This is a genomic window from Wohlfahrtiimonas populi (assembly GCF_002006795.1).
GTDB lineage: Bacteria > Pseudomonadota > Gammaproteobacteria > Cardiobacteriales > Wohlfahrtiimonadaceae > Wohlfahrtiimonas > Wohlfahrtiimonas populi.
On the sequence record NZ_MVDN01000005.1, the window covers coordinates 115,344 to 199,268 of the forward strand.

An 83,925-nucleotide genomic window follows, 5' to 3' on the forward strand; every position below is an offset into this window, starting at 1 on the left:
ATACAATGAATATATGTACATTGGTGAAGATTCAGAAGCAGTAAAAATCGTTGGTCGTGGGCCTGTGATGCCGTTAACACAAGGCACTTTGCCATTAGAAATGATTGGCACAGATGAAGTGGATGTTGAATACTTCAAAATTGATAATTTGCCCAAGTTTTTAGACCAATATTACATTGGCTCAAACATTGATCGTTGGGATCTGAATCGTGCTGTGAAAGAGATGACAGCAGAAGGAATTTTCCGTTACAAGATTCCTAATAACGTTCCACGTGAAACGAAATCTTTCCACAATGTACCTGTGGATAAGAATATTAAATCAGGTGCTTACATCGTAACTGTTAGCCCAGCAGGACAAATTGATCGCACATTGGATACACGCATTTTGTTCATTACAGATATGGGCTTGCATGCACGTTTATATCCTAATGAAACTGTGATCGTGGGTAACTATTTCTCATCAGNAGCAGAAGGAATTTTCCGTTACAAGATTCCTAATAACGTTCCACGTGAAACGAAATCTTTCCACAATGTACCTGTGGATAAGAATATTAAATCAGGTGCTTACATCGTAACTGTTAGCCCAGCAGGACAAATTGATCGCACATTGGATACACGCATTTTGTTCATTACAGATATGGGCTTGCATGCACGTTTATATCCTAATGAAACTGTGATCGTGGGTAACTATTTCTCATCAGGCAAACCTGTAGATGGCGCAGTTGTTGAAGTTTGGCGCAATGATAAAGGCCAGTTAAAGATCACCGAAGATCTCTGTATGTTTGATGAAGGTATCTGTGAGATTCAACAAAAGTTATCCCGCGATGATATCGTTGTAGCGAAATATGGCCCTGAAGTTTCAGTATTGCCATTGAAAGAAATCGCATTAGATCTTAATGATTTCGCTGTTGATGGTAAGGTTTACAGTGAGCAAGTGGCTTACGTTTACAGTAATCGTGAATTGTATCGTCCTGGTGAATCCGTGCCTGTAAATATCATTTTGCGTGATCAAGATGGTAAAGCATTGCCACAACAACCAATCAATATCAAATTGATTAATCCTGAAAATAAAGTTGTGTATGAAAATACATTAGAAGCGACAGCTGAAGGTTTTTATAGCACTTATGTTTATACAAATTCAGATGATAAAACTGGTCGTTGGCGCGTAGAAGCTCGTACTGATGCAACATCTGCAAAACCTAATGGCGAATTAACTTTATTCATTGAAGAATTTATGCCAGAACGTATGGAATTAACATTATCAGGTGTGAAAGATAACTATGATATGAAGGATTCCGTTGGCTTGAAAGTGGATAGTCGTTATCTATTTGGTGCACCTGCGAAGAACAATGATTACACCGTACAAGGTAAATTAACTGTAAATCGTACACCATTTGCAGCACATAAAGATTGGTTTGTGGGTAAAACTTCTTTTCCATCAGAATTTATACCTGATGAGATTAAATATGATCAGCAATTGAATAGTGAAGGTCATGCTGAGCATCCTTTGTATTTAGGTTTAGAAGGTCCATTGGCGAAAAATATTTCTGCGGTATTAGGTTTAAAAGCAGATGTCACCGTGATGGATGGCGGCACAAGTGGAATTTCTCGTAGCTTTAATACAAGCTTCTGGCCAACACAGCCTGTGCCAGTAATTCGTCCAATGTTTGGCAAAGATGATTTAAGCTATGGTTCTAATGCTCAATTTGAAATCTTTACTGCAAATATGGCTGGCAACTTAGGCAATGCGGAATTAAAGCTAACATTGCGTTATAAAGATGATGCTTGTACTTGGGTTTATAATCCAAACTCAGGTTGGGATTGTCATGAAAACTATAAGTATCAAATCCGTGAACAAAAAGTGATTAAAACTAGCCGTGATGTTGTGGAATATTCAATGTCGCCAAATAGTTGGGGTAATTACATTTTAGAAGTGGAAGATTTATCGTCTGGCATGGTAACTGAATATCCATTCAGTGCAGCTTGGAATAATACGCCTTCAGGCCAATTGCCAGCAGTGAAGCCAAATGCATTGGCATTAACAACAGATAAAGCAACATATACAACTGGCGAAACCATTAAATTAACGATTGATGCACCATTTGCTGGTAATTTAACGTTGATGATGGAAGGTTCTGAGCTTTTATATTCTAAAAATCTCGATGTAAAACAAGGTAAAAATAGCATTTCCATTCCAATGGAAAAAAATTGGAATCGTCATGACTTATATTTATCAGGTTTACTGTTATCAAAAACTAAGCAAGATGAAGTGGTTCGTTCTTTAGGTTTAGTGCCAATTCATTTGAATCGTTTGGACCGTAAATTAGAGCCAAAATTATCATTTGATGCGGTTGCATTACCAGATCGTAAAACAACTGTAAAAATTGAAGTACCAAATGCTTCTAGCAAAGAGCAATTATATGCAACTGTAAGTGTTACAGATCAAGGTATTTTGAACATGATTCCTGTCGCAAGTGAGTCGATTTTTGATGCGTTCTTTAAACATCGTAAATACCAAATTGATATCATTGATTACTACAATCGTTTATTCAAACGCGGCGCTTATTCAATGTTGGTGCCAAAATTTGGTGGCGATGGTGAAGTTCAAGGCGATGATTCTGTTGGCGACAATATGACAGAAATGAAAACTGTATCATTGATGAGTAGCTTGATTGCTTTAGATGATAAAGGTCGTGGCGAAGTGACATTTGATTTACCTGATTTCAATGGTGAAGCAAAAGTTGTGGTGAAAGTATTCTCGAAAGAGCGCGTGGGCGAATTTGATCAGCAAATGACTATTCGTGCACCAATCGTTGCGGATGTAATCACACCAAAATTTGTACGCGTGGGCGATGATACAAACTTGTCTTTATCATTACACAATATGAGCGGTAAAAATGATGATGTTAAAGTTACCATTTCCAGCCAGCAGTTTGATGTGAAATTGGATGAAACAGTGCCATTAGAAGATGGGGAAGGTACTTATCGTTTAGTACCAATTTCGTTGCCAACTTTTACAAACTTTGCAGAAGTTGAGTTGTCGATTGATTCTAAGGATTACCAAGCAAAACGCACTTATCGCATTGGCACAGATCCTGTTTCTGTGAAAACAACAGAATATGTTCGTAATTTGTTGAATGAAGGTAAAACGTGGCAACAACCATCCAGTAGAACAAATTATGAGGAAGGATTCACTGAAAACTTCACAGTTTCTCGTCATCCTTTCATCAATGTATTGTCTTACACAGATGGATTATTCAGCTATCCTTATGGATGTACTGAACAAACAACAAGTCGTGCATTCCCTTGGTTATTCAAATCTAATCAGTTATTGAACGCTCAGAAAAAGGCTGTTTATACAGATTATTTGAAAAATAAAGAGATGAATCATGATGTTTCACCAACGCTTGAATATACAGCTTGGGAACAAGAAATGATGCGAGATACTGTAAAACGTTTATTGGATCGCCAACGTTCTGATGGTGGTTTCGCATTCTGGTCATCAGGTGAAAGCTACTTCCCATCTTCTGTTTATGCATTGGATTTCTTAACACAATTAGCGAAACAAGATCCAACTTTAGTGCCACAAGAAAACTTGAAAAAAGGCTTTGAATATGTGAAAAGTCGTTTAACTGAAACGTATAAGACACATACTAATTCAGGTTCATATTATTTGAGTGAAGATAACTTGAATAACTTGAGTTATGGCATTTGGCTCTTGGCAAGAGAAGGCCAAATTTTCAGTGCTGATATCGCATTTATGGAGCAATTTGATCAAATCATTAGCCCATTAAGTCGTGTTTATTTAGCGGGTTCCAACTTGATTCTAAGTGACCAAAAAGCAGCAAGACAGTATTTGGCGAACTTGAATTTCACTGATTGGCAGCGTGGTTTTGGTACTTATCAAACAAGAGTTTCAGCTTTGGCATTATCCATTGATGTATTGAACCAAATGGCAGCACGTGGTTTATTGACAGATGGTGGATTGGCTCAGAAGTTAAACATTGATTTGATGGATGCCTTGAACCATAAAGAATATTTCAGTACACAAGAACGCTATGCATTGATTAAAATCGGCATGGAAGCACCAGCAGATCAAACCAAAGTGAGCATGAGCTTGAATAATCAACAGAAGAATGTATTAACGAATCAGCCGATGTTGATTAATGATATTCAATCTATTAAAGCGAATGAGGATCTATTCTATGAATATCAAATCTCTGGCTATCCAAAACACGCTGTAGATTCTCGCAAATTTAATACAGATTTTAATAAGGATTATTGGATTGGCGATGTTGATACATTGGATGTTGGTGATCGTTTTGTGGTTTATCTCACTATCAAATCTGAGAAGAGTTTACCTAATGCATTGTTAGTGGATTATATTCCAACGGGCTTTACATTGGTGAATCCAAACTTGTTAACGGATGATGTGGATACATTCTATGAGCAATATAATCTGACTGAATTAACACGTTCTGTGTTGGAAAATGAAGAATATCGTTTTGATCGTTATGTTGCGGCATTTAATTTACAAGCAGGGCAGGAATATCGTTTTGCTTATATCTTAGAAGCACAAGTGCCTGGTAAATATCAAATGCCTGTGACAATTTTGGAAGATATGTACATTCCAGAATTACGCAACTTAATGGTGGAACCACAAGTGTTGAAGATTAAAGCTCAGAAGTAAGAATTGATTGACATTTTCATAGTATTTCTAACAAAGACCATCCATTAGGGTGGTCTTTTTTATTGTTCCAATAATGATAAAGGATGATGCTGATTTAATGATCGACAAAACTTTATTTATTGCATACTATTTTATAAAGCTTTTAAGTTTACCTATTGAATAATAAAGGAAAAGATATGAAATTAAAAACCGCATTATTAACAACCACACTTTTAGGTTTATTCACTTTTGCTCAAGCAAAAACTTTAAATGAAAATAATCCAGAAGGTTATCAACAGTTTCGTTTAGATTATGCAGAAATGACTGATCTAGCGAATGATAATAAATTGCCACATCGTAACTTCTATGCAAAGCCATCAGAAGGTCCTGATGCAGCATGGTTTGATGCTGTGAAACAAGGTGATTTAGAAACAGTCAAACAAATGGTGGATGCTGGGCAAATCATCGAAGTTAAAGATGTTGGTAGCTTGAATCAAACAGCATTGGGTTGGGCAGCATTCATTGGTTATGAAGATATGGTGGACTATTTGTTATCTAAAAATGCTAATCTTTGGGCAACAGATAAAGGCGATGTTTATCATGCTTTAAAATCAGCAGCATTGGGTAAAAATGCGAATATCGTTAAAAAATTAAGAGAGTTATTGAAATATGGTTATGACATCAATGATGTTTCTTATGAAGATGATGGCGAAACATTGGTAATGGTTGCAGCAAGTAATAATCGTATGGATGTTGTGAAGTATTTGATTTCTCAAGGTGTAGATTTGAATAAAGTGACAACGATTCAAGATCCTAAACGTATCTCTTATAATCAGAGTGCATTGAGTTATGCTTGCTTGCGTGATTATAAAGAAATGCAGCAGTTGTTAATTGAAAATGGCGCGATTAATCATCGTACAGGTACAACAAAGTGTGATTAATTTCGCATGATTTATGTCATAAAAAAGCGCTCATCTGAGCGCTTTTTGTTTGGGTAAATTTTTAATTTCTTTTGGAAGACAATATCAGTAAACATGCAAATATCATCACAATGCCAACCCAACCTAACATTGCGATTTTTTCACCAATTAGAATTGCAGCAAAGAATGCCGCAACAACAGGCTCAAAAAGCGTTAATGTTGTGGCATAGCTTGCAGAGACAGTTTTTAAGCCATAACCAAATAGTACATAACCTAAAAACATTGGAATGGCTGCCATATAAATCACAACGTAGAGATTACGCGCTTCATCGAATAAGTTTTGTGCTGTCCAAAATAGTGAGGGAATTAAGATAAATGCAGCTAATCCGAAAATGTTGCCCATGGCAGCTTTAGCATCGAAACCTTGGTTGATGAATTGCTTCGCTGCCCATGAATATGTACTGTAGGTTGCACCTGCAACTAAGCCTAAAATAATGCCCAAAGGCTTATTTAAAGCAGTGACAGTATCAGTTGTATTGCTTGCATGATTATCACTGAATGTTAACAGTGCAACACCGAGAATCCCTAAAACAAAGCTAATCACCCAGCGAATGGATAATGATTGGTGATTAAAGAATCTTTCCAGTAATGCAGAAAATATCGGCGCTGTGCCGATTGAAATTACAGTGCCAATCGTAATGCCTGCATAATGCATGGATGAATAGAACGCTAAAGGATAAACTGCCACAGATAATACGCCAGCGCCTAATAAAAATCGTTGTTGCAATATGTTGCGCCAATATTTTTGGATAGATCGCTTGGCAATGAATGCTTGTAATAGGCCACCAAAACCCATGGCAAATGCGCCAATGGCTAAAGGGCTTAAGTTCGGCGCATACGCAGCCGCTGTGCCTGTTGTGCCCCAAATTAAGGCTGCGGCCAATACAGCCAACGAGCCAATATAAGCTTGAATGTACATAAATATTAGAGAGAAAAAGGGAGATGGATTGAGATTAAGATAAAACGCAGAGAAATGGAACCATGGGCGAATAACATTTCATATTTATATCATTTTTGTCTATGATGGCTTTTCGTTTAATCATTGAAGATTTCAGAGGGTGAAGATGGTTAAAGCAGATGCTATCTATTTTAACGGTAATATCTACAGCGTAGATGAACACAATACTTTTTATTCAGCCATGGCAATTGCAGAAGGAATAATTATTGCGATGGGCGATGATGAATCGATTTTGCATCATCAAGATGAAGTCATAAAGCTTGTGGATTTACACGGGCAATTCGTGATGCCAGGTTTAGTGGATTCGCATCTTCATCCTTTTTGGGGCGCTTCTCAATCATTGAGCTGTGACTTAAAGCATCAAGTGCTCACCAAAACTGAAATTTTAACCAAAATTACACAATATGCTGCAAATTATGTGCAGGAACATAAAGATAGTTGGATCATTGTGCGTGGCTGGATGCAACCTGATATGTTGCCCATTGGCAGTGAATTAACTTGCGATGACTTAGATAAAATCTCTCTCAATTACCCAATTATTATTTTTTCTAACGATTGCCACTTACTAGTTTGTAACTCATTGGCTCTATCATCTTTCAAAACTGTGGATATTCCTGAAAATGCAAAGTTCAAAGGCATTTTAGAAGATGGCCCTGCCATGCAAGCATTTGATGAAATCACACGTTATTCCGATGATTATGCATTGAGAGTAGCGAAAAAGGCGCAATCCTTATTGAATGAGCAAGGCGTTACAACAGTGATGGATGCACGAGCAGATGCCGTGACATTCAATGCATTTCAGTCATTAGCACAATCTAATGAATTAACATTACGAGTTTTAGGTGCGAGAGAAATTCCTGCAAAAGCTTTCGCAACAGCTGATATGATTCCTGATGCTATTACCGAAACTCAAGCATTTATGGCGAAATTTTCATATCAACAAACCGCATTACAGCCAACCACAACGATTTCGCACATTAAATTTTTCATTGATGGTGTATTGCAAGCACCATTACATACAGCGTTATTGAGAAAACCTTACCATTTAGATGGCATTGAGCAATATGGTGATTGTTACTATGATAAAGCATTACTCACAGGGCTATTGTGCCAAACGAATCAGTTTGGCTGGCATCCTCACATGCACACAGTGGGCGATGCAGGCATAGATTTTGCCTTGGATTGTATTGAAGCTTCTCAAGAGAAATCACCAAACTCAGCAGTAAGAGCAGGATTCGCACACAATGAATTGACAGTGCCAGAGCATTATCCTCGTTTTAAAGCATTAAATGTGATTGCAACGCAATCGTTACAGTGGGGCGCGATGTGTGAAGTAACACAGGCAACTTTTGAGGAATTGCTTGGTAAAGAGCGCATTGAGTATTTTGAATGTGCAGGACGATTCTATGATGCGGGTGTGAAGGTGGCTTATGGCAGTGATTGGCCAATTGATCATTTGAATTTGTGGGAACATTTCCAATTGAGCATGAAACGACAATTAATGGGTAGCCATTACCAACATGTGAATGATCGTGAGCTAACTGTATGTGAAGTTTTACGCTCAGCAACGATTGATGCGGCATATATGTTGGGGCAAGATCAGAATATTGGCTCATTAGAGGTAGGAAAATTCGCAGATTTTATTGTATTAAATCAGAATCCTTTTGAGCTAGAACGATATAAAATTCATACAGTTAAAGTAGAACAGGTTTTTTTAGGTGGAAAACCTATAAAAATTTCATAGAAACGCTTGACAGATCGTGAAAAAAATATAAAATGAGCACCTCACTTGCCGGAGTGGTGGAATGGTAGACACGGAGGATTCAAAATCCTCTGCCTTTAAAAGCGTGAGAGTTCGAGTCTCTCCTTCGGTACCAAATAGACACGCCTAAAACCCAGTTAAACACTGGGTTTTTTGCTATCTGAGTTTTGGTTTGTTCTAAAATCTGTTCCTTATATGTGTCAGTGTAAAGGCAAACGTTGAATAATAATGCTAAACTTTTCTCCTAATAACTGCTTGAATACAATGAATAATAATTAGGAGAATTTTATGGGATTAGAGTTAGAGCTCGACCGTGATGGCCCATCTAATGACGAACGAGCTTTACGGCTTGAACAGGAAAGAGCAAGGGAATTAAGCCGTGAGTTGGAACTCCAAAAAGATACAGTTAGCCTTGATCGTGGCTTAGAAAAAGTCGATACATTATCAGATATGTCACTGCAGTGTTTATCTGAGACAGAGCTAGATTTTATTAAACGTGAAATCAGCGAATTTGCTTTTATCAAAACAGGTAGCCCAGCCAATATCCAAGAATTAGAGTATGATCCTGATCGTAATTTAGTTTTAGCACGTTGTAATGGTCGTTCTTTACAGATAGAACTCGATAAAGAAGGTTTTGAAAAACCTATAGAAGTTCGTGAAAAATTAAGTGAATTACAAACTTTAGAACAAAAGCACCAACAACTAGAAAAGAATGTTGGCCATTTAGAGGATATGGTTCGCATTGCCATTGACCAGCACAACAAAGATGCCTTAATGCAAGAGATCAAAATAGAACAGTCTAGCCAAGGATTAATGGGTGTATGGAATAAATTGACAGGACAAATTCCTGAACCGTATCCTTCTTTATATGAAAAGCCTTTAACCCATGATGACTTAACACGTAGTTTATTAATAGCTGATGTGAAAACAGAGAGTTTTCAGCAGTTATTGGACGATCAAATGTCAGATATTCGACGTTATCCTCAACAAATTGATGAACAGTTGGATAGAGTGGTAGAACAAAGCAGAGAGCATCTAGAGGCAGTTAAACTCGAAACTGGAGCAATGGTTGCACGACATGAATTAGAAAGAACTGCCAAACAACCTGAAATAGAACCACAACTTGAAAGATCTATGGAGGCACCTCCAATCGTTGATGAAAGGCAACAAGACTCAAGACAAGAAGATTTAAATCCAACGATGTCTCAAGATGAGAGAGAGCTCACTCCGCAACTGGACATTAGCCAGAATAAAATCGATGAAATGAATGCTCTGTATGAAAATCGATTGAGTGATATTAATCTGAAATTAGAATCCATTACGAATGATAGACAGTCTTTAGGCTATTGGGATCAGCCTAATTATATTCTGAATAGTGATATGAGTTATTTTAATCAGCTGACTGCAGAAAAATATGATATTCACGATGTATTAGAAAAATCACCACAAGAACAATTAGAATATTTAGAAATGCATCCTGAATTACAAAAATCAAATGATTCATTGGAAAAGTCTCAGGATCAACCAGCGAGTTTTGATGATCTTAAATCAAGATATGGTATCGGCGTTCAAGGTTTTACTGCCCCTGAAGTAGCAGAAAATTCTTTAAGTGAACAAATCAGAGATGCTCATGAAATTACAGAACATCATCAAGCATTGCGTGATGAATATACTGAAAAAATGGCAATACTTAATACAGATGAGAGAGTTGATTACATTAAAACTAATCCGCTTGAGTTATCTGTGGATCAACTTCAAGATACACTGGATACTTTCTCCTTGATCCAACAAATAGAATTAGCTCAACAGCAAGATTTGCTACCAGAGGAACTCGCAACCTCTCTAACTTTAGGCATGGGGGAGCTTGCTGTGACGGCACCCATTAATTGGTCAGTGAAGATGATGGCAAATGTTGCAGCGATGCCAGCTGTTGCAATGGATATTGATTACGATGCGATCAGGGATGATTTAATTCAGCGTTATAGTTTTGAATCATCAGAGCACCTTGATCGTTTAATGCAACCGATTCATGAGGCATTAGCACCGACATTACAGGAAATTTATCAATCATCAGTCGATCAATATGGTGAAGAACAAGCAAAGTTAATGCTTAAAGGCCTTGAAGGTTTAGGTGATCTTTTAATGGTGAGTGTATTGGCACGTGCACCTATTGAAATGGCTGTAGATCGCCAAGAGTTACAGAAACTTGTTCACGCTGAATTAAATAATCCTGATAAGGTTGCAAGAGTGACTGCCGAACTTCGCCAAGAGCTTTCTGAAAATATGTTTCATCTTACAAGAGAAAGACCTAAACCTATTATAGATCGACATTACCCAGAACTTAGAGATACCCCAACAGTTGTTGCAGAAGTTAAAATTAATGGTCAAGTTTTTAGAGATGCTAATCAAAGTGCAAGGTCTTTGGAGTTATTTGATGCCAATAAACCAACTTTGATCAGTGAAGAGATTATGGCTAAACAACTAAAAAGACCGGATAAAAATTATCCAAATGGCAATATGGCAACTGCCCATGCAGAAGTTGGATTACTACAAAAAATGCACGACGAAGGCTTATTAAAAGGAGCAAATGTAGAGATGACAGTGAAAGGGCTAGATGTTTGTCAATATTGTAAAAGTGATATCGTGCAAACTTTAAAAAAAGCAGGAGCAGAATCAATTAAAATACATGCTTTAGATAGGGATACAGGCCTGCCAAAAACATATTATTGGGATAATAATATGAAAAAATTAATAGTATTGGAGAACTAATTATGCAAATAACAAGAAGTATTGGTGGGTTTTATATTAAAGAAGGATTGAGGTATCAATTGCCGTTAATAAAATCTCCAACAATCACTGATATTTTAAACACTCTTGATATCATGAAAGATAAAACAGGAATTTTGGGGATAAAAAATAACATGACAGAATCAGATGAGTTAGAGATATATATAGAAAATGATAATTATATGGCTACATTAATGTCATTTGATGAAAAAGATGATAATTACTATGTCAGAACATTACATAATTCCAAACCAATCGATGATCCTAATGCACCAGCAGGATTTTCTTATATGTTAGGTGAAACCTACGGGAGTTCAACTATTGTTCAAGACTATGAGTTAATAAAAGAGATAGTTTTAGAATTCTATGAAACAGGTGATGTTTCTAGGGATATTTTGGATTAAAACATAATTAGCCACTTAAATATTAAGTGGTTTTTTGTTGATGGGTATTGTTAGTAAATAATCTCATTGAAATGGCAACTGCTCATGCAGAGGTTGGTTTATTACAACAAATGCACGAAGCTGGACTACTTAAAGGTGCAAATTTGGAAATGACAGTTAGAGGGCTCGAAGTCTGTCAATATTGTAGAAGTGATATTAAAGCAATAATAAAAGCAAGTGGCGCTAGGTCAAGAACTATTCATGAAGAAGCTATTGGTCAAACTCGTTATTGGGAGTCTGGAATGGGTAAATGGAGAATAGAAAAATGGGAGAAATAATAAATGACTAATTATACATTAGTAGATATGTGTCCTCGTAAAGCAATACATACACACAATGTTAAATGGGAGCAAATTGAAATTTTATTGAAAGCTATTCATAATTCAAAATGGGGCTCTATAAGCCTTGAGGTGGAAGATATTAATGCCGTTGATTTAGGTCCTACGGATTTAAATCTTAAAATAGAAAATGGTTGGTATCTTATAACCTTAATGGAAGTTACTGAAAATGATGAAGAAGTAAGAAGTTACTATAAGCCTGATCCGAATTATAAGATGGTAGAAATTTTAGGTTATGAATGGTCATCAACTCAACTAATTCGTGATTTTGATTTGGTTTTACAGATATTTAAAGAATTCTATGAAACAGGCGATGTTTCCAAAGATATTTTAGATTTTGACTAAAGATATACTGATCAATTAGTTTAAAAATAAAATGAAGTTGCAGAACGTCATCAAGCATTGCGTGATGAATATACTGAAAAAATGGTAATACTTAATACAGATGAGAGAATTGATTACATTAAAACTAATCCGCTTGAGTTATCTGTGGATCAACTTCAAGATACACTGGATACTTTCTCCTTGATCCAACAAATAGAATTAGCCCAACAGCAAGATTTACTACCAGAGGAACTAGCAACCTCTCTAACTTTAGGTATGGGGGAGCTTGCTGTGACGGCACCCATTAATTGGTCAGTGAAGATGATGGCAAATGTTGCAGCGATGCCATCGGTTGCAATGGATATTGATTACGATACGATCAGGGCTGATTTAATTCAGCGTTATAGTTTTGAATCATCAGAGCATCTTGATCGTTTAATGCAACCGATTCATGAGGCATTAGCGCCGACATTACAGGAAATTTATCAATCATCAGTCGATCAATACGGTGAAGAACAAGCAAAGTTAATGCTTAAAGGCCTTGAAGGTTTAGGGGATCTTTTGATGGTGAGTGTATTGGCACGTGCACCTATTGAAATGGCCGTAGATCGCCAAGAGTTACAGAAACTTGTTCAAGCTGAATTAAATAATCCTGATAAGGTTACAATGGTGGCAACTGAACTTCGCCAAGAGCTTTCTGAAAATATGTTTCATCTTACAAGAGAAAGACCTAAACCTATTATAGATCGACATTACCCAGAACTTAGAGAGACTCCAACAGTTGTTGCAGAAGTGAAAATTAATGGTCAAGTTTTTAGAGATGCTAATCAAAGTGCAAGGTCTTTGGAGTTATTTGATGCCAATAAACCCACTTTGATCAGTGAAGAGATTATGGCTAAACAACTAAAAAGACCGGATAAAAATTATCCAAATGGCAATATGGCAACTGCCCATGCAAAAGTTGGATTACTACAAAAAATGCACAACTCATGATATTAAAGTTGCACCTGAATTACTCAGCAAGGTATCCTTGAAAACTACTGAATATTTCAGTGCTGATAAGGGTTATGATTCTGATGATTTTAGAAAAATAATTACAGAACAGTCAGTGAAAGCAATCATTCCTAAAAAGCGAAATACAAAAGCTAATAATAATCATATGGATTGGTATATTTATAAAATCAGACATTGAGTTGAAAATACTTTTGCTCGGCTGAAACATTTTAGAGGAATAGCAACAAGATATGACAAGCTAAAACGACATTATGAAAATACCGTTGCTTTAGCTTGTGCTTATATTTGGTTAAGATTATGAATGTTCAACACGCCCTATTTATTTTTTATAAAAATCACTATTTCTAGTGATACCTAATTTCCTAATTAAAGCCTACATTATTACCCATTTATAAAATGCTATAGAACCATCATGGTGGGGTAAATCAAATGAATCATATTTTTAAAATTGTCTGGCATCACGCTTTATGTAAATGGGTTGCAGTACCTGAATTTGCCAAGAGCCAAGGCAAGAAAAACACGCTTAAAAAAACAGCAGTGGCTATGACGATTGCTGGCCTGAGTTTCGGTAGTAATGTCTATGGAGAGGATGGGTATTCGCTCAGTAAAGATGAGAAGAGTTACTCCGGCATAGGAAGAGAAATTATTGGAGCCAAAGGTAAGGATGGCCGTGATGGTTTTATGGTGATAAAGCCAAAAGCAGGAAAGCCTGGGGAGAGTATTGGCAGTAATTTAGAAATACAGCATGAAGAGGTTGATCCCAAAACAGGTATTGTGTATCTAACATATAAAGACGATAAAGGTGATACAGTAATTTACCGTCTTGAGCCTAAGGATAAAAAAAAATTAACTGAGTATACAGTATATAAAGGCAGGGATAGTCAGAATGAAATTGAGACAGTGAATGCCACAGTTGTCCCCGGTGAGGGTGAGAATTTTACAGTCACAATACCAAAATATGCTCTAGAAATGGCATTTTCACCAGATCCTGACATGCCTATTGAGGTATTTGCTGGCGATAAAGCAGAGGGCTTAACATATACTGTTGAAGGCAATGGTCACAAGATTACTCTTCAGCAGATGCTATTAATAAAGCCATCTTCTGCTATTTTTGCCATAACCGAAGGAGGAAAGGGCGGTACAGGTGGTACATACACGCTGGGTGGTAGTGGTAGAGCTGGTGGTAAAGGTGGCGATGGTGGAACGGTAAGTTTAACTGTAACGGACACAAATATTGAATCCAAACTGAATAATGTGACTGGTATTGTTGGTCAATCTTCTGGTGGTGATGGTGGTGATGGTGGTGCTTCTATTGGCGCAATTGGAGAGCATGGTGGATCAGGGACTAATGGTGGCCTTGGTGGTCTTGTGATTGTTGATGTCACCAATACAAACATCAATATGAGTGGCAAAAACAATATAGGAATATTAGGCAGCAGTAGTGGTGGTAAGAGTGGAGATGGTGGAAAAGGTATAGGATTAGTATCCAAAGGTGGGAAGTCAGATACAGCAGGTTCCGGTGGGGATGTCTTTATTACAACAAACAATACGAATATAACCCTAGAGGGTGAATGGTCTACAGGTATCTTAGGGCAATCAGTAGGTGGTGCAGGTGGTAAAGGTGGCACAAGTATTGGGTTAGTTAGCTTAGGTGGTCAAGGTGGTGCAGGTGGTAACGCAGGCAATGTCAAAATCACAAGTGTAGGCAATATTTCGATGAAGGGTGAAAATGCCATTGGTATTGTTGGGCAATCACTGGGTGGTGGTGGTGGTAACGGTGGTAAGGGATTTAGCATTGTAAATTTAGGTAGTCAGGGAGGCGCAGGTGGTGATGCTGGTAGTGATGCGGGCATTAAAGATCCCAATGCTAAATTCGCTGTTTCTATCACTAATAAAGGGATGATACAAACACGAGGTAGTGGAGGTCATGGCATTCTTGCACAGGCGATTGGCGGCGGTGGCGGTAATGCTGGCTTCATGGTTGGCTTGGCAAACATTGGTGGTAAGGGTGGTGCTGGTGGTGCGGCTGGCAATGTGATTGTGGAGAACAATAATACAGTTACAATTAGTGGTGAAAATGCTCATGGGATATTAGCACAATCGATCGGTGGCGGTGGTGGTACAGGTAACAGTCAAATCTCTGGGATATTCACATTAGGCGCTGATGGAGGTAAAGGTGGTACAAGTGGAAAAGTCACCATTAACAATACATCATCAATCATTACAGGGGATAAAAATCAAAAATTTAATAACTCCAGCGCTATGATCGCACAATCGATTGGTGGCGGTGGAGGAAGTGGTTCTAGTATATTAAGTCTTGCACCTATTGTTGGTATTAATTTGGGTGGTAAAGGTGGTGAGGGTGGTAATGCTGATGATGTATATATCAATAGTATAGGCACTGAAGAAAATCAAATTACCTTGCAAACAGCAGGTGATCAATCGACGGCAGTTATCGCTCAATCGATCGGTGGAAATGGCGGTAATGCGGGTAGTATAATGTCTCTTACAACTGCTCCGGGCATCCTGCCCAGCTTTGAAATTAATCTGGGTGGAAAAGGTGGGCTGGGTGGTAAGGCTGGTGAAGCTAAAGTTGCCACGGAATATAGTAATATTATTACAATGGGCGATTTTTCTAGTGGTATTGTTGCACAATCTGTCGGTGGCAATGGTGGCCAGGGAGGCTCTATTGTCAGTGGTGCTGTTTCGGGGCTGCCTATCACTATAAATATGTCAGGTAAAGGTGGTAAAGGTGGGAATGCAGGAAAAGCTACTGTTGAAACGACGGGTGGTACTATTTGGACTCAAGGTACAGCATCTTCAGGTGTGATTGCTCAATCCATTGGCGGCAATGGTGGTAATGCAGGCTCCATTATTTCAGGTTCACTAAGTACAATAGGTAACAATATAAGTGTAAATATTGCAGGTGATGGTGGTGAAGGTGCAACATCAGCTGAAGCTAGTATTAATAATAAGAGTGATATTTTGACGGAAGGCAGTGAATCGAATGCCTTAGTTGCACAGTCTATTGGTGGAAATGGTGGTAAAGGTGGTTCAGCTATTTCTGCTCAAGTGGGTGCTGTATCAGCGGGTGTTACAATGTCTGGTGATGGTGGACATGGTGGAGTATCTGGTATTGCAAAGATTATTAGCATAGGAAATCTTCTAACTTCTCAAGCTAACTCAACTGCAGTGGTCGCACAATCCATCGGTGGTAGTGGTGGTGATAGTGGCATGTCTATTGCAGGCGCATTGAGTGGTTTGGCTTCACTTCAGGCTTCTATCTCTGGTGGTGGCGGGAATGGTGGGGAAAGCGGTTCTGTTTCTGTGATCCTAGGTCAGAAGGACGAGAAGAATAAGAGTGATATTAGAGATATTATTTGGACCATAGGTGATAATTCTAAAGGTATTGTGGCTCAATCTGTTGGTGGAACAGGTGGGAATGTTAATATTGCTGTTTCTGCAGCTGTGAGTGCTGGCCTTGCTGCTGCGAGTGCTTCTGTAACATTGGGTGGTAATGGTGGTCAAGGAGGCACAGCTAAAGATGTCACTGTTGAGTCTTACCAAGATATTTATACCGAAGGGCATAATTCAGGTGCAATACTGGCACAATCCATTGGTGGCAGCGGTGGTAGTGGCGGTATGGTGGTCTCAGGTAGCCTTGCTGGTGCGGCAAAAGGGCCTGCATTGAGTGCATCTGTTGCGATAGGTGGTAATGGTGGTAGTGGTGGTAATGCAGATACAGTTTCTGTCATCAGCAAAGGCAATGTGTTCACAAAAGGTGATTTTTCTGACGGTATTGTTGCTCAATCCATTAGCGGTGATGGTGGTATAGGTGGGAATGCGATCGCTCTAAGTTTATCGGTCAGTCCAAAAAGTAGTGTGGGTGCTTCTGTAAGCTTAGGTGGTAAAGGTGGCTCGGCCAGTTATGCGAAAGATGTCACTGTTGAAACAGATGAGAATATTATCACAAAAGGTCTTCTCTCAGCAGGTATTGTTGCACAATCCATCGGTGGTTCTGGTGGTAAAGGTGGCTTCGCAGTTGCAGGTGGTATCGTTGCATCAGGTGAAAGTGCGGGGAATGTATCTGTTGCATTGGGCGGCAATGGTGGTCAAGGCGGGGAAGCTGGAAATGTGACAGTGGATAATAAAGCACATATATTGACAGAAGGCTTCGGTAGTACTGGTATTTTGGCACAATCTATAGGTGGCAATGGTGGCTCTGGCGGCAGTAGTATCAGTGGTGATATTACAATGTCGAATAGCAATAATATCACAGCCCAAGTCTTATTAGGCGGTAATGGTGCCAGTGGTGGAATTGCAAAGGATGTAAAGGTTATTAATAACGATGCCAGTATCGTGACAAAAGGCCTTCTCGCTAGCGGGATTATTGGTCAATCCATTGGTGGTGATGGTGGTGTGGGTGGAATGGCTGTGAGTGGATCAATCAGCATCTCTGCTCAGGGAAAGCCTATCAAGGCTGGTGTTAATCTCGGTGGTAATGGTGGTCAAGGTGCTGCTGCTGGTTCAGTCACGATTAATTCATATAATAAAGATATTATGAAGGGAAATGATGGCGAGGATGTTGCAACTATTTGGACGGAAGGGGCATTATCGCATGGGATTTTGGCACAATCGATCGGTGGTTCGGGTGGCCAAGGCGGTGGCTCGGGTGATGTATCAGTTACAGCATCAGCAGATAAAGGAAATATTCAGCTTGGTGTAGAATTAGGTGGTAATGGTGGCGCTGGTAATGAATCTGGTGCTGTAACAGTCATTAGCCACGATAATATCTATACTAAAGGCGTTGGCTCTAGTGGTATTTATGCACAATCCATCGGCGGTGACGGTGGCGATGGCGGTTGGGGCTTCAATGCAAGTTTAAGCGGTAGTTTAAGTGCATCAAGCAATTTCAATGCAAATGTTGCATTGGGTGGTAAAGGTGGCAATGGTGGTAATGTCGCTAAAGCAGTTGATGTTACTTCAATAGGTACAATCAGTACAGTGGGTGATCATAGCCAAGGTGTGCTTGCCCAATCCATTGGTGGCAGTGGTGGTAATGGTGGCATGACGATGAATGCAGGCTTAACCACTAAAGGCAATAACTTTAATGTCGCATTAGGTGGTGAAGGCGGAACAGGTAATACGGCTGGTGCTGTTACCGCAACACGAATTGGTAATACATATACGATAGGCAATTCATCCGATGGTATTTTGGTGCAATCTATTGGCGGTGGTGGCGGTAATGGTGGCATGAGCATTACTGGCAGTGGAGCATTGTTTAATTCAAAGAACTTTTCTGTCTCTGTTGGTGGTAAAGGCAGTATTGGTGGTACGGCGGGCATTGTCACTGCAACGAATACTGGCAACATTGTGACTAAAGGTCATAGTTCAAAGGCAATTTTGGCACAATCCATCGGTGGTGGTGGTGGTAATGGCGGTGCCGCTTATGCTTTTGGTGCCAATGCTATCTCCACTGAATCCAGTTGGACAGTAACAGCAAGTATCGGCGGTGCTGGCGGTCAAGGGAACACTAGCCAAACTGTTACCGTGACAAATAATGGTATTTTAGTAACGGAAGGCAGTTATTCACAAGCTATTTTGGCTCAATCAATCGGTGGTGGCGGTGGTAACGGTGGGCTTTCATTGACAGGTGTTTTAAATACGGATGGCATTGGTAAATTTGGTAAATCAAATACAGTCAATATTGCAGTGGGTGGTATGGGTGGAACAGGAAACTCTTCAGAAGTAGTGACTGTTAATCAAATCGGGGATATTTGGACGAAAGGCGTAGGATCATCAGGCATTCAGGCTCAATCAATCGGTGGTGGCGGTGGTAATGGTGGTAATGCTACCAATGAACGCTTAACGTTTACTTGCGAAAAATACTGTAGTTCATCTGGGAAATCTTTAGGATCGAACTTTGCATTAGGCGTTGGAGGCTGGGGTGGCAGTGGAAATAATGCGGCTGCTGTTAAAGTAACTAATGACGGTAATATTTTGACAGAAGGTTTTTCTGCGCATGGTATTTATGCCCAATCCGTTGGTGGTGGCGGTGGTGATGGTGGTAATGCACTATTGGATGCGGAAAACTTTGTGCTATTAAAACAAGAGGAAAATGAAGAGGATGATCCGGGTATTTCTATCGGTATTGGTGGTTACAAGGGGGCAGGTGGCGAAGGCGGCACTGTTACAGTAGATAGTAGCGGTGTTATTCAGACTACTGGTGATCATGCAAAAGGTATTTTAGCCCAATCCATTGGTGGTGGCGGTGGTAATGGTGGCAATGTTGATGGAAGTTTGATTGGCATTGGTGGCGGTGCTTTCCAGCAAGAACTCAGTGGCACAATTGGCAAACTCTTATCAGATGACCCAACTGCTGATGGATCAAGTGGCAATGGTCAATTGGTTACAGTGAATACAGGCAGTTTTGCTAATACAGGGCAAGCATCGACAGCAAGTCAGATTATAACCAAAGGTAATAAAGCAGATGCGATATTTGCTCAATCCATCGGTGGTGGCGGTGGTATTGGTGGCACGGCGCAAGGCAAATTGGCATTGGGCGGCGATGGTGGCGCAGGCGGCCATGGCGGTGCAATTACTATTCAAAATGATAGTATTCTTTTAACATCAGGCCGTTCTTCTTCTGGCATTATGGCTCAATCCATCGGTGGCGGTGGTGGTACTGGCGGTGCCGCTGACGATGCATTGGTTGCCGTTGGTGGCTCAGGTTCCAGTGGTGGAAATGGCGGTACAGTAAATATTCAAAATATTAATTCGATTCATACGCAAGGTATTGGTTCTCGTGGGATATATGCTCAGTCTATTGGCGGAAGCGGTGGTAATGGTGGTGATGCTTTACAGTCAAAAGTTGCCATTGGTGGCGGTGCATTGGCAAGTATTACTGGCGTGAGCGCTCAAGCTCAGGGTGGAAATGGTGGAGAAGTGACCATTAATAACCTTGCTAAGCTAAGTGATTATATTATTTTGACAGAATCAGATCTATCAGATGCATTAATGGCGCAATCCATTGGTGGCGGTGGTGGTACAGGCGGATCAGCGGATGGCGTGTTGGCCATTGGCGGATTTGCAGCCTCTGCGGGAGATGGTAATAAAGTCACCATCAATAATAATTTGATTTTAGGGACGAAAGGTATTCAATCCAATGGTATTGTTGCGCAATCCATTGGTGGTGGTGGTGGTATCGGCGGCGGTATTATTGCTAATGAAAAAACAACATCCATTATTGCCATTGGTGGGAATGGTGGCAAAGCTGGACATGGTAAAACTGTGACTGTTACTAACTCCGCAGAATTGATTGTTACTGAAGGTGATTTATCCCGTGGTATTGTTGCGCAATCCATTGGCGGCGGCGGTGGTATTGGCGGATATGTGATTGAAGATAGTAAAGGCTCAGATATTCGCAATACGATTATGGGCTTTGGTAGTAATGTACTCAATAAAGTCAGCAATACAATTGGCAGTGGTATTGGGAGCCTTTTATTGAATCAAGATGCTAAGGGCGGCGATGGTGATGCTGTTGTTGTGAATAATGGTTTTGAACAATCTACCGATAGTTTGATTATGACTAAAGGTAATGGCTCTGATGCAATTTTAGCTCAATCCATTGGTGGTGGTGGTGGTGCATCAGGCAGTATGGATGGTTTGTTTGTTGCAGGCGCAGCAGGTGCTGCAGCGGGTAAAGCTGGCCCAGTGACTGTTAAAAACTATGGTCAACTGAATACAATCGGTGCACATTCTAATGGTTTGGTGGCACAATCCATCGGTGGTGGGGGCGGCATTCGAAGTGGTATTGATGCAATAGCAACATCGAGTTCTTTGGGTGCATCGAGTAAAGCACAAGGCCATGCTGATCAAGTATCGATACATAATCATGGGTTAATTATTACGGAAAATGAATTCTCTATTGGAATGCTAGCGCAATCCATTGGGGGCGGTGGTGCTGCCATTGGATTGTCAGAAACAGTGATTTTTGGCAGTACTTCAGATGCCATGAGTAATGCTGATGCAGTGACTTTCACGAATACAGGCTCATTAAGTACATCTAAGGTGGGTTCTTCTGCAATTGTTGCGCAATCGATTGGCGGCGGCGGTGGCTTGGCTGCTGGCGCTCAACAGGTTGGGAGAGTGAAANTGGGGGCGGTGGTGCTGCCATTGGATTGTCAGAAACAGTGATTTTTGGCAGTACTTCAGATGCCATGAGTAATGCTGATGCAGTGACTTTCACGAATACAGGCTCATTAAGTACATCTAAGGTGGGTTCTTCTGCAATTGTTGCGCAATCGATTGGCGGCGGCGGTGGCTTGGCTGCTGGCGCTCAACAGGTTGGGAGAGTGAAAGGGAATGGTGATTCAGGTTTAGTGATGATTAATAATGATTCAGAATCTCTTCATACTCAAGGCGCTTTTTCACATGGTATCGTTGCTCAATCATTGGCAGGTGGCGGTGGTTATGCCAATATATTAGATGGCAAAAATAATGTGATTGGTTATGTAGCAGGAAGCTCTGGTGGCTCAGGAAATTCTGGCGGTGTTGTGATTAAGCATAATGGATTGATTTTAACAGAAGGTACTGGCTCTCACGGTATCTTGGCACAGAGCCAAGGTGTACAATCTGGTAACATTAATATTACCGTTAATGCAGACAGTAGCATCATTGGTGGCTATGGCAATGGTTCTGCCATCATGATGAATGGCGGTGGCAATAATACTGTGCACAATATAGGTTTACTCACTTCTTTGGGTACTAACATTGCTTATCGATTATCTGATCAACAAGATGAAAATGGCATATGGCAGTTGGCTGCTACGGGCTGGACGGATGGCACAATCATTCGGGGCGATATGGGCAATAATACTATCGATAATGGCCATTATATGGCTGGATCTATGTATTTGATGGGCACCAATCAAACCGTCACCAATCGTGAAACAGGATGGTTGTTGGCTGGTAATACATTGCAATTAAAAGGCATGGTGAATAGTAATGGCTTATTGGTGAATGAAGGTAAATTAGCAGTGGGCAGCGTGAATCAAGTGGCTCATACTCGTATTGAGGGTGATTTCCAGCAGGATGAAACGGGTATTTACTATTGGGATTATGATTTAGATCGCAATTCACAAATGCCAACAGCAGCGCCGCAAATTGGCAGAATGGCTCAGCGTAGCATGTTGATGGATGCACCAATGGATACGATGCAAAATGCCTTACCCTCTGTTGGTTCGTATGATGTCTTAAATGTCACTGGACAAGTAAAAATGAATGGCGTGCTTTCAATCAATGTGATGAGCCCAGGCAAAGCAACGCCGGGTGTCAGCCATCAAGTAATGGTGACAGCGCAAGAGCTAACAGATCATGGCATTGAGTTAAGAAGCGTGCCTTCTGCAGTGGCTGTATTTGATAAAATTGTGAGTCAAAATGGCTTCACAGTAAGATCCGAAATTGATTATTCTCGAACAGGGCTTACAGAAAATGGGCATAGATTAGGGGATGCGATTAATAATATCCAAAGAGATCAAAAGTATGCTGCTTTTGAACCCATTGCCGCAGCACTTTTCTATCAGAAAGATATGCAAGCGCTTCAAACAGCTTATGATTCCATTATGGGTGAAGGTTCTGTGGGCGTAATGCAAAGTGCCTTTAGTTATTCAAGCAGAATGATGAAAGTGATGCAGCAGCAGGCAGTAGATTGGCTATCGAATACAAGATATCAAAACAGAGCATTGAGTGCGGATTGCCAGCAATCATTGGATGCAACAACATGCCAATACAATGAGAAGTTGAGAACGTGGATATCATTTGATCGATGGAGTGAGGATATCTCAAACAACACAACCATTGGCTCAGGTGCTTATCATTCTACTCAAAACTTGAGCGCATTGGGGATTGATTACCAGGTGGATGAGCGAACATTGCTAGGCGCAGCGATTAGCCGAGGTAGTTCGAATTATCATGTAGATGATAGAGCTACAAAGGGTAGCTTAAGATCACATGGAGTCGGGCTTTATGGAATTAAAACATTTGGTGAAACTTATGTGAAAGCTTCCATGGGCTATGATTACTTTAGAGCGAATACAGAACGGTTTGCGATCATTCATGGTACGAATGAACCCATCATTCCTGTGGCAACGGTTGAGAGTAATCTGAAAGCTAAGTTTACGGGATCAGTCGCTAATGTTGGCGTTGAAGTGGGCACTCGCTTTGAATTTGAGAATGATTTGAATGTTTCGCCTTTCATCGGCATTCAAGCAAGTATGCTCAAGCAGAATAGCGCAACAGAAGAAGCAGTTAATACGGGTGATTTATTAGCTTTGAATTATCATAAAAAGACAGCTTATTCCGTTCCAGTTTTTGTGGGAGTACAAATTGATAAAACTTTCTTNATACAGAACGGTTTGCGATCATTCATGGTACGAATGAACCCATCATTCCTGTGGCAACGGTTGAGAGTAATCTGAAAGCTAAGTTTACGGGATCAGTCGCTAATGTTGGCGTTGAAGTGGGCACTCGCTTTGAATTTGAGAATGATTTGAATGTTTCGCCTTTCATCGGCATTCAAGCAAGTATGCTCAAGCAGAATAGCGCAACAGAAGAAGCAGTTAATACGGGTGATTTATTAGCTTTGAATTATCATAAAAAGACAGCTTATTCCGTTCCAGTTTTTGTGGGAGTACAAATTGATAAAACTTTCTTTTCACCAGGGGGAACACTACAAACCTATGCAAGAGCTGCATTAACGCATGAGTTTGCAAGTCGAAGAGAATTAACGGCCAATTTTGCTGTTGCGCCAGAGTATAATTTTACAACAAGAGGTGCTGCAGCACGTAGAAATAACGTTGCAGTTGACGTTGGTTTTAAAGTTATGCCAACGAAATCATTGGAAATGTATGGACAGTTCAATGGCATTTATGGTGGAAAGACTAAACACCAAGGTTTTTCAGTTGGGCTCAGTTATAAGTGGTAATGTCATATTATCTGTTTGAATAATCTATCCGTGAGCATCTGTATAAGATGCTCATTTTTATTAATGTAAGATTAAATGATGATCTGAATCGTGGTTTGTTGAGGCTTCGAATGGATGAGTAGCTGACCATTTAATTGTTCAACACGGTTTTTAATGCTTTGTAAGCCGACGGAAATTCTAGAAGAAAAAACGCTGCTAACATCAAAGCCAACACCATTATCTTGAATGTTAAAGATGATTTTATCTTGATCATATTGAAATGTAATGTGAACTAAGCTGGCTTGGCTATGCTTAATAATATTGCTCATAGATTCTTCCAAAATGCGATAGAGCAAGCTGCACATTTTTGATGTTGGCTCAATTTTCCATTCTGATTCAATGTCCCAAATGACTTGAATAGAGAGTTCATTGAATAGCAGATTAAAACGATGGCGAAGCGGTGCTAACCATAATTCTGGTGATTCAGGCAAAGGTTGCTGATCACCTTTAAATAAGTCCACGATCTGTCTTAGATCATTATTTAAGGTCTTGAGCATCACTAAGACTTGAGATTTATTGAGATTATGATCTTTATGATAATTCACAGAGGTAATCGCATGAGTGAGCGTACTACCCAATCCATCATGGAGTTCATGGGATAAAGCCAACCGATTTTGTAACTGGTTATTCTCTAAAGCCAACTTGTGTTGTTGATTCAAAGAGCGCGCTAAGTCATGTGTTGTTTCAACTATTTTTTGGTTGAGCTCCTGATTAAATTGTTCGATGCGCTTTAGGCTTTTTGTTAAGTGCAGAGATAGCGTCACTGTGAAGAAAATGGAGATCAATCCTGATGAATATGGCAAAATTGATACATTTAGCGGGATAATTCTTAGTAAAGAGAGTAAGTCTACGACGCTTAATATCAAGCAACCAAAAACTGCAGTGGCCAATAAGTATGTTTCTAATGATCTTTTACGATATGAGAGGTATAAAACCACAAATAGATTGATAAAAAATATCAGGAAATTGCTATAAAAAGCTACTGCGGTTGTTCGTGCTAACAAATCATTAGGCGTGATAAAAATTGCGAATAAAAATATGCAGTTAAGCCCTAAAAAAGCTCGTTCAACCTTATGATATTTTTTCTGTAAAAATCGCCATGTGAATACGCAAAAACAATAAATATAAGCCAAGAAAAATGCCATATTCATCTGTAGAAAGATATAAGAATTTGGTAGTGGGCTAGTTTCTATTGCAAGGATGTTATAGATAAAACCTGACCAGAAAATAGTGCTTAAACCAAAAAAGCCAAACGCTTGTTCTTGTCGGCGAAAGAACCAGATACAGGTTGAAATTGCACCCAAAGTGAGGGATAAACAGACATTGATAATAAATATGGTGCGCTGTGCCCAAACATTCTCTTCATATATTTTAAATATTTGCGTAGTTTTACCTAATGTCATATCGCCAAGGCCTGGGGCATCAATAGCAAGTCCCGCAACATATACGTAAATGGAGTTATGTCCAATATGAATGCTTGAAGGGGAGATTGGCCAATACATTGGGTTATTCCAATTTCTGGAGAAAGGCTCAATAAGAGAATTATCTTGCCAAATAAGATCATGATTAATATAGACCTTACCAGTCATACTAATTCGATTGATAGTCAGAGATAATGCTTCAGGCACAGCATTTTTATTTGGGCAAATTAGCTGCCAATCTACGCGATACCAAACACCTTGTTGATTTGGCCAACGGTCTCTCCATGTATCCGGTAATCTTATTGGCAGCCAATTTTGGTTTTTGGCAGGAATGTGGTTGTATTCACCAGGAATAGCATAACTATCATTGATGATAACAGAACAAGTATCTTTAGCAAAAACAAAAGATATTGGTACGAATACTAGCAGTACAAACAAACATAGTCTAAATAATCCCATTGGCTTTTGCTTTCTGTGTGGCCATTATTCTATTAGAAACTAATAGTTTTTGATAGCAGTGGCGGATATGAGTTTCTACAGTATTCTTGGAAACAAATAAATGATCAGCTATTTCTTGGTTACTCATACCTCTAGCAATGAGCTGTAAAACTTCAGTTTCTTTTTCTGTTAAATTAAAACTGTTAGTTGCCACTGTTGAAGTATTTTTTGGTTGATTAAATTGATCGTGTGATGATTGCTGGATTAAATATTGCGCAATGAAAGGATCAATTGGTGAACCACCTCGCAACACACTGCGAATAGCCAATACAATTTCTAGATCCTCTCGCTCTTTTAATAGATAGCCAATTGCTCCTTTTTTAATTGCATTTAAAATAGTTATTTCATCACACCAAGCGGAGATGACGATGATTGGCATCTCTGATTTCTTTTGTAATAAAATTTCTACAACGTTCAAGCCATTACCATCAGGTAAGTGCAGGTCGATCAATGCGAGTTCAGGTGTAATATGTTGTAATTGCTTTTGGAAATCATGCAGTGATCTAGATAAATGCAGTTCACTTTTTAGGTAGCCAATGCTCGTTAATATTTGTATTAATCTGTCAGCCATGATTTTATTGTCCTCAAGAATGAAGACAGGTTTTAAAAGTGAGATGGGGTCTAATGGCTGCATAAAATATGTGATGTCCTCTTTAAGCAATACATTAAGTATGACATTAAATAAAATTACTTTATATAAAGGTAACCATTTTAACCAAAATAAATTATTTAAGTATAATTTTTCATAATTATTTTTAATAATGAATATCTATAGTGTTAATTAGATCTGCATAATATATAATTTGTTGTATTTTTGTTGTATTAAAGAATATAAAGTAGTGATTTGTATATTTTCTTAAAGTTATTCGAATAGTGGCAATGACAAAAATCATTTATAGAGTTCAAGTAATGTAGAAATAAAAAATTTTTCTAATATATTGAAAGCATCCATCAACAGAGTAGAATACTGCGCAAAATAATTACAATATTATTTGATGTAGTATGTGTAGCTATATTTTCTGAAGGTCGTAAAATATTAACACTTACCAAGAGTTAGTTGTTTAGATTCAGGGGTAATAAATGAAAAAGGTAGTGAAAAGCTGTGGAATAGTGGCAGTTGCAGCAATGCTGTCGAGTTGTCAAACTTTTGATCTCGACCGCGACTATGGCATTATCGATTATGGTAACCATAATAGCGAGCTTTTGAAAAATAAAATGCACCGATTGTTGATAGAAAAAAATACTGTTGTCAGTATTGTTCAATTTGGTGATGCACATACATCCACAGGCTATTTNTATGGTAACCATAATAGCGAGCTTTTGAAAAATAAAATGCACCGATTGTTGATAGAAAAAAATACTGTTGTCAGTATTGTTCAATTTGGTGATGCACATACATCCACAGGCTATTTTACGGAAACTCTTCGTAATTTGATGCAACAAAGGTTTGGTGATGCGGGTGTTGGTTGGGTAACACCTGTCGGTATTACTGAACAAAAAGATATCACAGTGAAGCGGAGTGCGTATCAATGGGATATTATTAGCAGTCGTACTACGTTACAAGCAGATTTCCCAATGGGTGGCTATATTGCCAAACCTAAGCGTAATGGTGCCGAGATTAAAGTTGTTTTGAACTCAGCGAAGCGTGATAAAGGTTTGTGGGATATTCGTTTGATGGTGAAAAGCAAGACTACAGTTCCAATCTCTATCATAGATTCTGAAGGTCATGCAGATTTAACTTATAGCATGATGAATTTAGTACCTGATCAATGGCGTGTAATGAATGCAGTAACCACGATGCCATTTACCATTAAAGCAGATAATTCAGTTGAATTGGGTGGATTGTGGATTCAGAAGCATGATCAGGCTGGTGTCATCGTCTCAGCAATAGGGATGAAGGAAGCTCAATTGATCACTTGGAATCAGTGGTCACCACAATGGCTATCAGAATTGCAAACAACCAATAGTGATTTAGTCATTTTGGAATATGGTACAAATGAAGCTTTTGATGAAAAATTAGATGTTAAAGAATATCGTAAGAATTTAATTTCTAGTGTTAAACGCATTCGTAAACAATTACCCAATGCTGTGATTTTATTAATGAGCCCACCAGATTTAATGATAAAAGGAAAGACGCAAGGCTCATGTGTTGAACGTATGCCAATATCTTATGAAAACGTAAAATCTACTCAAGTTGCTGTGGCTCAATCTGAAAATTTATTATATTGGGATTGGCAGAAAGCAATGGGTGGTAATTGTAATATTGCCAAATGGTATACTGAAGGCCTAGCTGAGAAAGACCTTATTCACTTAACACCATTAGGTTATGAGATTAGCGCAGAGATGTTGTATAAATCATTGCTAAAATATTGGGGTATTTCTAAGTAATTAAAATATTTTGAGCATAAGAAAAGCCAATCTGAAGAGATTGGCTTTTTCACGTTTTATTATTTAATAATTTTCACTAATAATTCACCAACACCTTTTACAAATCCTATAATTTGATCATCAGGTTGAACAGCACCGACACCTTCTGGTGTGCCAGTCATAATAATATCACCAGGTTGTAACGTATATAATGTGGATAAATGCTCAATAATTTCATTCACATTCCAAATCATATTATTCAAATCAGAAGATTGGCGAACTTCGCCATTCACTTCTAATTCAATTATACCTTCGGTAATTTCACCTGATTGGGCTATCGCGATGATTTCAGACAAAATGGCAGAGTTCTCAAAATCTTTCGCAATATCCCAAGGATGGCGATTATCTTTTGCTTTGGCTTGAAGATCACGGCGAGTCATATCTAAACCACAACCATAACCAAAGATATGATTCACAGCATCTTGCTGAGAAATATTGGCACCGCTCTTCCCAATGGCAACAACGAACTCCATTTCATAATGGAGATTATCTGTACGTGTTGGATAAGGCATTTCAGAGCCATTTGGCACATAGCTACTTGGATGTTTTAAAAAGTAGAAAGGTTCTTGCTGCGTTTTATCCACAGTTGTGCCCATTTCTTTCGCATGTGCCATGTAATTACGACCAACACAAAATATACGATGAATAGGGAATAATTGAGTTGTGCCTTTAACTGGAATGGCAACTGGTTCAGCGGGTTGAAATATATATTGTTTTGTCATGATTGCTCCTTGGGTGAATTTTTATCATATAAATCTTAAGTGGGGTAATCAATCCCAAAATATCGTTTGAGTGCAATTTTACCTTGCTCAGTCCAAACGGCTTCACGAGTTTGTGGATAACGTTGAATCCAGCCCTTTTGTTCAAATAATTTTAAAAGTTGTTGTGCCAATTGCCCACTTAAATGAGGCTTTCTTTCGCTCCAATCTAAGCAATCATAAGCAAGCTTAGAGTTTTGTAGATTGATGTTTTTTATAGCTAATCCAATATTGTTTAACTGAGTTTTCCCAAGCTCTGTCACATGATAATGTTGCTCACCTATAATCCACTGTTTTTGAATCATGGCTTGTCGAATTTGCACAGCAATTGTACCCGCCAGATGCTGATAACAGCTTCGGGATAAGCGCAATGATAATGGCGTTGAACTTTTGATAGCATCATTCTGTGGCACTGAAAATGACATCAAAGTTTCCAATAATTGTGCAACTTCATCATTAACTAAGCAAAAGTAACGATGACGGCCCTGCTGAATCAGCTTAATTAAGCCTTGATTTTGTAATTTATTCAAATGAGCACTGGTTGTGGATGGTGCAATTTCTGCAATTGTACTCAATTCTGTTGCTGTATAGGCTTTGCCATCCATTAATCCGCATAGAATTTTAGCGCGCGAAGGATCCGCGATTGCTGTAGCTACGATTGATAGATGTTGGTGAATGTCTGTAGTCATATTTCGTTCGTGAGCGAAGTCTGAGAGAACGTGATGTTGCACAATAGCATATCACTTAGGAGAATTATGATGATATGTCCGTTTAAATCAGATGTTTTACACAATACTATGAATATTTTGCAGGATGCGACCTACAAAGTTAGGCCGCAAAATGAAGATGTACCAAAACTATTTCAAGGATTATTTATTGGTGAAGTTTTTGGTACTTTAGTTCGTATGAATGATGGTGAGCATCATTGCATATTAAAATTAGCAGTATCTCAAGCCTTGGATCATTTTGATGAGCAATATATTCAACAGCAAACAGAGCAGGTGATTCAATCTTCAAAAATTATGATTGATTCACCTGAAATGTTAACTCAAGCGATACAAACATGGCCAATTATGGTAGTTTCTGAGCAAATAGGTTTATATGTTGATGATGAATTGCTAAAGCATGTAGAGATTTTTGTGAATTGTATGAGTAATCCTTTTTTAAAGGAAACTATTCACAATGGTAATGAGTCCACAATGTGGTTACATCAACGTATTCAGTTAGTGAATGGTTCACTGAAGCAGCAATTAATTGAACATTGTGCCAAGCAAAATATTACAGATTCATTGATCATTAATAGCAATCTCTTAGGATTTTTCTTTCAAACATTGGATGGTACAAGTGGATTGATAGGATTAACATTATTAGAATCACAGTTATTATCCATTAAAAATACACGGCGCTTTCTAGGGGACGAAATGGTTGTATTACCATTGCAAGATGATGAGGAAAGTTTACCATTTGGTATAGGTGCTCATTGTTGCCCTGGAACATTATGGGCTAAAGTTATAACAGCAACAGTTATAAGATATTTGAAGCAATTGCCAATTCAAAAAGAATGGCTGCAAAACTATGAATGGAAAGCATCCATGAATGCAAATGTGCCATTATTTAAATCTACAGGAGCAAGAAAATGATCGCGGTAATTTTTGAATTAAAGGCGAACGAAGGATATCAACAAGAATATTTAGACATCGCAGCAGAATTAAAACCATTATTAAGTGAAATTTCAGGATTCATTTCGATTGAGCGATTTCAAAGTTTGTCTGATCCTACGAAATTGTTATCGCTCTCTTTTTGGGAAGATGAAGATGCTATTCAACAATGGCGTAATTTAGAATCTCATAGAATGGCTCAGCATAAAGGGAGAAACTCAATTCTTCAACATTATCGCTTGCGTATTGCACATGTTTTACGTGATTATGGCTTAGATGAACGAGACTTGGCACCTGAAGATAGTCGAAAATACCATCAATAAATGGCTGATTATCGAAAGATTTTTCTTTGTCATGGGCTTCCCAAAACATAGGCAATCCGTATAATATTCAGCTTGCAGGAGAGAGAGATTAACTCCGCCGAAGGCGCAAACTCCCATAAACGCTCAGGCTCATGTACTGCAATCACTTAATTGTGCCAACTGGAGAGAGAAACGATGTTTCCACCGAAGGAGCAAACAGCGAAAGCTGCATAAACTCTCAGGTACCAAGGACAGAGGGAGGGGCAAAATACTCAATAGGAGTTTTTGTGCTTTTCTATATCTATATCGTAGCAATTACAGCAGAAGCAATGTCAGGTGCGCTCGCAGCAGGTAGGCGCAATATGGACATGTTTGGTGTGGCACTCATCGCATTTTTAACAGCTTTAGGCGGTGGAACAATGCGCGATATTATCCTCGGCAATTATCCAATTTCTTGGACACAGCATCCGCCCTATATCTATTTAACGATTTCAGCAGGTTTGTTAACAATGCTTGTTGCCCGCTATATGCAACGTTTGAACAGTATGTTCTTGGTATTGGATGCGATGGGCTTAATTGCATTTACCATTATTGGTTGTAATGTCGCTTTGAATTTAGAGCCTCAATATCATTACAGCACTGTCGTTGTGATTATGGCAGGCATGATGACCGGCGTTGGTGGTGGGATTTTTAGGGATATTCTCTGTAATCGTACACCACAAGTTTTGCGTCATGAATTGTATGCCAGTGTTTCACTGTTAGTTGCGTTGTTGTATTTGGGGTTAAAATATTTGGGTATCAATGAAAATATTAATATGAGTGTTTCATTTGTGGTGGGTTTAAGCATCCGTTTAGCTGCCATTAAATGGAATTGGTCATTACCCGTATTTTCATATTCACCCAGTAAGTGGAAGTAACATGAAAAGGCGCAATAAGCGCCTTTTTTATTCAATCAGCACATCAGAATCTGCTTTAAAACTTTTGATGACAACAGTTGTTTGAAATTTACTGATATTGGGATCCTGTAAAAAGTATTGATGTGAGAGTGCTTCATACTCTTCCATATCGATCAGGTTTAAAATCAATAAATAATCAAAATTACCTGCCACATAATGCACATGTTGAATGCCAGGAATGGACATAAATATACGGCGATGATGATCTAAAATATGCGCTTCTTCCTGCTTNTTCATATTCACCCAGTAAGTGGAAGTAACATGAAAAGGCGCAATAAGCGCCTTTTTTATTCAATCAGCACATCAGAATCTGCTTTAAAACTTTTGATGACAACAGTTGTTTGAAATTTACTGATATTGGGATCCTGTAAAAAGTATTGATGTGAGAGTGCTTCATACTCTTCCATATCGATCAGGTTTAAAATCAATAAATAATCAAAATTACCTGCCACATAATGCACATGTTGAATGCCAGGAATGGACATAAATATACGGCGATGATGATCTAAAATATGCGCTTCTTCCTGCTTTAAAGTGATTTCAACAATAATAGTGATGGGGCGACCAACTTTTTTCGCATTAATGGTTGCTTTGTGGGCTTCAATGATCCCGGCGACCTCTAAGTCTTTAATGCGACGATTGATGGCAGATGCTGATAAATTAATGCGATCAGAAAGATCTCGCTGAGAAATTTTATTGTTCTTTTGCAATTCTCTTAAAATCTTCTTATCAAACTCATCTAAAATCATTATGGATATCCTTTAATCATACTTGCCAGAACATTGTTGCATTTAGATGGACGATTTTCACCAAACTCTCTCTTTTATAGCAACATTTCCAACTTTCCACTAGTAGAGATTAGGTAATCTATTAATAACACAAGCATTGCATGATTAAAGGAGTAATTGTGGTGAGAGATATTTTAAACTATCAAATGAATGAGCAAAAAAAGTCATATTGTGATGATTACGTTTTAGCATTATTAGATCAAAAAGAAGCTGCGAAGGTGCTGTGCTTTCATAGTAATTTTCGTGAATATACTCAAACACCTTTGGTGTCATTACCAAATTTAAGCAAATATTTAGGAGTGGAGATAATTCATGTTAAGGATGAATCTAAACGTTTTGGCTTAAATGCTTTTAAAGTTTTAGGTGGTGCATATGCTATTGGGAAATTTTTGGCACAAAAATTAAATCGTGATATTGAATCATTGACGTTTGAAGAATTAGTTTCTCCAAGTATTAAAACACAATTAGGTGATATGACATTTGTAACCGCAACAGATGGAAATCACGGGCGTGGTGTCGCATGGGCAGCGAATCAGTTGGGGCAAAAGGCTGTTGTGTATATGCCAAAAGGTTCGTGTGAAAATCGTGCTCAGAATATTCGCAATCATGGTGCTGAATGCATTATTACAGATTTGAATTATGATGGTGCTGTGCGTTTAGCTAACCAAATGGCTGAAAAAAAGGGCTGGATTATGGTGCAAGATACAGCGTGGGATGGATATGAGGAAATCCCCACTTGGATTATGCAAGGCTATATGACTTTGGCACATGAAGCTTTACAACAATTGCAAGATGCACAAACTTCACTGCCAACGCATATTTTTCTACAAGCTGGCGTTGGTTCATTTGCTGGTGCAGTCGCAGGTTTCTTTATACAAAATATGAAGGAAAATACGCCAATCATTGTTGTAATGGAGCCACATCAGTCAAATTGCTTATATCTCTCTGCTGTTGCTAATGATGGTCAACCACATAAGGTTGATGGTGATATGTTGACATTGATGGCAGGTTTAGCATGTGGCGAGCCAAATACAGTCAGTTGGCCAATTTTACGTGATTATGCAACATGTTTTTTATCAGTGGATGATGCTTTGAGTGCGAATGGGATGCGAATTTTAGCAGCGCCAAAATTGGGTGATTCATCCATTATTTCTGGTGAATCAGGTGCAATTGGTGCGGGTGTTTTGTATGAATTGATGAAGAAAGATAAATATCAAGATTTAAGAGAATCACTCTCTTTAGACAATCATGCACATATTCTATTGATCAGCACAGAAGGTGATACTTCCCCTGAAATTTATGAAGATATTGTGTGGTTAGGGCGCAATCAATATTAAAAAAAATCCCCTTTTTTCAAAGGGGGAACTTAGTGAAGGCGGTGAAATACGTTACTAGTTTGTAGTAATCGTCATAAAATTTGTTTTTTTATAAGTTTTACATAGTTATCTTTCATAAAAGATAATTATATGTAGTTTTTTTGTAATAAATATAATTACCGCTATTTGAGAAAAATTGCAATAAGAAATATTTAATTAGTAGCTAACTGATTGTTTTTCAGAAAAATAAAACCCTACCTCACGGTAGGGTTTGCATTATGTGTGAGATTACAGAAAGTTTCAATCTAATTTAAATAGTAAAACCACCATCCATATTCAACGATGATCCTGTCATATAACCTGCTTCAGGTGAGATTAACCACATGACTAACGATGCGATTTCTTCTGCTTTTTCATATCGACCAATGGGTAGGAATTGTTTAAGTGCATCTGCAAAATCTCCAGTATCAGGATTCATATCAGTATTGATAGGGCCAGGTTGAATATTATTCACTGTGATTTGTCGCGGCGCTAAATCTCGTGCCATTCCTTTGGTTAAACCGACAACAGCGGCTTTACTCATACCATAAATTGCACCACCTTCAAATGGAATGCGTTCAGAGTTCACGCTGCCAATATTAATGATTCGTCCACCATTTGGCATATAAGGAAGAGCTTCTCGGCTTGTGATCATTAAGCTACGAACATTAATGGCAATGGTTTTATCAAATTCTACGGTATCAATTTTATCAATAGTGCTTACAGCAAGATAGCCAGCATTATTGATCACAAAATTAATATGCCCGAAAGCCTTAACCGTTTTTTGAATGGCGACTTGCAAAGCTTGTTCATCCGCGCTATCAGCTTGTATTACGAGGATTGAAACAGGTTGATCAGGTTTTTGTAAGGCATGAACCATTGCATCTGCTTGTTCTTTTGATTTCTGATAAGTAAAAGCAACAGCAATACCTGCATGATGCAATGCTTCTACAGTTGCTTTGCCAATACCATGATAACCACCTTGTACAAATGCAACAGAATGATTGGAAGACATTTCATACTTCTAAAGGTTAAAATTCATAGGACTGAAGTCTAGCAATCCTGAAAAGTAATCTGTATCAGATTAGAATGAATGGACTATTCTAGATTTAGAATAAATAAAAACAGCTTAAATAGGTAATTTATGATTGAAGCATTATTAGTGAAATATGCAGTAGGTGGCGGAACGATTCTGATTGGAATGTTCTTTTATTTAATTTTTACATTCATTGGTCGTCGATATAAAGAACAGAAAAAAGGGATTGCTGCTCGCGTCACCAAGTCATTAATATTGTGTGGTGTGATTATAATCATTGCTCAATACATTATGCTGGCGTTGATTGATTTTGAGATTAAAGCAATTACACCAATGATGGTCAGAGTTGTGACAAGTATTATTATTGTCAGTATTTTATTGAACCGCTTATTCCAGATCATTAATCGACTAGAAGCTGCTCAGATCAAAAAACATGGTGATCCAACTTCTGCCAAAATCATAGCGCGGGTTTTTAAAATTGCTATTTTCATGGTGATTGTTCTGCTATTTGGTGAGCATTTTGGCATGAGTTTATCGGGCTTAATGGCATTTGGTGGTATCGGTGGTATTGCCATTGGTATGGCAGGTAAAGATATCCTCAGTAACTTCTTTTCAGGTGTCATGCTCTATTTTGATCGCCCATTCAATATTGGTGATTGGATTAGCTCACCTGATCGTCAAATTGAAGGAACGGTAGTGGAAGTTGGTTGGCGCTTAACAAAGATCATGACGTTTGATCATCGCCCTTTATATGTGCCAAATGCTGCATTCTCTTCCATCAGCGTGGAAAACCCAGGTCGAATGACGAATCGACGCATTAAAACAGAGATTGGCTTGCGCTATGAAGATGCTGACAAAATTGGTGTGATTGTTAATGATATTCGCACAATGTTGGAGCAAGATATCAAAATCGACCAAAACCAAACATTATTGGTGTACTTTAACGAATTTGCAGGTTCTTCCTTAAATATCATGATCTACTGCTTCACTAAAACTACAAAATGGGCAGAATGGTTAGCTGCACAGCAAGATGTTTATTTAAAAATGATTGAAATTGTACATAAACATGGCGCAGATTTTGCATTTCCGTCCCAAACTATTTATGTGGATCCAAGTAGCCGAGCGCCGATTAATATCGCATCGCCAGTGTCGACAGCATCTGTTCAGCCACAAGCGCAGGCGGAAAACCAAAATCCAAATTAATTGTTTTTTTAAGGTAGATAACGTGATGGGAGAATCACAATGTTGGAATATTTAAAAAGAAAAGGTGTGATGTGCTCCTCACGCGTTTATTTTATTGATGCATTGAGTTATATGGCGCTCGGCCTATTCTCATCATTATTAATCGGTTTAATCATTAAAACCATTGGTACACAATTATCTTTGGATAAATTTGTAGAATTGGGCTCATTTGCAATGGATAGTAAAATTGTGGGAGCTGCAATTGGTGTTGCTGTTGCAATGGCGTTAAAAGCACCACCTTTATTATTATTCAGTGCAGTTTTTGTTGGGGCTTTTGGCAATGGTATTGCGGGCGTTGCAGGCAGTTATTTTGCTGTGTTAGTGACAGTCGAATTAGCAAAGCTTATCTATCAAACAACTAAATTGGATATCTTATTGATCCCATTTTTTATGATCATGATGGGCTATTTCAGCTCAACATTGATCGGAGTTCCGCTCAATGAATTGATGAATTATTTGGGCAATACAATCAACTGGGCAACCACACAGCATCCATTTGTGATGTCGATGGTTGTAGCAACTGTGATGGGTTTAGCATTAACAGCACCAATTTCTAGTGCAGCATTGTCATTTATGTTGGGTTTAGATGGTGTTGCAGCTGGTGCCGCTGTGATTGGTTGTAGCGCACAAATGGTGGGTTTTGCTTCCATGAGCTATCGTGAAAATGGTATTTCTGGTGCGATCGCACAAGGCATTGGCACTTCAATGTTACAGATTGGTAATATTGTTAAAAATCCTTTGATCCTAGTGCCACCAACAATCGCAGGCTTAATCACAGCACCGATTGCGATTGTATTTTTCCAAATGATTAACAATAAAGCTGGTGCAGGTATGGGTACAAGTGGTTTTGTTGGACAATTTATGGCATTTGAAACAATGGGTTTTTCCACAAGAACAACCTTATTAGTTGCAATATTCCATATGATTTTACCGATAGCAATTAGTTTATTAGTTGCCTATTGGATGAGAAAAAAATCATGGATTAAAGAGGGTGATTTAACCCTGAAATTAAACTAATAAAAAAGCGCTGTTAGGCGCTTTTTTATTGAGAAACATTTATTTCATAATGATGGCAGATGCGGTCGCACAATCAAAAGGTACAGGATCAATGCTGTTACGATCATTGGCTTGATCATTCATGATTGTGTTGGCGATGACTAATGATGCAAAGCCATCATCAAAGCAAGATTCTGTCTTAAATTGTAAAACAACAAAAGGCTTGAATTCATAATCAACATAGACTTTATCTTGGCTCGATGCGTAGATATCACTTGGATGCAATGTCATGTGCGGTACTTTTAAAAGATCTGTGCCGTATTGTTCTTTATATTCAGCTAATGTGAGCCATTGATCTTTGCGATTAGCTTTTACATTACAAGCAGTAAAGCCTTCAGTTAAATCATCAGTTTCACATGCTTGGGCAAACCATTTATCTTGTATTTGGCGCTTTGCCCAATAGGCTTCTTCTGAATTTGCTGTTGTCAGATCAAGAATATCTTGTGTTAAAGCGATGTATTTACCATCTTTAAAAACACCCAGGCCAGAAATTAGTGGATGTGCTGTATGCGCACCTGTTGGGTTTTCTGTGAGAATGTATTTATACAGTAGTTCGCTTTGATCATTGATGGATAAAGGCTGAATGCGAGCATCCACCATGGATGGTCCAGTTGCAAATGCAAAAGATGATAATAACGAAGCCAATGCTAATGATTTTTTCATAATTATAAATTCCCTCGCGAGATCACTCTAATGTTAATTCTTGTTGATGTGATATTAGGTTAACATGCTTAAAGAGAATAATGCATTTCATACTGGCTAATCACAACTTTGAACTGTTGTTTTTGTAAGAATGCAATCAAGCTTTCATTGCTAATATCTATGTTTGAACAGCCAATTTTGGAGGATTCTGTTTGTTGGCATAAGGTTGATAATATCGTGCTAGCAACACCTTGGCGACGATACTCAGGATGAATGGCTAATTGATAAATATCCCCAGAAATAGGATCAATTACACCATAACCAACAAGATTCTGATGCATATAAGCTGTGACATAAACAAAATAATTAGGCTCTGTCGCCAATGTATCTTTGGAATATTGCCAAGAAGTATGTTTATCCCAAAAGGTTGATAAATCATCATCAGGTGCATGCTGGCTTGTTTTGATATCAATATGCTCAGATGATGAAAGTGTCAAATCAGCTTTTGGTATAGAAAAACACAATAATTCTCGGCTAATTTGGTAGCCCAAAGATTGATATAGCTTCAATGCTGATTGATTGGATGTGATCACTTATAATAAAAACTGCTGTGTATGAAGTTCATTGAGCAAAGTTACTTGTTGCATTAATTCTTTAGCCAATCCATGCCCACGATGTTGAGGGGATAAACCTAAACCAATCACATAGGTTGTTGACAAGCTTTGCCATTGTCTTGTGCTCGTGAGCACAAAGCCAATGAGTTGATCATCTTGAAAAACGCCTACTGAATTTGGAGCTTGATAACCTCTGCGTTTTAATAATCTTTGAAATTGTTCTAGAGAGATTTTCATAGGCACAACATAATCAGAAAAAGCCTCCAAGAATGTTTCATGGATATTTGAGATTTCGGTGTTTGCAAGGGATTGGTAGCGGTACATGGCAAGGGCTTTATGGGTTCATTGAAATGTTATTTAGACTAGATGATCTATATTTTTGAGTCAATCAAATTTAAACGCAAGAATCGAGACGCTATTTGTGAGAGAAATTTATAAGATCATTTTCATAATTTGAAATTATGGATATTGTTATGAAATTCAATACTAAAAATATTATTTACTCTAACTTTTTTGCACAATTTTCAGAGCAAATGGCCTTAGCAATCGCACCGTTGTTGGCAGTGATTATGCTCAATGCAACAGCTAGTGATACAGCATGGTTACAAACAAGCCAAACATTACCATTTCTATTGCTTTCTATTGTTGCAGGATTATTGATAGATCGATCTTCTAAACGCTTTGTGATGTTGTTATCCGAATATATTCGTTTATTAACATTAAGCTTAATTTTGCTTTGTTTAATGACTGGATATTTAACGTTGCCACTATTAGCAGTTTTAGGCTTCATTGGTGTTGTTGGCACAGTTTTTTATAGCATAGCAATTACAGCTTACGTGCCTTTAATGATTCCACAGCAACAATTAATGGTCACAAATCGGGGATTGGAGCTCGTCAGAAGCATTGCATTAAGTGCAGGGCCTGCAATTTGTGGCGGGTTAGTGGTTCATTTAGGATTATCTATCACTTATGGTATTGCATTAATGTTCTCTTTGTTGGCAATTATATGTATTACAGCATTGCCTAAAGATTCTGTCTCGATGGATTCTTCCAACATCAATCGTAATTTAAGAAGAGAATTGAAAGAAGGTTGGTCATTTATTCAACATAATCGTTATTTATCAGCCATTTTATGGGTTTCAGCAATATTTAATGTATCGTGGTTCATGATTCAAGGAATATTTGTTGCTTATGCTATGCAAGAATTATCAGTATCAGCTCAATCTATAGGCTTAATTATTGGTATATATGGTGTAGGCATGTTTATGGGTGCAATGAGCATTCAATGGCTAATGAACTATTTATCATTAGGATTGATGATTGTTTTAGGGCCATTAGGTGGATTTTTAGGCGCATTAATGATTTTACTCAGCAGCTATTTTCCAAATATTATATTTTTATATGCAGGGCACTTTTTGTTAGGTGCAGGTCCTGCGATTTGGGTTGTGACAACATTGTCCTTGAGACAAGTATTAACACCACAGGCAATGATGGGCAGAGTGACATCTCTCATTTTTACAGTAACAGCAGGTGCAAGGCCAATTGGCGCAATGTTATCTGGCATTGTTGCAATGTATTTAGGCGTAGAAGTGTGTTTATGGATAGCTGTGATTGGTTTTACAATTCAGTTATGTATTGTTATGTATTCAGCTTTATCTAAATTACAAGTATTACCAGATGCTGTACAGATGAATTAGGAGTGAATGATGAACCCAAATATCTATTGGCAAGCAGTTGTTGCTAAAAGCCAAATCATGAGTGATATTTTTGTTTATGCTGTGAAAACAACGGGCATTTATTGTCGTTCATCTTGCTCTGCAAAAACACCTAAAAGAGAAAATGTAGAATTTTTCCAAACATGGCACGAAGCGGAAACACAAGGCTATCGTGCATGTAAAAAATGCCATCCCAGTGGCGAATCGATCGCAGTGAGGCAACATCGACAAATGATTGAGGCTTGCGAGCTCATTCAAGCCAATAATGGTGAATTGGGCTTAGTTGATTTGGCAGCACATTTTGCTATGAGCCATTATTTTTTTCAGCGGGTGTTTAAACAAGAGATTGGCATCACACCGAAACAGTATAGTAATGAAGTTAAAAGGCAAAATATGACCCAAGTTTTGCAGAATAGAGATAAGAACATTATTGATGTTGCCTATGATTCAGGATTTAATTCTGTGGGGCGATTTTATGCTTCTGTGCAAGCTAATATTGGGATGACACCCACATCATTTCGTCATGGTGGTAAACAGATGCAGATCTATTTTGCATTATCCGAATGCTCTTTGGGCTATGTTTTGGTGGCAAGTTCACACAAAGGGATTTGTAATATTTCTATGGGCGATGATCTTGAACAATTGCTTCAAGACTTCCAAGATATCTATCCCAATGCTGAACTTGTGGCGAATGATACTGATTTTAATGCTGTGGTTGCACATGTTTTAGAAAAAATTGAAATGCCGAAAACTCAATTACAGTTACCTTTAGATATCCAAGGTACAGCTTTTCAGCAAAAAGTTTGGCAAGCTTTGATGAAAATCCCTGTTGGAGAAACGCGTAACTACACTGAAATCGCTGAACTAATTGGTCAACCTACAGCTGCTCGTGCTGTTGCTCAAAGTTGTGCAAATAATCGATTAGCAGTTGCGATACCTTGTCATCGTGTTGTTAGAAAAAATGGTGATTTATCAGGTTATAAATGGGGCGTAGAACGTAAACGAACCTTATTAGAACGCGAGCAATTTAGCCAAAAATAATCTCCACACAATCTCCATATTTCCTCCACTGAGTTGCAATACTCATTTGTTAAATTTCCCTTAATTGTTGTATTGAGGGAAATAGAGTGAACAAAATACTAGGAATATTCCTGTTTGCGATGCTGATTACTGGTTGCAGTGAATCAGCTAATCAAGATGCTGAATCAATGGCGCCACCAATTGTGACAACTGTGACATTGAAGCCACAAATTATTGAAATCAGTGAAAATTATCCTGCACGGGTGAAAGCCTTTCGCCATGCAGAAATCCGTCCACAAGTCGGCGGCATTATTACCGAGCGTTTATTCGAGCAAGGCTCTGAAGTTACAAAAGGACAAGCGCTATTTCAAATCAACGACGAAGTCTTTCAAGTGGAATTGATGGATGCCAAAGCGAGTTTGGATAAAGCTGAAGCTGAAGCAATGCGTGCACATAATCATGTGAATCGTTTGCGTGCTTTAGCATCTTCCAATGCTCTGACGAAACAGCAATTGGAAGAAGCAGAAGCTCAATATCAACAAGCAATTGCAGATATTGCCCAAGCCAAAGCGCAACTCACAAAAGCGGAATTAGATATCGCTTATGCACAAATCAAAGCGCCAATCAGCGGTCGAATTGGGCAAAGCTTTGTGTCTGAAGGAACGCTTGTTAGCCCAAGTGATGCTCAGCTTTTAGCATTGATCCAACAAGTGGATAAAGTTTATATCGATGTTAAGCAACCACTCAGCCAAATTGAGTTTTTGGAAACAGAAGCACATGCTCAGAATTTGCAATATTACGATCAAAGTCGTGTAGAAATTCTAAATAGTAACGGCACTGTTTATGATGTGAAGGCAAAGCTCTTGTTCACTGAATTAGATGTAAATGAAACGATGGGCGATTCTACAATGCGTGTTGAGGTGGATAATACCAATAACCGTTTACGCCCTGGAATGTATGTGCGCGTTAAAGTAACGTTTGGTGAAATTCCCGAAGGTTTATTGATTCCTGTTGCATCCGTTTCTCGAGATGATTTAGGCAATCCTCAGGTGATGGTGATTAATTCCGATGAAGTGGGTGAATATCGTTCTATTCAAATTGGGCAGCAATTGAATGGCTTTTATATTGTGAAGTCTGGTTTATCGGCTGATGATCAGATTGTTGTAGAAGGTTATACGCGAGCAGAAGAGCATTCGCCCATTACGATTAAACCGTGGAATCCTAATCTACAAGAAAAATATCGCTTGAATGACACGATGCAAGCTCAACTCAATGAAATCATGACAATGATTCAACAAGCAGAGTAGGGATGAATTATNTCTCGAGATGATTTAGGCAATCCTCAGGTGATGGTGATTAATTCCGATGAAGTGGGTGAATATCGTTCTATTCAAATTGGGCAGCAATTGAATGGCTTTTATATTGTGAAGTCTGGTTTATCGGCTGATGATCAGATTGTTGTAGAAGGTTATACGCGAGCAGAAGAGCATTCGCCCATTACGATTAAACCGTGGAATCCTAATCTACAAGAAAAATATCGCTTGAATGACACGATGCAAGCTCAACTCAATGAAATCATGACAATGATTCAACAAGCAGAGTAGGGATGAATTATGGCTAAAATTTTTATCCATCGCCCGATATTTGCTTGGGTGATTGCAATTTTTATGGTGTTAGCAGGTGTTTTAGCAATTCCTCAGCTACCAATTGCGCGCTTTCCTTCAGTTGCTCCACCCAGTGTGAGCATCAGTGTGAGTTATCCTGGCGCAACACCACAAGTCCTGAACGATAGTGTGATTAGCTTAATTGAGCGTGAACTCACAGGAGTGAAAAACCTACTGTATTTCAGCTCAAGCGCGGATACTTCAGGTTCTGCAACGATTACTGCGACCTTTAAGCCCAGCACTAATGTCGAAATGGCACAGATGGATGTACAGAATCAGTTGAAATCTGTAGAGCCAAGATTGCCACAAGCCGTGAGGCAATCAGGCGTAAGCGTAGAAGCTGCAAGCAGTGGTTTCTTAATGTTAGTGGGTTTATCATCTCAAAATAGTATTTACTCTGAAGTTGAGCTGGGTGATTTTCTTTCTCGCAATATCGTGCCAGATATGAAGCGCATTGATGGTGTGGGTAAAGTTCAATTATTTGGCGCAGAAAAAGCCATGCGAATTTGGGTTGATCCTGATCGATTAGTGGCTTATTCGCTATCCATCAATGATTTATCAACAGCGATTGCTCAACAAAATACGCAAATTTCCCCAGGCATTGTGGGCAGTTTACCTGCTAAAAAAGGTACATTGATCACTGTGCCGTTGAATGCACAAGGTGAATTATCTACGGTTAAAGCCTTTGAAAATATCATTTTAAGAAGTGATTCAACAGGCTCAAAAGTGACGTTGAAAGATGTTGCACGAGTGGAATTGGGCGCATCGGATTATGGTTTTGAAGTTTTCAATAATGGCAATATTTCATCTGCCATTGCAATTCAAATGAGCCCAGGTGCTAATGCGATTAAGACTTCTGATGCAGTGAAACAGCGCTTGAGTGAATTGGAATCCATTCTGCCCGCATCCATGTCATTTTCAATCTTTTCGGATACAGCACCTTTTGTGAAGCTATCCATTGAAAAGGTTGTGATTACATTGTTTGAAGCGATGTTTTTAGTATTCATTGTGATGTATCTGTTTTTACACAATGTACGCTATACGCTGATTCCATCGATTGTGGCGCCTATTTCATTATTGGCAACATTTGCTGTGATGTATGTTTTGGGTTTTTCCATCAATGTGCTCACGATGTTTGGCATGGTGCTCGCCATAGGGATCATTGTGGATGATGCCATTGTTGTGATTGAGAACGTAGAACGCATTATGGTGATGGATGGATTATCTCCCAAAGAGGCAACCTTGAAAGCGATGGGTGAAATCACAAATCCCATCATCGGCATTACATTGGTTCTAAGCGCGGTATTTTTGCCAATGGCTTTAGCAGAAGGTTCGATGGGGATTATCTATCGTCAATTCACAGTGACATTATCTGTATCCATCATTTTCTCAGCTTTTTTAGCATTGTCATTAACGCCTGCATTGTGCGCAACTTTATTAAAGCCATATGATGAATCAGCTAAAAAATGGCGATTTTTTATGAAATTTGATGAGCTCTTTGAAAGATTTACTCAATATTATGGCAAGAAGGTTGCAAATATTGTGCGCTCCACAGGCAAGATGATGTGCTTATTCGTTATCTTGGTAGGGATTTTGGTGGTGGCTTTCCAATCTGTACCCACAGCATTTGTGCCAGATGAAGATCAAGGTGAAATTTTAACATCATTCCAACTACCCTCTGATGCAGGGCAAGAGCGAACATTAGTCTTGGTTAAGCAGTATGAGGATTTAATGGAGCAATTGGGTGTTGCTGACAAAACATTATCCATCATGGGGTATGGCTTTGGTGGTTCAGGGCAGAGTGCAGCTTTGGCATTTACAACATTGAAAGATAGTGATGAGCGCATTTTGTCATCCAAGGATGTGACGGATATTGTGAACTACGTGATGATGAATACCGATGAAGGGCAAGTAATATCCGCGATGCCACCCAGCATTGATGAAATGGGCACAACATCTGGCTTTACATTGATGCTTCAAGATCGTGGCAATTTGGGGATGGAAAAATTACGACAAGCACAAGTTCAACTCTTAGCGCTCGCTAAGCAAAGTAAACTAGTGAAGGATGTGTATTCTGATGGATTACCTTATGGCGATAGTGTGTATTTGGATATTGATCGTGATAAAGCTTATGCCTATGGCGTAAAGTTTGATGATATCAGCAGTATGATTTCCAGCTCTGTGGGTTCCATTTATATCAACGATTTCCCACATGAAGGGCGCTTACAGCAAGTGATCTTACAAGCAGATGCTAAAAGTCGATCTACTGTTGAAGATATTCTAAAACTCTATGTGCGCAATGATCGTGATCAATTGGTGAAGTTATCTGAGTTTGTGACAGCCAAATGGGAAAAATCGGCGCATCAATATGATCGCTACAATGGTTATCCAGCTATGAGTATCGTTGGTTCACCAGTTGCAGGCATTTCTACAGGTGATGCATTGGCTGAAATGGAGCGCTTGGTTGCTAAGCTACCAACAGGCGTTGGCTATGAATGGACAGGTATTTCTTTACAAGAGAAGAATTCAGAGTCACAAATTCTTTGGTTATTGGGGCTGTCCATTTTTGTGATCTTCTTGGTGCTTGCGGCATTGTATGAGAGTTGGTCAATTCCATTATCAGTCATTTTGGTTGTGCCGTTAGGTATGTTAGGTGCTGTATTGGCAATACTATTGCGTGATTACCCTAATGATATTTTCTTCAAAATAGGTTTAATCACAATCATTGGTTTATCTGCCAAAAATGCAATTTTGATCGTGGAATTTGCTAAAACTTTGAGGCAAGAAGGTTTGAATTTGATCGATGCAACAGTTGCGGCAGCAAAATTACGCCTTCGCCCCATCATCATGACATCCATCGCATTTACATTTGGTGTGTTCCCATTAGTGATTGCAACTGGCAGTAGCTCAGAAACACAACGAGCACTCGGCACAGGTGTTTTTGGTGGCATGATCAGCGCTACAGTTTTGGCAATATTTTTTGTCCCAGTATTTTTTGTTTTTGTCATCCAGATAGTGGACAGCATCCGTGGGTGTTTCAAAAGCAAGGTTATGAAATCGAATTAAAGTATGAATATGAACAATGAAAATATCGAGCAAAGTCCATTGGTGACTTTGCCAATTTGGCAATTATTTATGAATTACGCAGTACCCAGCGTGATTACAGTTTTATTTTTTGGTGTGCAAAATATTATTGATGGCTTAATTGTGAGCCATTATGTGGGTGAATATGCTTTAGGTGGCGTGAATATCATCATGCCACTTTATAGTGTGATTATGGTGATTGCTTTGATCGTCGGGATTGGTAGCCAAGCATTGGTGAGTCAAGGATTAGGAGAAAAGAATCTAACCAAAGCACAAAATGGGATGTCCAGTGGATTTTGGGCATTAGTGGTTGTGAGCTTAATTGGTACATCTGTTTTATGGTTATTTGGGGATGTTTTTGTTCGCCTTTTGGGTGCAGATGAAACATTGATGTCCTATTCATTGGATTATTTGAAAGGTTTAGCACCATTCATATTGCCAATTACGCTCTGTTTTTATAATGATGCCATGCTGAAATCCATGGGTTATCCCAAGAGTTCCATGGTCATTATGCTCATTGCAGTGCTTTTGAATATTGCGTTGAGTCTGTATTTTGTCATTGAATTAAAGCTCGGCATTATGGGCACAAGCATCGCAACAGGGCTTGCGTTTACCATTAGCATGTTAATTTCTAGCACGATCACTTTTTCAAATAAGAGAGAAATTTCGATGTTGAAAGGGCGATTTGATTATCGTTTATTGGCTCAATCTAGCTATAACGGACTTTCAGAAGGCGTTACGGAATTAGCAGCGGCGATTACGATTTTGGTGATCAATCTCACGGTTGTAAAAATGATTGGTGCAACAGGCGTATCTGCTTTTACTGCAATCAGCTATATTGAATTCACAGGGATTTTAATTTTCTTAGGCATTTCAGATGGTTTAATCCCCGTGCTGAGTTACAACTATGGTGCGAATCAAAAAGATCGTGTGAAGCGAATTCTATATTTTGTTGCGATCATTAACAGCGTAATTGGCGTGACAGTTTTTGCTGTGTTACAGATATTTGGCAGAGAAATTGTTCATATCTTCTTTGATGACATGAATGGTGAAGTTGCACAATTAGCAACGCAAGGTTTACACACTTATGCATTTGTCTTTTTAGTCATTGGGCTGAATATTTTGATTACTGCGTATTTCACAGCTTTAGGTGCTGCTAAATATTCTCTCATCATTGCTGCATTACATAGCTTAGTGTTTGTTTTGATTGGCATTGCAATTTTCCCACGGATATTTGGCATTGATGGCATTTGGCTAACCAGTGTTGTGGCAGAAACGTTGACAGTTTTCATCGGATTAAAGTTAGTCAGCATCGTGAACAGAAAGATATAAATGATATTGTTATTACCTCAATCAAGGATCAAAAAAATGATAAACAATTTACCCATTAATATTCGTGAACATTTGGGCGATCGAGCTTATCAAATTGATAATGTTGGTATGTCGAATGCTAATGTGATGTTTTATGAAGATTTGGTCTTGAAGATTGAAGAATCTACTGATGAAGCCCAACGTGAGCATCAAATGTATCAATGGTTACAAGGTCAGTTGCCATTACCAAACATTGTTAAAGCCATGGAGCATGAAGAACATCATTATCTTTTAATGGAAAAGTTAAAAGGTGAATATGCATGCTCTGATTTTTGGTTAAAACAACCTGAATCATTGGTGGAAATGTTGGTGCAAGCGCTACAAATGTTATGGAATATTCCGATTGGGCATTGCCCTTATGATGCGACATTGTCGCAGAAATTAAAGCATGCTGAATACAATGTGGAACATGGTTTGTGTGATATGGATGATGCAGAAGCTGGTACTTATGGCGTAGATGGTTTTGCATCGCCCAAAGCATTATTAGAATGGCTGGAGCAAAATCAACCTGAAGAGGATTTAGTGTTTTCCCATGGTGATTTGTGTTTACCTAATGTTTTTATTGATCAGTGTAAAATCAGTGGTTTCATTGATTTAGGTCGAAGTGGTATTTCAGATCGCTATCAAGATATTGCCTTGTGTTATCGCAGTTTATTGCATAATTTCGATGGTCGATACAATGACGGTATTGCTTACCCTAATTTTGATCCTAATATGTTGTTTGAAAAGCTCAATATCGTGCCAAATTGGGAGAAAATTCGTTATTACATTTTATTGGATGAGTTATTTTAATGTTCAAAGATCAATTAACCACACAGCAGAAAAAACTAGTTTGTACATTTGAGGATGGTGATCCTAATGAAAATCCTTGGGTGAAAGCTAAACCTGAGCAAGTACATATTGAAGTCGTCGCTCATGATCCTGATTGGTTTGCACGATTTGGTGTACAAAAAGAATCGATTCAGAAAGTTCTGGGTGATTTAGCATTATCGATTGATCATGTTGGATCGACGGCAGTGATTGGTTTAGCAGCCAAACCAATCATCGATATTGATCTGATCGTGGAAAACCCTGAGAATGAAGCATCTTATGTTCCTACTTTAGAATCACTAGGTTACGAGCTAACGATTCGAGAACCTTCATGGTATCAACATCGTATGCTTAAATTGCATGATCCTATGGTGAATTTACATGTGTTTGGTAAGAACTGCCCTGAACATCATCGTCATTTGTTATTCAAAGAATGGCTACAAACTCATCCTGATGATTTGGCGGATTACGCAGCCATTAAAGAGATTGCTAAAAATGATGTGAATACGATGCAGGCGTATAACCAGAAGAAGCAAGATGTTGTGCGTGCGATTTATCAGAAAATCTTTGCCACGTTATAGTTTATAAAAGGTCCTATTGAGCAGTATGCGTTATTTATTGATATTAATTCTGAGTTTCATGCCTGTTTGGGCGAATGGTGATATTGAAGCCTTTAATGATGAAATCAGAGAAGATCAATCTGTTATTACTTATTATTTAAAAAAGTCTCCTGATGTTAAAAATTTAGCGGTCATCTTGCAAGGCAGTGATTGTAATAGTATTTATAACAATCAATTTGTGTTGGATAACTTTGCTGATTTAACGCCTGACACAGATACATTATTGGTGGACAAATATGGCATTACGCAGAGTTTGCCATATACCAATGGTGAGCGCCAAGATTGCCCAAAAGAGTATTTGGATCATGATTCAATGGCTCAGCGTGTGCAGGATTATGTACAAGTTTTAGATAAGCTGAAAGATCATTATGAAAATATTTATCTTATCGGTGGCAGTGAAGGCGCTGTTGTCGCAGCGCTTTTATCACAACAATTAGATTATGTGGATGCAACGATTGCTATGAATGGCGGTGGGCAATATTTCTTGGATGATATTTATTTCTTCATTGAAAAAAGTGTGCAAGCCGAACATCATGAAGAAGCAAAAGAGAGTTTTAAAGAGTCATTGCAAGCTGTATTGGATGGACAATCGGAGGATTATTTATCCGAACATGGCAAAAAATGGTGGCAATCTGCAACTAAGATTGATTTTCAGCAAACCTTAGAAAACAGTCAAAATAAAATCCTAGTGATCCAGACATTGAATGATGACAATGTGAATTGGCAAGGTGCTGTGGATATGTCAAAACGAATCCAATCTGATAAAGTTGAGTTTCACTTTATCGATGGGCAAAACCATTATTTTGAAAATGAAAAAGGTGAGCGATCAGCAGCGGCTCTCAGAATTATCATTCAAAATTGGTTAAAATAAATATCATAAAAAATGTGAGTAATAATTATGAGTAATGAATATTTGGATACTATTTTGTTTGAAAATATCAGAATTATGACTTTCCTTCGTTCACAATTCAGTAAAATTGAACAAATAGAACTTCTTGGATATTCTTTTGTAGATGCAGCTTTTGTTGAATATAGTTTGTTGATTAATCAATCCATACTTTTGGATTTTGAGTACGATACACAAAATTACGAGTTTTCTGATATTAGAGTTGAGAATGTTAAGGACTTTATTAAGAAGAATAGAATTACTACTAATGGATATAACGATAAGGAGTTTAAAAAATTTTGGGAAGCAAGGGGATATGCAGATTATTTCGCTGAATTAGAACGATATAAATACCCTGAATTATATCCTCCTTTTGTATGCCATATTTGCCAAAATAAAGTATTAACGACTAGATATGAAAATGAACTTTGCCCAATATGTGGGTGGATTGATGATGAAGCCCAATTTATATTTCCAGATTTGGAGAATGGTGAAAACTGTAAGAGCTTCAATCAATACTTACAACAATTTCAGTGTTAATGTTGGATAAGGTTTGCCTGAGCCATCAACATCGCTTCTTGCTGTGATTTGGAAACCGTGATGCTGATAGAAAGCTAGCGCAGATTTATTTTGCTCATTCACATCTAGTTCATTAATCTTCAATGACTGAATCGCAAACCTTAATAAAGCCGAGCCTGCGCCTTGACCACGAAATTGATCATCAATGAACAGCATTTCAATGCGATTAGCGTGTATGCCTAAAAAACCTAATATCTTACCATTGGCAGAAATAGCTTTATAAAGTGTAACTTGCGGGAAATAAGCAGGGATTAAGAGTTTTTGAATTTCTTTAAAATCTTCATCTTTTAAGAAATCATGGGTTGCCAATACTGAACTTTCCCAAATCTCTTGCAAGCGAGGAAAATCAGCTTCGTTTACTTTTTCAATGTGAATAGTCATAATTAAGTTCCCTCAAGTTTGATTATCGATTCAAAATAGAAAGCATTTCAGCATCAACAAATTTTTCTTTCTCAAAGAAATAGTCTCTCAATAAACCTTCTGTTTCTAAGCCATTTTTTTGTAACAGAGCGCGAGATGCATGATTTGCAGGATCAATGAATGCTTCGATGCGATGTAGTTTCAAAGTTCCAAATCCATAGTTCACAATCGCTTGGATCGCTTCTGTCATAATGCCGTTGCCCCAATGAATAGGATTCAGATCATAGCCAATTTCAGCGCGGTTATTTTCGGTAGAAAAGTTGTGAAAGCCACATGTGCCAATCAATGCATCGCCTTGAGATTTTAATGTGATTGCCCAGCGTAATCCTGTAGATTCCTGTACGCGGTCAATCCAAATTTTTACGAGCTTTTCTGCTTCATGTAGATGCTGAAATGTGTATAAATCATAAAATTCTGTCACACAATCTTGTGAAAAATATTCGAATAAATTAGGTGCATCTGTTGGTTGAAGTGCTCGAAGGATTAAACGATCCGTTTCTAATAAAGGCATATTGTTCGTTAGCATTAGATGGTTCTCTTATGAATGTTGCAATTGTGCATTATAGGGGTAATTGCACTTTAAAACAGCTGCCACCATGACGAGATTTTTCGTAAGTGATTGTGCCATTGTGCGCTTCAATTAAGTGCTTGATGATGGTTAAACCTAAGCCTGTGCCTTGTTTGGATTCTTTAGAAGGGTGATTCGCACGATAAAATGATTCAAAGATATGTGTTTGTGCCTCTTCTGAAACGCCAGGGCCTTCATCTTCAATAGTGAATTGCCATTGATCATTTTGGATTTGGCTACTTAAATATAAGCGACCAGAATTAGCGTAGCGAATGGCATTGTCTAATAACGCTGTGAAAACTTGTTGTAATCTAAAGCGGTCACACATAATTTTTCCTGTGGCTAAACTACTGACAATTTCAAAGTCATATTTTTCAAACTCACTTGTGTATTCCACAAGTTTATCTTCAAGCAATAAGCGTAGATCTGTGGGTTCTAAAGTTAGTTGAAGGTGATTATTTTCAATTAAACTGAGCAGCCTTAAGTCTTCAATGAGCACAGATAAATTTTCTGTCTGCTTCAATAATGTGGTCACTAATTCATCATTAGGTATAAAAATACCATCTAAAATACCTTGTAATCGACCTTTTAAAATTGTCACAGGAGTGCGGAGTTCATGTGCAATGCCTGCATTCCAAAGCATAATGTTATTTTGCTTATTCTCCAGTTGCTCTGCCATTAAATTGAAGTTCTCTTCCAACTGAATGAGCTCTGCAAAGTTGGTTTTTGGATTGCGTTGCACGCGTGTAGATAAATTGCCATCCATAATACTTTGTGAAGCTTCTGCCAATGCATTGATGGATAACATCATCTTTTTGGAGATCCTAAAAGCCAATAAAATAGATGTCATCAAGCCAATTAAAGCCATCAAAAGAATCCAAATGAAATCTGCAAACTCGAAATAGCTATCTTCTTGAGCTGCTTCTATTGCTTCATGATCAGGATAAAAGACGAGATAAACAAGATAAGCACTTAAGAATGCACTAGCAATCACAGCGAAGCATACAAGTGACATAGTGATGATCAATTGCGTATTGATGCTGACTTGTTTTTTCATCTAGAGTTTCTCCAAGCGATAGCCAACGCCACGAACGCTATTGATGGCAACAGTTGCGGGTAAAGTCGTGAGCTTTTTACGTAATTTGCTCATGTGGCTATCCACAGTTCTTTCCAATGCATCACTATCAGGCAAGCAACGATCCAAAATTTCACTGCGTGTAAAAACTTTATTGGGCGCTTGAATTAATAACAGTAAAAAGTGATATTCCGTCAATGTCAGATTCAATGTGTGAATAGCATCCGCCGTTTGAATCGTCACTAAATGCTGTGTTTCATCAATTTTGAGATTGCCATAGCTTTTTTCAGGTACAGCCGTTGGCGTTGTTGTCACGATGCTTCGTCTTAATACAGCTTGCACACGAGCCATCACTTCGTTGGGATTGAAAGGTTTCACAATATAGTCATCCGCGCCCATTCTCAGCGCCATGATCTTATCAATGTCCTGATCTAAAGCTGTGAGCATAATGACAGGCACTTGGCTGAATTGACGAATGTGGCTCAATACAGCCCAACCATCTTTTTCAGGTAATTTGACATCTAGCAGCACTAAATCAATATCATGATTATGCAATTGATTAATGGCTTCTAAACCATTAACAGCACGATGTGTTTGCATATTGTCGCGTTGAGCATATGAGATCAGGATATCTGCGATATCATCGTCATCTTCAACAATTAAGAGCGTTAATTCTGACATATTCCAAATATAACCTCGATGAATGATAGTCGAATTATACTTTATTTTCATGATGTTGAGTGCTGAGTTTAGAAGGACGATTGGTTAAAATAATACCTGTCACAATGAATATGCTACCTAAGATGATGGATGGACTAATGGTTTCATCTAATAGTAAGTAACCTGCAATGACAGCAGTTAATGGGTTTAATGCGATGAATGTGCCTGCATTGGCTGCACCGATTTGGTCAATGCCTTGGTAATACCAGACATAAGCCAATGCAGAACCTAAGATGCCCAAATATAGCAGGCTCAAAATATCAGTTTGTGTGAGCAGTGTGAAATGCTCCCATGAAACAGTTGGGCTAATGATGGATGCTATTAATAATAAAATTGTGCCAACAAAGATTGAGTAAGCAACGGTATGTAATGCACCAATAGATTTAATGGTATTTTTACCTGCAACTGTATAAATGCCCCATGTGATCACACAGCCGAAGATTGCAAAATCCCCAATGATGGATGAAGAAGCATCTTGCATATTTGTATGGCTTAACAGAACCATAATTGCACCAATGATGGATAAAGCAATGCCATAGTTCTTCTTAATTGTAATTTTTTCGCGCCAAATTAAGAAAGATAAAAATGCAATCATCGCAGGATTGAGAGACACAATGAGCGCAGTTCTAGATGCAGGGATCAATTGTAATCCGTAAAAGAAGAATAAGTGATATAGGAAAACACCTGCAAAGCCCAATAATAAAATGGGCCAAAATTGCTGGAGGGTAATTTTCTTCCAGCCAATTTTAGGGCAGCTGAGCAAAATTAAGAAAGTGATGGAACCTAAGGAAAATCGTAATGTTGCGGATAGTAGAGAGGGAATATCATTATGTATGAATCTTCCTGCCACAAAAGTTCCTCTCCATAAAATGGCGACAATACAGAGTTGAATGTAGACAAAAATGCATGCTTTGTTCATGAAAATACCTGCCATTGAATATAATTTGGATTCATTAAGTGATAAATTAATGGTTATGTTTAATCATATTCAAATGAGTATTTATTCATGACATTGGCGCAATTGCAGATTCTTAAAATTGTTGTGGAGCTGAAGAGTTTTACCTTGGCAGCATCACAATTAGGTATTTCACAATCGGCTGTATCCCATGCGATTAAATCGTTAGAAAAAGGTCTAAATGTTGTGCTGTTTCATAGGGAACAGAACCAGATTACATTAACGGCGATTGGGGAAACGATGTTGCCACATATTCGCACAATGTTAAGTTTGCATGATTTGCTGTATCAAGAAGCGCAAGCATCGAATGGTTTGAAGAAAGGCGTTGTGTGCATTGGTTCATTTGGGCCAACAGCATCATCTAAGATCTTGCCAAATCTATTGGCAGAATACCGAGCTCAGTTTCCACACATTGAAATTCAAGTGGATGAAGGTGATGATGCAAGTGTTGCACAATGGTTGTTGGATCAGCGGATAGATATTGGCTTTGTAACTTTGCCAGATGAACGCTTTGAAACATGGCCAATTTTACAGGATCAATGGGTGGTGATTTTGCCACATCAACATCCTTTGGCGCAGCAAGCAAATGTGGCTTTAAAAGATTTGACGAAGTATCCTCTCAATTTAACAGGGGCAGGATCGGGTGAAAAAATCCTACAATTATTTAAAGATCAAAAGCTTTCGCCAAATATTAAATTCAGAACATTGCAATTACTGAGTACATTATCATTAGTTGAACGAGGCGAAGCGGTTTCAATTGTGGCTGAATCAGCGATTCCTAAAGGTGCGAATATTGCCATTAAACCATTATTACCAAAAGTTGAGCGAACGGTTGCCATTGCGGTGATGAATCAAACACGATTATCACTTGCAAGTTCGCAGTTTTTAGAAATGGTTAGAAAGAGATTTGCATTGAAATAGCAATCCAAAATGGATGGATTGCTATCTGACTTTGTAGATTTATAAAGTCGTAAAGATCTCATCAGCAGGTAAACGAGATTTTGGTAATTTAGCATTGTAATCATTTTCTTCGCTGGAATAGCCAATTGTTACTGCAACGATAGAATGTAGATCTTTGCTTGGTAAATCTAAGATCTTATCCAATTCTTCTGGCAAAATGCCTTCAATTGGCGTCGCATTCACACCCATTGCCGCAGCTCCTAAAAGCAGTGTACCTAAAGCAATATAAGCTTGTTTCTCATTCCATTTATTTAAATCTTTTTGGTCATTGGAATTGAGGTCAATGAATTTTTTACGGCCAGCAGCAACGCCTGATTTGCCTGCTTCATCTAAGAAACGCTGATCTTTATCTTCTTGCTCTGTAATGAGCTCAACATGCGCATCGCCTAATGTATTTCGTACAGCAAAAATAACAGTCAATGTGGAATCCAAAACTTTAGGGCGATTGAATTCCATGAAACCAGGTAAAACTTTCTCTTTCCCTGCTTCACTTTCAATTAAAAAATAGTGCCAAGGTTGAACATTCACAGATGATGGAGAATAACGTAGTAGCGTTTTAATATCTTCAATTTGTTGCGTTGTTAAACGGCGAGAAGCATCATAAACTTTGCATGTTTTACGAGATTTGGCGACATCAATGATATTCATTTAATATTCTCCTTGAGCTATTGGGGGATGATAACTAATTCAAAATGAACAATTGTTATAGCACATCTCAAGAGTTAGGAGAATGATTCTACAGGTGGAATAGTGAAAGTATGGCGCGTTAAACCATTGGCTTTATTCCATTTAATATAATCACCAGTTTGTTCCCAATCACTCAAAACCCAGCGTGTGCCATTGTGGTGCTCATGGATATTGGGCTTGTGTGTATGTCCATGAATCATAATATCAGCAGAATGCTGAATGAGCATTGCTTCAACTGCACTATTTGTAACATCGCAATAGCATTGTTGATTCTCAATGCAAGTATGGCGTTTAGCTTTTTTGCTTGCTTCACGTAAACGCAAACTAATGCGCAGGCGAACAGATTTTGGTAATAAATGTAAGCATTTGAGCACTAAAGGATTGCGGATAATTTTGCGATAACGTTGGTATTTAACATCTGCTAGGCAGAGTTGGTCACCATGTAGAACAACAATTTCTGGTGCAAAAGGTAAAGTATAAACTTCAGGAAGAATTGTCATTTTGCACAGATTGGCGTAATTTTTTCCGACAGCAAAGTCACGATTACCATGTTGGAAATAAATGTTGATCCCTTGTTCTGAAAGCTTTGCGAGCTCTTCAGCTACTTTAGCTGTAAAAGGTGATAAAACATCATCTCCAACCCAAAAATTAAAGAAATCACCCAAGATGAATAAATCTGTGGCATCTTCTGCAATCTTCGGTAAAAGATCAAAAAAAGCCGCACACAGTTCTGGGCGGCTTGATGCGAGATGAAGATCAGCAATGAAATAAGCAATGTGATCTTCATGTCTATGCATAGTTGTACCTTAAAATTAAGCGATTTCTACGCGTTCAATGATGATATCTTCAGCAGGCACATCGCTGTGACCACGACGAGAAGTTGTTTCAACTTTTTCGATCGCATCAATGATGTCCATACCTTCAACTACTTTACCGAATACTGCATAACCCCAACCTTGAGATGTTTCACTTTTGAAATCCAAGAAACCATTATCTACAGTGTTGATGAAGAATTGGTTCGTTGCAGAATGTGGATCCATAGTTCTAGCCATTGCTAAAGAACCACGAACATTTTTCAAACCGTTGTTTGCTTCGTTTTTGATTGGTGCGCGTTGGCCATCCATTTTGTTGTCCATACCTGGTAACAAACCACCGCCTTGAACCATGAAACCTGGGATTACACGGTGGAACAATGTACCTTCAAAGAAACCATCTTTTGCGTATTGTTCGAAGTTAGCTGCTGAAACTGGTGCATTATCAAAATCTAATTCGATTGCAAATGTACCTTTATTTGTATGAAACTTAATCATGAATATATCTCCTAAAATTCAATGAGGACTATTTTTTTGTAGTGTCAGTTGTAGTTTCAGCAGGCGCTGCAACTGGTTTTTCAACTGATTCTACAGATTCTGTTGCCACTGCTGGCTTTTCAATCAATGCCATTTTTTCGATGATCACTGGTTCTACTGGAACATCATCACGGCCACGACCATGGCTAGTTGTTTGTACTTTTTCAATGGATTCTACAACTTCCATACCATCTACAACATGCCCAAATACTGTATAGCCAGGGTTTTGTGGTCCAGTATAGTTCAAGAAATCATTATTGATTGTATTGATAAAGAATTGGCTAGTCGCTGAGTCAGGATCCATTGTTCTAGCCATTGCGATTGTGCCTTTATCGTTTTTCAAACCATTGTCTGATTCGATATTGACAGATTCGCGAGTTTTCTTTTGAACTAAATCTTTATCCCAACCACCACCTTGGATCATGAATCCAGGAATCACACGGTGGAAAATTAACCCCTCATAATGACCATCCACAACATATTGGATAAAGTTGCCAACAGTATTAGGCGCTTTTTCAGGGTTGAGTTCTAAAGTAATGTTGCCTTTATTGGTTGTCATTTCTACATAAATTGGCGCAACAACAACTGGTTCTTCGGTTGCTACTGTTTCAGGATTCGCCATAGATACTTGAAATGCTAATGTTGCAATACCTGCACAAGTCAATAAACGTTTTAACACAACAAACTCCTAGATTAGTTATTATAAGCGCAAGATTATCTCAATTTTGCGCTCTGAATGATACTGAATTTATGATAATGAAGAAACCATTACTGCTTTAATTGTATGTAAACGGTTTTCAGCTTGGTCAAACACAATAGAATGCTTGCTTTCAAAGACTTCATCTGTCACTTCGACACCATCTTTTAATTCAGGGAAATCCTTCATTAATTTCATGCCCTCTGTTGTTTTACCATCATGAAACGCAGGCAAGCAATGCAGGAATTTAACATTTGGATTTTGGCTTGCTTCAATCAATGCTTGGTTTACTTGGAATGGGAAAAGAAGCTTGATGCGTTCAGCCCATTTATCTTTGGATTCGCCCATAGATAACCAAACATCTGTATAGATAAAATCAACACCTTTCACCGCTTCTTGTGCATTTGTGAAGCAAACAATATTACCGCCCGTTTCATTTGCAATCGCTTGGCACTGATCAATCAGTGCACGCTTTGGTAGCAATGATTCTGGTGCAGCAAAATGAATTGTCATACCTAATTTTGCAGCAATAATCATTAGAGAGATTGCAACGTTGTTATCTGAATCGCCAACATAAGCTAATTTCACATCTTTTAGTGGCTTATCTGTATGCTCTAGGATAGTTAAAACATCTGCCAATGATTGTGTTGGGTGGAATTCATCTGTTAAACCGTTGAAAATAGGAACACCTGCATAATGAGCGAGATCTTCTACGATTTTATGTGCAGCACCACGGAATTCGATGCCATCATAAAAACGGCCTAAAACACGAGCTGTATCTGCAATACTTTCTTTATGTCCAACTTGTGAACTCACAGGATCCAAATAAGTTACATTCGCGCCTTGATCATAAGCAGCTACTTCAAAAGCACAGCGGGTACGTGTAGATGTTTTTTCAAAAATAAGTGCAATATTCTTGCCAACTAAGCGTTTTTCTTCTTCATTATTTCGCTTTGCAGCTTTTAAATCGCGGGCAAGATCTAAGAGATAGTTGATCTCTTCAGGAGTATGATTCAAAAGTGTGAGCAAATGGCGCTGATATAATGGAGAAGTCATGGCAAGATCCTTTCTTTTATGGATGAGATAATTATCTCTACATAGTATCGTGCTCGTTTTTAGATTTTCAAGCATTTTTATGCCATGTCATCTTTATTTTAAAAAAATAGTGTAGAATCGGGCGCAATCAACAACTAAAAAGAGGACGTATGAAAGCATTATCAGTCGTGATTTTAGCAGCAGGTAAAGGCACAAGAATGAAATCTGCGCTACCAAAACCTCTGCATGAGATTGGTGGCAAACCAATGTTGTCACATGTGCTATCAACTGCACGTGAATTAGATCCTGCACAATTAATTGTAATCTACGGTCATGAAGGCGAAAAATTAAAAGCAGCTTATCAAGATGAAGCCGATATTACGTGGGTTGAACAAAAGACATTTTTAGGCACAGGCGATGCAATGAAATATGCAATGCCAGCGATTTTGCCTAATAGTAACGTATTAGTGTTATATGCAGATACACCATTAATTGATGTAAAAACATTGCAAGCAATGCTTGAAAAAGTGGACGAACAGAACCTTTGCTGGTTAACAGTGGAAGCTGATCAACCATTTGGCTATGGCAGAATCATTCGTAATGATGCTGGCAACATGGTTGCAATCGTAGAAGAAAAAGATGCGAATGATGAACAAAAAGCTATCACAGAAGTGAATAGTGGCTTATTTGCGATCTCAAGTGATGTGTTATCTACAACATTGCCACGTATTAGCGATGACAATCAGCAAAAAGAATTCTACTTAACAGATGTTGTTAAGTTAGCGTTGGAAGATGGTTTATCCATTCAAACAACGGCAGGTGATTTTACATTATTGCGTGGTGTGAATGATCGCGTACAGTTATCCAAATTAGAAGCGATTTATCAAAACCAACAGCGTAAAAAATTAATGCTATCTGGTGTGACAATGATTGCACCTGAAACAGTTTATATCCGCGGTGAAGTGAAGCTTAAAGGGCAAGATATTATCATCGAACCTAATGTGACTTTATCAGGCGTTGTTTCCTTGGGTAATAATGTTCAGATCGGGCAAGGCTCGCACATTACAGATGCTAAATTATGTGATGGCGTTGTTGTACATCCTTACTCAATGATCGAATCTTCATTGTTATATGACAATGTTGCGATTGGCCCTTATGCGCGTTTACGTACAAACAGCATCCTAAAAGCCAATAGTAAAGTGGGTAATTTCGTAGAAACGAAAAATATTACATTGGGTGAAGGTTCTAAAGCGAACCATTTAACGTATCTAGGTGATGCACAAATTGGTACTGGTGTGAATATTGGTGCAGGCACAATTACGTGTAACTATGATGGTGCGAATAAGCATAAGACAATCATCGAAGATGATGTTTTCATTGGCTCAAATAGTTCACTTGTTGCACCTGTTGAAATTAAAAAAGGTGCAACTGTGGGTGCAGGTAGTACAATTTCTTCATCAATTGAATCAGGGGCATTGGCGATAACCCGTGCAACACTGCGTCAAATCCAAAACTGGAAAAGACCTACAAAAAAATAATTTTATTGGGCAAAAAGCATGAAAATGGTAATATGAGCTAAAATTGTATTACCTTTTGGTACAAATTTTTGTTTTGAATATTATTGATAAAGAGGTTGTCATAATGAAAAAACACGTTTTAACATTAGCGTTGTTAGGTTTTGGTGTAGCTTCTACACAAGCATTTGCTCAAATCGACGAAGCTTTGGCTTCTCAAAGCGGTTGTTTGGCTTGCCACAAGCAAAGCGAAAAATTAATCGGCCCTTCATATGATGAAGTTTATGAAAAATATAAAGGTGACGATGGCGCTGTTGATTACTTGATCGAAAAAGTAACTGCAGGTGGTTCAGGTGTTTGGGGTGCAGTTCCTATGACTCCTAACGGTCACATTCCAGCAGAAGACATCGAAACTTTAGTATTACAAATCATGCACGAAGAGTAATAGCTTTAGTATTCTAAAAACCGCACTAAGTGCGGTTTTTTTATGCCTGAAGAACGCAAATATAATATTTTGAATGTTCTGTGTAGTATTTTTTCAATAACCTAGATTTTTCAGTATTGGAATTTCTCCTTATAACTACAATATTTATTATCTGGATTGAATAAATTAACTATTTTTATTTATTTAATAATAATTTAAATTATTGTTATTACTATAGTTTTTTAAAATTCCCCCTAGGTTTTCATACGATCGAATAAGAAGGTATATAATTTTGTTATGTTTGTATGATTGTCATCTTTGACTAGAATCAATAATATCCAAATGTAGCTATTTTGAAGTTTAAAAGAATAACTGTTATTTGATTATTTTTATATAAATCAATTTGTTATATTTATAAATGAGAGTTGCTAACAATAAAATATTAATAAAAAATCGGAGGAGTTTATGGTTGGCTGTAATATAGTGAGAAATCTAATTTTCAATTAATTTTATCGTACCAACGTACAAAGAATACTTAAGTTGATTTGCCAATAAAATTGGCCATAGTTATTTTTCTAGAAATCTAGAAAAACGATTTTACTTGTTCATTTTACTAGAACATTGACCTAGGAAGAATAAATATCTTTCAACTTTCAAGTTAAAAACTCAAATTAACTAAATGATTGAGCAATTTATTATTAAGTTGCATAAGGCTGTGTATGGATTATACGAATGATGATGTAGCGAGAGCAGAAGTATTTGTGGAAACAGAAGTATTTGCAGAAAGAAGTAAGCCTCTTCCTAGTTTAAAAATTGCTTTAATTCCTATTGTATCTATGATGCTTTTGTTATTTGTAGGAATTTTTATTTATGGTGCAGAACCACATATTCCTGTGCTTATTAGTGCCATTATATCTGGTGGTGTTGCTATCTATCTTAGGTATAGATGGGATGAAATAGAAAAAGCTGTAACAGCTGGTGTTGCTCTGTCAGTACCTGCTTTATTGATTTTACTTGTATTAGGTACATTGATCGCCACATGGCTAGCTGGTGGCATAGTGCCAACTATGATTTACTATGGCTTAGATATTTTATCTGCCGAATGGTTTTTACCCTTGGCAGTCATTATAACGAGTGCTGTTTCATTGACAGCAGGTAACGCATGGACAGCGGCGGGCACCGTAGGTATTGCTGTTATGGGAGTTGGTGTAATTCTAGGTTATAACCCTGCGATGGTGGCGGGTGCTGTAATTTCAGGCGCATACTTTGGTGATAAGTTATCACCACTTTCAGAAACAACGAATATGGCTCCTGGCATTATTGGAGTGAACTTATTTGAACATATCCGTTACATGCTATATACAACCATACCTGCTTGGGTCATTACGATCATTTTATTTCTAATTTTAGGCATATTTAATCAGGCAGAATCACATGATATTTCTAGTGTGAAGTTGTTGCAGGAGCAATTGGATCAAATTTTTGTGATCTCTCCATGGTTGATCTTAGTACCGATTGTTGTGTTAGTCATGATTATGTGCAAAATGCCTGCAATTCCTGGTTTAGTCGTTGGTTCATTTCTGGGTGGTGTTGTTGCTTTTTTGGTGCAGGGTGAATCCATTGGTTCCATTTTGAACATGATGATGGTGGGCTATGAAAAAGAAACAGGTAATGAAGTCATTAACACTTTACTAAACAATGGTGGAATGGTGTCTATGATGTCAACAATCTACTTAGTTATGTTAGCAATGAGTTTGGGTGGCATTTTAGAGTTGACAGGATCATTAGAAACTATTGTTAAAAACTTATTAAAGTTAGCTAAATCAACAGGTAGCCTAATTGCAACGACGGCTGCATCATCTATTACAGCAAATGTGATCGCATGTGATCAATACTTATCAATTTTGATTCCTGGGCGTATGTATGTACAGGCCTATAAAGATAAAGGGTTAGCGCTTAAAAATTTATCACGCACAGTTGAGGATGCTGGAACGATGACGTCATCTCTCGTTCCGTGGAATACATGTGGTGCTTTTATGGCTGGGACATTAGGTGTTGCAACTGTGGATTATGCACCTTACGTATTCCTCGGGATTTTGAGCCCATGTGTTGCGATTCTTTATGGCTATACAGGATTTCGTATCGCCAAAACTACAAATACGTAGAAGAAGCTTCAAGTTTTACTGGCAATGTTTCATTAATAACATTTAATAATTTATCAAAGGAAGTAGGAGAATATTATGAGTAATAACAATGTGCAACAGTATATTAATAAGGTTCTTGGTTTAATTGAGAAAGATGTCATTACACCAGAAGATGCCAAATGGATCACATCAGAAACGATTGAAGGCTTTCGTGCTAATGTCAATCCAGGCTTTTTAGAGTATCGTAAAACTGTTACCCCAGATCAAGGATTTGCTGCAGTTGAATGGTCAGATAAAGATAATAGCTATATTGATGTGAATGGTAATTCATATATCGACTGTTTGGGTGGGTTTGGTATATATAACGTCGGTCATAGAAATCCTAAAGTTGTCAAAGCAGTGACAGACCAATTGAAACATCAGGCACTGCATAGCCAAGACATGTTAGATCCATTACGTGCGATGCTCGCTAAAGTATTAGCAGATATTACACCTGGCGATCTTAAATATTCATTCTTTACAAACTCAGGTACAGAATCTATTGAAGCAGCTTTGAAAATTGCTAAGTTATACACGCATAAGCATAATAAAAATGCAACAACATTTATTTCAACGGTTGGGGCATTCCATGGTAAAAGCTTAGGTTCTTTAGGTGGTACAGCTAAAGGTAGCTTCCGTCAGCCATTTATGCCATTGGCATCAGGGTTTAAGCATGTATTGTTCGGTGATATCGATATGATGCGTAAGACTTTTGAAGTGTGTGCTGCTGTTAAAGAAGATGTTGCAGCTGTGATTTTAGAGCCAATTCAAGGTGAGGGTGGAATCATTATTCCTCCTAAAGGCTATTTGAAAGCTGTGCGTGAATTGTGTGATGAATATAATGCAATTTTAATTTTTGACGAAGTTCAAACAGGTATGGGCAGAACAGGTAGTATGTTTGCTTGTGAGCAAGAAGGTGTAACGCCTGACATTTTATGTTTAGCAAAAGCATTTGGTGGTGGTGTTATGCCAGCAGGTGCAACGATTGCTTCAGAGAAAATTTTTGCACCAATGTTTGATAATCCTTTCATGCATACAACAACATTTGGTGGTAACCCATTGGCATGTGCGGCTGCTTTGGCGACATTCAGTGTATTATTGGATGAAAAATTACCAGCACGTGCTGCTGAAGTGGGTGAATATTTCCTCAATGGCTTAAAAGAAGCGGCCAAAGGCCATGAAAATTTAGTATTGGATATTCGTGGTCGTGGTTTGATGATTGGTATTGAATTCCATACAGATGAAATTGGTTACGATGCATCCAAAGCAATTTTTGACAAAAATATCATTGTTGCAGGTACTTTGGTGAATTCTAAAACTATTCGTATTGAACCACCATTAACAATCACTTATGAAGAAGTTGGCTATGTCATCAAATCATTTAAAGAAGTATTGCAGTCATTAAAAGTAGCTTAATTTATAAAATAATTGAATGAAGAATGGATGGATTGATGAGCATCTATCATGGTAGATGTTCATTAATTATAAATCGTATAGTGAATCAGTTTAATCAAGTATAGATAACTCTAGTCTCCTTCCTTTTGGGAAGGGAGCAGATAAACTTTTTTAAATTGTCACTACTATACAAGCATTGATAGGAACATAAATATGTCTGAAGTATTAAACAATTTTGTGGGTGGTCAATATGTAACTGTTAATTCAAGCTCAACGTTTGACTTAGTTGATCCTGTTACAGGTAAAGCAAATGGTGTTTCTATAAAATCTATGGCTGAAGATATAGATTTTGCAATTAAAACAGCTGAAAAAGCTTTTGAAACTTGGAGCCAAACAACACCTTCTCAACGCCAAAAATATTTATTAGATTTAGCGAATGCTTTGGAAGCTAGAATTGATGATTTAGTGAATGCACAAGTTCGCAATACAGGGCAATTAATTCATATGATTCGTAATGAGGAAATGATTCCTTCTATGGATCAAATTAGATTTTTTGCAGGTGCAGCTAGATTGCTAGAAGGTAAAGCAACAGGTGAATATATTGAAGGCTTAACATCATCTATTCGCCGTGAACCCATTGGTGTAGTTGCACAAGTTGCACCGTGGAACTATCCTTTCATGATGGCGATTTGGAAAGTCATTCCTGCCATTGCCGCAGGTAATACAGTTGTTTTAAAGCCAAGTGATACAACGCCAGAAAGTACATTATTGTTTGCAGAAATTGCTGCAACAGTATTGCCAGAAGGTGTATTCAATGTTGTTTTAGGTGATGCAGAAACAGGCGCATTATTGGTGAGCCACCCTGTACCAGCGATGATATCTATTACGGGTTCTGTAAGAGCAGGTAAGGAAGTTGCATTGGCAGCTGCTCAAAATATCACTAAAGCACATTTAGAATTAGGTGGTAAAGCACCTGTGATCGTATTCGACGATACCGACATGGAAAAAACAGCTGAACACATTGCTATGACAGGTTTCTTCAATGCAGGGCAAGATTGTACTGCTGCAACTAGAGTTATTGTGCATGAATCAATTCATGATAAATTTATTCAATCACTTGTGAATGCAACGAAGAAATTTCCATGTGGTTTGCCAGCAGATGAATCTGCACATTTTGGTCCATTGAATAATGTGAATCAATTTAATCGCATTCAAAACTTAATGAAACAAGTACCAAGCCATGCCAAAATTGAAACAGGTGGTAAAGCAAGTTCTTTAGGTGGATTCTACTTTGAACCAACCATCATTTCGGGATTGCAGCAAAAAGATGATTTAGTACAAAATGAGATTTTTGGGCCGATCATTACGGTGCAATCATTCACTGATGAAGCTGATGCATTAACGAAAGCGAATGATATTGCATATGGTTTAGCATCAAGTGTTTGGACAAAAGATCACGGTCGTACTCAGCGTTTTGCTAAGCATTTAAATTTTGGTGCAGTGTGGATTAATACACATATTCCATTAACAGCAGAAATGCCACATGGTGGCTATAAACATTCAGGTTATGGTAAAGACCTTTCATTGTATGGTCTGGAAGAATATACTCGCATCAAACATGTCATGAGCTCTTTGGATTGATCTTTATACGAAGAATAGGTTGTCAAAAGAGATCTTATGGATCTCTTTTTTATGGGTAAATATTTATAATGATTATCATTATCGAAACTTGATCAGAACTTTACAACTATTGAAATCCTCTAATATTTACAGAGCTACTATGTCACTCATGAAGTAAATATTCATTCAAACAATATCAATAATAAGAGAGGCATGTCATGAACAGAAGTCAGCGAGTCATTATAGGAATTATCGGGATTGCTATGATTGCTTGGATCATTAACTTGTATTTATATCCAATCAAACTAGATGCATTTCCCATCCGCAAAGAGCTAATCAATATCACAGGTGTGATTTCATTCTTAATGATGGGCGTGATTATGCTCTTAGCTGTTCGTCCAAAATGGTTAGACCGCTATTTGGGCTTAGATAAAATGTACCATTTACATAAATGGGTAGGCATTTGGGCAATTGTATTTGCGGGCTTACACTATGTCGTTAAATTGGGTAAACCGGTATTGCAATTGTTCTTTGAACAAGGTCAAAGAATGAAAGGTGCAAGACCAGAGTTAACAGGTTTACAAGGTTGGTTAGATCAATATGTTGGCTTTGCTAAAGATGTGGGTGAATATCTTGTCTATTTCTTGTTAGTCGTATTAGTTTTAACTTTATGGAATAAATTTTCTTATAAGATTTGGCGTTATACACACAAATTAATGGCACCTGTATTCCTATTATTAGCTATTCATGCAGTTGTGTTAACACCTTGGAATTATTGGTTCCAACCTTTAGGAATATTAGTGGGATTGGCTGTGGTGATTGGATCAGTTTGTGCAGTGATATCAATGCTAGGTTTAATTGGCAAAACTTCAACGCATGCAGGCAAAGTATTAGAAGTGAAACAACTCGGCAATTGTATTGAAGTCACTTGTAAATTATCAGGCGAATGGCAACATAAAGCAGGGCAATATGCATTTTTCAAGCATGATCGATTAGAAGGTGCACATCCTTTCACAATTTCTTCAGCGGATGAAGGTGATAATGTCGTAAGATTTTCCATCAAAGCTTTGGGTGATTACACGAAGTATTTACAAAATAATATTCACGCAGGTGATTGTGTAGAAGTAGAAGGCCCTTATGGTTTATTCGACTACCAACGTTCACAATCATCACAGCAAGTTTGGATTGGTGGTGGTATTGGGATTACACCATTCATCGCTTGGGTTGAATCCATGATTCAAAATAATGATCATGAAACACAAGTGGATTTCTATTACTGTGCGTGTAATGAGCAAGAAGCTGACTATGCAAATTACTTGAAAACATTATGTGAAAGTTTACCTAATGTCAGATTACATGTGCATTGTAGTGATGTTGCAGGCTACTTAACTGCAGATAAATTGATGCAAGATTCGAATGAGAAAATTTCAGATATTTGGTTCTGTGGTCCAAGTGGCTTTGCGAAAAAATTAAAATCTGATTTGAAAGAACGTTATGAAACGGTTGCACCTAATTTTCATCAAGAGATGTTTCAGATGCGCTAATTAACAACAATGAGCAACTAGAGCCTTCTATCAAGAAGGCTCTTTTATTGTAAAATCATCCCATAATTCTTCTAGATTTTTTTAAATGTATTGTGGCATCTTTTACATTGACTTTATTGTGTACAAAGTTAAAATACGTGCATCTTAATTTAGAACTGATGAGGTTTGCTGACATGAATAATTAACTTGATTTGACTTGTTATTACGATCAATCAAGGAGGTTTTATGTCCAAATTTTTGCAGCTTAATCAGTTGTCTTATGGTTTGCCAAATGGCAACACAGTTTTTTCAGACTGAACTTATACATTCTCTCAGCCAATCACAGCTTTGATTGGGCGAAATGGCGTTGGCAAAAGCTTATTGGCACAAATCATGGCGGGGCGATTATTGCCAACGGAAGGCTCATGTATCAATAGTGATTTAGTTTATTACTTATCACAAAAAGCCCATGAAAATAGTGCCGAAACCGTTGCTGAAGCACTGGGGATTCAGTCTATATTGGATGCATTACAACGCATTGAAAATGGTAGTGTTGATCCTGATGATTTTGAAACTGTGGGTTCGCGTTGGTGCATTCAGGATGAGGCTCTGAATTTATTGGCTGATCTGTCTTTATCCCATGTTTCGTTAGCAACTGCGATGCATCAATTAAGTGGCGGTGAGCAAATGCGTATTCGCATTGCGGCTGCTTTTTTATCACAAGCGCAGATTTTGATTCTAGATGAACCCAGCAACCACTTGGATTATCACTATAAACAAGTTTTATGGTCGATGATTCAATCATGGCAAGGGCAGGTGGTCATTATCACCCATGATCGTTATTTGTTGAACCGAGTGAACGCCATTGTGGAATTATCTGCTAAAGGCTTAACAGCATACAGCGGTGCTTATCAAGATTATATTGAGCAACGAGATGCCGAATTAGCTTCTGCTATTCAGCAATTGAATGCAGTAAAACAGACAGAGAAAAAGCGCTTGGCAGTTGCACAGCAACAATTAGAACGACAAGCGAAACGATCCTCTCAAGCCAATAAACAACGTGGTGAGCAAAATCAAGCGAAGATATTGCTAGATCGCCAAAAGAATCGCAGTGAACTCAGTTCAGGCAAAGCAAAGCAGCAACGTGATCAGATTGCGGAACAAGGTAAATTAGCCATTCAATCTGCAAAAGATCGCATAGATCAAAAAGAAACTGTAGTTTTGCATGGTTACGATGTGGATGCTTTTGTGCCCAAAGTATTGGTGGAATTGAACCAGCTGATATTGCCACATTTAGCAGAGCACCTGTGCGAATTTCATGGGCAAATTGAGAAAGGCGATCGCATCGCAATTGTGGGTAAAAATGGCAGTGGTAAATCTGTATTGTTGAAAACATTAGCAGGGAAGATTTCTCCCTTACAAGGTGAAGTAAAGCATCATGTGAATTTTGCTTATTTGGATCAGCAGTTGTCTTCATTAGATTTATCAAAATCTATTTTGGAGCAGGTTTCAGACGGGCAAACCAAAGAGAAAATTACAGATTTAAGAATGCAGCTAGCGCAGTTGGGATTGGACAATACAGTGATTAATCAGCCGATGAAGGCTTTAAGTGGTGGCGAACAATTGAAAGCTGCTTTGATTCTGTCCTTGTATCAAAAAGAGCCTGCACAATTGCTGTTATTGGATGAACCCAATAATCATTTGGATTTACCATCCTTACAAGCATTGGAGCAATTATTGCAGAGTTATCGAGGTGCTTTGGTGATTGTTGCACATGATCAAGAATTTTTAGAAAATATTGGTATCAATAAATATTTAGTAGCCACAGAAAATGGCTGGCAGTGGCAGGAAAGATTTCCAGCTATATAATGGATAGTGCAATAGGTTTAAAATCTATCCCTCCCATTGAGAGGGATAGTTTCATTGATAGTAACAATAATTAAAATGGGTAATTTTTCTCAGCTTCAATCAATGCTTCAATATTATTTTGCGTTAAGAATGGGCGAAGTGCCTGAAATTTCTCAGGTGCCCAATCATAAATATGCAATGCTAATAACTGTTGAATGATTTCTGGAGAAAATCTATATTTCACTAATTGAGCAGGTGATCCACCCACAATTGCATAAGGCTCAACATCTTTTGTCACAATGCTGCCTGCGGCAATGATTGCGCCTTCACCAATTGTAATACCAGGCATGATCATCGCTCGCATGCCGATCCAAGCACCATCGTGAATGTGTGTATCACCTTTGCTTTGATAAGCTTCTTCGATTGTTTCCATAAAAAGATATAAGCTGAACCAATCAGCACGATGTGTATGATTGCCGCCCATAAGAATCACAGCTTCTGCACCAATGCAGACATAATCACCAATGTATAGCTGATCAATATGCCATAAAGGCTCCCACTTTAAGCTTTCTTCATCGCCATATAGATAGCGCACAACAGAAGCTTCAAAGCCTTGATCCCAGCAGTCGCTGTAATAGCTATGTTGACCTTTAATGATAATGTTTGAGTTTTTAACAGTTTTGTGGAGATATTCCACTTTTGACCAATGTTTTTTTTCCATGACAAAGCTCCAAATAAAATGGCAAATACATGGAATGTTTTATCAATTCGATGCACTACATTCCAAGTGCATCAACCGCGAGCGATCCTCGGTTTTTTGAGTAAAGGATTATTGATCATTGAAGCATTATAAGTATTTATAAAACTAACTCAAATTTATAGTTAACCAGTTGACAATAAGTTGAATCAGGAATATAGTTAACTGGTAAACAAAACTGAGATAATGATTATGACAACACAAACAGAAAAAATGTATCGAACTTTAATAAAATTAACACATGCACAAGAAATTCATCGAGAGAAAAAGCGTGAAACTTTATTGAAGGATTTGGGCAATTACACATTAACGCAATTGCATATTTTGAGTTGTATTCAGCAACATGATGCTGTGAATAATAAAGTGCTCAGTGATGCTTTAGCGTTAACAAAAGCAGCAGTTTCAAAGGCTGTGAATAAATTATTGAAGGATGAGTTAATCACAACATATCAAGTTGAGGATAACCAAAAGTCGATTTTTTATCAGTTAACGAAAGAAGGTGAGCATATTGCAGATATTCATCATGTATTACATGAACAGGTCAAGGCGAATTATTTAAATTTTTTGGCAACGATGGATGATGAAACATTGGCTAAAGCCCAGCTGTTCTTGGAAGCTTTAACAAATTACTTAGAAGAATAATGAAAAAAGGAGATCAAAACATGCATAAATATCAGAAATTAGTGGCTGAATCATTTGAAGTATTATTCGATGCTGAAAAAACGGTGGATGATGTTAGACCTTTTTTCGTAAAGAATTATACACAATGGGTGGATGGCAAAAGCTTGGATTATAATGGCTTTTTTCAGCATGTTGTCGCATTGAAAGAAGTGATTGCTACAGCTCATGTAGAATTCATTGAATTTATGGTGGCAGGCGATACAGCTGCGGATATTCATGATGTATTTGTGACTAAAAAGAATGGTGAAACATTGCATGTGCGAGTGATTGCATTTTTCACATTTGAAAATGATCAAATTGCTTCTGTGCGTGAAATGACACATCTATTGGAAGGTAATGAAAGCGATCACGATTTAGGTTCAAGAACCTAATCCCAAAATTAAAATCATTGCGCTATAATCGAGCATCAAATTAAAAGATGTAGCAAAGTGAGATCATCGTGACAAACCAACCAAAACGCGTTTTAACTATCCAATCCCATGTTGCTTTTGGGCATGTTGGCAACTCGGCAGCTGTATTTACATTACAAAGAATGGGCATTGAAACGATGCCAATTAATACTGTGCAATTCTCTAATCACAGTGGCTATGATGTTTTTTCAGGGCAAGTATTCACAGCGGAGCAGATTGCGGAAGTGATTCGTGGTTTACGAGAAAATCATTTCTTAGAAAAAGTGGATGCGGTTATTTCTGGTTACATTGGTAAAGTTGGCGTAGGGCAAGTGATTCATGATGTTGTGCGCGAAATCCGCAAACACAATCCTGATGCAATGTATGTTTGTGATCCTGTGATGGGCGATAAAGAAGATGGCGTTGGCTTTTTTGTGGATGAAACGATTCCACCTTTAATGAAAGAAGCATTAGAAAGCGCAACGATCATTACACCGAACTATTTTGAATTTGAAGTGTTGTGTGGCAAGTCTGTGCGGACTTTGGAAGATGCTTGTAGCGAAGCGCGCAAACTGATTGCAAACAATCACTATTTGAAAACAGTATTGATCACAAGTTTTAGAGTGAATGATACTGATGATGAGTTGATGACGTTAGCGATTACAGCAGATGAAGCATGGAAAGTCACAACGCCACGTTGCCATTATGTGCCAATGCCAAGCGGCACAGGTGACACATTTACAGCATTGTATTTAGCGCATACGTTAAATGGAGATAGCGTTGAAAAAGCGATCACATATACCACATCGACTTTATATGCTTTGGTGAAAGATACACCGAATGGTTCGCATGATTTATCTTTAGTGCGCGAACAAGCGCAGATCATTGAGCCAAAAGAATTGTTTAAAGCAGAGAGATTACTTTAATCCCATTGCTTGAAGGTGTTGAACTTGCGTTGCATAAAGCTCTGTTAGGTTATGTTCATCTTCTGCTGTAGGAATGAAACCATATTCTTGATGCCAAGCATCTGCAATTTCAGGCAAAGCCAATAATGCTTGGATGTGCTGAGTTTGTTTTAAATTCATGATGTGTTCAAAGTGAACCATAGATAATTTTAATTCAAATGCATGAAAAACGTTAGACAAAGTATCGATGTAATGCTGAGAAATCATATTTAAACACCTGTAGTTAAAAGATGTACTTAATATATGCTTGGAATATGACAAGAATATGACGCGATAAAAAAAGCCAATATTATTTTCATAATATTGGCGAAATAGATCATAAGCCAGTATTGTTATTTACGGTTTTTCGCCAGATTGAATGCGTTGTTCAATAGCGTTTATAATAGGTTCAAGATCAGCCACAGAATCAATGATGTAATGCGCGCCTGATTTTTTCATCGCTTCAGTTGCTTGTGCACGTAATTGATCTTGTTCTGTTTTTGGTAAAGCATTCCATTCTGCTTCTGTCATGCCAACTTCATTGCCACTCACAGTGACAGCAACTGTCCAAGTGCCTGAATTTAAACCTTCTGCAATACCAACAGCTGTATCATCTACTTTGATCACAGTATGTGGATGCCAAACACCTAAATTATTAAAGGTTTGAAACATCATGAATGGTGCAGGGCGACCCATTTCAAAATCAGCTGCGCACATTACGCTTTCAGGATCAATGCCATGAGGTTGTGTCAAGCGTAGAACTTTTTCTGCAATTTCTCTGTTATAACCAGTAGTTGAGCCAATTTTTATATTACGTTCACGTAGTTTTTTGAATAACTCAACTGCGCCAGGAATAGGATCAGAATAATCATCAATGGCTGCTAAATTCATAGGAATGAAAACATCATAGAGCATTTGTACATCTAAATCTGTTGGTGCGCTACCATGTTCTTTTGCCCATGCTGAGCTCACTTCAGGTAAAGCCAATAATGCTTTGATATGATCTAACTTTGCAGAGCCCATTGGACCACGCGCCTGTTCAATCGTTAAAGGTACATTGAACTTTTCAAATAATTTCACAAATGCACCCATTGGTGCACATGAACCATGATCAACGATGGTTCCTGCCCAATCAAAGACGATGGCAGAAATTTTTTGATTATTTTGCATAAGAATTCTCCTAAGATTTATTTAACAACAGCCATTTGTTCTAAAACGTATTTCATACTCGCAACCACTTGGCGCATCTCTTTGTGGTTGATTGCACCAATGCAGCCCACGCGGAAAGTTTCGATTTCGGTCAATTTGCCTGGATATAAGATAAAGCCTTCCTCTTTCACTGCGTTATAGAAAGATTTGAAATCATATTGGTCATATTTAGGCGCTAAGAATGTCACGATGATTGGTGTAATATTTTCTTCATCTAAAAAAGGTTCTAAGCCAATTTTTGCTAAACCACTCACAAGAGTTTTACAGTTATCTTTATAGCGCGCCAATCTTGCAGGTTGCCCACCTTTTTCTTCAAATTGATCTAAAGCTTCTGCCAAGGCAGCCACAACATGTGTTGGTGGAGTAAAGCGCCATTGACCAGTTTTTTCCATATATTGGTATTGATCATATAGATCTAAAGATAAGGATTGGCTGTTACCTTGCATGCTTTCCAAAATCGCTTTGCGAATGAAAATAAAGCCCATGCCTGGAACACTTTCCAAGCATTTGCCACTTGCAGAAATTAATGCATCAAATTGAATTTCTCTTGTAGAAATAGGCAGAGCGCCAAATGAACTCATGGCATCAATGATTAAGCCAACATTGAACTCTTTACAGATATCACTGATTTCTTTCAATGGATTCAAAACACCAGCGCCAGTTTCACAATGAATTAAGCCAACATGTGTAATGGAAGCATCATTGATTAACGCTTTTTTCAATGCTTCAGGTGAAACAGGCTCTCTTTCATTGAATGATAACAATGTTGCTTTACGTCCCATTTTATTGGTGAGTGTTGCCATGCGCTTACAATAAGCACCATTGTCTAAGACTAATAAATGACCATTCGGTGGCAATACGCTGTTAATAGCGGCTTCCACAGAAAATGTTCCACTGCCTTGCATCGGCACGACAACATAATCATCATGACCATGAATGATGGAGAGTAATTGAGAGCGGATTCTTTTAGTGATTTGGTTAAAATCAGCATCCCATGAACCCCAATCTTTTAACATTGCTTTTTTTGTGCGCAGTGTTGTTGTTAATGGCCCTGGGGTTAATAAGATTTGGTCGCGATCCATGCTAGCTCCTAGTGATTAGCCCAACGATGCGTTGAGCGTTTGATCCAAAGTTCAATAAAGTAATAAATAGAGATGACAACTAGAGAAACACCAGTGATCATTACAGCCATTGCTGTTGCACCACCAACATCTCCAGCATCATCTAAGTTCAAAATGGCAACGGCAGCGAGTTCTGTTTCAGGTGAATATAAGAAGATCACGGCTGAAATCGTTGTCATCGCATTGATGAAGAAGTAGCGAGAAATATCCAATAACGTTGGCAAGCTGATTGGCAATGTCACGCGCCACATTGTTTTGTAAAAAGGAACCTTGAGGGATTGAGACACAGCTTCAAATTCCCAATCGATGGATTTTAGGGTTGAAGTCATTGTCATGTGGCTTGTGGTGTAGAAATGCACCACAGTACATAGGATCAAGATCAACATTGAATGATAGAGGAAGTTGAAAGGATTGCTTGGGCTATTAAAGAAGAAGATATAACCTAAACCTAAAACTAATCCCGGAATTGCTACAGGCAATGTTGCCATTAAACGAATGGCTAATTTAATTTTGTTAAAGCCTTTGGTTTTTTCGAGCATATAGCCATTTAAGAATACTAATGCTGTGCCAATGACGGTTGTGCCAAGTGCTAATGTTAAGCTGTTTAATAACGTTTTACCTAAACCGCTGCCAAACAATGCTGATTCATAATTCAACAAACTGAGTTTCAAGTTATATGGCCAGAAACTGACGAATGATGCATAAACTGCCATCAATAACATTGCTAACATTAAGCAGGAAATCACGATGACATAAGCATTCATCGCTAAATCAAATTTCATATTCTTTTTAGGTGAAAAACGAACAGAGCGAGCTGACAATGTTGAAATCTGCTTTTTACGCACATGATGTTCCACCGTAAATGTAAGTAGAGCAGGGATTAACAATAACAATGCAACAGCCGCGCCTTGTTGGAAATTTTGCTGGCCGATGATCATACGGAATAAATCTGTGGCTAATACATCAAAGTTACCACCAACAATTTTCGGAATACCAAAATCTGTGATCACTAATGTGAAAGAAACCATGCCCGCAGAAACTAAGCCATATTTAACGCTTGGCAATGTAATCGTGATGAATTTACGGAATTTACTTGTGCCTAAAGTATCTGCTGCTTCATATAAACGCTGATCCGCCAATGTTAATGCAGTGACTAAGATCATCAATACATGTGGAAATATGGCAAAGATTTCTGCCAAGATAATGCCAGGTGCGCCATAGATGGAGCTGAATCCTAAAGCGTTCCAAAAGGCTTTAGCTGCACCTTGGTTGCCAAACCAATAGATGATCGAAATGGCTGATAACAATGATGGTGCTAATAAAGGCAACAGGGCGATTGAGCGATAAATGCCTTTGAATCGTAAATAGCTGCGAGTTAAAGCATAAGCAAATGTGAATGCTAGTGGAATCACGATCATCGTTACGACAATTGAAACCCAAATGCTGTTCCATAAGCTTCTGAGGATAGAAGGTGATTTCAAATATTCAAAGAGCGCAGAAATGCCTGTGTGTTCACTTAACGTATTATTAACGAATAACTGGCTTAAGATTGCGCTCAATGGTGCTACTAAAAAGAGCACAAAAAAGATGAGAGATATGATTAAAACAGAACCAATGATGATCTTCTCAATGGGCCAACTTTTGGATTTAGGCTGAATCATCTGTGTTGTAGATTTTGCCTGTAAGGTAGAACTAGACATATTGGTTCCTTAAGATGCAAAAACATTGATGCGTTCCGGTCTGAAAGCGAAAGGTAAGGATTTACCTAGCTCAATTCCTAAGTCATACACTTGATTTAAGGAAAATTGTAAGCGGATGGATTGCTTTGCAAACGTTGGTACTTCCAATTCTGCTAAACAAGTACCACCTAAAAATTCAATGTCTTTGATGATGCCAGTGAATTGTTTTGCTGAATCATTGTGATCAAATTCAACTTTACGATCTTCAGGGCGGAGATATAAGCGAACTTTTTCGCCTTTAGGATGAGAAGGAACATCTGGCGCATGAATGATTTCATCGCCACAACGATAGTAATGATCACCTTCTGATAAAGCATCTAGTTGATTAATTTTACCCACGAAGTCCGCCACAAATGGATTAGCAGGATGATGATAAACTTCCAATGGCGTGCCAACTTGTTCAATCACACCATGATTCATAATCACAACGCGATCAGCAATTGCCAATGCTTCTTCTTGATCGTGTGTGACCATAATGGTTGTGATGCCGAGTTGCTTTTGTAAACGGCACAATTCTTCGCGTAGATGAATGCGCACAGTTGCATCAAGTGCTGATAAAGGCTCATCCAATAATAATAGGTTGGGTGATGTTGCTAAAGCACGAGCCAATGCAACACGTTGCTGTTGCCCACCCGATAGTTGGCTTGGGTATTTCTTGCCGCTATCTGGTAATCCAATCAAATGTAACAATGCATTGATTTTTTGTTCAATCGCATCTTTCTGATTTTTTTGATTCACTAAACCATAAGCGATGTTATCGCTCACAGTGAGATTGGGGAAAAGAGCATAGGATTGGAAAACAATCCCATAATCTCTTTTCGCAGGTGGCAAGTTGGAAATCTCTTGCCCTTTTTGAAAGATCTGGCCAGATGTCTGTTCTTCAAGTCCAGCAATAATGCGCAGCAATGTTGTTTTACCACAACCAGAAGGGCCTAAAAAACAGATAAATTCACCAGATTCAATGGCTAAATTGNCAGCAATAATGCGCAGCAATGTTGTTTTACCACAACCAGAAGGGCCTAAAAAACAGATAAATTCACCAGATTCAATGGCTAAATTGATCTCTTTTAATGCGGTAAAATGTCCAAAACGTTTATTGATAGCATTCAGCTCAAGAAATGACATACTGGCTGATCTCCTTAGTAACTAATGAAAAATATGATTAAGATTTAGGTTCTGATTTTTTAGAGTAGCGAGTGCTCCACTCTGACAAAATGCGTGAACGATCTTTTGCTGCAGTATCGAAATCCATATCAATCAATAATTCTGCATAGTTAGCAGGCACATATTCCAATTTAGTTGCTGTCCCTGGAACACTTGTTAAAGCATAGTTTTTGCCATATAAGGCCATTGCTTTATCGCTAGAGGCCCAATCTGCTAATACTTTTGCTGCTGCTAAGTTTTTAGTGCCTTTATGAATCGCAAATGATTCAACATCCCAACCTAAACCTTCACTTGGGAATACTAAATCGATTGGAGCGCCTTTATCTTTGTTAGTATTGCCACGGTATTCAAAGGAAATGCCCATCACATATTCACCTGTTGCAGCCATGTTGCATGGCTTAGAGCCTGAATGAGTGTATTGTGCGATGTTGTTATGGAGTTTATCCATATACTGCCAGCCACCGCCTTNACTTGTTAAAGCATAGTTTTTGCCATATAAGGCCATTGCTTTATCGCTAGAGGCCCAATCTGCTAATACTTTTGCTGCTGCTAAGTTTTTAGTGCCTTTATGAATCGCAAATGATTCAACATCCCAACCTAAACCTTCACTTGGGAATACTAAATCGATTGGAGCGCCTTTATCTTTGTTAGTATTGCCACGGTATTCAAAGGAAATGCCCATCACATATTCACCTGTTGCAGCCATGTTGCATGGCTTAGAGCCTGAATGAGTGTATTGTGCGATGTTGTTATGGAGTTTATCCATATACTGCCAGCCACCGCCTTTACCTTGTTCATCGCCCCACATTTGTAACCAGCTCACAACATCGTAGTAACCAGTACCCGATGATGTTGGATCAGGCATTACGATCTGGCCTTGGTAAATAGGATTCAATAAATCATTCCAGCTTGTTGGTTTTGGTAAACCACGTTTTTCTGCTTCTACAGTGTTAAAGCAGATCACTGCGCCAGAGATTTGATGACCCCACCATTCTGGTACAGCATCTTTATCTTTGTATTTTGGATCAATTTTAGCGATGTTTGCAGGTGCATAAGGCTCTAACATGCCTTCTAATTCCAATGCGCCTAAACCTGTAATCGCAACACCCCAAATCACATCAGCTTTTGGATTATTCTTTTCTGCCAACAATTTAGAAACCACAACACCAGTGGAATCACGCACGATGCGCAGTTTAATTTCAGGATGATCTTGGTTGAATGCTTTTTCTAATTCTTTTAATTGATCTGTTTCGATTGCTGAATATACTGTTAATTCTTGTTTTTGTGCATATGCTGAGCCTAAAGTACTGATTAATGCAACTGTCAAAGCTGTTGATTTGAATAATTTCATGGAATTTTTCCTTAGGGAATGAATAAAAATCCATTGAAATATAACGTTTAAATATGACAAAAATATGAAATGCAAAATATTGTTAATTTGTAAGGATTTGTCATATTGCTGACACAATCGGCTTCTAGAATGGCGCCATTTTGATCAAGATATGGGTAGCGATAATGAAATATGACATAGCCATTGTGGGCGCTGGCATCATCGGTTTGAGTCATGCGTATGCAGCAGCAAAGCGTGGGTTGAAAGTTTTAGTATGTGAACGTACAGATCAACCATTGGGCGCATCGATTCGTAACTTTGGTTTTGGCGTAGTCACAGGGCAAAGGGAAGGTGAGATGCTTGATCTTGCGAATCAAAGTCGTCATATTTGGGGCGAATGGGTTGATCATGCCAATATCAATGCAAAAAGAAATGGCTCATTATTAATTGCTCGTAACCAATTGGAAGCAGCAGTTTTAGAATCGTTTGTAGAGAATAAGGTAAAGCAATATGGTTATGAATGTGAATTGCTCAGCGAGAAAGAAATTGAGTCGATGTACGGTGGGCAATTCTCTCGTTATTCCACAATTTTGCATGGCAAGAATGATCAAGTGGTTTTNCTGGCATCATCGGTTTGAGTCATGCGTATGCAGCAGCAAAGCGTGGGTTGAAAGTTTTAGTATGTGAACGTACAGATCAACCATTGGGCGCATCGATTCGTAACTTTGGTTTTGGCGTAGTCACAGGGCAAAGGGAAGGTGAGATGCTTGATCTTGCGAATCAAAGTCGTCATATTTGGGGCGAATGGGTTGATCATGCCAATATCAATGCAAAAAGAAATGGCTCATTATTAATTGCTCGTAACCAATTGGAAGCAGCAGTTTTAGAATCGTTTGTAGAGAATAAGGTAAAGCAATATGGTTATGAATGTGAATTGCTCAGCGAGAAAGAAATTGAGTCGATGTACGGTGGGCAATTCTCTCGTTATTCCACAATTTTGCATGGCAAGAATGATCAAGTGGTTTTCTCTCGCGAAGCTTTACCGCAATTGATTAATTATTTATCTTTTTTGCCAAATGTCACAATGAAATTTGGAACGCTGGTGAAGGATATCGATGTTGATCAAGGTAAGTTAAGCACAACAGCAGGGAATTTCGATGCAGAGCACATTTTTGTGTGTTCTGGCCACGATTATCAAACATTACTTGCAGATGAGATCCAGCAATTAAACCCTATGGTTTGTCGTTTACAGATGTTGCGAGTGAAACCTGCTAAAGAATTTCCATTACAGCATGCTCTGTTCACAGGCTTGAGCTGTACGCATTATGACGCATTTAGAGATTTGCCTGAAACAGAAATTTTAAGATTAGCAATGGAAAGCGATTATCCTGAATTTGTGAAACATGGTATTCATCTATTGATCACGCCAACACCTTATGGTGAATTGATCATTGGTGATTCTCATGAATACTCACAATTTCCGCGTCCATTCAGTAGTGAAGCCATTGATAAAATTTTGTTGATGTTGGCAGAAGAAACATTAGGATTAAAATTAGATGTAATTGAGCGATGGGCTGGAGAATATGGCTCCAAAGGTTCTGAACCTTATTCAATCATCAAGGCAGGGAAGTTTGCAACAGCTGTGTTGATGCGCACAGGATTAGGCATGAGCGTAGGGCCAGCTTTGGGTGAAAATGTGATTGCGAAAATTTATGATTAATAGAGAAATTTTAACGTACAAAAAAGCCCAATATTACTATTGGGCTCTTGCATGTTTGAATGTTAAATAACTAATTCAATAATTATTTAGCAGCCAAGAAACGCTTGTTTACTTCGTTCCAGTTAACTACGTTCCAGAATGCTTTGATGTAGTCAGGGCGAACGTTGCTATATTTTTTATAGTAAGCGTGTTCCCAAACGTCCAATGCTAATACTGGAGTTTTGCCAACCATTAAAGGTGAATCTTGGTTTGCTGTAGACATGATTTCGATAGAACCATCTTTGTTTACTGCTAACCATGCCCAACCTGAACCGAAACGGCTAGTTGCTGCCGCTGCAAATTTTTCTTTGAATGCATCAAAGCTACCGAAAGTTGCATCGATTGCTGCTTTGATTTCGCCAACAGGTTCGCCACCCGCGTTAGGTGCCATGATTTCCCAGAACAAAGCATGGTTAGCATGGCCGCCACCATTATTTTGTACAGCTGTACGGATGTCAGCAGGAATTTTTTCCATATCAGCGATTAAATCTTCGATAGATTTTTCTGCTAATTCTGGATATTTTTCGATTGCTGCATTTAAGTTGTTTACATATGTATTGTGATGCTTGTCATGATGCAAATGCATTGTTTCTGTATCAATGTGTGGTTCAAGCGCATCGTGTGCATAAGGTAAATCAGGTAATTTAAAAGCCATGATTAAATCTCCAATTAAATGAACTTTGGTGGGTATTCCGAGTTTTGTAGTGTAGCAGTTAATGCATGACTAAACAAAAAATGGAACTAGGTAGATATATAGTGTAGTCACTTTTTCGATTTTTCAACCTTTGGTAACTGAACTATTCTTGTTTGTGTTAATAAATCAACAAGAGAAGTGCGCCTTTTGGTGAAAGTTTGGCACATACCAAATAGTGAAATTAATGCCAATCCTAAAGGAATAATGGCTTGAACGGTAAAGTTCAGAGCAAAAGCTGTGTTGAAGCCAACAGCTATCAATGTGAGAGATAGAATCAATAAAACAGCACGTGTTGCACTTTGTTTGGATGATAAAGGTGTGCCTGATAAGTTCACAATGCGAAGTTTCCAGCTACGCATTCCTAAAGTTTGCCCGCCCTTGTACCAAAAGTATGTATAAAATAATATTGGTGTTAAAATCGCTGTGGTAGAGATCATAAATGGATAAAGAGGATTACCAGGCTCGATAGCGACGCCATTATTGAAGGGCAACCAAATTAAAGCGGCGAGCATCATTAGCGGGATGATTAAGAATAAGTCATAGACAAAGGCTAGAATTCGTTTAATGGCCGTAGCTTTGGCTGTGGTAATTGATTGTTTTGACATTGTTAATAACCGTTAAACATGAAATGCGCGTATAATAACATGCTTCATCAGGGGCTATCTTTTAGAATGTGGATATTATGAAAAGAACTATATTATTCTGTGTATTGGCGTTAACGTCACCAATGGTATTGGCTAACAGTGTAGAAGCTGTATCAGCAAATATCTCTCAAAATATTGTTAAAAATTTAACGCAGCAGAGTAAAGTCGCGTTGCGCGCAAATAAAGGCGATGTGGATCGTTTTTATGCTGACTTTTACGCGGCTAATCCAACGCAATCATTTGCTTGGTTGGATGATGGCAAAATAACATCACGTTCTAAAGAAGTTTTATCGTTGTTAGAAAAAAGTCATTATAAGGGGTTGTTTCCAAAGAATTATCACGTTGGAAAGATTAATGAATTAGTTGCTTCAGATCTTGCAAATGTAGAGGATCAGCAGCTCTTAGATTTGTTAATGACGGATGCAGCATTGAGTTATTTGCGTGATTTGTCAGTTGGGCAACCTGAATTGATTGTTGTAGAGCAAAAGAACTGGCTATTGCCAAGAGATAAGTTTGACAGTGTTGCCCAGCTGAATGGCTTATTGAGTGCTTCAGATTTGGCTGCACAAGTTGCAACAGTAGAACCAAAACATGAACAATATCATTTGTTATTAGATAGCTTAGCTAAAGTTTTGGATAGCGAAGCTTCTGATGAGGTGGAAACCACAATGGCTGTGGGCGGTAAAATGTCATTGAATGATCAGAACGATAAAGTTTTATTGTTGAATAATCGATTGATTGAATTAGGCTATTTGGATTCTGCGAAAAAAGATCAAAAATTGTTTGATTCAGAAACCAAAAAAGCGGTGCAGGCATTTCAAAATGAACATTTGTTAGAGCCAGATGGTGTTGTGGGTGCAAGAACACAAAAAGAATTGAATAAAACTAAGCAAGATCGTGCAACGCAGTTGATTACAAATATTGAAAGATGGCGCTGGATGCCAAAAGATTTGGGTCAGCATTATTTGGTNTGGCGCTGGATGCCAAAAGATTTGGGTCAGCATTATTTGGTAGTAGATATCCCAAGCTTTGAGTATTACGTTGTGAAGGATGGCGTAGAAACAGTACGCGCTAAGACAATCGTGGGCATGGCTCAGCGCTCAACGCCAGTATTCATGGCGCCAATGAATCACATTGTGTTTGCACCTTATTGGAATGTACCACGTTCTATGGCTGTGAAAGATAAGTTGCCACAGTTGAAGAAAGATCCTGAACGCTTAGCACGTTCAAAAATTCGTATCTTAGATAAGAATGGTAATGAAATTGATCCAAGTATGGTGGATTGGTCACAATACAATGCTAATAACTTCCCATATCGCTTGCGCCAAGATCCAGGTACTTATAATGCGTTGGGTAAAGTGAAATTTATGTTCCCTAATGAACATGCGATTTATTTGCACGATACGCCACAAAAAAGTTTATTTGGCAAAACAGAGCGTACATTCAGCTCTGGTTGTATTCGTATCGAGAACCCAGTTCAGTTGGCTGAGTACTTCTTGAAAGATCAGGATTGGAAAGTCGATCGCATTCAGAAAGCTTATGATGGTAGCAAAGAGCAAACTGTACGTTTAAAAGAAGATATGCGTTTTCCTGTGTACACAATTTACATGACAACCGCTGTAGATGCGAACGGGAAGACTGTTTATCGCTCTGATATTTACGATAGAGATGGTGCGATGCAAACTAAAATTGCTAAATTATCGCTCAACCCGTAAAAAAAA

At 38.2% G+C, this 83,925-nt stretch carries 70 protein-coding genes, 1 tRNA gene, 4 pseudogenes and 2 riboswitches; of the genes and pseudogenes, 44 read left to right on the top strand and 31 right to left on the bottom strand.

Annotated elements, in window-relative coordinates; all coding sequences use genetic code 11:
* Positions 1-778: 778 nt before the first annotated feature.
* The gene (locus tag BZK16_RS07525) at positions 779-4,690 is read left to right on the top strand and encodes an alpha-2-macroglobulin family protein (protein WP_456300688.1); all 3,912 of its coding nucleotides are present in this window, start codon (positions 779-781) and stop codon (positions 4,688-4,690) included.
* A 176-nt stretch (positions 4,691-4,866) separates the two neighbouring features.
* The gene (locus tag BZK16_RS07530; protein WP_077928283.1) at positions 4,867-5,610 is read left to right on the top strand and encodes an ankyrin repeat domain-containing protein; all 744 of its coding nucleotides are present in this window, start codon (positions 4,867-4,869) and stop codon (positions 5,608-5,610) included.
* A gap of 61 nt (positions 5,611-5,671) precedes the next feature.
* Here BZK16_RS07530 and BZK16_RS07535 read toward each other — a convergent pair whose 3' ends face one another.
* Positions 5,672-6,568, bottom strand: coding sequence for a DMT family transporter (locus tag BZK16_RS07535; protein ID WP_077928284.1), 897 nt, complete (start codon positions 6,566-6,568; stop codon positions 5,672-5,674).
* A gap of 145 nt (positions 6,569-6,713) precedes the next feature.
* On the opposite strand from BZK16_RS07535, the gene BZK16_RS07540 reads away from it, so the two are divergent.
* From BZK16_RS07540 to BZK16_RS07590, 11 genes and pseudogenes are all read left to right on the top strand, one after another.
* Positions 6,714-8,351: an amidohydrolase gene (locus BZK16_RS07540; protein WP_077928285.1), complete on the top strand. Its 1,638-nt coding sequence runs from the start codon at positions 6,714-6,716 to the stop codon at positions 8,349-8,351.
* 47 nt (positions 8,352-8,398) lie between these two features.
* A tRNA-Leu gene (locus BZK16_RS07545) sits at positions 8,399-8,484 on the top strand.
* A 173-nt stretch (positions 8,485-8,657) separates the two neighbouring features.
* Positions 8,658-11,138, top strand: coding sequence for a cytidine deaminase-like fold-containing protein (locus BZK16_RS07550; protein ID WP_077928286.1), 2,481 nt, complete (start codon positions 8,658-8,660; stop codon positions 11,136-11,138).
* Between the two features lie 2 nt (positions 11,139-11,140).
* The gene (locus BZK16_RS07555) at positions 11,141-11,560 is read left to right on the top strand and encodes a DUF6911 family protein (RefSeq protein ID WP_077928287.1); all 420 of its coding nucleotides are present in this window, start codon (positions 11,141-11,143) and stop codon (positions 11,558-11,560) included.
* A 47-nt stretch (positions 11,561-11,607) separates the two neighbouring features.
* A complete protein-coding gene (locus BZK16_RS07560; protein ID WP_233145228.1) occupies positions 11,608-11,877 on the top strand; it encodes a cytidine deaminase-like fold-containing protein in 270 nt (89 codons plus the stop codon).
* A 3-nt stretch (positions 11,878-11,880) separates the two neighbouring features.
* The gene (locus tag BZK16_RS07565; RefSeq protein WP_077928289.1) at positions 11,881-12,282 is read left to right on the top strand and encodes a DUF6911 family protein; all 402 of its coding nucleotides are present in this window, start codon (positions 11,881-11,883) and stop codon (positions 12,280-12,282) included.
* Positions 12,283-12,966: 684 nt separating this feature from the next.
* Positions 12,967-13,254, top strand: coding sequence for a cytidine deaminase-like fold-containing protein (locus BZK16_RS14980; protein WP_456300689.1), 288 nt, complete (start codon positions 12,967-12,969; stop codon positions 13,252-13,254).
* Positions 13,244-13,576 (top strand): annotated as a pseudogene (locus BZK16_RS07575) (transposase); the annotation flags it as partial. The gene BZK16_RS14980 and the pseudogene BZK16_RS07575, both read left to right, overlap by 11 nt.
* Before the next feature lie 128 nt (positions 13,577-13,704).
* Positions 13,705-21,471 (top strand): ESPR domain-containing protein, encoded by a 7,767-nt coding sequence (locus BZK16_RS07580; RefSeq protein ID WP_077928291.1) that lies wholly within the window; start codon positions 13,705-13,707, stop codon positions 21,469-21,471.
* Between the two features lie 1,493 nt (positions 21,472-22,964).
* Positions 22,965-23,753 carry an autotransporter outer membrane beta-barrel domain-containing protein gene (locus BZK16_RS14985; protein ID WP_456300690.1) on the top strand — a complete coding sequence of 263 codons (789 nt, stop codon included), beginning with the start codon at positions 22,965-22,967 and terminating at the stop codon, positions 23,751-23,753.
* Positions 23,729-24,259: an autotransporter outer membrane beta-barrel domain-containing protein gene (locus BZK16_RS07590; protein WP_158076826.1), complete on the top strand. Its 531-nt coding sequence runs from the start codon at positions 23,729-23,731 to the stop codon at positions 24,257-24,259. Before BZK16_RS14985 ends, BZK16_RS07590 begins: the two co-directional genes overlap by 25 nt.
* A 71-nt stretch (positions 24,260-24,330) precedes the next feature.
* Here the strand turns inward: BZK16_RS07590 and BZK16_RS07595 are convergent, their stop codons facing one another.
* Positions 24,331-26,178, bottom strand: coding sequence for a sensor histidine kinase (locus BZK16_RS07595; protein ID WP_077928294.1), 1,848 nt, complete (start codon positions 26,176-26,178; stop codon positions 24,331-24,333).
* On the bottom strand, positions 26,165-26,851 hold the full coding sequence (locus tag BZK16_RS07600; protein WP_077928295.1) for a response regulator transcription factor: 687 nt from the start codon (positions 26,849-26,851) through the stop codon (positions 26,165-26,167). The genes BZK16_RS07595 and BZK16_RS07600 overlap by 14 nt, the downstream gene beginning before the upstream one ends.
* Positions 26,852-27,651: 800 nt before the next feature.
* On the opposite strand from BZK16_RS07600, the gene BZK16_RS07605 reads away from it, so the two are divergent.
* The gene (locus BZK16_RS07605; protein WP_456300691.1) at positions 27,652-28,605 is read left to right on the top strand and encodes an SGNH/GDSL hydrolase family protein; all 954 of its coding nucleotides are present in this window, start codon (positions 27,652-27,654) and stop codon (positions 28,603-28,605) included.
* A 59-nt stretch (positions 28,606-28,664) separates the two neighbouring features.
* Here the strand turns inward: BZK16_RS07605 and BZK16_RS07610 are convergent, their stop codons facing one another.
* Both BZK16_RS07610 and BZK16_RS07615 read right to left on the bottom strand, forming a co-directional pair.
* Entirely contained in the window at positions 28,665-29,366 is a 702-nt protein-coding gene (locus tag BZK16_RS07610) for a fumarylacetoacetate hydrolase family protein (RefSeq protein WP_077928297.1), read from the bottom strand.
* Between the two features lie 35 nt (positions 29,367-29,401).
* Entirely contained in the window at positions 29,402-30,091 is a 690-nt protein-coding gene (locus BZK16_RS07615; protein WP_077928298.1) for an ArsR/SmtB family transcription factor, read from the bottom strand.
* Between the two features lie 66 nt (positions 30,092-30,157).
* Between BZK16_RS07615 and BZK16_RS07620 the strand changes: the two genes are divergently transcribed.
* From BZK16_RS07620 to BZK16_RS07630, 3 genes are all read left to right on the top strand, one after another.
* Entirely contained in the window at positions 30,158-31,042 is an 885-nt protein-coding gene (locus tag BZK16_RS07620; protein ID WP_077928299.1) for a hypothetical protein, read from the top strand.
* Positions 31,039-31,383 carry an antibiotic biosynthesis monooxygenase family protein gene (locus tag BZK16_RS07625; RefSeq protein WP_077928300.1) on the top strand — a complete coding sequence of 115 codons (345 nt, stop codon included), beginning with the start codon at positions 31,039-31,041 and terminating at the stop codon, positions 31,381-31,383. The genes BZK16_RS07620 and BZK16_RS07625 overlap by 4 nt, the downstream gene beginning before the upstream one ends.
* Positions 31,384-31,448: 65 nt before the next feature.
* Positions 31,449-31,532: riboswitch (glycine riboswitch) on the top strand.
* Positions 31,533-31,627, top strand: a riboswitch (glycine riboswitch).
* A 22-nt stretch (positions 31,628-31,649) separates the two neighbouring features.
* The gene (locus BZK16_RS07630) at positions 31,650-32,279 is read left to right on the top strand and encodes a trimeric intracellular cation channel family protein (RefSeq protein ID WP_077928301.1); all 630 of its coding nucleotides are present in this window, start codon (positions 31,650-31,652) and stop codon (positions 32,277-32,279) included.
* A 27-nt stretch (positions 32,280-32,306) separates the two neighbouring features.
* Here the strand turns inward: BZK16_RS07630 and BZK16_RS07635 are convergent, their stop codons facing one another.
* Both BZK16_RS07635 and BZK16_RS07640 read right to left on the bottom strand, forming a co-directional pair.
* Positions 32,307-32,555 (bottom strand): Lrp/AsnC family transcriptional regulator, encoded by a 249-nt coding sequence (locus BZK16_RS07635; protein WP_077928302.1) that lies wholly within the window; start codon positions 32,553-32,555, stop codon positions 32,307-32,309.
* Positions 32,556-32,605: 50 nt separating this feature from the next.
* Positions 32,606-33,067, bottom strand: coding sequence for an Lrp/AsnC family transcriptional regulator (locus tag BZK16_RS07640; protein WP_077928303.1), 462 nt, complete (start codon positions 33,065-33,067; stop codon positions 32,606-32,608).
* A gap of 185 nt (positions 33,068-33,252) precedes the next feature.
* Between BZK16_RS07640 and dpaL the strand changes: the two genes are divergently transcribed.
* Positions 33,253-34,443: a diaminopropionate ammonia-lyase gene (dpaL, locus tag BZK16_RS07645; protein WP_233145235.1), complete on the top strand. Its 1,191-nt coding sequence runs from the start codon at positions 33,253-33,255 to the stop codon at positions 34,441-34,443.
* Between the two features lie 289 nt (positions 34,444-34,732).
* Here dpaL and BZK16_RS07650 read toward each other — a convergent pair whose 3' ends face one another.
* Positions 34,733-35,476: an SDR family oxidoreductase gene (locus BZK16_RS07650; RefSeq protein WP_077928305.1), complete on the bottom strand. Its 744-nt coding sequence runs from the start codon at positions 35,474-35,476 to the stop codon at positions 34,733-34,735.
* A gap of 129 nt (positions 35,477-35,605) precedes the next feature.
* Here BZK16_RS07650 and BZK16_RS07655 point away from each other — a divergent pair.
* Together BZK16_RS07655 and BZK16_RS07660 are read left to right on the top strand one after the other, a co-directional pair.
* Positions 35,606-36,607, top strand: a pseudogene (locus tag BZK16_RS07655) (mechanosensitive ion channel family protein); the annotation flags it as partial.
* Between the two features lie 132 nt (positions 36,608-36,739).
* Positions 36,740-37,756 (top strand): PTS transporter subunit IIC, encoded by a 1,017-nt coding sequence (locus tag BZK16_RS07660; RefSeq protein WP_077928307.1) that lies wholly within the window; start codon positions 36,740-36,742, stop codon positions 37,754-37,756.
* Between the two features lie 39 nt (positions 37,757-37,795).
* Here BZK16_RS07660 and BZK16_RS07665 read toward each other — a convergent pair whose 3' ends face one another.
* The 3 genes from BZK16_RS07665 to BZK16_RS07675 all read right to left on the bottom strand — a co-directional run bounded on the left by BZK16_RS07665 (position 37,796) and on the right by BZK16_RS07675 (position 39,375).
* A complete protein-coding gene (locus BZK16_RS07665) occupies positions 37,796-38,458 on the bottom strand; it encodes a hypothetical protein (protein ID WP_077928308.1) in 663 nt (220 codons plus the stop codon).
* 68 nt (positions 38,459-38,526) lie between these two features.
* Positions 38,527-39,030: a GNAT family N-acetyltransferase gene (locus BZK16_RS07670; RefSeq protein WP_077928309.1), complete on the bottom strand. Its 504-nt coding sequence runs from the start codon at positions 39,028-39,030 to the stop codon at positions 38,527-38,529.
* On the bottom strand, positions 39,031-39,375 hold the full coding sequence (locus BZK16_RS07675; RefSeq protein WP_077928310.1) for a GNAT family N-acetyltransferase: 345 nt from the start codon (positions 39,373-39,375) through the stop codon (positions 39,031-39,033).
* Positions 39,376-39,524: 149 nt separating this feature from the next.
* On the opposite strand from BZK16_RS07675, the gene BZK16_RS07680 reads away from it, so the two are divergent.
* The 10 genes from BZK16_RS07680 to BZK16_RS07725 all read left to right on the top strand — a co-directional run bounded on the left by BZK16_RS07680 (position 39,525) and on the right by BZK16_RS07725 (position 50,761).
* Positions 39,525-40,748, top strand: a complete 1,224-nt coding sequence (locus tag BZK16_RS07680) for an MFS transporter (RefSeq protein ID WP_158076828.1) — start codon at positions 39,525-39,527, stop codon at positions 40,746-40,748.
* 9 nt (positions 40,749-40,757) lie between these two features.
* On the top strand, positions 40,758-41,807 hold the full coding sequence (gene ada, locus BZK16_RS07685; protein WP_158076829.1) for a bifunctional DNA-binding transcriptional regulator/O6-methylguanine-DNA methyltransferase Ada: 1,050 nt from the start codon (positions 40,758-40,760) through the stop codon (positions 41,805-41,807).
* An 86-nt stretch (positions 41,808-41,893) separates the two neighbouring features.
* The gene (locus BZK16_RS07690; protein ID WP_143691155.1) at positions 41,894-43,093 is read left to right on the top strand and encodes an efflux RND transporter periplasmic adaptor subunit; all 1,200 of its coding nucleotides are present in this window, start codon (positions 41,894-41,896) and stop codon (positions 43,091-43,093) included.
* A 39-nt stretch (positions 43,094-43,132) separates the two neighbouring features.
* Positions 43,133-43,390 (top strand): hypothetical protein, encoded by a 258-nt coding sequence (locus tag BZK16_RS07695; protein ID WP_143691156.1) that lies wholly within the window; start codon positions 43,133-43,135, stop codon positions 43,388-43,390.
* A 6-nt stretch (positions 43,391-43,396) separates the two neighbouring features.
* The gene (locus BZK16_RS07700; RefSeq protein ID WP_096777509.1) at positions 43,397-46,516 is read left to right on the top strand and encodes a multidrug efflux RND transporter permease subunit; all 3,120 of its coding nucleotides are present in this window, start codon (positions 43,397-43,399) and stop codon (positions 46,514-46,516) included.
* Between the two features lie 9 nt (positions 46,517-46,525).
* Entirely contained in the window at positions 46,526-47,866 is a 1,341-nt protein-coding gene (locus BZK16_RS07705) for an MATE family efflux transporter (RefSeq protein WP_233145229.1), read from the top strand.
* A 36-nt stretch (positions 47,867-47,902) separates the two neighbouring features.
* On the top strand, positions 47,903-48,697 hold the full coding sequence (locus tag BZK16_RS07710) for an APH(3') family aminoglycoside O-phosphotransferase (RefSeq protein WP_158076830.1): 795 nt from the start codon (positions 47,903-47,905) through the stop codon (positions 48,695-48,697).
* A complete protein-coding gene (locus tag BZK16_RS07715; RefSeq protein ID WP_077928318.1) occupies positions 48,697-49,296 on the top strand; it encodes a GrpB family protein in 600 nt (199 codons plus the stop codon). Before BZK16_RS07710 ends, BZK16_RS07715 begins: the two co-directional genes overlap by 1 nt.
* Positions 49,297-49,321: 25 nt before the next feature.
* Positions 49,322-50,206, top strand: coding sequence for an acyl-CoA thioester hydrolase/BAAT C-terminal domain-containing protein (locus BZK16_RS07720; protein ID WP_077928319.1), 885 nt, complete (start codon positions 49,322-49,324; stop codon positions 50,204-50,206).
* A 27-nt stretch (positions 50,207-50,233) separates the two neighbouring features.
* Complete coding sequence (locus tag BZK16_RS07725; protein WP_077928320.1) at positions 50,234-50,761, top strand: CPCC family cysteine-rich protein; 528 nt, start codon at positions 50,234-50,236, stop codon at positions 50,759-50,761.
* On the opposite strand, the gene BZK16_RS07730 is transcribed toward BZK16_RS07725, so the two are convergent.
* From BZK16_RS07730 to BZK16_RS07750, 5 genes are read right to left on the bottom strand one after another with little or no spacing between them, the layout of a single operon-like run.
* A complete protein-coding gene (locus BZK16_RS07730; protein WP_332881388.1) occupies positions 50,741-51,181 on the bottom strand; it encodes a GNAT family N-acetyltransferase in 441 nt (146 codons plus the stop codon). The two genes, BZK16_RS07725 and BZK16_RS07730, sit on opposite strands and share 21 nt — an antisense overlap.
* Before the next feature lie 22 nt (positions 51,182-51,203).
* Positions 51,204-51,746: a GNAT family N-acetyltransferase gene (locus BZK16_RS07735; RefSeq protein WP_077928321.1), complete on the bottom strand. Its 543-nt coding sequence runs from the start codon at positions 51,744-51,746 to the stop codon at positions 51,204-51,206.
* Positions 51,747-51,780: 34 nt separating this feature from the next.
* A complete protein-coding gene (locus BZK16_RS07740; protein WP_077928322.1) occupies positions 51,781-52,845 on the bottom strand; it encodes an ATP-binding protein in 1,065 nt (354 codons plus the stop codon).
* The gene (locus BZK16_RS07745; protein ID WP_408645567.1) at positions 52,846-53,571 is read right to left on the bottom strand and encodes a response regulator; all 726 of its coding nucleotides are present in this window, start codon (positions 53,569-53,571) and stop codon (positions 52,846-52,848) included.
* 7 nt (positions 53,572-53,578) lie between these two features.
* Positions 53,579-54,517: a DMT family transporter gene (locus BZK16_RS07750; protein ID WP_077928324.1), complete on the bottom strand. Its 939-nt coding sequence runs from the start codon at positions 54,515-54,517 to the stop codon at positions 53,579-53,581.
* A gap of 72 nt (positions 54,518-54,589) precedes the next feature.
* Between BZK16_RS07750 and BZK16_RS07755 the strand changes: the two genes are divergently transcribed.
* A complete protein-coding gene (locus tag BZK16_RS07755) occupies positions 54,590-55,459 on the top strand; it encodes a LysR family transcriptional regulator (RefSeq protein WP_077928325.1) in 870 nt (289 codons plus the stop codon).
* Positions 55,460-55,498: 39 nt separating this feature from the next.
* Here the strand turns inward: BZK16_RS07755 and nfsB are convergent, their stop codons facing one another.
* From nfsB to argF, 5 genes are all read right to left on the bottom strand, one after another.
* Complete coding sequence (gene nfsB / locus BZK16_RS07760) at positions 55,499-56,146, bottom strand: oxygen-insensitive NAD(P)H nitroreductase (RefSeq protein WP_077928326.1); 648 nt, start codon at positions 56,144-56,146, stop codon at positions 55,499-55,501.
* Between the two features lie 74 nt (positions 56,147-56,220).
* The gene (locus tag BZK16_RS07765) at positions 56,221-56,982 is read right to left on the bottom strand and encodes a UDP-2,3-diacylglucosamine diphosphatase (RefSeq protein ID WP_077928327.1); all 762 of its coding nucleotides are present in this window, start codon (positions 56,980-56,982) and stop codon (positions 56,221-56,223) included.
* A 15-nt stretch (positions 56,983-56,997) separates the two neighbouring features.
* Positions 56,998-57,495, bottom strand: a complete 498-nt coding sequence (locus tag BZK16_RS07770) for a peptidylprolyl isomerase (RefSeq protein WP_077928328.1) — start codon at positions 57,493-57,495, stop codon at positions 56,998-57,000.
* A 28-nt stretch (positions 57,496-57,523) separates the two neighbouring features.
* On the bottom strand, positions 57,524-58,213 hold the full coding sequence (locus BZK16_RS07775; RefSeq protein WP_077928329.1) for a peptidylprolyl isomerase: 690 nt from the start codon (positions 58,211-58,213) through the stop codon (positions 57,524-57,526).
* A 69-nt stretch (positions 58,214-58,282) separates the two neighbouring features.
* Positions 58,283-59,287 (bottom strand): ornithine carbamoyltransferase, encoded by a 1,005-nt coding sequence (gene argF / locus BZK16_RS07780; RefSeq protein WP_077928330.1) that lies wholly within the window; start codon positions 59,285-59,287, stop codon positions 58,283-58,285.
* A gap of 149 nt (positions 59,288-59,436) precedes the next feature.
* On the opposite strand from argF, the gene glmU reads away from it, so the two are divergent.
* The 7 genes from glmU to BZK16_RS07815 all read left to right on the top strand — a co-directional run bounded on the left by glmU (position 59,437) and on the right by BZK16_RS07815 (position 69,794).
* On the top strand, positions 59,437-60,804 hold the full coding sequence (glmU, locus tag BZK16_RS07785; RefSeq protein ID WP_077928331.1) for a bifunctional UDP-N-acetylglucosamine diphosphorylase/glucosamine-1-phosphate N-acetyltransferase GlmU: 1,368 nt from the start codon (positions 59,437-59,439) through the stop codon (positions 60,802-60,804).
* Between the two features lie 103 nt (positions 60,805-60,907).
* Positions 60,908-61,225, top strand: a complete 318-nt coding sequence (locus BZK16_RS07790) for a c-type cytochrome (protein WP_077928332.1) — start codon at positions 60,908-60,910, stop codon at positions 61,223-61,225.
* 698 nt (positions 61,226-61,923) lie between these two features.
* On the top strand, positions 61,924-63,369 hold the full coding sequence (gene nhaC / locus BZK16_RS07795; RefSeq protein ID WP_077928333.1) for a Na+/H+ antiporter NhaC: 1,446 nt from the start codon (positions 61,924-61,926) through the stop codon (positions 63,367-63,369).
* 75 nt (positions 63,370-63,444) lie between these two features.
* Positions 63,445-64,803, top strand: coding sequence for a putrescine aminotransferase (locus BZK16_RS07800; RefSeq protein ID WP_077928334.1), 1,359 nt, complete (start codon positions 63,445-63,447; stop codon positions 64,801-64,803).
* 192 nt (positions 64,804-64,995) lie between these two features.
* Entirely contained in the window at positions 64,996-66,423 is a 1,428-nt protein-coding gene (locus BZK16_RS07805; RefSeq protein ID WP_077928335.1) for a gamma-aminobutyraldehyde dehydrogenase, read from the top strand.
* 197 nt (positions 66,424-66,620) lie between these two features.
* Positions 66,621-67,946 carry a ferredoxin reductase family protein gene (locus tag BZK16_RS07810; RefSeq protein WP_077928336.1) on the top strand — a complete coding sequence of 442 codons (1,326 nt, stop codon included), beginning with the start codon at positions 66,621-66,623 and terminating at the stop codon, positions 67,944-67,946.
* A 327-nt stretch (positions 67,947-68,273) separates the two neighbouring features.
* Entirely contained in the window at positions 68,274-69,794 is a 1,521-nt protein-coding gene (locus BZK16_RS07815) for an ABC-F family ATP-binding cassette domain-containing protein (protein ID WP_077928337.1), read from the top strand.
* 70 nt (positions 69,795-69,864) lie between these two features.
* Here the strand turns inward: BZK16_RS07815 and BZK16_RS07820 are convergent, their stop codons facing one another.
* Positions 69,865-70,494 carry a CatB-related O-acetyltransferase gene (locus tag BZK16_RS07820; RefSeq protein ID WP_077928338.1) on the bottom strand — a complete coding sequence of 210 codons (630 nt, stop codon included), beginning with the start codon at positions 70,492-70,494 and terminating at the stop codon, positions 69,865-69,867.
* A gap of 228 nt (positions 70,495-70,722) precedes the next feature.
* On the opposite strand from BZK16_RS07820, the gene BZK16_RS07825 reads away from it, so the two are divergent.
* From BZK16_RS07825 to pdxY, 3 genes are all read left to right on the top strand, one after another.
* Positions 70,723-71,172 carry a MarR family transcriptional regulator gene (locus BZK16_RS07825; RefSeq protein ID WP_158076831.1) on the top strand — a complete coding sequence of 150 codons (450 nt, stop codon included), beginning with the start codon at positions 70,723-70,725 and terminating at the stop codon, positions 71,170-71,172.
* Between the two features lie 20 nt (positions 71,173-71,192).
* A complete protein-coding gene (locus BZK16_RS07830) occupies positions 71,193-71,582 on the top strand; it encodes a nuclear transport factor 2 family protein (protein WP_077928340.1) in 390 nt (129 codons plus the stop codon).
* Between the two features lie 68 nt (positions 71,583-71,650).
* Positions 71,651-72,526: a pyridoxal kinase PdxY gene (pdxY, locus tag BZK16_RS07835; RefSeq protein WP_233145231.1), complete on the top strand. Its 876-nt coding sequence runs from the start codon at positions 71,651-71,653 to the stop codon at positions 72,524-72,526.
* Here pdxY and BZK16_RS07840 read toward each other — a convergent pair.
* The 7 genes and pseudogenes from BZK16_RS07840 to BZK16_RS14995 form a co-directional block, all read right to left on the bottom strand.
* A complete protein-coding gene (locus BZK16_RS07840; protein WP_077928342.1) occupies positions 72,518-72,772 on the bottom strand; it encodes a hypothetical protein in 255 nt (84 codons plus the stop codon). The genes pdxY and BZK16_RS07840 overlap by 9 nt on opposite strands.
* Positions 72,773-72,901: 129 nt before the next feature.
* Positions 72,902-73,714, bottom strand: a complete 813-nt coding sequence (gene phnX / locus BZK16_RS07845) for a phosphonoacetaldehyde hydrolase (protein WP_077928343.1) — start codon at positions 73,712-73,714, stop codon at positions 72,902-72,904.
* 17 nt (positions 73,715-73,731) lie between these two features.
* Entirely contained in the window at positions 73,732-74,835 is a 1,104-nt protein-coding gene (locus BZK16_RS07850; RefSeq protein WP_077928344.1) for a 2-aminoethylphosphonate--pyruvate transaminase, read from the bottom strand.
* 8 nt (positions 74,836-74,843) lie between these two features.
* Positions 74,844-76,574 carry a putative 2-aminoethylphosphonate ABC transporter permease subunit gene (locus tag BZK16_RS07855; protein WP_233145232.1) on the bottom strand — a complete coding sequence of 577 codons (1,731 nt, stop codon included), beginning with the start codon at positions 76,572-76,574 and terminating at the stop codon, positions 74,844-74,846.
* A gap of 9 nt (positions 76,575-76,583) precedes the next feature.
* Positions 76,584-77,738, bottom strand: coding sequence for a putative 2-aminoethylphosphonate ABC transporter ATP-binding protein (locus BZK16_RS07860; protein ID WP_077928345.1), 1,155 nt, complete (start codon positions 77,736-77,738; stop codon positions 76,584-76,586).
* A gap of 37 nt (positions 77,739-77,775) precedes the next feature.
* Positions 77,776-78,240: pseudogene (locus BZK16_RS14990) on the bottom strand (extracellular solute-binding protein); the annotation flags it as partial.
* Between the two features lie 30 nt (positions 78,241-78,270).
* Positions 78,271-79,128: pseudogene (locus BZK16_RS14995) on the bottom strand (extracellular solute-binding protein); the annotation flags it as partial.
* A gap of 140 nt (positions 79,129-79,268) precedes the next feature.
* Between BZK16_RS14995 and BZK16_RS07870 the strand changes: the two are divergent.
* Both BZK16_RS07870 and BZK16_RS07875 read left to right on the top strand, forming a co-directional pair.
* Positions 79,269-79,745 carry an FAD-dependent oxidoreductase gene (locus BZK16_RS07870; protein WP_269845023.1) on the top strand — a complete coding sequence of 159 codons (477 nt, stop codon included), beginning with the start codon at positions 79,269-79,271 and terminating at the stop codon, positions 79,743-79,745.
* Positions 79,742-80,827, top strand: a complete 1,086-nt coding sequence (locus tag BZK16_RS07875; protein WP_233145234.1) for a TIGR03364 family FAD-dependent oxidoreductase — start codon at positions 79,742-79,744, stop codon at positions 80,825-80,827. The genes BZK16_RS07870 and BZK16_RS07875 overlap by 4 nt, the downstream gene beginning before the upstream one ends.
* 82 nt (positions 80,828-80,909) lie before the next feature.
* Here BZK16_RS07875 and BZK16_RS07880 read toward each other — a convergent pair whose 3' ends face one another.
* Both BZK16_RS07880 and BZK16_RS07885 read right to left on the bottom strand, forming a co-directional pair.
* Complete coding sequence (locus tag BZK16_RS07880) at positions 80,910-81,521, bottom strand: superoxide dismutase (protein WP_077928348.1); 612 nt, start codon at positions 81,519-81,521, stop codon at positions 80,910-80,912.
* 107 nt (positions 81,522-81,628) lie between these two features.
* A complete protein-coding gene (locus BZK16_RS07885) occupies positions 81,629-82,165 on the bottom strand; it encodes an RDD family protein (RefSeq protein ID WP_077928349.1) in 537 nt (178 codons plus the stop codon).
* Between the two features lie 122 nt (positions 82,166-82,287).
* Here BZK16_RS07885 and BZK16_RS07890 point away from each other — a divergent pair, with 122 nt between their 5' ends.
* Complete coding sequence (locus tag BZK16_RS07890) at positions 82,288-83,919, top strand: L,D-transpeptidase family protein (RefSeq protein ID WP_456300692.1); 1,632 nt, start codon at positions 82,288-82,290, stop codon at positions 83,917-83,919.
* The last annotated feature ends 6 nt before the right edge of the window (positions 83,920-83,925 follow it).

Bases quoted from the DNA above. Each gene is read 5' to 3' on its own strand.
- BZK16_RS07525 (WP_456300688.1), top strand. From the start codon at position 779: ATGTTTGATGAAGGTATCTGTGAGATTCAACAAAAGTTATCCCGCGAT.
- BZK16_RS07530 (WP_077928283.1), top strand. From the start codon at position 4,867: ATGAAATTAAAAACCGCATTATTAACAACCACACTTTTAGGTTTATTC.
- BZK16_RS07535 (WP_077928284.1), bottom strand. From the start codon at position 6,568: ATGTACATTCAAGCTTATATTGGCTCGTTGGCTGTATTGGCCGCAGCC.
- BZK16_RS07540 (WP_077928285.1), top strand. From the start codon at position 6,714: ATGGTTAAAGCAGATGCTATCTATTTTAACGGTAATATCTACAGCGTA.
- BZK16_RS07550 (WP_077928286.1), top strand. From the start codon at position 8,658: ATGGGATTAGAGTTAGAGCTCGACCGTGATGGCCCATCTAATGACGAA.
- BZK16_RS07555 (WP_077928287.1), top strand. From the start codon at position 11,141: ATGCAAATAACAAGAAGTATTGGTGGGTTTTATATTAAAGAAGGATTG.
- BZK16_RS07565 (WP_077928289.1), top strand. From the start codon at position 11,881: ATGACTAATTATACATTAGTAGATATGTGTCCTCGTAAAGCAATACAT.
- BZK16_RS14980 (WP_456300689.1), top strand. From the start codon at position 12,967: ATGTTTCATCTTACAAGAGAAAGACCTAAACCTATTATAGATCGACAT.
- BZK16_RS07595 (WP_077928294.1), bottom strand. From the start codon at position 26,178: ATGGGATTATTTAGACTATGTTTGTTTGTACTGCTAGTATTCGTACCA.
- BZK16_RS07600 (WP_077928295.1), bottom strand. From the start codon at position 26,851: ATGCAGCCATTAGACCCCATCTCACTTTTAAAACCTGTCTTCATTCTT.
- BZK16_RS07605 (WP_456300691.1), top strand. From the start codon at position 27,652: ATGCAACAAAGGTTTGGTGATGCGGGTGTTGGTTGGGTAACACCTGTC.
- BZK16_RS07610 (WP_077928297.1), bottom strand. From the start codon at position 29,366: ATGACAAAACAATATATATTTCAACCCGCTGAACCAGTTGCCATTCCA.
- BZK16_RS07615 (WP_077928298.1), bottom strand. From the start codon at position 30,091: ATGACTACAGACATTCACCAACATCTATCAATCGTAGCTACAGCAATC.
- BZK16_RS07620 (WP_077928299.1), top strand. From the start codon at position 30,158: ATGATGATATGTCCGTTTAAATCAGATGTTTTACACAATACTATGAAT.
- BZK16_RS07625 (WP_077928300.1), top strand. From the start codon at position 31,039: ATGATCGCGGTAATTTTTGAATTAAAGGCGAACGAAGGATATCAACAA.
- BZK16_RS07640 (WP_077928303.1), bottom strand. From the start codon at position 33,067: ATGATTTTAGATGAGTTTGATAAGAAGATTTTAAGAGAATTGCAAAAG.
- dpaL (WP_233145235.1), top strand. From the start codon at position 33,253: ATGAATGAGCAAAAAAAGTCATATTGTGATGATTACGTTTTAGCATTA.
- BZK16_RS07650 (WP_077928305.1), bottom strand. From the start codon at position 35,476: ATGTCTTCCAATCATTCTGTTGCATTTGTACAAGGTGGTTATCATGGT.
- BZK16_RS07660 (WP_077928307.1), top strand. From the start codon at position 36,740: ATGTTGGAATATTTAAAAAGAAAAGGTGTGATGTGCTCCTCACGCGTT.
- BZK16_RS07665 (WP_077928308.1), bottom strand. From the start codon at position 38,458: ATGAAAAAATCATTAGCATTGGCTTCGTTATTATCATCTTTTGCATTT.
- BZK16_RS07675 (WP_077928310.1), bottom strand. From the start codon at position 39,375: ATGTACCGCTACCAATCCCTTGCAAACACCGAAATCTCAAATATCCAT.
- BZK16_RS07680 (WP_158076828.1), top strand. From the start codon at position 39,525: ATGAAATTCAATACTAAAAATATTATTTACTCTAACTTTTTTGCACAA.
- ada (WP_158076829.1), top strand. From the start codon at position 40,758: ATGAACCCAAATATCTATTGGCAAGCAGTTGTTGCTAAAAGCCAAATC.
- BZK16_RS07705 (WP_233145229.1), top strand. From the start codon at position 46,526: ATGAACAATGAAAATATCGAGCAAAGTCCATTGGTGACTTTGCCAATT.
- BZK16_RS07710 (WP_158076830.1), top strand. From the start codon at position 47,903: ATGATAAACAATTTACCCATTAATATTCGTGAACATTTGGGCGATCGA.
- BZK16_RS07715 (WP_077928318.1), top strand. From the start codon at position 48,697: ATGTTCAAAGATCAATTAACCACACAGCAGAAAAAACTAGTTTGTACA.
- BZK16_RS07720 (WP_077928319.1), top strand. From the start codon at position 49,322: ATGCGTTATTTATTGATATTAATTCTGAGTTTCATGCCTGTTTGGGCG.
- BZK16_RS07725 (WP_077928320.1), top strand. From the start codon at position 50,234: ATGAGTAATGAATATTTGGATACTATTTTGTTTGAAAATATCAGAATT.
- BZK16_RS07730 (WP_332881388.1), bottom strand. From the start codon at position 51,181: ATGACTATTCACATTGAAAAAGTAAACGAAGCTGATTTTCCTCGCTTG.
- BZK16_RS07735 (WP_077928321.1), bottom strand. From the start codon at position 51,746: ATGCTAACGAACAATATGCCTTTATTAGAAACGGATCGTTTAATCCTT.
- BZK16_RS07740 (WP_077928322.1), bottom strand. From the start codon at position 52,845: ATGAAAAAACAAGTCAGCATCAATACGCAATTGATCATCACTATGTCA.
- BZK16_RS07750 (WP_077928324.1), bottom strand. From the start codon at position 54,517: ATGGCAGGTATTTTCATGAACAAAGCATGCATTTTTGTCTACATTCAA.
- BZK16_RS07755 (WP_077928325.1), top strand. From the start codon at position 54,590: ATGACATTGGCGCAATTGCAGATTCTTAAAATTGTTGTGGAGCTGAAG.
- nfsB (WP_077928326.1), bottom strand. From the start codon at position 56,146: ATGAATATCATTGATGTCGCCAAATCTCGTAAAACATGCAAAGTTTAT.
- BZK16_RS07765 (WP_077928327.1), bottom strand. From the start codon at position 56,982: ATGCATAGACATGAAGATCACATTGCTTATTTCATTGCTGATCTTCAT.
- BZK16_RS07770 (WP_077928328.1), bottom strand. From the start codon at position 57,495: ATGATTAAGTTTCATACAAATAAAGGTACATTTGCAATCGAATTAGAT.
- argF (WP_077928330.1), bottom strand. From the start codon at position 59,287: ATGACTTCTCCATTATATCAGCGCCATTTGCTCACACTTTTGAATCAT.
- glmU (WP_077928331.1), top strand. From the start codon at position 59,437: ATGAAAGCATTATCAGTCGTGATTTTAGCAGCAGGTAAAGGCACAAGA.
- BZK16_RS07790 (WP_077928332.1), top strand. From the start codon at position 60,908: ATGAAAAAACACGTTTTAACATTAGCGTTGTTAGGTTTTGGTGTAGCT.
- nhaC (WP_077928333.1), top strand. From the start codon at position 61,924: ATGGATTATACGAATGATGATGTAGCGAGAGCAGAAGTATTTGTGGAA.
- BZK16_RS07800 (WP_077928334.1), top strand. From the start codon at position 63,445: ATGAGTAATAACAATGTGCAACAGTATATTAATAAGGTTCTTGGTTTA.
- BZK16_RS07805 (WP_077928335.1), top strand. From the start codon at position 64,996: ATGTCTGAAGTATTAAACAATTTTGTGGGTGGTCAATATGTAACTGTT.
- BZK16_RS07810 (WP_077928336.1), top strand. From the start codon at position 66,621: ATGAACAGAAGTCAGCGAGTCATTATAGGAATTATCGGGATTGCTATG.
- BZK16_RS07820 (WP_077928338.1), bottom strand. From the start codon at position 70,494: ATGGAAAAAAAACATTGGTCAAAAGTGGAATATCTCCACAAAACTGTT.
- BZK16_RS07825 (WP_158076831.1), top strand. From the start codon at position 70,723: ATGACAACACAAACAGAAAAAATGTATCGAACTTTAATAAAATTAACA.
- BZK16_RS07830 (WP_077928340.1), top strand. From the start codon at position 71,193: ATGCATAAATATCAGAAATTAGTGGCTGAATCATTTGAAGTATTATTC.
- BZK16_RS07840 (WP_077928342.1), bottom strand. From the start codon at position 72,772: ATGATTTCTCAGCATTACATCGATACTTTGTCTAACGTTTTTCATGCA.
- phnX (WP_077928343.1), bottom strand. From the start codon at position 73,714: ATGCAAAATAATCAAAAAATTTCTGCCATCGTCTTTGATTGGGCAGGA.
- BZK16_RS07850 (WP_077928344.1), bottom strand. From the start codon at position 74,835: ATGGATCGCGACCAAATCTTATTAACCCCAGGGCCATTAACAACAACA.
- BZK16_RS07855 (WP_233145232.1), bottom strand. From the start codon at position 76,574: ATGTCTAGTTCTACCTTACAGGCAAAATCTACAACACAGATGATTCAG.
- BZK16_RS07880 (WP_077928348.1), bottom strand. From the start codon at position 81,521: ATGGCTTTTAAATTACCTGATTTACCTTATGCACACGATGCGCTTGAA.
- BZK16_RS07885 (WP_077928349.1), bottom strand. From the start codon at position 82,165: ATGTCAAAACAATCAATTACCACAGCCAAAGCTACGGCCATTAAACGA.